Raw genomic sequence first — 115,343 nt, 5'->3', positions numbered from 1 at the left:
GCCCACCACCGGTTCGACGTCGACCTGCACGCCATCAGCGGCGGCCTTCATGCGGATCAACTGCTGGCTGAAGGCGCCGTCCTGATACTTGCGGGTGTTGCCGTCGTCTTCATACAGCGTGAATTCGGAAGCGCCTTGCGGATACAGGTCCAGCGTCAGCACGTCCTTCGGCTTTTCGCCGTCGTACAGCATCTCCGGGTACATCGGCAGGATGGCGCCGGCGCGCACGAACACCGGCAGCTTCTCCAGCGTGACGGCGAGGTCGATATCGCGTCCGCCCTTGCCGGCCGTGGCCTGGCGGCCATCCCAGTAATCGAACCACTGGCCCTGCGGCAGGTGGATTGCGCGGCGCCAGCCCTGGCTGACGGCCTGGCTGCGGTACACCGGCGCCACCAGCAGGTCGCGGCCCAGCAGGTACTGGTACTTATAGGCTTCGGTGTAGGCGGCCGGGTCTTCCGGGTTATCCCACATCAGGCCGCGCACCAGCGGCGCGCCGCTTTGCTCGGCCTCGCGCATCAGCGTGTACATATATGGCGTCAGGCGCATCTTCAGTTTCAGGTAGCGGCGGTTGATGCTGCGGTATGGGTCGGCGAACCACCACGGGTGCTTGCGCTCGGCCGCGGCCCAGCCGGACATCCCCATCAGCACCGGCGTAAAACTCTTCCACTGCAAATCGCGGGTGTAGGTCTCCGGGCTGCCGCCGAAGATGGCGTCGACGTCGCCGGTGGCGTAGGCCTGGCCCGACAGGCCGGAGCCGATCAGCGTCGGCACGTGCCAGCGGATGTAGTCCCAGCTGGCGCTTTGGTCGCCGGTCCAGGTGACGGCGTAGCGCTGCGTGCCGGCCCAGCCCATCACGGTCCAGATGAACGGCCGGCCGTCGGAGTTGTTCAGGATGCCGTCGTAGGCCGACTTGTTGGCGTCCAGCGAGAATTGATAGCCCTTGCCGGTCCACGCCACGTCCAGCTTTTGCACGCGGGTGCCGGCGGTGCCGACTTCCCACGCCATTTTCTCGACGCCGTTTTCGGTCCACAGGCCGGTGCGGAAGCCGTACTTGGCCAGGCCCTGCACCGTCTCCGGCAGCGCCGAATAGCCGCAGCCGTAGCCGTCGTTCGGCAGGATCCAGCCGCCGGGCATGTCGTGCTCACGGTACTGGCGCGCCACGCTCTCGATCACGTCCGGCGTCTTGCCGGTCGGGCCGTCGGTCCAGCCTTTCGGCACGGTGCCCGGCTTCTTGACGTTGTCGCCGTCGTTGTAGCAATCGGCGTCGCCGTATTCCAGCGCCCAGCGTGGCAGCATGCGCGCGCGGCCAGTCCACTCGGTGTAACGCGCCAGCACGTCGCGCATGTCCTTGCCGACGAAGTAGTAGGCGTCGAAGCGGGCCTCGTCATGCTCCAGCGAGATCTGGTCGCTCTGGCGCAGATCGTAGCTGCCGTCGGACCAGGTGTTGCGCAGCACGCCCCAGCCGCGCGAGCTCATTAAGAACGGCGCGGGGCTCGGACGGTCGCCCTCTTCCCAGCCGCCGGAATACGACACCTGCATCTGCCGGCCCTTGAATTCATAGCGGCCGTTCTGCTGGCCGCCGCCGAAGAAGCGTTCGGCCTTGTCGCTGCTCAGCGTCTGCACGGTTTGTTTGTCGCCCAGTTCCAGCGGCTGGATCTCGCGCCACAGCGGCTGGGCGTCGCCGGCGCGGAACAGGCTGAAACGCAGCGGCTTGCGGTCGATGCGCAGGCTCAGTGCCGGCGTGCGGATCAGGATATGGTCGGCCTGCTCGCTGACGCTATGCTCGACCGTGGCGGCCGGCGTGGCGACGACGATGGGCGCGGCCTTGTCGCCGGCGCCGGTCAGGCCGGATTTGGGACCGGCCCAAATATGCAGCACATCGGCGCGCGGAAGACTAAGCTGTATATGGGCGCCGGTGTCGGTGACCAAATCCCACTGCTGGCCGGGGCCGGCGGTGACGGTGCGCAGGTTGCCGATCGGTGCGGCCAGCAGCGGTGCGCTGGCGATGGAGAGCAAGGCGGCTGCAAGTGCCGGAATCTGTTTCATAGTTTGCTTATTTCGAAAGAAAATGCGTTGTGGTGCAATTACTCTAGGAATAAAAACAAACGCGGTCAACAAAAACAAAGGGAAATATTTCAAATAGCTTGCAAAATCTTTCGTATTGATAGTTGATCGAATAACAAACTTTCGTTTACGTGGCGAAAGTGGTACAGATGCGGTCTGCGTTGTGCCGAGTTAACTTTCTTTTTACTTTCGAATTTGACATTTCGAAAATTAAACCTTATTCTTTCCTGACCTAACCAGACAATTTCTTTCGATGACCAACCTACTCCAGCGTGCCCCCCAAGCCTGGCGCGATATCGGCGGCCTCGATACCGCCGAAGAAATCGCCCACCAGCCCGCCCTGTGGCGCGAACTGGCGACGCATCTCGCCGCCGAACAAAGCCGCATCGCCGCCTTCCTCGGCGACACCCTGAGCAATCCGCAGCAGCGCGTGATCCTTACCGGCGCCGGCAGTTCGGCCTATGTCGGCGAAATCATCGCCGACGAAATCAACGCCGCCTGGCCGTGCCAGGTGCGCGCGCTGTCGACCACCAGTCTGCTGACCCACCCTGCCCTGTACCTTGAGCGCAGCGCGCCGACGCTGGTGGTGTCCTTCGCCCGCAGCGGCAACAGCCCGGAAAGCACGGCGGCCGTACAGCTGGTGCGCGACCTGGTGCCGAGCGCGCGCTTCCTCAACATCACCTGCAACGCCGACGGCGAGCTGGCCGTGCAAGGCGCGGGCGACGAGCAGACCTTCAACCTGATGATGCCGGCCGCCAGCTGCGACCGCGGCTTCGCCATGACCAGCAGCTTCACCTGCATGCTGCTGGCCGCGTTGAGCGTGCTCGATCCCGACTTCCAGCCGGAACGCCTGAACACCCTGGCAGCACTGGGCGAACGCGCACTGGCCGACTGGCAGGCGCCGGTGGCGGAACTGGCCGCGCAGCGCGTGTCGCGCGTGGTCTACCTGGGCAGCGGCCCGCTGGAGGCGCTGGCAAAAGAAGCGGCGCTGAAGATCCTCGAACTGACCGCCGGCAGCGTGCTGGCGATGGCCAACAGCGCGCTCGGTTTCCGCCACGGCCCCAAGGCCGCGCTGAACGCCGAGACGCTGGTGGTGCTGTTCCGCAGCGCCGATCCGCTGTCGCGCCGCTATGAGCACGACCTGCTGCTGGAGCTGCAACGCGACCAGGTCGCGGGCCGCTGCCTGACCGTGGGCGCAGGCGCCGACATCACCATCGACGCCCCGGCCTGGCCGGACGCGTGGCTGGCGCCTTTGTGGCTGCTGATGGCGCAGCAGTACGCGCTGCACCAGTCGGCGCTGCTGCAACTGCGTCCCGACAATCCATTCGCCGGCGGCACCGTCAACCGGGTCGTCCAGGGCGTCACCATTTATCGCCATGACGAATTCTGAACCACGCGGCTATCACGGCATCGACATCGGCGGCAGCAAGATCGAGCTGGTGGCGTTTGCCGAGGATGGCCATGAACTGAAGGAAGCCCACCGCGAGCGCATCGCCACGCCGGGCACCGATTTCGCCGAGTTCCTGCTGGCGATCCAGGGCCTGGTGGGCCGCGCCGACAAGGCGTTGGGCCTGCAGGCGCCGGTGGGCATCGGCCTGCCGGGCGTGATCGACAGCGTCACCGGCCGCCAGCTCAGCTCCAACGTGCCGGCGCTGAACGGCCGCGCGGTGGTGGCCTCGCTGAAGGAGGCGCTGGAACGCCCTGTCGCCGTCGGCAACGACTGCCAGTGCTTCGCGCTGTCCGAAGCGCAGGGCGGTGCGGCGGACGGCCAGCCGTCGATGTTCGGCGCCATCATCGGCACCGGCGCCGGCGGCGGCTATTGCGTCGACGGCCGCCTGCTGCGCGGCGCCAACGGCGTGGCCGGCGAGTGGGGCCACTGGCCGCTGCCGGCAGCGCTGCTGGCGCAATACGATCTGCCGGTGATCGGCTGCCCCTGCGGGCGGCGCGGCTGCCTGGAACGCTATGTGTCCGGCCCCGGCATGAGCCAATTGCACAGCCACGCCGGCGGCGGCGACCTGACGCCGGCCGCCATCGTCGCGCAGGCGCGCGCCGGTTCGGCCGATGCCGCCAGGACCATGGCGCTGCACGTCGACCTGCTCGGCCACGCACTGGCCACGCTGGTGCTGACGCTGGACCCGCACGCCATCGTGCTGGGCGGAGGCCTGTCGCAGCTGGCCCACCTTTACGAGCAGCTGCCGGCGGCCACGCGCCGCCACCTGTTCCCCGGCGTGCGTGTGCCGCCCATCCTGCCGCCGAAATTCGGCGACGCCGGCGGCGCGCGCGGCGCCGCCCTGCTCGCCCGTCAACAACTGACCATCCGCTAAGCCCATGAAAACTACCGACCTGTCCCCACCACTGTCCCCCGTCCAGCAAATCATCGCCGCCCACCGTCGCGGCGAACCGGCAGGCCTGTACAGCGTATGCTGCAGCCATCCGAGCGTGCTGCGCGCGGCGATGCGCGTGGCGGCCGACTACGACACGGTGCTGCTGGTGGAGGCCACCTCCAACCAGGTCGACCAGTTCGGCGGCTACACCGGCATGACGCCGCCGGCCTTCCGCGACTATGTGCACAACCTGGCCAAGGGCGAGCAGTTCCCGCTGGAGCGGCTGGTGCTGGGCGGCGACCACCTCGGCCCCAACGCCTGGCAGGGCCTGGACGCGGCCACCGCCATGCAGCACGCGGAGACGCTGATCGCGGCCTACGCGGCGGCGGGCTTCCACAAGATCCACCTCGATTGCAGCATGCGCTGCGCCGACGATCCGCAGATCCTGAGCGACGAAACCATCGCGGCCCGTTCGGCGCGCCTGTGCGCGGTGGCGGAAAAGGCGGCCGAGCAGGCCGGCCTGCCGCCGCCGGTGTACGTGATCGGCACCGAAGTCCCCATCCCCGGCGGCGAAGCCAATCTGGCGCAGGCCGGCGCCGTCACCTCGCCCAAGGCCGCCGCGCGCACGCTGGACGTGCACCGCCTGGCCTTCTTCGCGATGGAGCTGCATAGCGCCTGGCGCCGCGTGATCGCGATGGTGGTGCAGCCGGGCGTCGATTTCGACCATAGCCAGATCCAGCACTACGACGCGGCCCAGGCCACGGCGCTGTCGGCCTTCGTGGCCGGCCAGCCCGGCCTGGTGTTCGAAGCCCACTCCACCGACTACCAGCGCGAATCGGCGCTGCACGATATGGTGCGCGACCACTTCGCCATCCTCAAGGTCGGCCCGGCCGCCACCTTCGCGCTGCGCGAAGCCTTGCAGGCGCTGTGCTGCATCGAAGAGGAACTGGTGCCGGCCGGCCGGGCCTCGCGCCTGATGCAGGTGCTGGACGAAACCATGCTGGCGCAGCCCAAGCACTGGGCCAAGCACTACCCTGGCAGCAGCGCCGAACAGCGCCTGCTGCGCCGCTATGGCCTGAGCGACCGTTGCCGCTACTACTGGGGCGAGCCGGCGGTGACGGCCGCCGTCGAGCGCCTGTGCGCCAACCTCGATGCGCTGGCGATCCCGCTGTCGCTGCTGAGCCAACACTTGCCGGAGCAGTATCTGGAAGTGCTGCAGGGCCGCCTGGCCACCAACGCCGACGCGCTGCTGGAGCACAAAATCGGCCGCGTGCTGGCGCAATACGCGCGTGCCTGCAACCGCAACGCAGCGCTCAATGCAACAGCTGATGTGGCGACAGCGGCTGGCAGCGCGGCCGCGATCTGTTAAGCTCGAAGTTTTTGTAGAATCGACAGCAAAATAATGCGAAATACCAGTCAACGCCGCGCCTCCATCTTGCAGGCGCTTACCCAGCACGGCTCGGTCCAGGTGGCCGCGCTGGTAGACCAGTTGGGCGTTTCGGCCGTCACCATCCGCAGCGACCTCAGTGCGCTGGAGTCGCAGGGACTGGCCACCCGCAGCCACGGCGGCGCCACGCTGACGCGCATGCCGCCGCCGGAACAGACCATACCGCAGAAGGATGCGCTGAACCACGAGCAGAAGGAGCGCATCGGCGCCTGGGCCGCGCGCATGGTGCAGCCGGGCGATAACATCATCATCGATTCCGGCACCACCACCATCTCGCTGGCCCGCCATCTGCGCGACGCGCAGAACGTGACGGTGATGACCAATGGCCTGAACATCGCCTGGGAGCTGGCCGACGCGCCCGGCGTCGACCTGATCCTGACGGGCGGCCTGCTGCGCAAGCAGTCGCTGTCCATCCAGGGCACGCAGGCCGAGGCCTGCCTGCAAGCCTACAGCTTCGACAAGCTGTTCCTCGGCGTCGACGGCTTCGACCTGCAGTTCGGCGTCACCACCCACCACGAGGCGGAAGCGAGCCTGAACCACAAGATGGTGGAGCGGGCCAAGAAAATCATCGTCCTTGCGGACGCCTCCAAATTCGGGCGCGTCAGCCTGCACCGCATCGTGCAGCTGGACCGCGTCCACACCGTCATTACCGACGCCAGCATCAGCGCGGAATACCGCGACGGCCTGCTGGAAGCCGGCATCGAACTCCTGATAGCGGAATAACAGTGTTAAGCGGCAGAATCCTTACCCCACAAGGCTGGATCACGGGCAGCATCGCCTTCGACCAGCGCATTCAATCCATCCAGGCAGACCAGCAAGCGGACAGCGACCTGACCATCCTGCCCGGCTTCATCGACCTGCACGTGCACGGCGCCGCCGGCGCCGACATCATGCAGGGCGGCGACGCCGGCGCCACCGTGGCGCGCAGCCACGCGCGCCACGGCACCACGGCCATGCTGGGCACCACCATGACGGCCACCGACAATTCGATCCGCCGCGCGCTCAAGGGCCTGGCCGGCGTGATCGCCGAACGGCCGGCCGGCGGCGCGCGCATGCTGGGCGTGCACTTGGAAGGCCCCTTCCTCAGCATCCACAGGCTCGGCGCGCAACCGCCGGACGCGGTGGCCGTGGCCAGCCTGGAGCTGGTGCGCAGCTATCACGATCTGGCGCCGATCCGCGCGCTGACGCTGGCCACCGAAGTGGACGGCCATCTGGCGCTGATCCCCAAGCTGAAAGAGCTGGGCATCCGCGTGCAGCTGGGCCACAGCAACGGCAGCTACGAGGACGGCGTGGCCGCGCTGAACGCCGGCGCGGCCGGCTTCACCCATCTGTTCAACGGCATGACGGCGCTCAACCACCGCCATCCCGGCATCGCCGGCGCCGCGCTGGCGCATGCCGAATACGCCGAGATCATCCCCGACCTGCAGCACGTGCATGAAGGCGCGATCCGCGCCGCGCTGCGCGCCATTCCGCGCCTGTACGGCGTGACCGACGCCACCTCGGCCACCGGCATGCCGGACGGCGAGTATGGCCTGGGCAGCCAGCGCGTCTACAAATGCCTGGGCTGCGTGCGGCTGGCCACCGGCTCGCTGGCCGGCTCGGTGCTGACCATGGACCAGGCATTGCGCAATTTCGTCGGCCTCGGGCTGGACCTGGCCGATGCTTCCAACCGCTTGTCGCTGTACCCCGCCGACTACATCGGCGAGTCCGAGCGCGGCCGCCTGGCGCCCGGCGCCTGGGCCGACATCGTAGTCCTGAACGCCGATCTGCAGCCGGTGGCCGTCTTCGTTGAAGGCGAAGCCATCGATCTTTCCACCCACTAGCCGGAGTTTCGATGCAAGCCACCCTGTCAACCGCCCCCAATCGCGCCATGGGCTTCCTGCTGTTCATTGCCGGCATGGGAGGCCTGCTGTACGGGATCGACGTCGGCATCATCGCCGGCGCCCTGCCCTATCTGGAGTCGACGGCGTCGGTGGCGTGGAAGCTGACGGCGCAGCAGCTGGGCTTCATCGTGGCGGCTGTATTGCTGGGATCCGTGCTGTCGTCGCTGTTCGCCGGCGCGCTGGCCGACCTGGTCGGCCGCCGCGCGGCGATGGTGCTGGCCGGTGCACTGTTCACGCTGAGCATACCGCTGATCGCGCTGGCCGACGGCTATTTGCCGCTGATGCTGGGCCGTCTGCTGCAAGGCATCAGCGGCGGCTTGATCGGCGTGGTGGTGCCGCTATACCTGGCCGAGTGCCTGCATGCGCGCCATCGCGGGCGCGGCGCGGCGCTGTTCCAGCTGCTGCTGACCATCGGCCTGGTGGCGGCGGCGCTGATTGGCCTGTTCCAGGCGCAGACGGTGGACGCCGCGACGGCGGCGGCGCAAGGCCTGGCCGAAGCGCAGCGCGCGGACGCCGTGTTCGCGGCCAAGGACCATGCATGGCGCAGCATTTTCTGGGTGTGCCTGGTGCCTGGTCTGGTGTTCACGCTGGGCGGCCTGCTGCTGTCGGAATCGCCGCGCTGGCTGGCGCGCAAGGGTCGCACGGCCCAGGCCCGCGCCGCGCTGCTGCGCACCCGCCCGGCCGCCGAGGCGGAGGCGGAACTGCGCGACATCGAACTGGCGCTGTCGCCGGAAACCGCGGCCAACGCCGGCGCGGGCGACCGTCTGCTGAGCCGCCGCTACGTGCTACCCTTCCTGCTGGCCTGTCTGGTGCTGGCGCTGACGCAGGCGACCGGCATCAATTCCATCCTGGCTTATGTGGTGACTATCCTCAATCAAGCCGGCCTGCCCGGCGCCACCGCCAACATGGCCGACGTGGCGCTCAAGGTGCTCAACGCGGTGATGACGGTGGTGGCGGTGGTGCTGGTGGACCGCAAGGGCCGCAAGTTCCTGATGATGCTCGGCACCGGCGGCATCGTGGTGGCGCTGCTGGCTGCCGGCCTGCTGTTCCGCAGCGTCGAGGGCGAACAGGCCGACATCAGCGCCATGCTGCAGGCGCGCGCGCAAGGCGACAGCCTGGTGCTGCGTCTCGATCCGGCCACGCTGCAGGCGCTGGGCGGCACCGCCGGCGACGGCGCGCCGATGCAGCTGTCTCTGGCCTATTCCTACGGTCCCTTCACCAATGTGCAGAGCCGCCGCAGCGACGATCCGGCGCTGCCGGAGCTGCGCCTGGCGCGCGAGGACACGGTGCAGGCGGACAGTGTGATCGGCGCCTTCTTCCGTCGCCTGCATTTGAATCCCTTCGCCGATCCGGCCGAGGGTGCGAGCGCGCCGCTGCGCATCGAACAGGCCCACCTGTCGGCGGTGCCGCCGTCCACGCACGGCTGGCAGGTGGCGCTGGCGATCTGTCTGTTCGTCGCCAGTTTCGCCGTCGGCCCGGGCGTGTGCGTGTGGCTGGCGTTGTCGGAGCTGATGCCCAACCGGATACGCTCCAACGGCATGAGCGTGGCGCTGCTGATTAACCAGTTCGTCTCGACGGTGATCGCCGCCGTGTTCCTGCCGACGGTGGGACAGTACGGCTACGCCACGCTGTTCTTCTACGGCGCCGGCTGCGCGCTGCTGTACTTCCTCACCGCCACCTTCCTGCTGCCCGAGACCAAGGGCAAGACGCTGGAAGAAATCGACGCGCACTTCTCGCGCTGACGGCAGCGCCGTCATTCCCGCGCAGGCGGGAATCCATACACCGGATGCTCGGAGACGCAGCATGGGTTCCCGCTTTCGCGGCGGTCCGCCGATGCGGAACGACGGATTAAGCCAGGCAGGCCTCTACCGAACTTTCGAGCAGCGGGAAGTGGCCGCTGTCGACGGTGCGGAAGACGGCCTGCGGGAACACCGCGCGCCACAACGCGCCGTCATGCTCCGCGTCGATCATCGGATCGTGGCGGCCAAAGACTATCGATACCGGACCGTTGAACGCGCTGCGCCCCGGCGCCTGGAAGCTGGCGGCAAAATCGTCCGAGATCGCCACCGAGCTTGGGCCATCGAAGGCGCCCGGCTGATGCAGCACGCCGAGGAAATGGCCAGGCGCATCGCCCGCGTTCGGGCCGAAATACAGCGACGGCACATCCGGCAGCAGTTGCAGCACGCCGAACACTTCCCAGAACTTCGCCCGCCCCGGCGCCGCATCATAGGCGGCCAGCGCGGCCTGCACTTTCGGCACATCGGCGTGGCCTGCATTGACGGCCAGCGCATGGCGCGCCAGCCGCAGCGCGGCCTGCTCCGGATTGTAGGTCGGCGCCAGCAGCACCACGCGCGCCACCGCTTCCGGCGCGTGGTTGGCGATATAGGTCGCCAGATGCGCGCCGAAGGAGCTGGCCATCAATGTCAACGGCGCGCCATGCGCCTGCGCGCTGCGACGGAACTCGGCCAGCGCCGCTTCCAGCAAATCCAGGTAGGGCCGCTGCGCGCACGACGCGGCCGACGGCTGCTGCCACCACTGCACCTGCTCCGCCAGCGGGAAGCGCGTGCTTTCAATGGCGACGCTCAGGCCCGGGCCGCCGTGCAGATAGAAAATCGATGCCATGTCCTCTCCTCGTGTGATGGTGGTCGTGGCGCCAGCGTAACGCAACAGTGCTTTTTTAACAAGCCTACAGCTAGTTGATTGACTTCGACGGGAACTCTGGGCCACCATGGCTGCATGAAAAAATATCTCCTTGCGATGTCTCTGCTGCTGGCCGCCGCGTCGGCCCCGGCCCAGGTGCTGCCGCTGCGCGAGCAGGCGGTGGTGGTCAACCAGCTGCTGGCCGAACGCTTCGATACCCTGCTGCCGGACATGATGGCGCAGACCGGCATCGATATGTGGATAGTGGTCTCGCGCGAGTACAACGAAGACCCGGTGCTCAAGACCATGCTGCCGGCCGAGTGGCTCAACGCCCGCCGCCGCACCGTGCTGCTGTTCTACCGCGACCCGGCCACCGGCCGCGTTGACCGGCTGGCGGTGGCGCGCTACAACGTCGGCCAGAGCATCGCGGCGGCCTGGGACATGCAGAAGTATCCCGACCAGTGGCAGGCGCTGGTGGCGCTGATCGCGCAGCGCAAGCCGAACAAGATCGCGCTCGACACCTCGCGCCATTTCGGCCACGCCGACGGCATCGACCACACCGACTACACCGAGCTGCTGGCGGCGCTGCCGGCCGAGTACCGCGCCCGCGTGGTGTCGGCCGAGCCGCTGGCGGTGCGCTGGCTGGAGACCCGCACCGCACACGAGATGCAGATCTATCCGCAGCTGATCGACGCCACCCACAAGATCATCGCCGAGGGCTTTTCGGAGCGCGTCATCACGCCGGGCATCACCACCACTGCGGACGTGGTGTGGTGGTTCCGCCAGAAGATCCGCGACCTGGGCTACGACACCTGGTTCCATCCATCGGTAGAGATCCAGCGCCCGAGCCAGAGCTCGGCGCTGGCGGACGCCGACGTGATCGTCCCCGGCGACCTGCTGCACGTGGACATCGGCATCACCTACCTGCGCCTGAACACCGACGTGCAGCAGCACGCCTACGTGCTCAAGCCCGGCGAGAGCGCGGCGCCGCCCGCGCTGGTGCAGGCCTTCGCGCGCGCCAACCGCGTGCAGGATATTTTGACGGCGCAGTTCCGCCAGGGCCGCAGCGGCAACCAGGTGCTGGCGGCGGCGCTGGCGCAGGCCCGCGCCGAGGGCCTCAATCCGACCATCTACACCCACCCCATCGGCTACCACGGCCACGCGGCCGGACCGGCCATCGGCATGTGGGACATGCAGGACGGCGTGCCGGGCAGCGGCGACGAGGCGCTGCGCTACCGCACCGCGTATTCGATCGAGCTCAATGCGGCGACCACGCTGCCGGCCTACGCGGCGCCGCTGCGCATCATGCTGGAGGAGGATGCCTACTTCGACCAGGCCGGCGTGCGCTACATCGGCGGACGCCAGAAGGAGCTGCATCTGGTGCCGCGCCGCGCGCCCAACATCGAGCCGTGAGCGAAGCGGGCGGCGTGAGCATCAGCCCTTGCGCGTGAAGCCGTCCTCGCTCCAGGCCTCGCTGCCGACGCCGTGGCGCACGAAGAACAGGCCGTGCGGATCGTACTGGCGCTTGGCGCGCGCCAGCCGTTCGTAGTTGGTCCCCCAGAACGCCCGCTGCCAATCCTTGATGAAGTAATCGCTCTCCGACACGTAGGAGCCGGCCTTCGGCGCGGCCTTGCGCAACTCCCCCATCGCCCGGCCGATCGATGCCGCACGTTCGCGGCCGCGCAGCGCCTGCGCCGCCGCGTCCTGCTTCGCCTCCGGCATGCCCGGATAGCGCGCCCCGTCGCCGCCGGCGATGATGGCCAGCGCGAAGGCGTCCAGCACATCGGGATTCATCGCCGTATCGCGCGCGGCGGCGATGTCGGCGGCCGGGGCGCCGGCCAATCCCTTGTTGAAGTGCAGGCCGACGCGCCAGTGCCGCGTGCTGCGGAACAGCGCATCCACCAGCTGCGCCTGCCCGTCGGCGGCCAGAAGCGACGCCGGCATCCACGCCGACTGGTAGCCGTGGATGAACCACCCCGCCTCCGCCGCATCGCCCTTCCACACGCCGTGGTGTGCGGGGGCGCCGGGGCGTTCGTCGGCCACCATGAAGCCGGGCGCGTGCTGCTTGAAGAAAGCCACGTTCCAGAACTGCCGCGCCGGCAGCGCCAGCGCGCGGAACGGTTTGTCGAAGGCGTACTCGGGCCGCTCGCGCAGCCACGCCAGGAACGGCGCCCACGCTGCCTCGGCCTGCTGCTGGTTCAGACCCTGGAACACCATCGAAACGTCCATGGTGTTGTCGGTGTTGAAGCCGATCTGCTCGCCCCACTGCGGCTTGAACAGCGTGCTCGCATAGAAGGCCATCATCTGCGCGATCAGCGCGCGGTAGGCCTGGTCCGATGCCGCCTTGATGCTGAAGAACACGGCGCCGAAATGTTCCGGCAGCTCGCGCGTGCGCAGCGTCAGCCGCGTGACCACGCCGACGCTGCCGCCGCCTCCGCCCTTGAGCGCCCAGAACAGCTCGGGGTTGCTGCCGGCGTTGGCGATGCGTACCTGGCCGTCGGCGGTGACGACTTCGGCTTCCAGCAGGCCGGCGGCGGCCGTGCCGTAAGCCTTGGAGAAGTTGCTAAAGCCGCCGCTCTGCACCAGTCCCGCGACGCCGACCGTGGTGCAGCCGCCGCCCTGCACGTAGCGGCCGCCGCGCGTGGTGACGGCGTCGTAGGCGTCGATCCACATCGCGCCCGCGCCCAGCGTCACGGCCGGCTGCGGCGCGGCGCTGCTGCCCTGCGCGACAAAGGCGTCGTGCAAGGTGGCGTCGTTCATCTGGCGCGTCCACACCAGCAGCGAATCGGCAGCGTCCGACGTGCCCTGATAACTGTGGCCGCCGCCTTTGACCACCAGCCGCAGATGGTGGTCGCGGGCGAAGTTGACCGCTGCCACCACGTCGGCCGTGGTGCGCGCCACCACCGCGTAGGCGCTCGGCTGCGAGGACCATGCGTCCAGCCAGCCGCTGGTCTGCGTCAGCGCCGGCTGGTCGCCGATGGCGAAGGTGTTTTTCAACGTGGCCAGCGCGGCGCCGCAGGCCGGGGCGTCCACGCTGGCGGCGCAGGCGGCGAACGGCGCGTCCAGCTTGAGCAGGCGCCCTTCCACGCGTTGCTGCAACTGCTGCCAGGCGGCCGCCGACGGCCAGCCGGCGTCGCCCGGACGCACACGCCGCGCCACGGCGCCGGCGGCAGCGCTCAAGGCCGACAAAGGGGTCAACGCCAGCGCCGGCAAGGCGGCGGCGGCCTGCAACAAACTTCTTCTTTTCATGGGCTCGCTCTCAGATGTGAAGTCACCTCGCCACCTTAGTGCAGCGGCCCGGCGCCGGTCCATCGCTATGTGGCGAGACGGACAAGCGCGTGGCGAAGCGGAGAATGTATTGACCAGATTAAACGAATCATGCCGCCCGGCTCCAGGGTGGCGAAAACCGCCCGTACCTGCCAAGATTAGGGCAGCGGCGTCCGGCCAGAACGCCAGCCACACCATGCTCACCTTGGCCCCTCACCAATCAGGAGAAGTCAATGAATTCGTTTGTGGAAACCATTTCGCCAGCAGCAAAAAATCACGTGGAAGCCCGGATCGACTACTTCAGCGACCTGACCATCGCTACCCTGCAATCGGTACGCAAACTGTCCGACGTGAACTTGCAATTCAGCCGTGACTGGCTTCAGGATTCCACCGAAGCCCTGCGCACCGCGCTGCTGACCCCGGCCACCGAACGCACGCCGGCCGACACGCCGTCGGTCGAGCAAGTGGCGCAGAAGCTGCAAGCGTGGCAACAGCAGCTGAACCAGGTCGCCACCGAGTTCCAGACCAGCATCAACCAGGTGGTGCAGCAGCATGCACCGCAGACGGCGCGCACCGCCTCCGAGCTGGCCGAGGCGGTCACGCAGAAAGCCGCCGCCCAGGCCGACCAGCAGCTACGCCTGCAGAAGGCTGCCGGCAAGGAAATCATCGACCAGGCCCACCAGTTCGCCGCCGTGGCGGCGCAGAACCGTTCGATGGAGCAGCCGGCCTCGATGCAGAGCGCCGACGGCGAAGGCAACAAAAACTAAGCAGTTGCCAGGAAGCGTTCCGGGATATCGTCAAAGAACGGGTACATCGAGAAATACGGTTGCGCCTCGTCCAGCACCCGCTTGACGGATGGACGGCTGACCAGCCGCTCGAAGTAACTGCCGAGGTGATGGTATTCCTCCGGGAACGGCAACAGCGTGGCGGCGTAGAACAACGCCGGCGCCGCCGCGCAATCGGCCAGGCTGAACGCCTCGCCGCACATCCAGCTGCGCGCCGCCATGCGCTTCTCGATCATCTTGTAGGCCGTCTTGAGCTTGGTGCGTTCCTTGGTCTGGTCGCACTGCAGGCCGCTCAGGTGCGCGCCGACAATGGTCTGCACCGGTTCCTGCACATAATGGTCGAAGAAGCGGTCCCACAGGCGCACGTCCAGCGCCGCATCCCAGTCGGCCGGGATCATCGGCTGCGGGCCGGGAAAATGGCGGTCCAGATATTCGATGATGATGGAAGTCTCCGGCACGTCGCGGCTGCGCTCGTGATCGCGCAGCACCGGGAATTTACACAGCGGCCAGATCGCCTGCAGCTCGGCGCGGTCGGCCTCTTCGCCCAGGTTAATCAGGCGCTTGTCGAAGGCCGTGCCGTTCTCGTACAGCGCGATCAGCACTTTGTGGCAGAACGAGGCCAGCGGGTGGTAATACAGGGTCAGGGACATGGTCGGCTCCGAAAGTCAGGCACCGCGACGCGGTACCAAAGAATTCAGCAGATGATACTTCAGACAAGCCGATAGCGGCGCGGCGCAAATGTTGAGACACTTCGCTCCGTCATACGCCGGGCTACCTCCCCAAGACGCGCCGGCGGACCACCGAACCATCATCTCACAGGATATTCAATGCGCCTCGCCATCACCTTTGCCATCGCCTCCCTTTGCGCCATCAGCGGCAACAGCTACGCCGACGCCCTCGATCTGCCGTCGACGAATCCAAAAACCGCGCCCGCCGCCGGCGACAGCATGACGCTGGGTGCAGGCCTGGCCTATGTGCCGGAATACACCGGTTCGAAGAAGAGCCGTGTGGTGCCGCTGCCCTACTTCGAGCGCACCTACGACAACGGCATCTTCCTGAGCACCATGCGCGGCATCGGCTACCAGAGCAACGTCAGCGGCGTCAACCTGAGCGCGGCGCTGAGCTACGGCGGCGCCCGCGCCGACCACAAGCGCAACGTCTTCGACGGTTCCGACGCGCTCAAGGGCATGGGCGACATCCAGGGCGCGGCGCAGGTCGTGCTGAACGCGAGCTACCAGTTGGGCACCGTCGGCCTGAGCCTGGGTACCACGCAGAACCTGGCGCACCGCGAACACGGCGCCACCTACACGCTGGGCGCGTCGACGCAGCTCTACACCACCGCCAGCGACCAGATCGGCCTGAGCCTGTCGACCGAATACGCCGACAAGAAGCACATGCAAACCTACTTCGGCGTGACCGCCGCGCAAAGCGCCGCTTCCGGCTACAAGGCTTACACGGCCAAAGGCGGCTTCTCCAACGTCACGGCCGGCGTCAACTGGAATCACGTGCTGGACAAGAACTGGTCGGTGCACACCGCGCTCGGCGTCTCGCACCTGAGCGGCGACGCCGCCGACAGCCCGCTGACCAAGCGCAAGACCTCGCCGGTGCTGATGACGGGCGTAGCCTACAAGTTCTAAGCGGCCGTTTTGATCGGCTGGCTGGAGTGATACTATTGAAGGAAATTCAACTTACTGATTTCCTTCAATAATGCCCACCCTCACACTGCTGACCTTCATTTCTCTCGCCCTGTCCGTGGGCGCTGTCTGGATTAAACCTTCGCCGCTGTTACCGGGCACCCCTTGGCAAATGTGGTTCGCCGTGGCGCTGCTGTGCGGCGGCCTGTCCGGCGTGCTGCACGCGCCGGCCTACGTGTCGCTGGCGGTGTTCGGCGGCGCGGCCTGGCTGACCAGCGCTTCATCTCAAAAATATCTGCGGATAGTGGCCGGCGTGCTCACGCTGGTGCTGGCGTTCGCGCTGGCTATTCATAAACTGCCGGGATTCAGCAATCCTGTGGTGATTGCGGGCGCGGTGTTCTCGGCCGACGCCAAACCGTTTACCCAGTATGCGAATTTCGACAAGGGCGCGGTCGGGCTGATTCTGTTGGCGTTGATATGCCGGCGTACTGCGTCGTTTGCCGAGCTGGGCGGCGTGCTGCGCAAGACCTGGCCGGTGCTGCTGGTGACAGTGGGGGTGGTGATGGCCTTGGCTACCGGCGCCGGTTTCGTGCACCCGGCTTTCAAGCTGCCGGATGTCACGCTGCAATTCCTCGCCGTGAATCTGTTTTTCACCGTGGTCGCCGAAGAGGCGTTCTTCCGCGGCTTCGTGCAGGCGCGGCTGGCGTCGGCGATGGGAGGATGGCGTTATGGATCGTGGCTGGCGGTGGCCTGCTCCGCGCTGCTGTTCGGCGCCGCGCATCTGGCCGGCGGCCCGCTGTATGCAGGGCTCGCCGCCATCGCGGGCCTGGGCTATGCGTACGCCTACCAGCGCACCCAACGCATCGAAGCGCCGATCGTGATCCACATCGCGCTCAACGCCGTGCACTTCATCTTCTTCACCTACCCATAGCGCTGAGCAGGGTACTAGTTCAGCAACAACTCCGGCTGCTGCTGAACGATGGCGCTCTTCGGCAGGCAGACGATGAAGCTGCTGCCCTTGCCCGCCTCCGACTTGATCTGCAGCGTAGAGCCATGGCGCAGCAGCACGTGCTTGACGATCGCCAAGCCCAGCCCCGTACCCTGCGTCTCGCGCGAACGGCTCTTGTCGACGCGATAGAAGCGCTCGGTCAGGCGCGAGATGTGCTCAGGGCTGATGCCGATGCCGGTATCCTCCACCAGGAACTTCACGCCGCCCTCATACTCCTTCCACACCAGATGGATCTTGCCACCGGCCGGCGTGTAGCGCACCGCGTTGGACGCCAGATTGCCGAACGCGCTGTGCAGCTCTTCATAACTGCCCATGATGTCCGGCCCATTGACCGCCATCGTGATCTCATGCTTGCCAGCCGACAGCGCCCGCGCATCGCGCAACACCTGTTCCATCAGCTTGGGCACATCGACCTGCTCCGGCCGCATCGGATAATCGACCGACTCCAGACGCGACAAGGTCAGCATATCCTCGATCAGATGCTGCATGCGATGGCCCTGCTCCGTCATCAGCTTCAGGTGAGCCGAGCGCGTCGCCGCATCCAGCCCCTCCGACGCCGCGATCTCCAGGAAGCCCACGATCACCGTCAACGGCGTGCGCAACTCGTGCGACGCGTTGGCGATAAAGTCGCGCCGCATCTCTTCGATGCGTTCGGTCTCGGTGGCATCGTGCGTCACCAGAATCTGCCGGCGGTTTTCAAACGGAATGATATGCACAATCAGCTTGCGCTCGCGGAAGCTGATCGTCAGCGGCTGCTCGTAGCGGCCGAGGATGATGTAGTCCATGAAATCCGGACTGCGCACCAGATTGGTCACGCGCATGCCCTTGTCGCGCTCATGCGTCAAACCCAGATGCTTCTCGGCAGCCGGATTGCACCACTCCAGGAACAGCACGTCATCCATGATGACCACGCCGTCCGGCAGCAGATGCATGGCCTGACGGAAGCGCGCCAGCCATTCGGTCAGCTCGGTCTGGTTCTTCTCATCGTCGCGCCGCATGCGGTACAGGCGCGAGAAGATATTGGTCCACGCCCCCCAGCCGTCGGGCAGCTTGGCGCTTTGCGGATCGTCCATCCAGTTGCTCAACTGGTAGAGATAGGACAGCTGCACAAACACCAGCACCATCATGGCGATCAGCGCCAGCACCAGGCCGTTCAACCAGCCGAACATCCAGCCCAGGGCCGTGCAGCCCGCCAGGATCACGGCGGTGCGCAGCGCGGCCGGCACCCAGAACACCAGTTTGGGATTCATTATTTCTCCGACAGCATGTAGCCCACGCTACGCACCGTCTTGATCAGATGCTCCGCTTCCTTCAGCGCCTTGCGCAGACGCAGCACATGGACATCGACGGTACGCTCTTCGATCACCACATGGTCGCCCCACACCTTGTCGAGCAGCTGGCTGCGCGAGAACACCCGCTCAGGATGGGCCAGCAGGAACTTCAGCAGCTTGTACTCGGCATGGCCGATGTCGATCTTCTGCTCGTCCATCAACACCGTGCAGCTGACCGGGTCCAGCATCACATTGGCTGCGCGCATGGTCGCTTGCGCATGCTCCGGGCTCTTGCGGCGCAACAGCGCCTTGGCGCGGGCCAGCAGCTCGCGCGGCGAGAACGGCTTGGTGACATAGTCGTCGGCGCCGCTGTTCAGGCCGGCCAGCTTGTCTTCTTCCATGCTCTTGGCGGTCAGCATGATGACCGGGATTTCATTGAACTGGCGGTCGGAACGGATACGCGCCAGCAGGCGCAGGCCGGTCTGGTCGGGCAGCATCCAGTCCAGCAATATCAGTTGCGGCGTCTTGGTCTGGATGAAGTCCCAGGCCTCGGCGCAGCTCTGCACGGCGCAGCAGTTCCAGCCCGCCTCGCGCAGCGAGAACGTCACCAGCTCAACGATGGCGGGCTCGTCTTCGACGATCAGTACGGTAGTTTTATCGGATGCCATTATTTCTCTTATTATTTCTTTTTACTCAGCTTGCGCGGGCACGTCGTCCGGTATCGGTGCGGTCTTGGTGTGGCGGATGTCCTTGCCTTCGACGACGTAGATGACGTATTCGGCGATGTTCTTGGCGTGGTCGCCGATGCGCTCGATCGCCTTGGCCACCCACAGGGTGTCCAGCGCGGCCGAAATTGTACGCGGATCTTCCATCATGAAGGTGATCAGATTGCGCATGATCGAACGGAATTCATGGTCGATCACCGCATCCTGGGCGATCAGCTGCAAGGCTTGCTTGCCGTCGTTGCGGGCGAACGCGTCCAGCGCGTCGTGCAGCATGTCGCTGGTGTTGTTGGCGATGCCGCGCACCATCTCGTAGTGGTTGACGGTCACCGCGCCGCGCGCATGCAGCGCCTTGGCGGTGCGGGCGATCTTGGTCGCTTCGTCGCCGATGCGCTCCAGGTCGGTGATGACCTTGATGGTCGCCATGATGGTGCGCAGATCGTTGGCGGCCGGCTGGCGGCGCACGATCAGGTGGCTGCAGGCGTCGTCCAGCGACACTTCCAGCTGGTTGACGGCGTCGTCCTCGCGCATCACGCGGTCGGCGCGCTCGGGATTGCCGATGCGGAAGCAGGTCATGGCGTCGAGGAATTGCGTCTCGACGATGCCGCCCATCAGCAGCACCTTGCTGCGTATGGCTTCCAGTTCGTTGTCGTACTGCTTGGATGAGTGTTCACCGATCATGCTAAGGCTCCGTAGTCGATTTGCTATTATAGGTGCGATCAGCCGAAGCGACCGGTGATGTAGTCCTGCGTCTCTTTGCGCGCCGGGTTCATGAAGATCTGGTCGGTCTCGCCGAACTCCACCAGCTCGCCCAGGTACATATAGGCGGTGTAGTCGGAGCAGCGCGCCGCCTGCTGCATATTGTGGGTGACGATGGCGATCGTGTAATCCTGCTTCAGCTCGCTGATCAGCTCTTCCACTTTCGAGGTCGAGATCGGATCCAGCGCCGACGTCGGTTCATCGAGCAACAGCACGTCCGGCTTCACCGCCACGCCGCGCGCGATGCACAGGCGCTGCTGCTGGCCGCCCGACAGCGACAGGCCGCTCTTGGTCAGCTTGTCCTTGACTTCGCCCCACAGCGCCGCCTTCTTCAACGCCCATTCGACGCGCTCGTCCATCTCGCCCTTCGACAGGTCTTCATACAGACGCACGCCGAAAGCGATATTGTCGTAGATCGACATCGGGAACGGGGTCGGCTTCTGGAACACCATGCCGACCTTGGCGCGCAGCATGTTGACGTCCTGGCCTTCTTCCAGGATGTTACGGCCGCGGTACATGATCGAACCTTCGGCGCGCTGGCCCGGGTACAGGTCGTACATGCGGTTCAGCGTGCGCAGCAGCGTCGACTTGCCGCAGCCGGACGGGCCGATGAAGGCCGTCACTTGCTTTTCGTGGATGTCCAGGTTGACGTTGGTCAGGCTCTGGGTCTTACCGTAGAAAAAATTCAGACCCGAAATCTCGATGGTCTTGCGTTTGCCGTTCATGGCTACCACGTTCTCTTGGCTCAGTTGCGTATTCATTATTGATCGCTTTATCAGGATGAGTTTAATTCGGTGCTTTTTGGCTGAACACGGTGCGCGACAGGATGTTGAGCGCCAACACGCTGAACGTCACCAGCAGCGCGCCGCCCCAGGCCAGCTCGCGCCAGTTGTCGTAAGGGCTCATGGCGAAGCCGTAGATCACCACCGGCAGATTGGCCATCGGCGCGTTCATGTCGGCGCTGAAGAATTGGTTGTTCAGTGCGGTGAACAGCAGCGGCGCGGTCTCGCCCGAGATGCGGGCCACGGCCAGCAGCACGCCGGTGATGACGCCGGCCTTGACGGCGCGCAGGCGCACCATCATCGCCACTTTCCAGCGCGGCGCGCCCAGCGCGAACGCCGCTTCCAGCAGGCTGTTCGGCACCAGACGCAGCATATTGTCGGTGGTGCGCACCACCACCGGCACCGCGATCAGCGCCAGCGCCACCGAACCGGCGTAACCGGAATAGTGCTTGGCGGTGGCCACGTACATGGCCCAGACGAACATGCCGATCACGATCGACGGCGCCGACAGCATGATGTCGGTGACGAAGCGGGTGACGGCGGCGATCTTGTTTTCTTCGCCGTACTCGGCCAGGTAGATGCCGGCCAGGATGCCGATCGGCGTGCTGATTACGGTGGCCAGGCCGACGATCATCAGCGAGCCGACGATGGCGTTGACCAGGCCGCCGCCTTCGCTACCCGGCGCCGGCGTGGTCTGGGTGAACAGGTTGACGCTAAGCGCGCCGAAGCCCTTGACGGCCAGCGTAATCAAAATCCACGCCAGCACCAGCAGGCCGACCGACATCGCCGCCACGGACAGCGCGATGCCGATGCGGTGCGTCAGCAAGCGCTTGCGATAAACCGGATTCATAACTTGATTCATTATTTGACGCCTTCCTTGCGGGACATGCCAGCCAGCATCAGCTTGGCGGCGGACAGAACGATAAAGGTAATCACGAACAGGATCAGTGCCAGCGCGAACAGCGAGGACACGTGCAGCGGCGTGTCGGCTTCGGCGAACTCGTTGGCCAGCGTCGAGGCGATCGAGTTACCCGCCGCGAACAGCGACCACGACAGCTTGTTGGCGTTGCCGATGACGAAGGTCACGGCCATGGTCTCGCCCAGCGCGCGGCCCAGGCCCAGCATGACGCCGCCGACCACGCCGGTCTTGGTGTAAGGCAGCACGATCTTGCGCACCACTTCCCAGCGGGTGCAGCCCAGGCCGTAGGCGGATTCCTTCAACACGGCCGGCACGATCTCGAACACGTCGCGCATCACCGAGGAAATGAACGGGATAATCATCACCGCCAGGATCAGCGCGGCGGTCAGGATGCCGATGCCCATGGTCGGGCCGCTGAAGAACTGGCCGATGATGGGCAGATGGCCGATGGTGTTTTTCAGCAGCGGCTGCACGTAGTCGCCGAACAGCGGCGCGAACACGAACAAGCCCCACATGCCGTAGATGATGGACGGCACGCCGGCCAGCAGCTCGACGGCCGTGCCCAGCGGACGGCGCAGGCCGGCCGGGCAGATCTCGGTCAGGAACAGGGCGATGCCGAAGCTGACCGGGAAGGCGATCAGCAGCGCGATGCCGGACGTGGCCAGGGTGCCGACGATGGCGATCAGCGCGCCGTACTTGTCGTTGACCGGATCCCATTCGACGGTGGTGATGAAGGCCGGACCGAACTCCTTGAAGGCCGGCCAGGCGCCCACCATCAGCGAGATGATGATACCCAGCAGCACCGCCAGCACGGACAGCGCAAACAACATCGTGGTCTTGTGGAAGAAGAAGTCCTGGATGCGCTGGTTGCGCATGGTGCGGTGCATGGCCTGGGTGGCTGCGTGCTCGGCGGCCGTCAAGGCGGCGGTGGCGGTGTTCATGGCCGGCTCCGGTTTGTTCAGTGGCGTGGAAGTGATATCAGCGCTCATATGGTTGTCTCGTGGATGGTAGCTAGCCTGCGGCTCCCGGTCGGGAGGCGCAGGCTAACCCCCTCGCCGTCCGCGCTGTGCTGCGGCGCGGCGAAGGGACGGTCCGGATTAGTAGATGGCTTTACCGGAAGCGTCTTTCAGGTTGGCTTTCCAGGCATCCTGAACCAGTTTGACAACCGATGCCGGCAGTGGAACGTAGTCCAGTTCGGTAGCCGAAGTGCCGCCGTTTTTGAAGGCCCAGTCGAAGAACTTGATGACTTCCTTGCCTTTGTTGGCGTCAGCCTGAGCTTTGTGCATCAGGATGAAGGACACGCCGGTGATCGGCCACGAGTTCTTGCCGGCCTGGTCGGTCAGCACCACGCCGAAGCCTGGGGTCTTGGTCCACTCGGCGTTGGCGGCGGCGGCTTTGAAGAAGTCGTCGTCAGGCTGCAGGAAGTTGCCGTCCTTGTTTTTCAGCTGGGTGTGCGACATTTTGTTTTTCTTGGCGAAAGCCCACTCGACGTAGCCGATCGAACCCTTGATGCGCTGCACGTTTGCGGCCACGCCTTCGTTACCCTTGCCGCCTACGCCCACGGCCCATTTCACGGCTGCGTCGGCGCCGATCTTGGTCTTGAACTCAGGGCTGGTTTTCGACAGGAAGTCGGTGAACAGGAAGGTAGTGCCCGAACCGTCGGCGCGGTGCACAACGGTGATTTCATCGGCTGGCAGCTTCACGCCTGGGTTCAGCGCGGCGATGGCGGCGTCGTTCCATTTGGTGATCTTGCCCAGGTAGATGTCGCCAACCACTGGACCGGTCAGCTTCAGCTGGCCAGGGGTGATGCCGTCCAGGTTGACCACGGTGACTACGCCACCCATGATGGCCGGGAACTGCATCAGGCCTTCGGCGTCCAGTTCAGCGGCGCTCAGCGGCTTGTCCGACGCGCCGAAATCGACGGTCTTGGCCTTGATCTGCTTGATACCGGCGCCCGAACCGACGGACTGGTAATTCAGGCCGTTGCCGGTGGCGGCTTTGTACGACTCAGCCCACTTGGCGTAAATCGGGTAAGGGAAGGTTGCGCCGGCGCCGGTCATATCGGCGGCGTGAGCAGCGGACGAGAAGGCCATTACAGCCGCTACGCCAACTACCAGGGAGGAAAACAGTTGTTTCAGTCGCATATCAAGTCCTTTTGTTATGACAGGTTAGGATGCTGCGCAGTCTACCGGGACTATATGACAGGTTTATGACATGACCGAAATATGTCAAAAATAGTTATCCCCCCCCGCTTTCACTGCGCTCCTCCCTCTGGGAACAGACCAACGCGCCCGGATATATTACGCCTTCCTGTCATAATTGGAACGTCACACAAGTCATTTATGACAGAACGTGTCACGCAGCTGTCATATTTCTTATTTACACTGTTGCATCATTCTTCCGCAATAAAGGATAGAATGAGCTTACCTGCAAAGTGAACAAAAAGACATGAAGCCTGACTTGCATGCTGAAGTAAACAAGAACTCCGCGTTTCTGGACCGGGAACTGTCGCAACTGATGTTCAACCGGCGCGTGCTCGCGCAGGCCGAAGACAAAAGCATCCCCTTATTAGAGCGGCTGCGCTATCTGTGCATCGCCAGCAGCAACCTGGATGAATTCTTCGAAGTGCGCGTGGCCAGCCTGCTGGCGGCCGGCAGCGTCGAGGGTTCGCTGTCCAACCACCCTGCGCTGGTGGCCACGCTGTCGCGCATCAGCAATGAATGCCACGCGCTGGTCGCCCACCAGTATGAAATCCTCAACCAGGAAGTACTGCCCCAGCTGGCCGCCAACGGCGTGCACCTGGTGCGCCACAACGAGCGCAACGAGGCGCAGCGCGCCTGGGTCAAGGAATACTTCGACACCGAAGTGCGCCCGCTGCTGACGCCGATCGGCCTCGACCCGGCCCACCCCTTCCCGCAAGTCGTCAACAAGAGCCTGAATTTCATCGTCTCGCTGTCCGGCAAGGATGCCTTCGGCCGCGGCACCGCCATCGCGATTGTGAAAGCGCCGCGCGTGCTGCCGCGCGTGATACGCCTGCCTGACCATCTGTCGAAGAGCGGCGGCGTCTCGTTCTGCCTGCTGTCCTCCATCATCCACGCCCACATCTCCGACCTGTTCGCCGGCCGCGAAGTGATCGCCTATTCGCAGTTCCGCGTCACCCGCGACTCCGACCTGTGGGTCGACGAGGACGAGGTCAAGAACCTGCGCCAGGCGCTCAAGGGTGAATTGCAAGGCCGCCAGTTCGGCACCTCGGTGCGGCTGGAAGTGGCCAAGAACTGCCCGCCGGAACTGTCGCAATTCCTGCTCGACCAGTTCGGCCTGCACCAGAGCCGGCTGTACGCCGTCAACGGCCCGGTCAACCTGGTGCGCCTGACCGAGATCATGGACCACGTCAACAATCCGGCGCTGCGCTTCCCGCCCTTCTTCCCCGGCATCGCGCAAAAGCCCGGCAGCCCGGACATCTTCGCCGCCCTGCGCGACGGCGACATCCTGCTGCACCACCCGTTCCAGTCCTTCCAGACCGTGATCGACTTCATCCGCAGCGCCGCGCTCGACCCGGCCGTGGTGGCGATCAAGCAAACCATCTATCGCACCGGCATGAACTCCGATCTGATGGAATCGCTGATCCTGGCCGCCCAATCCGGCAAGGAAGTGACCGTCATCGTCGAACTGAAGGCGCGCTTCGATGAAGAAGCCAATATCAACTGGGCCGACAAGCTGGAACAGGCCGGCGCCCAGGTGGTGTACGGCGTGGTCGGCCTGAAGACCCACGCCAAGGTGGCGCTGGTGATACGCCGCGAGGACAGCAAGCTGCGCTTCTACGCCCACCTCGGCACCGGCAACTACCACCCGACCACCACCAAGTTCTACACCGACTTCGGCCTGCTGACCAGCCACCCCGGCATAAGCCAGGAAGTGAACGAAGTGTTCATCCACCTGACCAGCCTGACCAAGCCGCACCGCCTGACCCATTTGTGGCTGGCGCCGTTCGCGCTGCAAAACGAAATCATCAAAGCCATCCGCAACGAAGCGCGCATCGCCCGCGCCGGACGGCCGGGTCGCATCATCGTCAAGATCAACGCGCTGGTGGACGAATCGGTGATACGAGCGCTGTACGCCGCCTCCAAGGATGGCGTCAAGATCGACCTGATCGTGCGCGGCGCCTGCACGCTCAAGCCCGGCGTGCCGGGCCTGTCGGAAAACATCCGGGTGCGCTCCATCATCGGCCGTTTCCTCGAACACAGCCGCATTTACTATTTCCGCAACGACCTGGCGCACGACATCATGCTGGCCAGCGCCGACTGGATGAGCCGCAACCTGTTCCGCCGCATCGAAGTCGCCTTCCCCATCCTGGACAAGGCGCTCAAGCGGCGCGTGCTGGCAGAAGGCTTGAATCCGTATTTAAAGGATAATATGAACGCATGGGAGCTGGAGGCGGACGGCCACTACCAGCGCCGCAAGGCGCGCGGCAAGCAGCCCCACTACAGCGCACAGCAGCACCTGATGGACACGCTGGGCATGGCGGGCGCCCAGCTCGGGGAGTAAGCAAGAGAGGCGCCGCCGGGAGGTGGCGCGGGGATCTTTTTTCACATGTCGCTCAGGAGAAAAACATGGATCTCATTTTATGGCGGCACGCCGAGGCCGAAGATGCCGGTCCCGGCATGTCCGATCTGGAACGCGCACTGACGGTCAAGGGCCAGAAGCAGGCCCGCCGCATGGGCCAATGGCTGGACTCCCAGCTGCCCGACAGCTGCCGCATCCTGGCCAGCCCCGCCGTACGCACGCTGCAGACGGTGGAAGCGCTGGGCCGCAAGTTCAAGATGCACACCGACCTGGCGCCCGGCGCCGATCCGTCCGACATTCTCAAGGCCGCCAACTGGCCGGGCAACAAGGATTCGGTGCTGGTGGTCGGCCATCAGCCGACGCTGGGCCAGGTGGCCGCACTGTTGCTAACCGGCGACGACCTCGAATGGGATATCCGCAAGGCCAGCGCCTGGTGGTTCGCCCAGCGCGACCCCGGCAATCCGGCCAGCGTCTACCTCAAGGCAGTGATGGCGGCCGACCTGGTCGTCAAATAAATAACTGCCGAGCTTGCAAAGCGGCAACCGTCTGCTAAAGTTTAATCGTAACAACTTGAGGGAGGGTTATCATGTTCACCTTGCTCGCGATGGGGATCTTCGGCGGGATGATCGCCTTGGTCGTGTACGAAATCATCGAGGAAACGCGCGGCAGCAAACATAAATTGATCGACCGCTATCACGAATAGCCATCGCTTCACTGAAGCAGCATCGGCGCCAGCGGCGTGTCCTGACCGGACCCGCCTCTCGCGCCGATCATCGTTTACAGGCCGGTCTTGAACTTGGTGTAGATGCGGGTGATGTTGCGGCGTATATCGGCCGGCACCGCTTCCGGCGCGGCCATGCGCTGCTTGTCCGCGTCGGACAAAAACACCGTATGGTTGCCGGCGATATCCTTACGCACAAACTTCAGGCTGGCCGTGTTCGGATTGGCGTAGAACACCTTGTTGGTCAGGCTGGCGTGCACCTCGGGGCGCATGATGTAGTTGATCCACAGATGCGCGTTGTTCGGATGCGGCGCATCGGCCGGGATCGCCATCGTATCGAACACCAGCGCGGCCGCGGTCTTCGGCACCAGCACCTCGATCACATTGCCGTTCTTGGCGTCGATCGCGCGCTGGCGGGCGATGCTGATATCGCCCGACCAGCCCAGCGCCACGCACACCGCGCCATTGGCCATGTCGTTGATATAGCCCGACGAGCTGAACAGCGTGACATTCGGGCGGATGGCTTGCAGCAGCTTGCCCGCCTCGGCGTAGTCGGCGGCGTTCTTCGAGTAGGCAGGCTTGCCCAGGTACAGCAGCGCGGCCGGCAGCACCTCGGACGGCGAATCGAGGAAGGACACGCCACACGATTTGAGCTTGGACGCGTATTTCGGATTGAAGATCAGATCCCAGGCATTGTCCGGCATCGGCATGCCGCCCAGCGCGGCCTTGACCTTGTTGACGTTGATGCCGACGGTGGTATAGCCCCACAGCCAGTCGACCAGGTATTCATTGTTCGGATCGATGCTGGCCAGCTTGGCCTGGATCGCCGGGTCCATGTTTTTCAGGTTGCTGAGCTTGGATTTATCGAGCTTGCGCAGCAGCTTGCCGTCGATTTGCAGGCGCGCCCATTGCGCGGTCGGCACCACGATGTCGTAGCCCGACTTGCCGGCGGCCAGTTTGGAATTGAGGATTTCGTTGTTGTCGAACAGATCGTAGCGGACCTTGATACCGGTTTCTTTTTCAAAGTTTTTAACCGTATCGTCGGCGATGTAATCCGACCAGTTGTAGATATTGAGGACTTTCTCCTCCTGCGCCTGCGCCGCAACCTGCCCTGCGCCGGCCATCAGGCCAGCCGCCACCAGCATCGTACCAACGAACTTCCCTGCCATAGCCCCTCCGAGTGGAATCAATCACAAGCCGTGATGATCGGGCATAGCCAGTTCCGACGCAAGGAATTCGTTAGAAATATCCGTCTGAAACGTCAACCCAGCATATCGAACAGCGTGCCCGACTTGCCGGCCGCACCGTTGATCGCGCTGCCGGCGCCGGTCTGGGCCTGGGCCGAGTACAGCGCCACCAGCGCCGTGGCCTGGGCCGTCAGCGCCTTGGTCATCACCGCGCGCCGGCCATTGATGCTGGTGATTTCGCGGCCCAGCAGGCTGGCTTCCTTGCTGATCGTGCTGCTGTCCGAGGTCAGCGCCGCCGCCTTCGACGATAGCAGATCGGCAATCCCCTTGCCGCCATTGGTGAACAGCTTGCCCACCGCGGCCGAATCGGCGGTCAGCGCCGCTTGCAGCTTCTTATCGTCCAGCACCAGCTGGCCGCTGCTGTCCTGGCTGATGCCGGCCGCGTTCAGCGCCGCGATCGACACGCTGCCGCCGCCCGTCTTCAGCAGCAAGTCCAGCTGGCTGGTGACCTGGCCCATCGCCGTGTCCGATTTCAGGTCACCCTTCTGCAAGGCTTGCAGCTTCTTGTTCAAATCGTTGTAGGCGCTGACGAAGGCCTTCAGGTTGGTGCCGACCTGGCTGGGATCCTGCGTCACGGTGACATCGGTCTTGCCGGTGCCGGTCAGCGTCAGCGTCATGCCGGCGATGCCCTTGTCCTTGTCCAGCGTGTTGCTGGCGCTGGTGACATCCTTGCCGTCGACGGTCAGGATGGCGTCCATGGCGGCGCTGGTCTGCTTCATTTTCTGGCTGCCGGCCGGGTCGTAGCCGAGCAGGCTTTTCAGCATCGCATCGCCGCTGGCGCTGATGCGCATGCTGTTGGCCGCGCCGCTGGGGCCGGCGATCGCCAGCGAGAACTTGCCATCGTCGCCCTTGACCACTTTGACGTCCACGCCGGCCGCCTTGAACGCGGCGGCGATGCCGTCCAGCGTATTGTTGCTGCTGTCGATGGTGACGGATTTGCTGGCCGCGCCCGGATTGGCCTTGAAGCCCTTGTCCTCGCCGACCGTGCCGAAGTCGATCTTGACGGTGGTGACGGCGCCGGATCCTATCCTGGCATCGGCGGCAGCGAAAGCGTCGCTGGTCAGGAACTGGCCCTGGGCCAGCTGCTTGACGTTGACCGCGTAGGTGCCGGCCTTGGCGGTGCCGGTGGAGGCGGCGGTCAGCACATTCTTGACCGAGGTGGCGGCGCTGGTGCTCAAGCCGCTGCCGGTCAGGCCGGAGGCGATCGACTGGAAGTTCGCCAGCGCGCTCTGCAGCTGGCCCAGCGCCGACAGCTTGGTCTGGTCGTTCTTCAGCGTCGTATTGAGCTTGGTCGCCGCCTTGTTCTGCGACGCCATGGTCTGCTGGACGCGGTTGTAGATATCGTTCGACACCGTCGAACTGCCGGTATTGCCGCTGGAAGTAATGCTGGAAGTCGCCATGATCCGATCCGCCTTTGATTGGTTAGCCATTATGCAACACCAGCGGGAGTTTCAAAGCCGCGAACAGAAGGCTGTTTGCCCTCCAATCCGCGACCAACGGCGCTACCAGCGCGGCGGCGCTGAGCCCAGGTCGCTGGCAGGTCTATCCCAGACCATGTCCGCGCCCTCGATGTGGAGCGGCGGCAGATAGCGTCGCGCCGGCCCCCAGGCGGTCTGCTCCAGCGCCTGTGCCAGATCCGCATCGGCGGGCGCGGCCAGCGGTGGCTCGGCCGTCGCGCCCAACGGCTGCACGCCCGCCTCCGCAAGCGCCGGCGACATCTGCTCCAGCAGCAGCGCCGTGCGCGCCAGCGACAGGCGTGCCTGCGTCGCCCGCCCCTCCTCCAGCCGGTACAGCAATCCGCGCACCGCCGCCGCCGCGACCAGATACCCGGTCGCATGGTCCAGCGCCTGCACCGGCAAAGGCACCGGCTTTGCCGCGCCCTGCCACTGCATGCCGCGCTGCGCTATCCCCGCGCTCATCTGCACCAGGCTGTCGAAGCCGCGCCGCCCGCTCAGCGGACCGGTCCAGCCGTAGGCGTCCAGCGCCACATCGACCAGCCCCGGATTCAAGCGCCGCCGCGCCGCCTCGCCAAACCCCAGCCGCTCCAGCGCGTCCGGGCGATATCCATGCACCAGCACATCCGCCCGCGCCAGCAATTCCTCGAACACGGCGCGATGCTGCGCCGCCCGCAAATCCAGCCGCGCGCAGCGCTTGCCCAAGGTCACTTCCGGTATCACGCCCGGCTCGCTCCAGTCCGGCGCATCGATGCGCAGCACGTCCGCGCCATAGCCCGCCAGAAACCGCGTCGCCACCGGCCCGGCCAGCACCCGCGTCAGGTCCAGCACCTTCAGCCCCGCCAGCGGCCGCGACGGCGTCGCCGCCCAGCCCGCGTTGAAACTGCCGCCCTGCCCGGCCAACGCCACCAGCGGCTCGGCCGCCACAGCCCGTCCCTGCTCATGCGCCGCCCATTCCTCGCTGGACCGCATCATCGCCGCGCAACCGCCTTGCGCCACCACGGCCGCCTCCAGATCGGCGCCGCGCCACGCCGCCACTGCCCGCGCGACCGCCGCGCGCTCCACCGGCGCACCCAGCACCGCCAGCGCCGCATCGCGATGGTGGATTGCATTGGTGTGCAAGCGTATCCAGCCGTCCGCCGTCGGATAGTCGCCGGCCACCGGGTCCCACAACGGCGGCCGCTCCCAGCCCACCGGACGCAGCGACCAGCCGAACCACAGCGACGCCAGCCGGCGGTCGACCGTCACCTCTGCCGCCGGCCCGCCCTGCGCCGCGATCAGGTGCCGCACAGCCAGCGCCGCCGCGCCGACCGAGGCCGCCGCCAAGTCCGTCACCGCGTAGCACGACGGCAGCGCGCCCTCGCCGGCCAGGGTCACGCACTCCGGCGCCGGCAGGGACAGCGCGGACGAAATAGCTTCCAACATTTTAGACATGAGCGCTCCGGGACTTGATATGCTGTCCCAGCTTAGGACCGCCCACAGGGGGCGTCAATCTTGACTTGAAGCGTCAACATAGGAATCAGAAATGGTCTGGATGACAGCGGCAGAAGCGCTGAATGTATTGAATGTCCGCCCGCAGACGCTGTACGCCAACGTCAGCCGGGGGAAGATCCGCGCCAAGTCCGACGCCGACGATCCGCGCCGCAGCCTCTACCACCGCGACGACATCCTGCGCATGGCCAAGCGCAGCAACGGCCGCCGCAAGATAGAGACGGTCTCCGCGCAAGCGATGCAATGGGGCGACCCGGTGCTGCCGTCCGCCCTCTCCACCGCCGCCGACGGCCGCCTGCTCTACCGCGGCCGCGACGCCGTCACACTGTCCGAGACCGCCACGCTGGAAGACATCGCCGACCTGCTGTGGCAAGCCGAGCCTGGCCAGGTGCTGGCCGCAACCGCAGCCGCAGCGAACGCGGCGGCGACAACGGCGGCCGCTGCCATCGCCGCAGCACCGGCGCCCGCCGCCAGTGCGCGCCCAGCCAGCGCCTTGGGCGCAGGCCTGCTGGCCCTTGCGCTGCGCTGCGCAACGGACTCACCCTCGCTGGGCCGCCCGGCCGCCGAGCTGCGCGCCGAAGCCGCCAGCGTCCTGTCCACGCTCACGGCGGCCATGATGGCCGCCCCGGCCAGCGACATCAACACCACCATCAGCCACCGCCTCGCACTAGCCTGGCAACGCCCCGCCGCCGAAGACCTGCTGCGCCGCGCCCTGGTGCTGATGGCCGACCATGAACTGAACGCTTCCACCTTCGCCACCCGCGTCGCCATCTCCACCGGCGCCTCGCTGGCGGCCGGGATCCTGGCCGGCTTCACCACGCTGACCGGCCCACTGCACGGCGGCGCCTCCGCCGAATTAACCCAACTGATCGCCTCAGCCCACCAGCACGGCGCCAGCCCGGCAGTCCAGGCATGGCTGGGCAGCGGCCGCCCGCTGCCCGGCTTCGGCCACAAACTGTATGCCGAAGGCGACCCGCGCGCCCGCGCGCTGCTGGAGTTACTACCGAAATTACAGCCGAAATTACAGACGTACTTCGACCTCGCCGCCGCAGCCGAAGCGCAGGCGGGGGAATTGCCGAACATTGATTTTGCGCTGACCCTGCTGGCCGCCGCCCACGAACTGCCGGACGACGCACCGTTCATCCTGTTCGCGCTGGGCCGCTGCGTAGGCTGGCTGGCGCACGCACTCGAACAAGTGCAGGCCAACCGCCTGATCCGCCCCAGGGCCCGCTACGTGGGGCCTAGCGCAGAAACTTGTTGATCGCGCCGGAAGTGATGGAATCCAGATTGAGGAACTGGTAGCCGATCTTGAAATGATCGCCACTGAAGATGCAATACGTCACCTTGGAACGGCAAGTCAGCAGCTGCGCCTTGCCATCGATGAACAGCTCGAACGACAGCTGCCCCATATGTCCAGTCCCCAGCTTGTGCTCGAAATTGAGCGACAAGCCCTGCGCACTGATATCGATCGTGCGTCCCTGCAGGGGCGGCATGCCGTCCATAATCACCACCGCCTTGGCGCGCACGATCTTGCGCGCTACCGACCTTTGATCAACTAACACTATCCTGTCCTTTGTACGTATTCTTTAGCAACTAAGCTTTAGCAACCAAGCTTTAACAATTAAGCAGCATTGACGATTACAACACGTAACAATACAACGTTATTGGATTTCGCGCAGCTTATTAAAGGCATCATCGATACGATCGACAGCGATGATCGTCATTCCCTCGATCGGCTGCTTGGGCGCATTGGCGCTCGGGATCATCGCCATCGAGAAGCCCAGCTTGGCCGCCTCGCGCAGACGCTCCTGCCCGCGCGGCGCCGGCCGGATCTCGCCCGCCAGCCCCACCTCGCCGAACACCACGAAACCGCGCGGCAGCGGCTTGCTGCGCATCGACGAATTAATCGCCAGCAGCACCGCCAGGTCGGCCGCCGGTTCGGTGATCTTCACCCCGCCCACCGCGTTGATGAACACGTCCTGGTCGAAGGCAGCGATGCCCGCATGCCGGTGCAACACCGCCAGCAGCATCGCCAGACGATTCTGCTCCAAACCGACCGACAAGCGGCGCGCGTTAGGCAGATGGCTGGCGTCAACCAGCGCCTGGATTTCGACCAGCAAGGGGCGCGTGCCCTCCTGCGTCACCATCACGCAGGACCCCGGCACCTGGTTGTCATGCTGCGACAGGAACAGCGCCGACGGATTCGACACGCCCTTCAAGCCCTTCTCCGTCATCGCAAACACGCCCAGCTCATTGACCGCGCCGAAACGATTCTTGATTGCCCGCACCAAACGGAAGCTGGAATGGTTGTCGCCCTCGAAGTACAGCACCGTATCGACGATGTGTTCCAGCACGCGCGGCCCCGCCAGCGCGCCCTCCTTCGTCACGTGGCCGACCAGGATGATGGTGATGCCGGTCTGCTTGGCCACCCGCGTCAGCTGCGCCGCGCACTCGCGCACCTGCGCCACCGAACCCGGCGCCGAACTGAGCGCGTCCGAATACACCGTCTGGATCGAATCGATGACCGCCACTTCCGGCTTCAGGTCCGCCAGCGTGCCGAGGATTTTCTCCAGCTGGATCTCCGCCTGCAGCTTCAAATCGCGGGCATCGATGTTCAGGCGCTTGGCGCGCAGCGCGATCTGCGCGCCGGACTCCTCGCCGCTGACATACAGCACCCGCTTCAGATGCGACACATTGGCCAGCGCCTGCAACAGCAGGGTCGACTTGCCGATGCCGGGATCGCCGCCGATCAGCACCACGCCGCCCGCCACCAGGCCGCCGCCCAGCACGCGGTCGAACTCCTCGATGCCGGTGCCGAAGCGCGGCACATCGATGGCGTCGATATCGGCCAGCGACAGCACCGGCGCCGTCTGCGCCAGCGACAAGTGCTGCGGTTGCGAATAACGGTTGTTGCCGCCCGCCTCGATGACGGTCTCCACCATCGTGTTCCACTGCTGGCAGGACGAACACTGGCCGGTCCACTTGGTGGCCGTGCCGCCGCATTCGCTGCAGGTGTAATTGGTTTTTGCCTTGGCCATCGGCTCAGCCTTCAACCACAGGCACGCGCTGGGCCAGCGCGCACATCAGCTCATAGCCGATGGTGCCGGCGGCCGTCGCCACCTCGTCGACAGGCATGCCCTGGCCCCACAGCGTCACCTTGCTGCCCACCCGCGCCGACGGCAGATCGGTCAGATCGACCGTCAACATATCCATCGACACCCGCCCGACCAGCCTGGTGCGGACACCGTCGACCAGCGCCGGCGTGCCCATCGGCGCGCTGCGTGGGTAGCCGTCCGCATAGCCGCAGGCCACCACGCCGATCCGCATCGGCCCCTCGGCCTGGAAGCGGCTGCCGTAACCGACCACGTCGCCGGCGACGATGTTCTGGATGCCGATGATCTCGCTGCTCAGCGTCATGCACGGTTGCAGGCCGAACGATTCCGCCGTGGCGCCGCCCGGCGAGCCGCCGTACAGCATGATGCCAGGACGTATCCAGTCGTTGCGCAAGGTCTTCTGGTGCATCAGCACGCCCGCCGAGTTCGACAGGCTGCGGCTGCCGGCCAGTCCGGCCGTGCCCAGTTCGAAGCGGCGCACCTGCTCGGCGATCGGCAGCAGTGGATGCTCGGCATCGTCGGCGTTGGCGAAGTGGGTAATCATGGTGATGCTGCCTACGCAGGACATCGCGCTCAGCCGCGCATGCGCGGCGGCATAGGCATCCGGCATGAAGCCGAGACGGTTCATGCCGCTGTTCATTTTAAGATGCAGATCAAATCGGACGCCGCGCGCGCTCAGGTCCGCCTGCGCCGCCTCCAGCCATGCCAGTTGCTCGTTGCAATGCACGGCAGCCTGCAAACCGTAGCTGGCCATGGTCTCCAGATCGGCCGGATCGAAGTATCCCTCTAATAACAGGACGGGCTTGTTCCAGCCCATTTCGCGCAGACGCACGGCGTTATCGACCTCCACCAGCGCCAGGCCGTCGGCGTCGGCGAAACCGCGCATCGCCCTTTCCAGGCCGTGGCCGTAGCCGTTCGCCTTGAGGACGCCCCAGGCCTTGGCGCCCGGCGCATTGGCCTTGGCGAGCGCCAAGTTATGCTTCATGGAATCAACGTGGATGGTTGCGACGATCGGCCGGGGCATAAGCATTCTTTGCTGAGAATTAGAAGGCCGTATTTTACCGTGTAGCGGAATATCCGCACGGCTCAATTCTTGGGGATACGAACAAAGCATGGTATAAAGCAAGCCAGATAAGTTTTCAGGCACCCCAGTATGAATCGTGGTTTCTATACCATTATGGCAGCGCAATTTTTCTCGTCCCTGGCGGATAATGCGCTGCTCTTTGTTGCGATCGACCTGCTGGTGACGATGAAGTCCCCAGCATGGATTACCCCGCTGCTGAAGCTCTCGTTTACGCTGTTTTACGTGCTGTTGGCGGCATTTGTCGGCGCCTTCGCCGATTCGATGCCTAAAGGCAAGGTCATGTTCATCTCCAACCTGATTAAGGTTGCAGGTTGTCTACTGATTTTCGCCCACGTCCACCCGCTGCTGGCCTACGCCCTGGTCGGTTTCGGCGCCGCCGTCTACTCCCCTGCCAAATACGGCATCCTCACCGAATTACTTCCCGCAGAGAAACTTGTTGCCGCCAATGGCTGGGTCGAAGGTTTGACCGTGATGTCGATCATTTTCGGCACCGTGCTGGGTGGCAAGCTGGTCGGCAGCCAAGTCTCCTCCTTCCTGCTGGGCTTTGACTTCCCGATGATCGACACCGGCATCGACACCGCGCCCGAAGCGGCGCTGTGCGTGGTGGTCTTCATCTATATGCTGGCGGCGCTGTTCAACACCCGCATCCCGGACACCGGCTGCGTCTACGGCCACCAGGAACGCAATCCGATCAAGCTGATTACCGACTTCGCCAACTGCTACGGCCTGCTGTGGAAAGACAAGCTGGGCCAGATCTCCCTGGCCGTCACCACGCTGTTCTGGGGCGCCGCGCAGACGCTGCAATTCATCGTGCTGGAATGGGCCAACCGCACCCTCAAGCTGACCTACGAACAATCGACCAGCCTGGTGGGCGTGGTCGCCGTCGGTGTCGCGCTGGGCGCGGTGCTGTCGGCGCGTTTCATCTCGCTGCGCAAATCGCTGAACGTGATCCCGATGGGCATCGCCATGGGCGTCATCGTCATGAGCATGATCCTGGTGAAATCGGTGACGCTGGCTTATCCGCTGCTGATCCTGGTCGGCCTGCTGGGCGGCTTCTTCCTGGTGCCGATGAACGCGCTGCTGCAACACCGCGGCCACGTGCTGATGAGCGCAGGCCACTCGATCGCGGTGCAGAACTTCAACGAAAACCTGTCCATCCTGACCATGCTGGCGATGTACTCGCTGATGCTGCGCGGCCACCTGAACCTGGACGTCATCATCGTGCTGTTCGGCCTGTTCCTGGCTGGCACCATGTTCTTCATCATGCGCAAGCATGCCGCCAACCAGCGCGAATTTGATTCGGTCGCGCTGATCGGCGAAGCCAAGCACTAAGACCCCGCGCCGCCGGTTCTAGGGCCGGGGCGGTGGCAGTTCGACAGGCGGCAGTGGCAGCGGTGGCGGTTCCACCGGCGTCGGCGGCACCACCGGGGCCGCCTGCACCACCACACTGATCGCGGCGCTGGAACAATTGGCCGGCGCAGCCGCCACGCACAGGCGATAACTGCCCGCATAATTTCCAGGCACGGCATCGCTGGCGATGCTGATCGTGCCATCGGCACCGAAACTGATCCCAGGCACGTTCATACTGACCCGTACCGTCACCCGCGCAAGCTGATCCATGTACACCGCCTGGCCGGAAATCGTATCGTTCGCCAGGATCGATGCACCGCCGTCGCCTTGCCGCAGTACGAAACTGTCCGCCTGCGCCTGCACCGTATCGAGCACCGCCACCGTCAACGACGCAGTGGCGCAGATCGTCCGCTGCGCGCTCAGGCAAGCGCTGTAACTTCCCGCATACGTACCGGCCGCCGTGCCCGTAGCAACGCCGATGGCGCCGTCGGTACCGACATTGATCCCGCTGGCCGCAAAGCTCGCACTGACCACCACCTGCCCGGCCTGCACCGCGCGGCCATTCGCAGCGATGCGCGACAGCAGCGTGGAAGCCGGCACGCCGGCGCCGGAATTGATCGTCACACTGGCCGCGCCGGCAGTCACCGTCGGCGCCACCGTCAGCGTGACCGCCGCGCTGGCGCAGGCCGTCGGCACGGCGACTGCGCACACCCGGTAGCGGCCGCTGTAGGTGCCGGCCGGCGCATCCGCCGCCACGCCGATCGTGCCGTTGGCATTGATGACCGCTGCCGCCGTCCCGAGGCTGCCGCTGACCGTCACCAGCCTCGGATCGGCAGCCCCGCCGTTCAGCGTATCGTTGGCCAGCAGCGCGCCGGCGGCCGAGGTCTGCCCCGGCGCCAGCGTCAGGTTGTCCGCCTGCGCGGCGATCGACACCGGCGGCGCCGTCACCGTCACCAGCAACTGCGCGCCGGCGCAATTCGACGGCGCACTGGCCAGGCAAAGCCGGTAGTTGCCGTTGTAATTGCCCGCCGCCGTCCCCGCCGCCACCGACACCGAAGCATCGGCATTCACGCTGAGACCAGCGGCGGCAAACTGTCCGCTGGCCGTCGCCATGCCCGCCGAGATGCCGCTGCCGTTGAGCCGCGCGCCAGCCAGCAACTGGCCGGCCGCCGTACTGCGCCCCGCCTCCAGTTGCACATTGACGACCGGCGCCGCCAGCACGAACTGCGGCGCCTGCACCGTCACTTCCACCGTCGTGCCGGCGCAAGTCGCCGGCGACGCCGTCAGGCAGATCTGATAGCTGCCCGCGTAACTGCCCGGCGCCACCGACACCGCCACCGTCACCGCGCCATTGGCCGTCACGGCCAATCCCGGCGCCGCGAAGCCGCCGCTGACCACCACCAGCCCCGCCGCCGCGGGACGGCCATTCGCCGCATCGTTGGCCAGCAGCGCGCCCGCCGGCGTCGCCTGCCCAGCCGCCAGCGACAGGCGGTCCGGCTGCGCGCTGATGGTGCCAGGCACCGCCACCGTCACCGTCGCCGGGGGCGAACAGCTGCTGCCGGTCGGCAGCTGGCAAAGCTTGTAGCTGGCGTTGAGCAGCGCGCCAGGCGGCGCACCGGCCAGCACCGTCACCAGCCCGTCCGCGTAGGCCAGGTAAGGCGTGGCGCTGGCAAACACCACCAGCACCTGCGCCGCCACCGGCCGCACGCCATTGACCGTATCGTTGGCCAGGATATTCACACTGCCGCCCGGCGCCAGCACGGCGCTGTCGTCGCCCGCCTTGAACTGCGCGGGCGGCTGCGCCATCGGCACCGGCTGGCCGCTGAAACGCTGATTGCACGCCGTCGCGCGCGCCCGCACGGATGGCTTGGGCAGCGACGCCGCCTGCGCCGCGCCCTCCGCATCGACCAGCCACGGCAAGCCTTGCGGGCCGACCGACAGCTCACGCGCCGCGCCGCCCGCCGGCTTGAACGCCAGCGCCTTGAAGTCGTAGCGCCGCACGCCGCCCATCAGGTCGACGATCATCACCGAGCCTTCCGGCCCGATGCCGATGTCGCGCGCGGACACGCCCTGCGCAATGCAGCTGTTGCCGGTGCAGCGCAGCACCTGCTGGTCCGGCGCGATAATCCAGACCATCGTGTTGCTGACCGGCGCCACCTTGAGCGCCTTCGGGAAGGCCGTGCCGTTGGCGTCGCGCGCCAGCGTGAACACGCCCTCCTGCGCCGCATAGCGGTAGATCTGCTGGGAGTTCGCCTCCACCGCGAACACGCCGCCATTCTGCGCGACGGCGATATCGCTGGCCTTGAAATCGGCGACCGCATGCCAGCCGCGGTCGAAATAGGAAACGTCCTGGCCGGCGTTCACCAGCCACGGCGTAGCGCCGGCCGCCGTCGCCACGCGCCGCGCCGCCCCGGTGCTGGCCAGCAGGAAGCGCTGGTCCTCGGGGTTGTAGCAATACAGGCCGCCCTCGCTGCCGACCGCGAACACGCTGCCGTCGCCGCCTACGCCGATATCGATGTAGCGGCCGTCGACGCGCGTGTACGCCAGCGGCTTGTTGGAACTGGCCAGCACCGACGCCGGCGGCGCCGGCACGAAGCTCAGCACCGGCGCCGCCGGTTGCTGCGCCGCCGTCTGGCGCGCCACGCGCCGTTCATCCTCCTGCAGGAAGAAGGCCGACGCCAGCACCTCGCTGTTGGCGCCGATCGCCCACGGCGCACCCTGCGGCCCGACCGCGATGCGCAGCGCCTTGCCGGTGGCCGGCTTCCATTGTCCTTCGCGCGGGTCCAGCCAGTAGATGCCCAGTTCCGCCGTGGTCGCATAGACCGTGCCTTCCGGTCCCACGCCCAGGCTGACGGCGCGGATGCCGGGATGGGAGCGCCACGCGTCCGCCGGACGCGAACGCACCTCGCCGTTGGCGTCGATGATCCACGGTTCGCCATTTTTGCCGACCGCGATCGCGACCGCGCCGCCGCTGTCGCGCAGCAGCTGCCATGGCCCGGCGCCGCGCACCAGCAAGGCCAGCTGGCCGTCGGTGCGCAAGGCCCAGACATCGCCGCGTGCACCGGCCGCGATATCGGCCGCCTCGAAGCCGGCCTCCTGCCAGAAGCCGCGCACCTGGTGCGCCACCCGGCCGCCGCGCAGCACGGCCCAGACGGAGCCGTCCGCCGCCACCGCCGCACGCGCGGCCTGGCCCGGCAACATGCTCCAGTTATTCTTGCCCTTCCATTGCCACAGGCTGCCTTCGCGGTCCAGCGTCAGCACCGTGCCGTCCGCGCCGATGCTCAAGCCCTCGGCCTGGCCGCGCACGCGTTGCCAGGCCAGCAGCCGTGTAAATAAAGCCGGCGGCCGCGCCGCCGGTGTCGCCGCATCGAACAGATCGCTCGCCAGCACGCGGCCGTCGGCGCCGACAAACCAGGGCTTGCCCGCCGGCCCCAGCGCCACCTGCACGATGCCGGCGGCGCCATCGGCCGTCAGCGCCTGCCACGCGCGGCGCGCCGGCTCCCAGCGCCACGGCGCGCCGCGATCGTCGATCAGCATCGCGCTGCCGTCCGCGCTCAGCGACAACGAACTCAAACCGCGCCCATCGGGCACGTCGCTGCGCTGCCAGGCGGTGCCGTCATAGCGGGCGATATGGCCGTCCGCGCGCCACAGCCACGGCAAGCCGTGTGCGTCGGCCAGCGCGCGCGGGTAGCTGGCCGCATCGGCCGGCCACGGGCGTCCGCTGGCCGGCTCGTCGCGCCAGCCGCGCCCGCTCTCCCGCAGCAGCAAGGCGCCGTCGGGTCCGGCGGCGACATCGTCGATGCCGGTCCCGGCCGGCGACCACCAGCTGCCCGAGCGCAGCACATACAACTCATGCGCCGCCGTGATGCCCCACACGCTGCCATCCAGGCCGGCGCGCAGCGCGGCGAACTGGCCCGGCAGGCCGGCCCAGCTGCCGTCGCCCTGGCGCCGGCGCCGCCACGGACGTCCGTCGCGGTCCAGCGCCAGCACCGAGCCATCCGGCGTGATGACGAGTTCGTGGGCATCGCCGCGCACCGGCATCAGGCCGTCGGGCGTGGCCGCCGACGCGGCCAACGCGCAGCCGAGCAGCGCCAGCGCCGTCAGCCGGCGCATGAGAGAGCAGATCGCCAAGGCAGCTCCGCTTAGTAGAACAGGAAGCTCAGGGCGTCGCGCAAGCGGCCGCCATGGGTGGTGCGCGAAGTCCAGCTCGGCGTCTCCAGATCGCCGGAACGGAACTCGCGGAACAAGGCGCTCTCGGACAGGGCGAAGGCCACGTGCGCCATGCTCGGCAAGGGGCGATACCACATCGTATACTTGTCCTGGAACTCCGCCTCCACGCGGTCGAAGTTGCTGTAACCCTTGCGCTCTTCCTCGATCTGCGCCTGGTCGCGATAGGTGTACTGCGGCCGGCGCGGCGTCAGCAAGATCATCACGTTCTTGTGATAGTCGCGCTGGGTGTTACGCGAGGTCAGGTACTGCACCAGCGGCACCTCGCGCAGGCCCGGCACGCCGCTGTTGTTGGCCGACTTGTCGCGCTCGGACAGGCCGCTGAGGATGATGGTCTCGCCGAAGCGCATCACCACGTTGGCGTTGACGATGGTCTTGGTGGTATCGAGACGGAAGTCGAACACCACGTTCGAATTCGGGTTGGTCAGGAAGGTACGCTCGGCCTGCACCTGCAGCTTGATCAAGCCCTCCGGCAGGAACTCCGGCGTCACCGTCAGCTTGACGCCGACCTCCTTCTGCACCTGCACCGAACTGCCCTGCCCGTTCGACACGGCCGCGCCCACCACGTCCACGCCGGAGAAGAACTGCGAGGTCTGGCCGCCCAGCGCCACCAGCGTCGGCCGCGCCAGCACTTCGCTGTTGATCTCGGTGGCGTTGGCGATGTTGAGCGAATACGTCACGCCCGGCACGCCGATCAGGCGCGTGATGGACTGGCTGTCGGTGGTGTTCACGCCGGTCAGCGCATCGAACACGCGGCTGGTGGTCTTGGCCCACGCCGGCGTGCCCGAGCTGTTGCCGAACTGGAGCTTCAAACCATCCAGCAGGTTGACGCCCATGGTGTTGCCATTGTCTTCCTCGGTCGAGATGATGACCACGTCGACCAGCGCCATCTGCTTCTCGATGAAAGCGCCGGGCAGGCGCGCGCCCGGCAGCGCACCGAACTGGCCCTGCATGCCCTGCAGCTGGCCGTAAGGATTGCCGCCCTGCTGGCCCATGTTCGCGCCGGCCGGCAGCGCGCCGTACGGCGAAGCCGTCAAGCCGGTATTCGCGCCCGCAGGCAGCGCACCGTAGGGCGACGCCTGCGGCGGTTGCTGGACGCCGGTGTTGGCGCCCGCAGGCAGCGAGCCGTAGGGCTGCGCCGGCGCCGGATACTGCGCCTGCACCATCGGCATCGCATACGAGGCCTTCCAGTCGTCGATGCGCTTGGCGACGAACGCGGTCTGCGCGCTGCTGCCATTATGCAGGCGCAGTTCCGCCAGCGCCTGCTCGGCGCCGGGCGCATCGGCCGCCGACGCGGCGACGATGGCCTTGGCCCGCAACACGCGCGGCGAATACGCTTCCTTCTCGTCGGCCACGGACTGCAATGCCTGCAAGGCCGCATACGCCGTCTTCGGATCCTTGATCTGATACGACGCCAGCGCCAGGTCGTACAGCAGATCCGGATCGCGCTTGTCGTACAGGGCCGCCTCCATCAGGTAGTGCTGGGCCTGCGCATATTCGCGCCGGTCCAGGTGCAGCAAGCCACGGTAATGCATGGCCGTGTAATTGCTGGAATCGAACTGCACCGCCATCTCGTAGCCCTGCTCGGCCAGGGCGAACAGCGCGCCCTCGCCTTCCAGCGCGCGGTAGTGATAAGTCAGCGCGTTGAAGAAGTGCAGATAGGAGTTGTTCAAGTCGGTCTTCAGCGCCAGGTTGAACAGATCGCTGGCCTTCTTGAACTCGTGCGCGTCGAGCGCGCGTATGCCTTCCGCCGCCACCTGGCGCGAGGCCGAGGACAGGTTGGCATGCTGCAGCGCCGCGCTCAGTCCACCGCCGCTGCGGTCGACCGCCAGCGGCGTGAAAGCGCCGGCCTGCTTCTGGCCCGGCGCCGCGCCGGGCGCGGCACAGCCGCCCAGCGCCAGGCCGATGGCTGCGGCCAAAACTACGTTGATCTTCATCTCAGTCCCGTCCTCAATTGCACTCAGGCAGTTTGTGCAGCTCGTCCACGATGTTCTGGTAGCTATTGGCTTGGCCGGCGATGCTGTAGACCACCATCAACTGCTCGGCCACCAGTGCGGCCGACTTGCCGCTCTTGGCAGCGAGCTTGACCTGGTCCGACAAATCATCGGTGACGACCTTCTCGGCAACCTGCAGCGCCAGCTGGCCGGCCGACGTGCAGGCGGTCTGCGACGGGAAGCCATTGGTTTTGCCGCCGGGGATGAACTTGGCCATGATGCCCTTGGCTTCAGCCGCCGCATAGCAGGCGTAAGCGCCCTTGGCGTCGTTGACCACCACCTTGGTGAAGGCGCACATCTCCATGCCCAGCGCACCCGCCATGACCGTGGATGCACCGGCGATCAGGCAATCCTTGGACTTGGCTTCATTGAAGATCTTGGTGCTCAGGTTGATGACGTTGCCCGGCATGCTGCCGGCCTGGCTGACGATCTTGCCCAGCTCCTTAGGCATCGCGCAATAGAAACCGTCCTGCGCCCAGTCGAAGCACTGCTCGGCCGACGCCAGCTGATGGCCGCCGCCGGTGTTGCCGTACTTGACGACGGCATTGGCGACCGTCGATGCGCCCTTGAAGTAGGCATCGATAGGGAACACCTTGCGGCCGATGGCGCCGCAGCTGCTGTTCAGGAAGTTCCACGCCTCCACGGCAGCATTGGCCACCGCATAGCCGACGATCTCGCCGTTGCGCACCACTTCGCGGCCGACGATCTGGCCGCCCTGCTCGACTTCACGGCCGACGGTCACGGCCACGCTGGTGGTGGTGTTGGCGACTTTGTTGCTGACGTCGACCGTGGTGTGCGCCACCTCGTTGGAGGCGGAGACGATGGCGGCGGCGCCGGCGCGCACCACGTTGTCCACGTTCTCGACGATGGACTTGAAATTGAAGCCTTTCGACGGCAGCGTGGTGATGCGGTCCCAGATCCAGCCGCGGTTGTCGTCCGGGCCCTGGCCCTTGTACACCACCAGGTTGCCGTCATCCTGCAGGGCGACGAAGTAGCGGCCGATCGGACCGCCCGCCTTGTCCGGCACGCAGCCGATGTAGCGGCCCTGGTCGGCCGACGACGATCCCTCGTAGGTGCAGAAATGACCGTCCGGCTGCAGCACCATGAAGTATTTCTTTTTGGTGTCGAAGCTTTGCGGATGCTGGTACCAGCGGCGGTTGGCGTCGCTGGCCTTGGACGGGTGGTCGGTCTCGTACACCACCAGGTTGGCGTCCGTCTGGAACGCCAGGATGTAGCGGCGGTTATTGGAGATCATGTAGTCGCCCGGCTTCATGTAGTCGCCCAGGCGCAGCACGCTCAGGCCGTTGGCGGAACGGGGCGCGGGCAGCATCAGGTTGTAGGTCGACAGATTCGGCGAGCGGCCTTCCACGCGGCCGTAGTTCATCCAGTGGTTATACAGCTTGACCGCATCGTAGCCGAAGGCCTGCTTCAGGTCCGGATAGCGGTCGGCATAGAAGGTCGTGTCCAGGTTGACCTGCTTGGCGGCGACGGCGGCGTTCGGCGCGCGGCCCTGCGGCATGCCGTAGGTCAGCCAGTGCTCGACCAGGCGCGGCACGTTCATGCCGATCGCGGCCGGCAGTTCGGAGTTGTTGGCCAGGTAGAAGTTCGGATCCAGCGGCGCCATGTTCGGGTCGGCCATGTAGGTGCCGACCGCGCGCGGGTCGCGCTTTTCCTTCATGCCGGCGTCGTACCAGTGGCGCAGCAGCGCCGAAAAATCGTAGCCGAAGGCGCGCTGCAGGTCCGAATAGCGGGCGCGGTAGCCGCCGATGCTGAAGGCGGGCGAAGCGTCGCGGCCTTCCTTGAGGCCGTTTTGTAGCCAGTGCTGCTGCGCCGCCTGGGCGTCGTTGCCGAAGGCGGCCTTCAGGTCGGGATATTTGTTGAGGTAGAAATTGGCGTCGAAGACGGCGAGTTTCTGGGCATCGGTCTGGGCGAAAGCGCTGGCGCCTTGCAGCAGGACGACGACAGTCACGGCGGCCCGCAAGGATTCACGGAAGAACATGGCATTGCTCCTTGAGCGTAACGTTAAAGTGGGGGGATATTTGCCACCGGATATTCCGGGCAAAAACTTTTCCACTTGCCTGCCTGTCTCATTTTTTGGAGATTAAAGTTGCACACCAGATCATTTGTTGCGAATCAGATACAATAATGATCCTACATTCATGCCTTACCGTCCATGAAGCACCCTTCCAGCCACCAATACACCGCCACGACCCGCAGGCACCTGTCCGGTCACCGGCAGCGTTACGCCCTGCCGCCGGCGACTGGTGAGGAGCCGGCGATGGCGATCAACCACTTCACGGTGGCCAACGAGGCGCCCGGTTTGCAGGCCCAGGCGTGGCGCGAATACGTGGGCCGCATCATGGACGTGCCGGTGTCGCGCAGCCAGCGCAAGCATGGTTTTCGCGGCGAAATCTCCACCTACGTGCTGAAAGATCTGATCTTCCTCGACAGCCGCACCGACGCCGTCTGCCAGGTCCGCAGCCCCGGCTACATCTCGCGCGACGGCATGCGCGACTATGTGTTCCATGTGGCGATCGAGGGCATCATCGAAACGGAAGTCGGCGGCGGCAGCCGCAAGGCGGCCCAGTTCGTACCGGGCATCCTGGCGCTGGACATGAACCAGACCATGCGCATGATGCGGCCGGCGTCGGCGCGGGTGCTGGCCTTCTTCCTGCCGCGCCATGTGGTGGAGGCGGCCATTCCGGACGCCGAGGCCATCCATGGCCAGGTGGTGAACTACAGCTCGCCGCTGACGCGGCTGCTGTTCGACCAGTTGATGGCGCTGTGCCGCACGCTGTCCACGCTGCCGCCGTCCGAACTGGACGCGGCGCTGCGCCGTTGCGGCGAGCTGATCCTGGCCGCCTTCGTCAAGCAGACGCGGTTGGAATCGGGACAGCGCGCCGCCGTGCGCGCCGCCTGGCAGGACAAGATCCGGCTCTACATCGACGCCAACCTGTACCGCCAGGACCTGACGCCGGAGCATATCCTGCAGACCTTTCCGCTGTCGCGGCCCAGCCTGTACCGCCTGTTCGAGGCCGAGGGCGGCCTGGCGGCCTATGTGCGCAATTGCCGCCTGCGCGAGGCGGCCAATGAACTGGTGCTGGCGCCGGAGACGGCCATCGCCGAGATCGCCCGCGACCTGGCGTTCCAGAGTCCGGCCCACTTCAGCCGGGTGTTCCGCAGCGCCTACGGCATGGCGCCGCTCGATTTCCGCGCCATGCAGCTGGACTGGCTGCGTCCCTGAGCGATGCGGCTAGGCCGGCAGCGCGCCGTCCTGGCGGCGCTGCGCGGCTTGCGCGCGCCAGTCGTCCGGCACCACGAAGCCGCGGCGCTGTTCCACCAGCCACTCCCCGTCCCGACGCAGCACCGCCACCATCACCGGCGCGGCCGCCTGCGCCATGTGATCGTGCAGCGCGGCCAGCAGTTCCGCGTGGTTCAGCGAGACCGCGTCCAGCGGCGTCTTCAGCGGCGCCAGCCAGTGCAGGCGCGGCATGATGGCGTAGTGCTCGCCCTGCAGCGTGGCGGCTTGCTGCAGCGGCATCCAGAAGCCGCTGCAATGCGGCTGCGAGATGCCCGGCATCGCCTCCTCCTCGCCGCCCGGATAGAACAGCCAGCCCTTGACCAGCGCCTGCGCGCGCGCCACCGGTTGCGGCAGCAGGGGCTGGGCCGCCGGATGGGCGGCCAGGGACAGCTGCTTGTCGAAGATCTTGCGCATCTTGGCGCCCAGCGTGTCGGCCAGATTGGGGCCGATCAGGCCGTTGAAGTCGGCGCCCGCCTCGGCTGCGTCGAGCAGGTAGAACTTGGTCGCGAATTCCAGGTGGACCAGGTCGTCGCCGTCGCGCAGCAGGAAGTCGAACTCGCCGACCGTGTCGTTGCGGTTGGCGCGTACTTGCAGGCCGTGGGCCACCAGCTTGCCGTGTTCGGCGAAATAGAAGGCCATCAGTTTTTCGGCGTACAGGCCCAGGCGTGAGTAGTGGCGCGCGCCCAGCGCGGCGTCGAGCGGGACGGGGTCTTGTTCCAGCGCGGCCAGCCAGTCGGCGGTTTCCTGCGACATCGCGCCGAGGGTGGCGATGCGGCCATGCCAGTGCGGCGAGGCCGGGTCCAGCAGGTCGGGCGCGTCCAGCAGCCAGGCCAGTGCGCGCACGTGCGGACGGGTCAGGTGCCCCCAGCGTTGTTCGAAGCGGATTTGATAGCTGTCCGTCGGCGCGGCGAGCGCCCCGGAGGCGCTGGCCGGGGGCGCGCTCGCCGGCGCGGCCGGCGGCTGGCTAGTCACGGGCCGCCTTGGCGAGACACAGGTCGCCCCAGGCCTTGGCCTTGTCTTCCGGCCGGCGCAGCAGGTCGTCCGGGTGATAGGTCGCGACCACCGGCAGTTCGGCGGCGCCGTAGCGCATCACCTTGCCGCGCGCGGCCGGGCCCATCATCAGGCCCTTGGCGGCGTACTGGCCGAAGGTCATGGCCATGGTCGCGCCGGTCAGCGCCAGCTCGCGGTCCAGGAACGGACGACAGGCCAGCAACTCCTCGCCGGTCGGCGCGCGGTCGGCGCCGTCGTCGGCGACGGGGCGGCATTTGACCAGGTTGGTCACGTAGACATCCGTCTCCGGCTTGAGGGCGATGGCCTTCAGCATATTGTCCAGCAGCTGGCCCGCCTCGCCGGTGATGGCCTGGTTTTCCTTTTCGTCCAGGCGCGACGGCGCGGCGGCGATGGCCAGCCACGTCGCATCGGCGGCGCCACGGCCGTTGACGGCGTTGCGGCGTACATCGCACAGGCTACAGCGAGTGCAGGTCGACACGGCGGTCTTCAACGCGGTCCAGTCCATGGCGGCGATGGCCTCGTCGCTGACCGGCGCGGCGCGTGCGGGTACGGGGGCCTCGTCGAACCAGGCGGTGGAGTCGTCGTCCATCGCGGCGGCGGGTTCGTCGGCGAGCGGCTGCTCCGGCGCGAACGATGGCGCGGGTGCGGCCACGGGCGGCTGCATCGCGACCGCAGGCGCAGGCGTCGGTGCGGCCACAGGTGCGGCCACCGGCGCGGCGGCAATCACCGGCGCGGGCGCGGGAGCCGGCACAAACGCAGGCGCCGCCTCGGCGACCACCTCAACAACCGACTCAACAGTTTCCTGCTGGCCGCCCGCCTCTTCGCCTGATGCCGGATTGCGCAACTTCCATTGCACGCCCACGCCCATCTCATCGAGGAACACCGTACTACGCTGACTCATATACCGAACCGCATAACGATAGCGTCCTCGCGTTGCTGATCGGCGGCGGGATAGTAGCCCTTGCGTCGACCGATATGTTTAAAACCGTAGCGCTCATAAATCTCCAGCGCCCGCGTATTCGAAGGCCGCACTTCCAGCAGCACCGACTCCATGCCCAGGCCGCGCGCGCAAGCCACGGCCTGGTTCAGCAAAAACCGTCCCAGTCCCTGTCCCTGCCGCTCGGCCGACACCGCCACGTTCAGCAAATGCGCCTCGTCGACAATCGCCATCAGCAGGAAATAGCCAAGCAAGCCGCCCTCCTGATCGCGCAACACCCACGCCTCGTAATTGCTGCTCAGCGAATCGACGAAATTGGCCATGCTCCATGGATGCGGATACACGCTCTGCTCCAACTGCACCACCTCGGCCAGATCGGTTTGCCGCATCGGCTCATAGTTCAGCCGCGCCAGATCCCACACTTGCTTCATGCGCCACCTTCAGCGGCTTTGGCGGCCGCCATGTCGCGACGCTCGGCCTGGGTGTAGGCGATCTTGTTACGCAAATACAGCGGCTGCGCCTCGGCAGCCGTCACCGTCTGCCCCGCGGCGAAAGCCTGCGCCGCCAGTTGCGCCACCTGCTCGGCATGCGGCATCACCTCGGCATGGCCGCCGCCGGCAAACGCCGCCGCATAGGCCGTCAAGCCATTGCCGCAAGCGACAGGCGCGCCCTGCGGCTGCACGGCCTCGGGCGCCGACAGCACCGGCGGCAACACCGCCAGCGGCGCCGCCCCCGCTTCGAAACGATACTGCGCCCAATAGACCTCGCCCATGCGCGCATCCAGCACCGCCAGCACCTCGCCGGCGCCATGCTGCTGATGGCAGGCCAGCGCCATGGCATCGAGCGTCACCACCGGCACCACCGGCAGATTGCCGCCGAACGCCAGGCCCTGCGCGATGCCGCAAGCGGTGCGGACGCCGGTGAACGAGCCCGGCCCCGAGCCGAAAGCGATCGCATCGCAATCCTTCAGCGCGATGCCGGCTTCGGCCAGCAGCTCCTGTATCATCGGCAGCACCGATTGCGAATGGGTGCGCACGCCCGAGGACACGCGGCTGATGACCGTTTCGCCCCGCAGCAAGGCGCAGGAGGCGAGTTCGGAGGAAGTTTCAATGGCAAGAATAGTAGGCATCCCGTATTTTAACCTGCCGGGCTGGCAGGCGCGACCCCGCGCGGGGATGTAGAATACAGCCGTCAGGCGCAGAGGCCGCCCCCAACCGATGAACACCATGCACAGTTTGACCCTGAATTCCGACAATCGCGCAGAAATCGCCGCCGCCCTGGCCGGCGACCGCTGGATCGTGGCCTGCCTGTGCGCCGCCTGGTGCGGCACCTGCGAGTCCTACCGCGCCACCTTCGACGAGTTGGCCGCGCGCCACCCAGACAAGGTCTTCGTCTGGATCGATATCGAAGACCACGCCGACATCGTGGGCGACCTCGACGTGGAAAATTTCCCCACCCTGCTGATCCAGCACCACGAGCTGGTGGCCTTCTTCGGCACCATGCTGCCGGACGCCGGCGTGGCGCACCGGCTGGTGCTGGCCCAGTCCGGGCAAAGCGACGCCGAGCTGGCCGAGCTGGCCCGCAGCAGCGAAGAACGCCGCCGCTGGCAGGCCGACTGCAACCTGCGCACGCTGATGCGCAACGCGCAGGCCTGAGCTAAACCTTAGCTCTTGGCCGCCAGGCGCTGGCAACCCTCCAGACTACGCTGCGGGTTCGGCCCCCACTTCGACGCGTCGACCCGCGGCCCCAATTCCTCCAGCTGGCTGCGCAAGGTCTGCGTATCCTTGGCCAGGCAAGCCATATAGGCATAGCGGTTGCGGCGTGCCGGGCTGTCGGGGAAACGCGCCTGCATATCCTCATAGCTGCGCTTCATGGTCGGCCAGTCGGCCCCGCTGTCCTCGAACAGGGCGTGACCATACTGGTTCTCGGCCGCGTACGAATACAGGCGCGCATACATGCCGGTGCCATACGTGGCCTTGGTCTGCGACGTCACCTGGCGGATGTATTTATCCAGCGACCTGGAGTCGCCGCCCCACTTGGGCAACATGGTGCTCAGTACGCTGAAGTACAGGCCGAAATCCTCGGGATTGCGTTTCAGGCCGTCCTCGGCGGTGGCCCGCTGCTGCGCCGCGCTCCAGCCCAGCCCCATGCCTATTCGCACCAGAATATTGTGTGCATAGCTGTCGGTCAGGGCGACGTCGGCGTGGGCCAGCAGATACTCGGCCGCGCGCTGCAGATAGGTTTGAAACTCCTCATACGCCTGCGGCGGCACGTCCTTGGCGTAACCGTTGCCGCGATACGACCACGCGTGGGATACCAGCACATCCGCGTACAGCACATGCGCCAGCGCCGACTGTGGGTGCTCGGTGGCCCATTGCAGGGTCAACGCCTCCAGCTCCCGCAAGTATGGCTCGCGGTCGGCGACGTGGTTGTCGATCACCCGGTTCAGGCCGACACGGAACATTTCGACATCCGAGCCGCCATCGGCGGCGATGTGGCCAGGCTGCCGGAGCAAAGCGTTCTGCCGCTCCAGCGCGGCGAAGTCGCCCCACCAGAAAGCCTGTTCGGCCTCGGTGGTGATCGGGGACACGGGGGCGGCCGCCGGAGCAGCGATAGCGGCGCCGCACGCCACGGCCCATGCCAGCAAGGTGTTCAGGGATTTCGACGCGTAGCTCATTGGCTTCCCTGCTTGGTCTGATTGACGGCAGGCTCGTCCGACAGGTTCCACTCCAGCTTGAACGCGAATGGCTCGGCGCCGCGCGGCCGGTCGTAGCGGAAGCCGCCCAGCGCGTACTTCACGGCCGCCGCGTCGAAGATATTTTCGAACGCCACCGGACGCACGCCGCGGATGCCGGGCACGGTGATCTTGCGGGCGGTGACAGTGGCCTGTACAGGCTTGCCGGCGGCATCGAGCCGCGCGCGCATGGTGGTGACGCCGGTGGCCATGAAGCGGGCGGCGGCGCTCGGATAGACGGGCAAGCCGGCAAGCGCCGGCTTGCCGTCCGCCGGCGGTTGGTCATAGAAGTCGGCAAAACGGTCGATGGCGTTGATCAGCGTGCCGTAGCGGAAGGCATTCAGCGCGGCGGCCGGCGTCGCGCCCTGCTGCAAGCTCACTTGCAACCACCATTGCTGTAGCGCGCATTTTAATTGCGGATACAAGTCTCCAAAGCTTTTCTTATCGGCCAGTATGGCGCTCGCCAACGCCGGCGACAGCGCTGGCACCGGCCGTTCGCCGGCCGTTGCCGCCCGCTTGCGCCACTGCGCGCCTGCGTCCTGCGGCAAGGGATCGGGCCAGGCCGCGACCTCCCGCGCCTGCCCCCAGCGGCTCAGCAGGCGCCGCTCGGTCGCCAGCGCCGCTGCGCGCTGGGCCGCCGGCATGGCCTGGATGCGGGCGATGCGCGTGGCGAAATCGCCGTACAGGTCCTCGCCGGCGACATCGCAGACGCGTGGCGACGACTGCAGCACCGCCAGCGTTGCGCGCTCGTAGTCGGCGTCGCCCGGCTCGATCTGCCACAGCGCCAATTCGTTCAACAGCCGCGCCCAGACGGCAAAAAACAACTCGTTGGCCCGCGGGGCCTTGCCCGCGCTGGCCTGGGTTTGCAGCTGGCGCTCCTCGGCCAGCCAGGCCGGAAACAGCTGGTCGATGCGGGCCACGTGGGCCGCGCTGATGTCGCCGGCCGCCGTCCGCAATTCCGGGTCGATCTTCAAGTCCTTGTCCAGCGCGAACGAACGCAGCAGGTTGCGATGCAAGGCCTTGGTCATTTCCGCATTCTGTTCGTCGTCGGGCGTGGCGGCGGCGACGGCGAATGCCGAGCACAAGGCACAAATCAGGACGGTAAGTCGGCGCACGCGGGTCATAGGCTCACTCGAATGACGAAAAAAGCAACTATACGTGCTTAAGCTGCCCGCCATCTACACAGATTGTCACAACCGCGCAGAAGGAGAACCCGCCGCCCCGCCGCTTTCCTGCGCTATGATCGCGCCATGTCCCGATCCGAACGCCTGCTCAAGCTGCTGCAAGTCCTGCGACGCCACCGCGGCCCCGTGAGCGGCCAGGTGCTGGCCGTCGAAACCGGCGTCAGCATCCGCACGCTGTACCGCGACATCGCCAGCCTGCAAGCCCAGGGCGCCGCCATCGAGGGCGAGCCCGGCGTCGGCTACGTCATGCGGCCCGGCTTCATGCTGCCGCCGCTGATGTTCGGGCAGGAAGAGATCGAGGCGCTGGTGCTGGGCATGCGCCTGGTCGCCGACAGCGGCGACCGGCAACTGGCGCAGGGCGCCCTCGGCACCCTGGCAAAGATTGCGGCCGTGCTGCCGCCCGACATGCGGCGCGAGCTGGACGCGTCGGCCCTGCTGGTCGGCGCCGGCCGCAAGGCCTTGCACACGCCGGTCCAGCCCGACCTGCTGCGCACGGCCATCCGCAGCGAGCACAAGCTCAGGATCAGTTACCGCGACCCGGCAGGCGCCGTCTCGCAGCGCGTGGTCTGGCCCTACGCGCTGGTGTACTTCGACCAGACGCGCGTGGTGATGTGCTGGTGCGAGCTGCGCGACGGCTTCCGCAACTTCCGCTCCGACCGCATCACCGAGGCGGCGCTGCTGGACCAGCGCTACCCCAGGCACCGCCAGGCCCTGCTGAAGGAATGGCGCCGCACCGAATTCGTCGCAGGCCGCAGCATACTGCCAGAAACTGACAGTAGCGATCCATAGAATGGCGACTCCTTCAACACACAGAAAGCGTCATCATGTCAGTCCAGGCCAGCACCCACCTCAACTTCCGCGGCGATGCCCGCCAGGCCCTCGGCTTCTACCAGGCCGTGTTCGGCGGCGCCGTGGATATCGTCACCTACCAGGATGCGGGCAACGTCCGCACGCCGTCGGACGCCAACCAGGTCATGTGGGGCCAGGTGACGGCCGACCTGCCGTGGCATCAGGGCGAGAACGCCTTTTTCGTCGTGGTGGGCGGCGAGACGGCGGAAGAAATCACCGCCTGCTGGGACAAGCTGAGCGAAGGCGCGACGATCACGCAGCCGCTCACGCCCTCGCAATGGGCGCCGCTGTTCGGCATGCTGAAAGACCGCTTCGGCGTCAACTGGGTGTTGAACGTGGCCGCCGGCCGCTAGATCGTCAAACGCTGTCGGACGCCACCGGCAGCGCCTCCAGCTTCCAGCGCAGCATGCCGCCGGCCAGGTTGGCGACCTGGGCGAAGCCGGCCTTGGCCAGCAGCACGCTGGCCTGCGCCGAGCGCACGCCCGAGCGGCATACCGCCACCACCGGCCGTTCGCGGTCCAGTTCACCCACGCGGTCCATCAACTGCGACAGCGGCACCAGCCGCGCGCCCTGCAGATGGCCCAACTGGTCGATGAACTCCGGCGCCTCGCGCACATCGACGATCTGCACCTGGTTCAGATGCTCCAGCAACGCCATCGGTTCGATTTCCCACACGCCGCTGAAACGCAGCGTCAGCGGCGCCCAGGACGGCGTGTCCGGCACCGGCGCATTGCCTTCGGGCTGGCCGCAGCGCATATTGGCCGGCACCGCCACGGCGATCAGCTTGGGATGCGGCAGGTGCAGATTGTTCATATGCCCGGTGAAGTCGCCCACATCGACATCGCCGCCCAGGCGCGGATTGAAACGGCGCTCCTCGGCCACGCTGGTGACGGTGATGCCGCGATAATCGTGTGCCGGATACAGCAGGCAGCCATCGGGCAGCGTCAGGATCTGCTCGCGCACCGACGCGAACAGCTGCTGCGCGCTGCCCTGCTGGAAATCGGTGCGGCCGCAGCCGCGTATCAGCAGGCTGTCGCCGGTGAAGGCCATGCTTTCGTCGTCCAGCACATAGGTCAGGCAGCCGTTGGTGTGGCCGGGCGTGGCGCGCACGGTCAGGTGTCGGCTGCCGAAGGCGATGCGGTCGCCGTGGCGCAGCGGGCGGTCCGCCAGCTCGGCGCCCGCCGCCGCCGCCAGCGCGATGCCGCTGCCGCAGCTTTGATGCAGGCGCCAGGCGCCGGTGACGTGGTCCGCATGCACATGCGTATCGAGCGTCGCCAGCAGACGCAAGCCCAACTCCCTCAGCAGCGCCTGGTCGCGCGGCACCAGTTCGTAGACCGGATCGATCAGCAGCGCCTCGCCGCTGTCGCCCAGCAGATAGGTGTAGGTGGAGGAAGTGGGGTCGAAAAGCTGGCGAAAAATCATATGGGCTAACGTCAAAAGGGATGGATCGAAAGACTGCGGCCCTACCGGCTGGGCCGCAGCCCTCAAGCTTAGACCGCTTGCCGGGGGCAGCGCAAGTGGAGCCTGCCTCTAAGCCCGGATAAAGATGCGTTCTATCGCCATAAACACCGCCCCCCGCGGACGTAACCATCGCACGTCGACACTAAACGTCGCATACTCCTCCGGGAACCAGACACGGCTCTGCAACGCGTCGCCCGGCTGCAAGCTCACGAAGCTCTGGAATGGATAGCGCACCGGCTGCGGCTGGCCCTGCCGGCTGACGAACTGCTCCTGAAATACCGTCAGGCTGAACGGCATATCGTAGGCCAGTCCTGCGCTCTCCTTCGCCAGGATGGTTGCGCTGTGATGCTCGCCCACCCATAGTTTCGCTTCAAACAACAAGCGGTCCAGCACCGTTCTGGCGCTCAGCACCTGCCCTATCCACTCCGGCGGCAAGGCAAAAACGTGGAAATCCCCCGGGGCCAGGCGCCAGTGGCCGGGGCCATTAGCGGCGGCGGTGGCGATATGCTGGGTAGTCGGCATGCTGGCCTGATCGGTCGCCTGCCAGAAGACCTCGGAAAATGGCGCAGGACGCCGGCCCTGATGCGCACCGCAGGTCGGCGACCAGGCATCCAGCGGCATGTTGCGGCTCTGGCTCAGCGACACATCCCACCCGGTCCAGGCATCCAGCGCCACCGAGACGACCAGGTAGGCGACCATGATCCTGGCGCCGTCCGCCGGTTGCGCGACCGGCGTGAACAGCGCGACATGGCGTATGCGTTGCAGGAATTCCTGGCCACCGGCCTTGGCGCCCAGGCAGAAATCGCCCGGCGTGGCGCCCTCCTTGAGCAGCCGCAACAGAACCGCATCATCCTGCAGCGACGGCGCTGTTTCGGTCCGCGCCAGAGTTGCAAGCTGCTGGTAAAACGGCAGGTTGTTCAACAGCGTCCTGTCGCACAGATCGGCCGCCGCACTCGTCCCCCTGGGCGCATCAAGAAAGTCGCGCAGCGAACGCTCTGCCGCTGACGCCAGCGCCGGCGTCGGGGCATGCTTTGCGTTGGCCACTTTCTCCGGGTCCAGGGCCTGCTTCAAGCCTTCGCGGTTGCGCAAGCCGCGCAGGAAAAAGCCATCGTTGTTGAAGGCGTCGCTGGCGATCCCCGCGCTACCTTCCTCATCGCCGCTGACGCGGTACACAAAATGCACCAGCTGTTGATCAACCGTCAGCGCGACATCCCACGCGCCCGGCCGCCGGAAGCCGGCCACAGCCAGATCGGCCGCCCCGGCCTTCGGGCCGGCACCGCTCGACAGGCCATCCAGGGTCCAGCCCTGGTTCTGGCCGGTGCCCAGCGTCGCCAGGGCGCTGGTCAACTCGTCGCGCGTGCCAGACCACAGCAGCTCCGGCGGCGCGACGATGTTGCGCGAAGCCAGGCGCAGTTCGCGTGGCAAGTCGGCCGCCAGCTGGTTCTCGTCGCGGGCGGGCACCAGCGGAGCACGCGCCGTCCACCCCTGCTGGACGGCCTCGGTATCCACCATCGCTTCAAACGTCTCGAACTTTTGTCCGGCACGGTTGACTTCAAAGGCATTGTCATAACGTGCGTCGTCCAGCACTTCCAGATACCCGATCTGCGATAGCGGTCCGGACGCCCCCGGGCTGCCGGCCGCCACCAGCTGCTTCCAGCCAACCACGACGTCGACCTGCGCCGTCGCATCATGGAGCTCGGGGCGGATCTGGCGCGTGAAGCCGGCGCGCGCCAGGGTGCCCGGCGGCGGCGACGACTGCGCGGACGAGGCGGCAAAGGCCATCCGGGTCAGCAGCAAGGCCTTGGCATCCGCGAACAAGGCCATATCCTCCAACAACATCCGCTCGACAGCCAGGCTTAGCTGGCCGAGCTGGGTGGCCGGGTCGCCACAGGAGACCGCCATCTCGCCCACTTCCGCCGCCACATCCGGCGAGCGGTGGTCGGGCTGCGGCGCCAGCAGTTCGCGCACGATGGTGGAAACCAGCTGCGGCAACGGGCCTGTCCACTGATCATGGTCGCGCTGGCCCAGGGCGGCAATCCGCGCAAACCGGGCCTGCCACGCTTGCGCGTCGGAGCCGCTCGCCCATTGTTCAAACGCCAGATCGACCGTATCCCGCAAGTTGACCATCACCCGCTGCAGCGCCTCTTGCGCAAGCGAACCGAGCTGAGGATGGCGCGCGCAGGGCGCAAAGCCCAGCGGCAGCAATTGCGCTTGCACCTCGAAGCCGCTGGCGGGCGGCGAGCCGTGCGGCACAAACCAGTCCGTTCCCTCCAGTTCGGCAATCACGCCCTGGCTGGCGCCGCGCTGCGTCGACGGCGGCAACTGCGGCGTGATGCTGTCGCTGCCGGCCTGCATGCTTGCTTGCCAGAGCCGGAAGGCCGCAACGATCTCGGCCCGGATCGGCTCCGGCAGGTCGTTGAGGTCCGCACCGGGGCCAAAGCCGAGCTGCGCCCAGGCGCCCCACAGCGTATCCGGCGCGACTTGCGCCAGGCCGGCCTGCGAGGTGATCGGCGCCAGTTGCATCTGCGCCGACGGCACGTTCCCGGCAGCCCGGGTGATCGTCAGGTCGATCCGCGCGACGTGGGCGGCGCTTCCCAGGCGCCAGTCCGCCCCGTCGACCGGAATGGTCAGCACCAGTGGCCGAAAGCCGGGTTGAGCCGTCAACAAGTCGGCGGTCCAGGACTTGAGGGCCTGGACCGCGGCGGCCGGCAGCGCCACCGGACGCGTGTCAAACCGCACCGCGTCGCGCCAGCGCCCCGAAAAGCCGTTGCGCGCCTGCAGCGCCGCCCCCGCCGCGCCGCCCCCCAACTGGCCGCCCAGGTCGAAGCAGCCATACTGAATCGCCAGCCCGAGCTGATCGGTGCCGGCCAGCTCGGCAACAGACCGCCAGGCGCTCATGGCCAGCGCTTCGCGGTCCCGCGGTCTGGGCAGCATGCGCAGCCGTTCTGGATCCAGCAGGTCCGCGTCAAAGCTGATGACGACCGTGCCCGCCGCATGATCGTAGCGGCACACCACGAAGCGCGGCGGCGCCGAGGCGAGCCCCGCCGTCGCCATGAAATCGGAGCACTCGGCCGCAGTCGGGTAGGCAATCGGCCAGTCAAACGCCGCGCCGCGTCGCAAGGCGAGCGCGCCGCCAGCGGCCGTCAGCGCCGGCATCGCGCTGGCATATGTATGTTCCAGCTCGATGGAGAAAGGTTCCGCGGCGGTCGTTTCCAACGCCGCAAACTTGACGTGGCGCTGCATCTGCTGCCACGTGATGGATGGAATATCACGGTCCGGAAGGCGAGTGTTGCCGGTCGCGTATTGCCTCAGGTCGTTCGGCTCACGCTGCCACTCGAAAAGCAGCGGTATCACCTGACGCCGATGCAATTCCCGCTCGGACTGACTGACCTGCTGGGCAAAGCGTACCCGCGTATCGAGCAACTCGCCGGTCGCCTGCCGTATGCGCACCGTGTTGTAGTTGACCAGATCGTCTTCATAGTCCTGCAGCGGGGTTTGGTTCGGCGAGCAGTTCGCCGCGCCGCCGGCCAGCGGCGCATAGACCCCGAGATACTGCTCGATCCGCAGGCGGCTGTTGGCCAGGGAAAACGTGTAATCGCCGAGGACCAAGGCGTCGACCGCCTCCGTCAGGGTGGCGGGCCCGTCGATCATCAGCGTCGTCACCGGCAGGTCGGCCCATTGCGGCGCGCTGGCGCGCCAGAACTGTTGCAGGGCCGCCGGCGTATGCACCCCAGCAGGCTTCCACAGCCACGCCGCATGCCGTCGCTCGACATCCTGGAAACCCAGCACCGCGCTCAGCGATACCGGCGCGCGCAAGTGCATCACGGCCGAACACGGCGGACAAGTGCGTGGCCCCGCCGGGTCCGGCTGTACCGCGTTCGCCGGCGGCACCGCCAGCACCCGGTACATGACCTGCGGCCCATCCCATGGCAGCGGCGCGCTGGCCAGCAATTCCAGCGTCCATCCATTGTCCAGTCTGGCGCTCTTGAACATCGCGGCCAGCCCCGCCTGGCCCTGTGCCGCCGCCAGCAAGCCGAGCAATTCGTCGCCGCCCTGGTCAGGATCGAACACCATCACCGTCGGCAGCAGGGGCTGGGCGCCGGTCATTCTCGGAAAGCGGCGATAAGGACTCAGCTTGCCCCGCACCGCGATCACCGGCGTCACGCTCATGGCGCCGGGTCCGGCCACGCCGGCCTGCTCTGGTGCGCGTATCTGAACCGCCGCCAGATTCTTGAGCAGCGGGAAATGCACCGTGCCCGCCGGCGACGACAGCTGGCGTTCCTGGCCCCCGCTCACGCCGTGCTCCCAGGCAGAGGGCAAGCTCGTCCCCACCTTCGTATAGGAACGCAAGGCTGGGCCAAAGTATGTGAGCGGGCTGGCTGACGTGGCGTCTACCGTCAACGCACTGCGCAACAGCACCGCCGGCGCTTCCAGCGCGCAGCGCAGCGTCGCCGCATAGCTGTCCTGAATCTGGCTGAAATACGGCACTTGAGCCAGGCTCGGGTCCGGCTTGGGAATCTGGAAGGCGTACAGCCGTGCGGCCGGGTCCGGCGCCTGCAGGTCGAGTGCCAGTCCATCCTTCACCAACCAGAGATCGATGCCGGTGATGCTGGCGATATTGCCGGCCACCGGCTTGCGGCCCAGCGGCAACATCTGGCCGCACAGCCAGAACAGATTGGTCTCGAGCTCGGCGCCGGGAGGCAGGCTGGCGCCCCATGCATCAGCCGGACGGAACAGCGGCAGTGCGGGTTTGGCCGGGTCGGCCTCGTTGCGGAACAGGCCGGTGATCTGCCGCTCATGCTGCCAATGGATTTTGGCGCCGGACTCCATACGCAACTCCAACCAGCCCGACAGTTGATCCTGTTCCGCGGCCGGGCTGGCGTCGTGCCTGGCGCGGACCGTTTCATTGAACCAGTAGGCGAAGGACTGCGCTGCCTGCGCCGGCGCGCCGGCGGCGGCCTTGGCCTGGTCCGGACCGCCGGGCAGCATCTGCTGCGAGGTGAGGCATCCGCGCGAGCGCGCGACGCGTACCCAGGTAGCCGGATCGGTCAAGCCGCGCGTGATGCGCAGCCAGACATCGACATTGGTCGGCAGGTTCACCGGAATGGCCCGGGTATCGCTATCGAGGCGGGCGACGCAGGCACCGGCCGGCACCGAGGGCGGCGTCATGGAGTAGCTGAAGCTGGTGTGTTCCCCATGCGGGTCGCTGGCCCATGCGCGGAAATCGTCGAGCCGGCCGTGCGGATGGTCGGCATCGACGCCAGGCGCCAGGATGTAGGAACGCAGGCAGAGCCACAGCTCGCCATCGCTGCGGTCCCAGCGGTGAAAAAAGATGTCGGGTACGAGGAGGATGTTAGGCATGGTTTAGAAAGTGAGTTGATGAGTGACCGGTATACTCAGCCCGACCCGGATGCTGCGGCACAGCTTGAACCAGCCGCCGCCGACGCAAGCCTCGGCCGAGGCGCTGACATACAGCTCCGCGCGCAAGGCCAGGGTCGTGGCGCCGCCCGCCTGCCAGCTCAGGGTCAGGCTGATTTCCGCCGAGGCGCAGACGTGGATCCGCACCGAAATCACCCACCAGTCGATCGCCCCCTCGCCTTCGACCAGCACGCCGCCGGCGCCGGACACGATCAGCGTTTGCAGATCGAGGCGATGGTCATGGATGCGCAACGCCGCCACGCCTTCGAGCACGGCATACAGGCCGATGCGCACCCAGGCCGTGAAGGTGCCGCCGCCGAAGGCCGCACCCAGCCCCCACTGGACGGCAAAGCCGGCGCTGATGGTCAGCAGCGTACCGCCGCCGGCGGCGTCATCCAGCCGGGTCTCGCGCTTGCGCAAATAAAACCCGGCCGACGCCTGGCCGGGGGTGACGATGGCGCCTATCGTGCGCAGCCATTCGCGCCCGCCGTTGGCGCCCGGCCACGGAAAGCCGAAGTCCACCATGAAGTCGCCGGAGGTATAGATTTCGAGGGCGACCACCCCGCCGGTGAAATGTATCGTGCCCAGCGTGACCGCCGGCAGCGTGGTGGAAATATAAAAATAATCCTCGCCGGGCGTCAGATTACGCCGGTAAATGCCGCAGAACGAGAAATCGTAGCCGAACCATTTCTTCAGTTCGTCGCCCCAGACCGATAGCCCGGCAAAGCCCGAATCCTGGATCAGCGCGCGGCCGCGCAGGCTGCCGCCCAACACCGTCAGGCCGGCGGCAAAGGTCCACCCTCTTCCGGCGACGTCAGTGGCCGGCCCGATCTTGCCCTGGTCCCACAGCAGCTCCAGTTGCTTGCCGGTGGCCAGGCCGGTGTCGGCATCGGCGCTGATCTGGTTGAGCGGCGGCGGCACCAGCAGGGTCTTGGCCACTTCGGGCGCGAAATCGACATTCTTGGCGACAAAGCCCCAGTCGAAAAACAGCAGGAATTTGTTGCCTTGGCTGGCAGGAAAATAGGCCCAGAACCCTTCGCCACCACCTTGCTCGCGACTGAAGAAGCCGCCCGAGGCATGGTCGAATATGGTGTAGCGCAACAGCTGGACGGTCGCGCCACCCAGCGTCAGGCTGGCGCCCTTAGGAGCGCCCGGCGCGCTCGGCAACGCCCCCAGCCTCAGGCGATCGATCTTGACCCTCAGGAACTGCAACAGGTCGAAGTCGAGGCCATCGAAGCCAAAGCCGCGCACGAACAACTCCCGCCCGCTCCCCAGGCTGGCAGTGGCCGGATCGAAGTTCAAGCCCAATCCCAGTTCAAGCGAGAAGCCCGACAGGCTGCGCGCGAACATCGCCGGCAAGCTGCCGAAATCGAGACGGCCGATGAAGACGAGATTCGGCAGCGCCGAGCGCCAGCCGGGCGTGCCGAGATTCAAGCTGCTCATGCCGGGGAAATCGAAGCCGCCGTTCCAGTTCAATGCCAGCTGGGACAGCTTCATCCTCAGCGCGTTGCCGAACAGTTCCACGTGCGGCAAGTCGAGATTGAACGACAGGCTGGGATAGGAAATCTTCAGCAGCCGCGGGTCCAGCCGGGGCGGCCCTGGTATGTCGATGCCCAGGTTGAGGAAGGCAATGCGGCGGCCCTCGATCTTGGAGAGGAACTGGCCGGCCAGCGAAAAATTGTCCGGCTTGCGCAGCTCGATCTCGCCGTTGATGCGTATCTGCGACTGCCGCCGGCCGTCGGCGGCGACCGTGTCCACCAGTTCCAGGCGCTTGAACCACACCCCTTCGAGGAAGCTTTCCTTGTCGGCATCCGCCGCTGCCTTGCCGATCGGATAAATCCGCGTCAGCGATTTACTGTCGGCGACGAACTGGAATTCCACCGGCGAATTCGGCGCGCTCGGATCGGTCTTGCGCGCGCTGCCCAGGACTTGGATGGCCAGATTGTTCAATGCCGCGCCGGCCGCCGCAGCCGCCGGGTGGCCCATGCCGAAAAAGGCCCGGAACTCCAGTTGCAAGGCCGCCTTGAAGGCCGTCATCTGCCCCTGCCGGAAGCGCATGTCGAGCAAGCTCGGCCACAGACTGACTTCCGACTCGGGCTTGTCGTAGACCGGCGGATGAGCTTGCTGGTCGTAGGGAGAACGCCAGCTCACCGCCGCCGACACCGCGCCGCTGTCGGCCGCCGTCCCCGTGTCGCCGCGTCGAGAACCGAGCGCCAGGAATTCCAGCCGCGGGCTGGTCGACTGTCCCAGCGGGATGGTCTGCTCCAGCGCGGTAAATTCGGAAAAGTCCAGCGGCACGGAAAACGCCACCAGTCCCACCCAGCTGGCCGCCAGCACCGCGGCGTCGGTCTCGGCGATGAGATCGATCACCTTGCCCAGCGCGGCCGGCGTCTGCGCGGCGGCCTGGGCGGGTGCATAAGCGGCCAGCTCCCGGAGTATGGCCTCCAGCCCGCGCTGCCGGCCCAGTTTGAGTATCGCAAACGGCAGCGCGTTGAGACGCGAGCCATCGTTCTTGAGCAGCCCCACCTTCACCGGCACCGCCATGTCGAGCTTGGTCATCAGCGTTTCCGGCCAATCCTTGAGCGCAAACGTGGCGGTGGCCGAGGGCAGCCTGGCGCCGTCCCAACACACTGAGTATTCGAAACCCGCCTCCAGCGGCGGCGTGGCCACCGACAGCGACAGGACGGCGGCGGCGCGCGCGCCGGCCGGCGGCGGCGCGGCCAGCTGCAGCGTCTTGACATGCTTTTCCAGCACCAGCGTCTGCATGGTCGCGGCCAGCGCGTCGCGCGGCATCAGCGCGACGATTTTTGGCAAGGCCCGGCCCTGGTTATCGCTGGCGTCGACCAGGCCGGTCTCGTGCACGCCGGCCATGGTCGCCAGCGCACACGCCTTGTACGAGGCATCGATCTCTTGGTTGGCGGCCGCCAGCGGCGCAGCGGCGCCATCGCGCCAGTTGGCCAGCGGAATGGCCGGCACGCCGCCCGACACGCCGCCGGGCGCTCCCCGAAACACCCATGGCTCGACATTGCCGTAGGCATCGCCGGGGCGCGGATAATGCAGCTCGGCCTCCGACAGCCGCAACCACGGCCGCGACTGTCCACACATGAGCTTGGCAGCGCGCCACTCGCGCGCCGGCAATGGCGCGTCCTTGTCGCTGGCGGCCACAGTGCGGACCAGCGCGGCGGCGGTGGCGCCGCTCAGGCGAAATTGCGCGCCCGGTATTACGCCGTGCATGGGCAACGGCGTCGTCTTGCCGGGCAGGCTGCCGTTCAGCCGTATCAGGCCGCCCAGCACCTCGGCGCCGGGACGCAGCACGGCGGCGCTCCACTGATCCTGGTCGGCGCCCGCGCTGCGACTGCGGCCGATGCGGAAGGCCAGCGGCAACGGCGTCGCGCACGACCATTCCTCCGCCTGGTTGCGCGAGTTCCATATCCCCATCAGGCGCAGCCGGATCGGCCGGCCGTCGAGCGGCGCCAGGTCCGCTTCGCTGAGCAAGGCCGTCGCGCCGCTGCCCGCCTTTTCAAACGTCAACCGCAGGCCGCACTGCAGCACCTCCAGGCCGGCCTCGGGCAGCGCCCCGGTGCGCGCGACGTTCAGGCACACCGGTGCAGCGTTGCCGGGCCGGGCGCGGAACTGCACCGCCAGCGGGGCTTGCGCGGCAAGCTCCTTGAACGAGCACGACAACGGCTGGCTAAACATTTCCAGCGCGCGGTTGGCATGACTTTCATTCGCCCTGGCGTTGCGCAGACGCGCGGTCAAGGCCTCTTGCGACAGGCTCAGGCTGCGCTGCTGCAGGTTGAGCGTCATGCTGCCCGGCCCCAGTTGCACTACCAACGGATTCTCGCTGCCCAGGCCGTCGGCAAGATCCAGGATAAAATAACGCTGCACCGACAACGGCACAATGACCGCGCCATCGGCGCCAAACTGCAGCGCCTGCCAGCTGCCGTCGGCAAACACGCCGGGGCCGATGCGGAAGCGGTACGCGCCGGGCTGGGTGGCGGGCTTGCCCATCCGGATGAACAGGCGGTTATCCGAGCGCATCAGCCTGAGCCTGCCCGCCGGTGCCGGCGCCACCTCCGTCCCGTCGCGGTCGAACTCCAACTCGATTTCAAGCTGATCGAGCTTGAACTTCAGTACTTCATCGTCCGTCCCCAGCCAATGGCGGCCGCCGCGCTGCTCGACGTACAGCACCCGCGCGCCCCACATGCCGGGCGCGGGCGGCGCGAAGTACTCGCGCGCGCCATCGACGGCGCCATCCAGCACCCACCCTAGAAATTCAAGCTTGGACATGACTTACCTCGCCAGCGTTATGCGATCACCAGGAGCCAGGATGACTTGCTCCTTCATCGAGTCGACGATGTACACGCCGCTGTGACGGCGCCATTCCTCGGACTGGTCCGGCATGAAATGCAGCGCCAGGCTCGGTCCGGATACCAGTTTGGAGGTGTCCACCGTGCCCGAAACGCGGGCATCCGCCAGATCGCGCAACGCGAGCGCCTGCGGCAGCCAGACCGCCGCGCGCTGCAGTTCAACCACCTTCTTGCCCGCGCCATGCTGGCGCTCGAACTGCGCCACGCTCATCGTCGACGGTACTTGCAACGCTTCGCGCACGCCCTCCAGGTGCAACTCGATCAGCATGTCGAAGTCAACAAAACCCTGGCTCAGCCTGTCGTCCTCGGGGCACGTGCCATCGCCCGGCGTTGCGGGAGGACACAACCGCCGCCCGGAGGAATCGAGCATGCTGCGGTACGCCGGCGGCCGGAACAGCAGCAGCGGGTCCGAACTGCTCAGCAACACCAGGTCGGCTCCCGGCGCCGGCGCCAGCGGCCACGACGCGCGCGGCATCAGCGACAGCCGTTTGAGCGTGAAATTGCACACCGCCAGCGACACCGTCTGGTAATGATGGCCGACATCCAGCGGATTGCCGGGCGCGGCTGCGCCGGCATAGATGGGAGCGGCATTGCGCCGGCTGCTCAAGCGCGCGCACAGCTGCCCGACATCCATCTTCAGGTTCAGTTCCGATGGCAGGGCGAACTGGAAAAAATCGTCCGGCCGTACCGAGGTCATATCGGTCAGCCATCCGCCCAGGTTGCCGCCGATCACAGGGACAGTTGTGACCGCATCGGGTGGAAACGGAAACGCCGAGGACGCGCTGCCCTCCGCCGGAACCTGCTCGTAATTTGGCCCGACATCCCGGTAGCTGACCTCCAGGCTGGTGACAAACGGTTCCAGCAAACGACTGCGGACCTTGGAAAAACTACACGCCTGGTTCGTGCCGTCTGCCTCGCCGCAGCCGGCCGCCCTGACCAGCTGCAGGTAATAGTCGGTATCCGGAGTGGCGGCTTCCTTCGGCAGCCTGGCGGCGCTCAGGAGATGACGGACCGCGACCAGGTCTGCGCGGCTCCAGTCGCGGTCGTCTCCGCAGGCGCCGGCCGACGGCAACTTCCACGGCCAGCGGCTGGCGATGGGCACGCCCTGCGCCGCATTGCGGTTGTAGTTGGTTTCTGTGACCAGCAAGGTCATGCCCGGCAAAACCTGGAGCGTGGTGCGCGATTTGCCTGTGGGCCGGCGCCATGGCGCGCCCTGCGGAGCGGTGCAATCGTCGTTACCCGCGGCGATATAGGGGTGCGGTGCAGGCAAGTCTGGAGGGGGCTTGAAATCCTTAGGCAATGGCAGATAGGACTGCGCCAGATAAAGCTGTTCTGGCCGGTCAAGCCGGTAACTGCTGCAGCCGGATAAAAGAAATGTCACAACCCATATCAATCCCAAGCTAACAAATTTCATTCCCGCTCCCCACTGTTGGTTTTTAAAAACGAACAATAAAACGGTTAAATCGAAATGCTTTCAGGCGACTGATATTAAGAGTATTCTTAATGTTTTGCAAAGGATAATTTCATGCTTACTCGTCGACAACTTATTGTTACGGGGATAGGGGCAAACTTTGCTCCGCTTATTGCCAAAGCCATTCCAATGCAACCATTGGAGAGAGAAAAATTACGCCGCATTAGCGAAGAATTGGGCGCGCATCCCAGTGTCATTACCAGCGTGCTGGATCGTTTTTCCACCCTGCTTCCCGAGGTCGAAGCGGTGTTGTCGGAGAGTCTCGTCGGCGACGATGGTTTTGTGTTCCGCACCGGCGACAACGGCGAGCAGCGCGGCAGATGGCGCCTTCAGGCGCTGGCGCCCGGCGCTGCGGCCAGTACCTCCCTGCAAGGGGTTGTAGGGCTGGGCTGCCCGAATCTGGCAGCCCGGCTCGCTGGCGGTGCCGCCTTGCAGTTCCGCACGGGATTGCGCATGGCAGGCTTGACCGCGATGTTGTACGAAGGTTTCGAGACCAGAATCTGTCTGCTTTCCGCGACATTCCAGGATGCGCACCCTGCTGCTGCGCTATTGATCAATTCCTGACGTCCCGAATAGAGGATGGAGCACGATTATTTAAATTCATATTCAACAGCGCTAATCCAACGTTTCAATCAAGGGAGAATGAAAATGTCAAATTGGTTCCGCTGCGTACTTTTCATTTTTGTTATTTTTTGTGAGAAATACGCATTGGCGCAATGCGTGAATTCTGCAACGCCGAGCTGCGGCGTATATACCCAGTGTTTTGCGAAATACTGCAATTGCTCCACATCATCGTCGGAATATTTTATCTCTTATGGTAAAAATTATTGCGAGCGTTTCTTGGGAAATACAAAATTTTCAAAGGAAGGCGAGAAATGGCGCAATGCGACATTAGTCTGCCTGCAGGAAGCCATCGTTCCCCATTTGGAAATTACCGAGCCGGTCAAGGCCTGCGATTGCCCGGCAATGCGCAAGGTGGCGATCGACTCGCATGTCGGCTGTTACACCCAGCCATCGAATTCGATATGCAACCTGCCCACCGAGGACTTGGTCGAGATCGGAAAGATCGTTGCGCTCAAGGATATTTTCTCAAAAGAGGGATGGGACACCATGAAACAGATCGCGGCCAAGTGCAAGACCACGGCCGGCTCTGCGGACAAGCGCGACCGTTGGGATACGATGAGCAAGGCGCTCAACGCCTATTAGTGCGCCAGGTGCCGGTTTCGTCCTTCTTCTGGAAAGAACATATTCGCCGTCACAGCGTCAGCGGCAGGCTGCGCAGGCGCTTGCCGGTCAGTTTGAAGACCGCATTGGCCACGGCCGGCGCGATCGGCGGCGTCGCCGGTTCGCCCATGCCTTCGGGATGTTCGGCGCTCGGCATGATGATGGTTTCCACCTCCGGCGCCTGGTTGATGCGCACCACCGGATAGTCGTGGAAGTTGCTCTGCTCGACCTTGCCGTCCTTGATCGTCACCGCGCCAAACAGGGCCGCCGACAGCCCGAACACCACCGCCGACTCCACCTGCTGCGCGATGATGTTGGGATTGACGGCGATGCCGCAATCGACCGCGCACACCACGCGGTGCACACGGATCTCCGTGCCCTCCACCGACACCTCGGCCACCTGCGCGACGATGGTGCCGAAGGACTGGTGCAGCGCCACGCCATGCGCGCGGCCGGCCGGCGCGGCGCCGGCCCTGGCCACCGCCGCATCGAGCACCGCCAGATGGCGCGGGTGCTGCTTCAACAGGCCGCGGCGGAACGCCACCTCGTCCTGGCCCGCCGCATGCGCCAGCTCGTCGATGAAACTCTCTTTGAAAAACGCATTGTGCGAATGCCCTACCGAGCGCCAGTAACCCAGCGGCACCGGACTGTCGACGATCACGTGGCGGATGCGCTGATTCGGGAACTCGTACTGCATATCGAACTCGCCTTCGGCCGTGGTCTTGTCCGGCCCACCGGGCGGCAAGCCCAGGTTACGCTTGAAGAACTGGTGCGACACCGAGCCGCTGGCCGACTTGTTATCGTAGCCCAGCACCCTGCCCGCCGCATCCAGGCTGGCGCTGAAGCGCGCCAGCGCCGCCGGGCGATACACGTCGTGCGTGGTGTCGTCTTCGCGCGACCAGATCATCTGCACCGGCAGGCCGCCGGCCCGCCTGGCCACCGCCACCACCTGCGCCACCATGTCCACATCGAGCCGGCGCCCGAAGCCGCCGCCCAGCATCGTCACGACCAGCACCACCTTGTCCGCCGCGACGCCGCCGACCTTGGCCGCCACCTCCGCCGCGAATCCCGGCGACTGCGTCGGCGCCCACAGGAACACCTTGCCGTCCTTGAACTGCGCGGTGCAGTTGACCGGCTCCATCGCCGCATGCGCCAGATAAGGCGCGCGGTATTCGGCCGTCACGGTCTTGACCACGCCGGCAGCCTTGCCCTCCACCGCATCCATGTCGCCGGCCTTGTGATAGGCATGGCCCGATTCCGCATCCAGCCTGGCCGCGAACTCCGCAAAGATGGCGGCGCTCGACAGCTTGGCCCGTTCGTCGCTGCTCCACTGCACCGGCAGGGCCAGCGCGGCCTGTTTGGCCTGCCAATACGTCTTCGCCACCACCGCCACGCCGGCGCCGGCGCCGGTCTGCTGCGGCAGCGCGCTGGAAAAATCGACCACCTGCATCACGCCCGGCATCTTCAGCACCGCCTCCGGCTTGACGCTGGAGACCACGCCGCCGATCACCGGCGACATGCGCACCGCCGCGTACACCATGCCCTCGGGACGCACGTCGATGCCGAATACCGCCTCGCCGTTCACCTTGGACGGCGTATCGCGGCGCGGCTGCGCGCGGCCTATCAGTTTGAAGTCCTTGGGATCCTTCAAGCGGATCTCGCCCGGCGCGGCCGTCGCTGCGGCCACCGCCAGCGCGCCGTATGACAGGCGCCGACCGTCGGCATGGATCACCTGCCCATCCTCGGTCCGGCAATCCTGCGGACGCGCATTCCACTGCCTGGCGGCTGCGGCCACCAGCATGGCGCGCGCGGCGGCGCCGGCTTCGCGCATCGGCTGCCACGCATCCTTCACGCTGGACGAGCCGCCGGTGATGATGAGCCCCAGCTCACGCGCCACCTTGCCGACGGTCCAGCCGACGGCCGCCTTCAAGCTGCCGTCATCGTCCGGATGGAAAGGCAGGCCGTCCTTGAGCATGGCGATATTGCCGTAGATTTTATCGGTGGTGGCCTGCACCAGCCGCACCGCCGACAGCGGCACGTCCATCTCCTCGGCCACCAGCATCGGCAGCGCGGTATGCACGCCCTGCCCCATTTCGCTGCGCGGCATGGCCACGCTGACCGTGCCGTCCGGCGCCACCGCCACCCAGCCGTTGAGCGCGACCGCGTCGCCGTCCAGCGGCAGCGTGTGCGTGGCGTTCAGGCGCTGGCGCGCCGGCATCAGGCCCCAGCCGACCACCAGCGCGCCGGCGGCGACGGCCACGCCGCCAAAAATAAACCGGCGGCGCGCGCCGAGCTTCAGTCCCTGCATTGCGGTCTCCCGGTTTTTATGAGGTGCGCCAGCGTGTCAGCATATCGTCCGCCGCCACCGGCTTGCTGTAGAAGTAGCCCTGCGCCAGATGGCAGCCGTGGCGCAGCAGGAAGGCCGCCTGCTCCTCGGTCTCCACGCCTTCCGCGATCACGGACAGATTCATGCTCTTGCCCAGCTGGATGATGGCGATGGCGATGGCTTCGTCGTTGACGTCGGTGGAGATATCCTTGATGAAGGAACGGTCGATCTTCAGCGTCTGCACCGGCAGCTGCTTCAGGTAGGCCAGCGACGAGTAGCCGGTGCCGAAATCGTCGATCGCCAGGCCGACGCCGATCGAGTGCAGGTCGTTGATGAAGACCATGGCGTCGCCGGTGTTCATGATGACCGACTCGGTCACTTCCAGTTGCAGGCGCTGCGGCTCCAGGCCGGTCTCGCGCAGGATGTCGGCCACCATGTTGACGATGCTGCCGCGCTCGAACTGCTTGGCCGACAGGTTGACCGCCATCTTCGGCACATTCAGGCCGGCGGCCTGCCAGCGTATCATCTGGCGGCAGGCTTCTTCCAGCACCCACTTGCCCAGCTGGTTGATGAAGCCCGTATCCTCGGCCAGCGGAATGAAGCGGATCGGCGGGATCAGGCCCAGCTCCGGATGGTTCCAGCGCACCAGCGCCTCGACCCCGATCAAGCGGCCGGTATCGATTTCCACCTGCGGCTGGTAGTTGAGGAAGATCTCGTCCTTCTCGATCGAGCGGCGCAGGAAGGTCTCCAGGCGCAGGCGTTCGACGCCCTCGCCCGTCATCGACGGCGTGTAGAAGCTGTAGCCGTTGCGGCCGCGCGCCTTGGCCTGGTACATGGCCACGTCGGCGTTACGGATCAGCATATTCAGGTCGACCGCATCGTCCGGGAACAGGCTGATACCGACGCTGCAGGTGACGAACAATTCATGGCCGGCTACCATGAAGGGCTGCTCGAACATCTGCACCAGCTTCTCGGCGACCTGGCTGGCGCCGAACTGGTTCTCGATATTCTCCAGCAGGACGATGAACTCGTCGCCGCCCAGGCGCGCCAGCGTATCGCCTTCGCGCAGGCGCTCGTGCAAGGCCTTGGCGACCTGCTTGAGCAGCTCGTCGCCGATGTGGTGGCCCAGCGTGTCGTTGACGTTCTTGAAGCGGTCCAAGTCAATGAACAGCAGCGCCAGTTGTTCGCCGTCGCGCGCGGCGCGTTGCAGCGCGTGCTGCAGGCGATCGTGGAACAGCAGGCGGTTCGGCAACGCGGTCAGCGGATCGTGGTGGGCCAGGTGGTCCAGCTTTTCCTGCGATTCCTTGACCTTGGTGATGTCGCTGAACACGCCGACGTAATGGGTGGTCTCGCCGCGGCTGTCGCGCACCGCGCTCACCGTCAGCCATTCCAGATACAGCTCGCCGTTCTTGCGCTGGTTCCAGATCTCGCCGCGCCAGAAGCCCTTGTCCATCTGCTCCTGCCACATCTCCGCATAGAACTCGGCGTCGTGCCGGCCGGAGCGCGTCAGCGTGCGGTCCTTGCCCAGCGCTTCGGCCTCGGTGTAGCCGGTGATCTGCGTGAACGCCGGATTGACGGCGACGATGATGCCGTTCGCGTCCAGCACCACCACGCCGTCGGCGATGTGCTCGATCACGGTGGCCGACAGGCGCAGCTTCTCTTCCGCTTCCTTGCGCGCGGTGATGTCGGCATACACCCAGATGCTGCCCTCGTTGGCGCGCTTGTCGTCCAGCGCGTAGCCGCTGACCATGCACCAGAACAGGCTGCCGTCCTTGCGGCGGTAGTGGCGTTCTTCGTTGAAGTAATCGCCTTTCGACAGCGACGGATACTGGCGCGCGCCGGCCGATTCAAAATCGAAGGAGCTCGGGAACACGATCGAGGTCGAGGCGCCCGTCATCGCGCCCGGCTCGTAGCCGAACAGCTCCTCGCAGCGGCGGTTGACCGACACGATCTGGCGGTTGCGCACGAACATCACGCCGAACATCACGTTGTCCAGGATCGCGCTCTGCTCGGCCAGCAGGGCTTCGATGCGCATCTCGTTGTGCTTGCGCTGGCTGATGTCGGAGATGATGCCGTCGACCCAGGGCGCATTGCCCTCGCCATCGTGCGGCTGCGGCTGGCCGTTCTCGGCCACCCAGCGCTCGGTGCCGGCGGCGTCCAGGATGCGGTACTCGACCTCGTAGGACTGGCCGGTGCGGATCGCCTCGGACACGCTGCGGCGCTGCTTCTTGCGGTCTTCCGGCGCGATCAGGTTGGTCCAGGAATGGGTGGTGCTGCGCATGAACTGCGCGGCGGAATAGCCGGAAATCTCTTCGATGGCGTCCGACACGAAGTCGATCGGGCCGTCGGGGCGGAAGCGGAACACCGCGCCCGGCACCTGCGTGACGATGGTGCGGAAGCGTTCCTCGCGCTGGCCGATGTCTTCGAACAGGCGCTTGATCGCCACCCGCATCTGCTCCAGCTGCGTGGCCAGGCGGCCCAGCTCATCGCTGCCGACCAGGTCCAGCCGGGTCTCGAAATCGCCGTGCGACAGGCGGTCGGAAAAGCGCATCAGCTTGCGCAGCGGTTTAATCAGGCGGGAATTGAGGAACAGCACGATCAGCAGCAGCGACACCATCAGCTGCGCCGCCAGCACGAACACATAGGACAGCTGCTTCTCGCGCAGCTCCTGCTGGCTGCGGGCGTCGTCCATCTCGACCGTGATGCGGCCGATGCGCTCGCCGCGCACGAGGATCTCGCGCTCGGCGCGGTACACATTGCCGGCCGCCTGGCGCGGCGAATGCACGCTCATGAACTGGGTGTCGGCCTGGCCGACCACTTCCACTTGCAGCACCGAGCGGTCGCGCATCACCGATTCGACCAGCGAATGAGCCGATTCGGCATTCATATTCCACAGGGATTCCTGCATGCCCAGCGCCAGGATGTCGGCATTGCGCTGCAGCGATTCGTCCAGCGCCACGCGCGCCGATTTCTGCTCGTGCACGCCGATCAGCAGGTAGCTGCCGATGATGGCCGGGATCACCAGGCCGCCAAACACCACCAGTAACAGCGCGCCATAGATGGATAGACCGTACAAGGCGCTGAGCCTGGCACGCATCTTTTGGTAAACGGCGCTAATCATGCACCGGTCGCGAGTGATAAGTTTGCATCATCTGTCTGTAATTGGGTAATAGCGCAAACTTTAAGGTTTCTAACTGGAATTATGCACGGAAAATGCGGTAAAAGTCAGCGCGCCAGCAAAAAACCCACAGGCACGCTATCATCGCGACTCATTTCAACTGAGGACCTTGCCATGACCACTTTTTCCATGTATTCCGCTTCCATTCCAGTGTTCAAGCAGATCCTGAACAGCCTGCTGGTCATCCTCGACAAAGCCGAGACGCACGCGGCCGAGAAGAAAATCGAACCTAACGCGCTGCTTCAGTTCCGCCTGTTCCCGGACATGCTGCCGTTCACCCGCCAGATCCAGATCGCCTGCGACTTCTCGAAAGGCGCCGCAGCCCGCCTGGGCGGCCTGGAAGTGCCGTCGTACGAAGACACCGAAACCAGCTTCGCCGACCTGAAGGCCCGCATCGTCAAGACCCTGGCCTACATCGACAGCGTGCCGGCCAGCGCCATCGAAGGCAGCGAAACGCGCGAGATCACCACCGGCAGCGGCGAAAAGACCAAGCACTTCACCGGCCAGACCTATCTGTTCCACTACGCGCTGCCGCACTTCTTCTTCCACGCCACCACGGCTTACGACATCCTGCGCCACAACGGCCTGGACATCGGCAAGAAGAACTTCATCGGCACCTATTGATCCACCCACGTCATTCCCGCGCAGGCGGGAATCCATACTGAGCGCGCGTTAGCAATGCTCTTGACTCAGCATGGATTCCCGCTTTCGCGGGAACGACTACGTATTCCGGCGCGGGTAGCCCTGCGCCAGGATGCGCTGCCACACCAGCTCTTTCTGGTCGGCGCTCATGGACACCCAGTGCGCCACCTCCACCACCGTGCGGCCGCAACCGCGGCAGATTTCATCGAAGGTGGTGGAGCAGACCGCCACGCAGGGCGTGTCCGGCCGTACCGGCAAATCTCCCATCATTTCACCTGCAACAGCTTGTCCCAGGCGTCGTGGCCCAGCGCGCGCAGCGTCTCGATGTTCTTTTCGAAGATGTCGCCCGCTTCCGGGAAAGCCTCCACCGCGCGCTCCACGCTGTCCTCGCGCAGCAGGTGCAGCGTCGGATACGGCGAGCGGTTGGTGTAGTTTTCGATATCGTTCTTGTGGGTGTCGGCGAACTGGTAGTCCGGGTGGAAGCTGGCCACCTGCAGGATGCCGTCCAGTTCCATCTCTTCCAGCGCGGCGTCGGCCACGTCGAGGAACTCGTTGTAGTCCTCGAAATCCGCCAGCACGTTCGGATGCATAATCATCGTCGTGTCGACTTTTTCCGGATCGGCTTCGGCCAGATACTCCAGCTCTTCCATCAGCTTTTCCAGCAATGCTTCCGGCGTGTCGGCTTCGCAGACCACGTAGCGGATCTGCTTCTTCACATGCACGGCCTTGGCAAACGGACACAGGTTCAGGCCGATGACGGCCTTCTCCACCCAGTTGACGGTCTCGGCGATGACGGCGTCGTGATCGATGGCGGGGCTACTCATAATTCAATTCCTTGGTGACTGCTCAAAAACAGAATTGTACGCACTCTTTGCGGGAACTCATACTTCAGCCATTTTGCAGCGATCTCCGGCTTATTTACGCAGAACTATTGCGTAAAAGAATTAGTCATCCGCCTGACATATTTCTTGACTCGACCGGACGACCTTCGTACACTCCACGTTTATTCATAGTCCGTCCGATGTTACTCGTCGGCAACAATGGAAAACTATGCAAGCACGAATTTCCAAATCCGCGGCCTTGGCCACCTTGCTGGCGCTGATGGCGCCGGCGATCAGCCAGGCCCACGATGAAGCGCCGGGCCTGCCGCCGGCGTCACTGCCGCTGTCCGCCCTGCCCAAATCCCCCGCCCTCGATGTCTCCTCCCTGAAAGTCAACAAACCGGCCAAGCTGGCTGACGATGACGCTTTCCGCGAAAAAGACGTCTGGGGCCGCATCCGCAGCGGCTACGCCATTCCGGATATTAATAACGAACTGGTCGGCAAGCACGTCAACTGGTACGCCACCCGTCCCGACTACATCGCCCGCACCACGGCGCGCGCCTCGCGCTACCTGTTCCACGTCGTCACCGAACTGGAAAAGCGCAACATGCCGACCGAGCTGGCGCTGCTGCCCTTCATCGAATCCGCGTTCAACCCGCAAGCCCTGTCCAGCGCCAACGCCGCCGGCATGTGGCAGTTCGTGCCGGGCACCGGCCGCGACTACAACCTCAAGCAGGACGCCTTCAAGGACGAGCGCCGCGGCGTGCTGGCCTCGACCGACGCCGCGCTGAGCTACCTGCAGCGCCTGTACGACATGTTCGGCGACTGGCAGCTGGCGCTGGCCGCCTACAACTGGGGCGAAGGCTCGGTGCAGAAGGCCATCAAGCGCAACCAGGCGGCCGGCAAGCCGACCGATTTCGAAAGCCTGGCCGAACTGATGCCGGCCGAAACCCGCAACTACGTGCCCAAGCTGCAGGCGGTGAAGAACATCATCGCCAATCCGGCCCAGTACGGCCTGAACCTGCCGGCCATCGATAACACGCCCTACTTCACCGCCGTCGACAAGACCAGCGACATCGACCTGACCATCGCCGCCCACCTGGCCGAGCTGTCGGTCGACGAGTTCAAGGCGCTGAACCCGCAGTTCAAGCGCCCGGTCATCACCGGCGACGAACAGACCAAGATCCTGCTGCCCAAGGAAAACGCCGACAAGTTCCACCTGAATCTGGCGCAATGGGGCAAGGATCTGTCGACCTGGACCACGCACAAGATCACCACCGCCCGCGAAAGCATCGGCACGCTGGCCTCGCGCTTCCACACCACGCCGGAAGTGATACGCCAGGCTAACAACATCCCGCAGAAATCGCTGCTCAAGGCCGGCTCCACCATCCTGGTGCCGAAGATCTCGACCTCGGCCAGCGTGGACATCTCGCCGGAAGTGGAGCGCAACGCCACCGTCGCCTTCGAGGCCGAGCGCGAGCGCACCACCAGCAAGGCCGGCTACAAACTGGCCAAGGGCGGCAAGGCTGCCAAGTCCAGCCCGGTCGCACTGGTCAAGGCGCGCGTGTCGCACGACGCCGCCAAAGGCAAATCCCGCCGCAAGAACTAGCATCAAAGCCCGTCCGGCCCCGGTTCCAGCGCATGGCGCGTGGGCCGGGGCCGCGATCAAAGGTTGCAGTCGCGGCCCACTCGCCCTACAATCTTGGTCTTGCAGCGGCCGGCAACGGGCCTCTCACATCAATAACAACCCCACTGACGTCGCCAGCCAGCCTGCAAAAAAGGCGAGCCCGGGCGCGCAGTTGCAATCGGAGTCACTATGGCGTTCTTGCAAGGCAAAAAAATCCTCATCACTGGTTTGCTGTCGAACCGTTCCATCGCTTACGGTATCGCCAAGGCTTGCCATCGCGAAGGCGCCGAACTGGCGTTCACCTACGTCGGCGAACGCTTCAAAGACCGCATCACCGAATTCGCCGCCGAATTCGGCAGCAACCTGGTGTACGACTGCGACGTCGGCAGCGACGAACAGATCGCCGCCCTGTTCACCGACCTGGGCAAGAGCTGGTCGCAGCTGGACGGCCTTGTGCACGCGATCGGCTTCGCGCCGCGCGAAGCGATCGCCGGCGAGTTCCTGGACGGCCTGACCCGCGAGAACTTCCGCATCGCCCACGACATCTCGGCCTACAGCTTCCCGGCGATGGCCAAGGCCGCGCTGCCGCTGCTCAAAGAAGGCTCGTCGCTGCTGACGCTGTCCTACCTGGGCGCGGTCCGCGCCATCCCTTACTACAACACCATGGGCCTGGCCAAGGCCTCGCTGGAAGCGTCGGTGCGCTACCTGGCGGAAAACCTGGGCAAGCTGGGCATTCGCGCCAACGGCATTTCGGCCGGCCCGATCAAGACTTTGGCCGCGTCCGGCATCAAGGACTTCGGCAAGCTGCTGGGCTTTGCCTCGTCGCACGCCCCGCTGCGCCGCAACGTGACGATTGAAGAAGTGGGCAACACCGCCGCCTTCATGCTGTCCGACCTGGCTTCCGGCATCACCGGCGAGATCACCTACGTCGACGGCGGCTTCTCGCACGTCATGGGCCTGAACGCGGAAGACTACACCTGAGTCCTGCCGCATCACCCAAGCAAAACGCCCTGCATGCAGGGCGTTTTTTATTAGAGCGTGATCTTCCAGAGCTGCACCGGCGCGGCCCAGCCGGTGCCGGCGTACAGCTTGCCGTCGGCACCGATCGCCAGCGCCATCGTGTAGGGCGTTCCGCCCATCAGCGTCAACACCGTGACGGTGCCATCGGGCTTCACCCGACGCAGATCGGTGTCGCCGGCGACATAGGCGTTGCCCGCCGCATCCACCGCGATCGGGCCATCGGGGGCGATGAGGCGCTTGGGAATATGGGCGACGGTTTTCACTGTGCCGTCCGGCAGCACCCGGCGCACCGCGTCGCTGTCGTTGACCAGCAAGGCGCCCGAGGCGTCGAACGCCAGCGCCGACGGGCCGTGGAAGGCAGCCTGCGCGCCGACGCCATCATTGCCGTCGCCGCTGCCGCCGCCAGCCAGCACGCTGCGCACGCCGGCCGGGCTGAACTTCAGGATGCGCTTGCCGGCGTAATCGGCCAGATACACATTGCCAGCGCCATCGACCGCCAGCCGCACGCTGGTCTGCGGCGTCACGCCGCCATTCCAGCCGGTGAACCATGGTTTGACCACGCCGTCGGGCGTGCGCCGGTAGATCGTGTCGTCGTAGGCGCCGGCGCCGTAGAAATTACCTGCGGCGTCCAGCGCCATCCCGTCGAACGTGGCGGCCGGCGTGCTTGGCAGCGTCGTCACCGCGCCGCTCGGCGTGATCTGCCGGATGCCGTTGCGGTCCGAGGCGAAGAAATTGCCGGCTTTGTCGACCGCCAGTTGATGGATGCCGCCGAACCTGGCCTGGCCGCCCGCGCCGTCCACCGAGGCCTCGCCGCCGATCATGCCGCCGCCGGCGATCGGCTCGGACACCAGCAAGGCCGCCTGCGGCGCGGCCTTGGCCACCACCTGATTGGTCGCCGGGCCGGTCGCCGTCGCCGGCACCGTCACTATCGTGCCGGCCAGCACGTTGATCGTATTGGATTGCCCGTTGAGGTTGACGGTCGAGCCATCCGGACCGCTGATGACGGCGCCCGCAGGCACCAGCACCGTTTCGTAAGCCGCCATCGTGTGCGTCGTGCCGGCCGCGATGACCGCGAACGTGCTCGGCGCCGGAGTCGCCGGCTGCGCCGCTTGCGTTATGTTGCCATTGGCCGGCGTATCGCCGCCACCACCGCCACAGGCCGACAAGCTGGCCGCCGTCATTACTGCGAAAAAAAGATAAGCTGTACGCATATAAACTTTATTAAATATATAACGCACAGCAATATACCGCAGAGCTTACTTTTTCGACATCAGCAAAGTCGTGGCCTTCCTCTAAAACAACAGATCGTCAGCTGCGGCGGCGACGCAGCCAGGCGCCCATGCCCAGCAGGCCCGCGCCCAGCATCAGCGCCGACGACGGCTCGGGCACCGCAGCCGTCACGCTGACGTTGTCCAGGCCGATGTACCACACGGCCTGGCCGCCGCCGAAGGACACGTCGGTAGTCGCGCCGCTGGCCACGAAGGACATCGTCACATGCTCCCACGAGCTGGGCTGGTTGTTGATGGTGGTCCACACCTGCTGCCCCACCACATTGCCGGCCGTGACGAACAGGCTGTCGTTGCTGCCGAAGTTGTAGTTGTTGGAATTGCCGATATCGAAGCTGAGCGTGTAGGTCGCGCCCGCCGTGGTCGCGATCGTCTGCTTGATGCCGCCGCCGGTGGCGCTCTGGTCGTGCCAGCCGGTCAGGTCGAGGAAGTTATTGCCGGCCGACGCGTTGATCGCATACGGATTGCCCAGGCCGATCCAGGCGATGTCATTGCCGCCGATGACAGTCCAGCCGGCCAGCGTGGAGCTGTCGCCGCTGAGCAGCTGCTGCGCGCCCGCATCGCTGTGATTCGGAACGATGGTGCCGGCTTCGAAGCTGCCGTTGGTGATCAATTCGGCCGCGCCCGCATGCGCAGCCATCGCCAGCGCGGCGGCCAGCAGGGTCGATTTCAGTTTCATTGTGTATCCCATGAGTTATATGTTGCGATGTGCTTGTACCAACCCCAACAGTATAAATTGTAGTTTTTATATCATCAAGCGCAACGTACGAACCGTGCAGACGCACGCGCACTACCGTTTTGCAAGCCAAACGCAGCTCAAGGCAGATCCTTCATCGCGGCGGCGATCTTGTCGCAATCGGCCATGGCCGGGGCTTTTTGCATGGACAGGCCCAGCTTGCCCGTATGCCAGGCCTGCATGGCTTTCTGCTCCGCGTCCACCAGCTTGCTCATGACCGCCGCATCGGCGCGGCTGGTGCGCGCCAACATCAGCGTGGCGGCCTGGTTCAAGCCAGCCTGATGGGCGCCGCTCCAGGCCTGCAGAGCGTCCTGATAGGCCCTGGCATGATCGGGGAAGCGGTTGGCGCACATGCCCGTCACCAGCTTGAGGGCGTCGCGCCGTATCATCTGCCGCAACGCGCCCTGCTCCGCCTCGCTCAGCGGCACGGACGGCGCCTCCGGCGCTGCGGCCTGCGGCTCGGCGGCCACCCGGTCGGCGGGCGGATCGGCGATCACCTCGTCGACCTTCGCCAGGAAGGCCGGCGCCGCCGGCGGACGGCCGCTGATGTCGCCCAGCAGCTTGCCCTTGTTGAAGACATACTGCGTCGGCACGCCATACACCTTCATCAGCTTGCTGAAATCGGGAATCTTGCGCCACGGCGTCCACTGCACCCGCGCGAAGGCCAGCGCCGGCTGGTGCGGCAAGGCTGCGGCCTGGTCGAAGGTCTGGTCGGCGCCCTTGCAATAGCCGCAACCCGGATCGGGCGAGGTCAGCTGCACCACCACATACTCGTGCCTGGCGATAAACGCGGCCAATTGCTGCGGCTGCAACTCCGTCACCGGCCCGGCCACGGCCTGCACCGCCGCCAACATCATCGCCCCACCCCAAAGAATTCGCATCGTCCATCCCAATCAAAACCATAAAATTATCATATAAATAACTGCGGCGCTGCACAATAGAAATGCTTTGACCTATACAGCGAAGGCCAACTACTGTATAGTGTTGCCTGTGCGCTGCAATGAGCGCGCTGCAACAAAAGCAGCGCCGATTGATCAGCCAGGTATTACTAGCAGCTTCGCAAGCCTTAGCGCATCGCCCTGATGTCGCTATTAAAGCCCTCCCGCCTTTGGTGTCGCACCTGACACCGTCCCGGCGCAAAGCTTTTGTGCCGAAATTTCTTTCGATTTTGATTGAGTCATTTCGTTTTGGTAGGCGTAGCTATTTCGCGTTCAGCTTTTGCATGAACGCCGGTTTTTTACGAAAGAACAGCATGACATTTGAAGCACTTGGTCTCAACACGTCCATCATTAAAGCCCTGACCGACGCCGGCTACACCGCGCCGACGCCAGTACAGCAGCAGGCTATCCCTGCCGCTATCGCAGGCAAGGACTTGTTGGTTTCCTCGCAAACCGGTTCCGGCAAGACTGCAGCGTTCATGCTGCCGTCGCTGCACCGTTTGTCCGAGATCGACCCGGCAGCCGCCGGCAAGACTCCGAATCAAGAAATGCAAGCCGCCCGCGCCCGTGGCGAGCGCCCACGTTTCAAAGCTGCACAGCCAAAAATGCTGGTGTTGACCCCAACCCGCGAACTGGCCCTGCAAGTAACCACCAATACCGACAAGTACAGCGTCAACCTGCGCCGCATCAAGGCCGTGTCGATCTTGGGCGGTATGCCTTATCCAAAACAGATGCAACTGCTGGCCAAGAATCCTGAGATTCTGGTGGCAACCCCAGGCCGTCTGATCGACCACATGGAATCGGGCAAGATCGACTTCTCGCAACTGGAAATCCTGGTGCTGGACGAAGCCGACCGCATGCTGGACATGGGTTTCATCGACGACATCGAGAAGATCGTCGAAGCGACGCCATCGACCCGTCAGACCATGCTGTTCTCGGCCACGCTGGACGGCGTGGTTGGCAACATGGCCCGCCGCATCACCAAAGAGCCGCAGATCATCCAGATCGTCAGCGCCGCCAACAAGCATGAGAACATCACCCAGCGCGTGCACTTCGTCGACGACCTGTCGCACAAGAACCGCCTGCTGGACCACCTGCTGCGCGACGACTCGCTGGACCAGGCCGTGGTCTTCACCGCCACCAAGCGTGACGCCGACACCATCGCCGACCGTCTGAACATCGCCGGTTTCTCGGCTGCCGCACTGCATGGCGACATGCACCAGGGCGCCCGTAACCGCACGCTGGACAGCCTGCGTCGCGGCCAGGTCAAGATCCTGATCGCCACCGACGTAGCCGCTCGCGGTATCGACGTGCCGACCATCACCCACGTGTTCAACTACGACCTGCCGAAGTTCCCAGAAGACTACGTGCACCGCATCGGCCGTACCGGCCGTGCCGGCCGCAACGGTCTGGCGATCTCGCTGGTGAACCACGCTGAAGGCATGAACGTCAAGCGCATCGAGCGCTTCACCAAGCAGCTGATTCCGGTCAACGTCATCGAAGGCTACGAGCCTAAGAAGACCGCGTCGGCATCGCGTTCGTCGCCGCGTCCAGGCGGCTGGAAGCCGGGCGACAACCGTGGTGGCGCCAAGCCATCGGGTCAGCGCACGTTCAGCAAGCCAGGCGCACCGCGCAAGGAAGGCAGCACCGGCGGCGGCTACAAAGGCAGCAACCCACGCAGCACCGACGGCGCACGCCGCAGCTACGGCGACCGTTAATCGGTAGTCCGCTGAATTAAAAGCCCCCGTCGGCCTGGACGCGATCAAGATCGCGGCCAGTGCCGGCGGGGGCTTTTTGCGTTGGGTGCGAGGCGTTTCCAGTCGCCACATTCACCATTGAGGATGACATCGGCTGGACGTGACAATCGGTGATTTTTTTTCGCAAGCAAAATGTTATCGTGCGTGCGCTGCTCTATTAAAAAACCATCGAACCAGAAGAGAAGGCCTGCCCGTAAATGAAAATAGCGCTTCCCCTATCCATCATGTGGTTTCTCGTTACACCTTTTGCACTTGCTGAGGATACGGTCAAGGCCAACGAGGGTGTTTTGATTATCGATATCCGCGCCGGCTTTAGCACGGAAGTCGGCCCCAATCATGGAAGCGGGGGATGGCTGAGAAATCTAGCCACTGGAAAGACGTATGGGAGCGGACGTGAAAATCTCCAACTCTTGATATTGCCAGAGGGGGACTATTGCGTTGATGAGATCCAGCTCTTCCCGCGAGGAATGGGCGTGGCGTCATACTGCAAAGAGCCATACATCAAGGTGGCTAGCGGAAGACTCAATAACGCCGGCCAATGGACATTTATTGTCGATCTACACGACCAGACTGTTAAACTGAAAAGTAGCATTTCGAATTCCGAGCAAACACTACAGGATGTAAAAAATAAGTTTCCGGAGTTCTTCTAAAAGTGACCAAGGCGAAGTCCATGGAGAAAGCAAAAGCCCGCCTACTTCCTGGCCGTGATCCGCAGGATGCGGCGGAAGGTCGGGCACTCCAGGTGATTGGCCGCCTTGCATACCGCCGCGTGGCGCAGACCGTCGCGCATGGCGCTTAGCTTTTTGATGGTGCGCTCCAGCTCATCCGCCTTCGCCGTCAACAACTGACGATCGATCCGCAAGTCGCCATCCGGACCGAACATGCCGCCAATCTCGTCCAGCGAGAAGCCCGATGCGCGCCCCAAGGCAATCAACGCCAGCTTCTCCAGCACGCCATCATCGAACAGCCGCCGCAGACCTCGCCTGCCGACCGACACTATCAGTCCTTTTTCTTCATAATATCGCAGCGCAGACGCCGGCATGCCGGAGATCCGGGCCACTTCCGCTATATCCATGCTCGCCATCGCTTGACCTCAAGTTGACTTGAAGTGGCACAGTAGCACCTTCCCTACTCCCCAACAAGCGAAAGGCCCCATCATGAGCTCACAACAAACCTCCATGTGGCAAGGCGCGGCCGGCCACACCTGGGTCGCGACACAAAACCTGCTCGACCGCATGTACCAGCCCATCGAAGACCTGCTGATGCAATCCCTGCCCGCCAACGCGCGCAGCCTGCTCGACGTGGGCTGCGGCACCGGCGCCACCACGCTGGCAGCCGCCCGCCAACTGGGCCCAAACGGCCACTGCACCGGCGTCGACATTTCCGGCCCCATGCTGGCCTCGGCCCGCGAACGCGCAGCGCACAGCCGCTCCTCCGCCGTCTTCATCCAGGACGATGCGCAGCGCCACGCCTTCAAACCGGCCAGCTACGACGCCATCATTTCGCGCTTCGGCGTGATGTTCTTCGACGATCCCGTCGCCGCCTTCCGCAATCTGCGGCTGGCCGCGCGCGACGGCGCCACGCTGCGCATGATCGCCTGGCGCAGCCCGGAAGAGAATCCCTTCATGACCGCCGCCGAGCGCAGCGCGGCATCCCTGCTGCCCCAGTTGCCGCCCCGCGTGCCGAACGAGCCTGGCCAGTTCGGCTTCGCAGACCGCCACCACGTGCAGGCGATACTGGAACAGTCCGGCTGGAGCGACATCGATATCCAGCCGCTGGACGTGGCGTGCAGCTTCCCCGAGGCGGAGCTGGAGCGCTACGCCACCCAGATGGGCCCGGTCGGCAGGCTGCTGCAGACGGCGGACGACCACACGCGCCGGCAAGTCGGCACCGCCGCCCGCGCCGGCTTCGCGCCCTACATCGACAGCGGCCAGGTGCGCTACACTGCCGCCTGCTGGAACATCGGCGCTCGCGTTTAAATTAAACCGAACAATTCAGCATCCACTGCACGCCGAATTGGTCGGTCAGCTTGCCGTAGTAATCGCCCCAGGGCTGCATGGCGAGCGGCGTCGTCACCTTGCCGTCCTGGGCCAAGCGCGCGAACAGCTGCTCCGTCTGCTGCTTGTCGTTCATCTGCAGAATGTGCGACGAGCCGCGCATAGGCTCGGCATCATCGTTGTCCGACGCGAAGAACAACACACCCGGCCCTTCGAACCTGGCATGCATGATGCGCCCGCGCATGGCCTCGTTATGGACCGGCATGCCGTCCACGCCATAGCGCAACACGTCGGTGATCCGGCCCAGCCCGCAGCGCGTGTAAAACTCCAGCGCCGGTTCGCACATCGTCGTAAAGAAAAGATAGTTGGAAAGCTGCATGGTCTTGTCCCCGTTGGAGTATGGTGACGTTTTACACCAGCTTATCAATTATATAAATAATTATTTCTGCAAGTTGCCACAATATAAGCAGCCGTGAGTCGTCTACCAAGTAATGACACCACCCAACTCAACCACCGAACAGGACATCGCAGCAACCGTACTGCGGGAACGCTCGCGCCTCGGGAATTTCATCCGGAGCCGCGTCCGCGATCCGACCGATGCGGACGACATCCTGCAGGATGTCTTCTACGAGTTCGTCCAGGCCTACCGCCTGCCGGAGCCGATCGAGCAGGCCAGCGCCTGGCTGTTCCGCGTTGCGCGCAACCGCATCATCGACCGCTTCCGCAAGAAAAAGGAGGTGCGGCTCGACGACATGACGGACGACGATGGCGAGGGCTGCAGCCTCGATCTGCTGCTGCCCTCGGCTGACGGCAGCCCGGAAGACGCCTACGCCCGCTCCGTGCTGCTGGAAGAACTGCAGACGGCGCTGGAAGAATTGCCGGCCAGCCAGCGCGAGGTGTTTGTCGCGCATGAACTGGACGGCGTCAGCTTCAAAGAAATGGCCGCGCAAAGCGGCACCTCGGTCAACACCTTATTGGCGCGCAAACGCTACGCGGTCCTGTACCTGCGCACGCGGCTGCAAACCCTGTACGACAACGAATGATGTAAGAAAGGAGAATCTGAAATGAAAAAGAAACTGCTGTTCCTGCCCCTGATCCTCGCCGGAGTCGCCCTGCTCGGCTGGGTGGTGATGCTGTTATGGAACTGGGTCATGCCCGGCCTGTTCACCGGCAGCCTGCAAATCGACTACTGGCGCGCGCTGGGCTTGCTGGTACTATGCCGTATCCTGTTCGGCGGCTTCCGCGGACGCCATGGCGGCGGCCACGGCGGCCGCGAACGCTGGCAACGCTGGCAGGCGATGACGCCGGAAGAGCGGGCCCAGTTTCACAAAGATAGACACGGCTTCTGCCGTCCCAATAAAGAACAAAAAGACCTATGACCAAACCCGTACCGACGCCGTTTAGCGGCTACCAAAAAGTTGTTGTGGCGATGCTGGCCTTCCTGCAATTCGCCGTCATCCTGGACTTCATGCTGATGTCGCCGCTCGGCGCGGTCATCATGCCGGCGCTGAACATCGGCCCCAAACAATTCGGCCTGGTGGTGTCGGCCTACGCCTTCAGCGCCGGCGCGTCCGGCCTGCTGACCGCCGGTTTCGCCGACCGCTTCGACCGCAAGAAGCTGCTGCTGTTCTTCTACACCGGCTTCATCCTGGGCACGCTGTGGTGCGGCCTGGCGACGAGCTTTGAATCGCTGCTGGCCGCGCGCATCGTCACCGGCCTGTTCGGCGGCGTCATCGGTTCCGTCGTGCTGGCCATCGCCACCGACCTGTTCGCACCGCAGCAGCGCGGCCGCGTCATGGGCCTGATCCAGACCGCGTTCGCCGCCAGCCAGGTGCTGGGCATCCCGGCCGGCATCTACCTGTCGAGCAAGTGGAACTGGCACATCCCCTTCGTCGCCATGGCCGCGTTCGGCCTGACCGGCGGCCTGCTGGTGGCGTGGAAGCTGCAACCGGTCAACGGCCACTTGGGCAAGCCGCAGGAGCACAGCGCCTGGATGCACCTGTTCCATACCGTGACCGAGCGCCGCTACCTGCTGGCCTTCGCCACCACCGCCCTGCTGACCACCGGCGGCTTCATGCTGATGCCGTTCAGCAGCGCCTACGTAGTCAACAACCTGGGCATCGACCTGCAGCACCTGCCGACGGTCTACCTGGTCACCGGCCTGTGCACCATCTTCGTCGGCCCCATGGTCGGCAAGGCGGCCGATGCGGTGGGCAAGTTCCGCGTGTTCCTGTTCGGCACCGCGCTGACCATCACCATGGTGCTGGTCTACACCCACCTGGGCGCGACTTCGCTGGTGGTGCTCATCATCGTCAACACGGTGCTGTTTATCGGAATCTTCTCGCGCATGATCCCGTTCCAGGCCATGATGGCCTCGGTGCCGGCGCAGACCCAGCGCGGCTCGTTCAACGCCATCAGCGCCTCGATCCAGCAGTTGTCGGGCGGCCTGGCGTCGGTCGTGGCCGGCCACATCGTCACACAGAGCGCGACCGGCCGCTTGCAGAACTTCGATGTCGTGGGTTTTGTCGTGGTCGGCACCTCGCTGATCGGCCTGGCGCTGCTGTGGCGCCTGAACCGCAACACCCTGGCCGCACCGGCGCCGCAAGCGGCCGCCTGACGCGCCCTCCCCCGCCACCGCCGCCGCTCGGTCGCGGGGGAACTTTCCCACTCCCCCCGCACTACTTCCTGATTGCAAGCCTCCGGCCACCGATGCCGGAGGCGCCATCGTAGCAAAATGTTTTCATAAATTAAGAAAATCCAATATAGTTGCCACACAGAACTATTTTGAGCATATAATTGCTTCAGAACATCATATCCACCTCATTTATTCGAAAGGGAAACAGCGCATGAACGCCAGGAATATGGACGCAGCCTGCTTACGCGCACTGCGCCGCCGCGGACACTCGGACGCCAGCATTACCGCCATGAGTCCGGAGGAAGCATTTTGTGAATACTGCGCCTATCACGGCATCATGAACCTGCTGCCGGCTACCCTGCAGATGCTGGATAGATTGCGCGGCGAACCGCAGGCGCAGTAACAGGCACCACTCCGGTCACAAACGGCCCGGTCGAGATCCGACCGGGCCGTTTCGTTTTCAGGCACTATGCCGATTTCGATATCAAAGGCCTCTAATGCATCATTGATTGGCTATTGCTCCGCCCCTTATAATTTTTTTATAACAACAAGGGAGACGCCATGATGGAATCATCACTGGGCATGAACGCGCCGAATCCGAACTGGTTCCTGCGCGCGCGGCTGAAAACCCGCCAACTACTGTTGCTGATCGCGCTCGACGACGAACGCACACTCAGTTGCGCGGCCGACGCCCTGTGCATGACCCAGCCGGCCGCATCCAAGCAGCTCCGGGAGCTGGAGGACATGCTCGGCATCGCGCTGTTCGAGCGCCTGCCGCGCGGCATGGAGCCCACCATCTACGGCGAAAGCATGATACGCCACGCCCGCATGGCCCTGACCAGCCTGGCGCGTGCGCACGAAGACATCGTCGCCCTCAAGTCCGGCCTGGCCGGCCAGGTCGATGTCGGCAGCATCATGACGCCGGCCATGCGGCTGCTGCCCTGCGCCATCACCCGCGTCAAACAGCAGGTGCCGCAACTGCGCATCGGCGTGCAGATCGAATCGAGCATGGTGCTGCTCGAACGCCTGCAACGCGGCACCCTCGATTTCCTGCTGGCCCGCATGACCACCTTCCACGACAGCGCCGACCTGCAGTACGAAGAGCTGGCGGCAGAACCGGTGGTTGTGGTGGCGCGCGCCGGCCACCCGCTGGCCGTGCACGACCAGCTCACGCTGCAAGACCTGGCGCGCGCGCCGTGGATCATGCCGCCGCCCGGCACCATCCTGCGCCAGCGCTTCGACCAGCTGTTCCACAACGCCGGCCTGGAGCCGCCGAGCGACGTGGTCGACACCAGCGAGATCGTGCTGATTACCAGCATGCTGCAAATGAGCGACGCGCTCAACGTGATGTCGGCCGACGTCGCGCTGCACTACCAGGAGCTGGGCCAGCTGACGGTGCTGCCGATCGAGCTGGCCTGCCAGATGGACCCGTTCGGCATCATCCGCCGACGCGACAGCCTGCTGTCGCCAGGCGCAGAGCTGCTGCTGCAAGCCATACGACGGCAGGCCGCGCTGGCTATACCGTGTTCGGTATAGCAGTCGCGTAAAAGGTGAATGGACCGCTATGCGCAGCGCGCTTAGCATGCCCCAAAACACCTGGATGGAGACCTCCCTTGAAACAACTACCCGTATCCCTGAAGCGCCGCCTGGCCGGCGCACTATTCCTGATCGCGCCGCTGGCCGGCCACGCCGCATCCACGCTGGAACTGAGCTCGCCCGACCGCCAGCTGCGCGTCACCATCGACACCGGCGAGCAGCTGACGCTGGCGGTCCAGCACCGCGACACCCAACTGGTGCTGCCCACGCCGATAGGCCTCAAGCTGAGCGGCATCGGCACGCTGGGCGACCATCCGCGCCTGACCAAACAGCAGCGCGTGAGCATCGACGCCACGGTGCGCCCACTGGTGGCGCAGAAATCACGCCAGGTGCGCGACCACTACAACGCGCTGCGGCTGGACTTCGCCGGCGGCTACACGCTGGAAGTGCGCGCCTACGACGAAGGAATCGCCTATCGCTTCCGCACCGAGCTGCCCGGCCAGGTGACAGTCGAGGACGAGCTGGCCGGCGTCCACGTACGGCCGCAGGATACGCTGTACTGGCCGCAGGAAAAGTCCATGCAGTCGCACAACGAGCACTACTACCAGCAACTGGCTGTCAGCGAAGCAGCAGGCAAATTGGTCGGCGTGCCGGCGCTGGTGCGCGGCGGCGGCGCACATCTGGTGCTGACCGAATCGGGCCTGCGCGACTATCCCGGCATGTACCTGCACGGCGAAGCGGACGGCCTGCGCGCCGTGTTCCCGAAAGTGGCGCTGGCCGACACCGCACGCGACGACCGCAACGTGCCCGTGACGCAGGAAGCGCCGTACATCGCGCGCACCGCCGGCACGCGCTCGTACCCGTGGCGCATCCTCGGCATCGCCGCCGACGCTGGCGGCCTGCTGCTGAACCAGATGCCCTACCTGCTGGCCGAGCCGCAGGAACTGCAACAGACCGACTGGATCAAGCCAGGCAAGGTCGCCTGGGACTGGTACAACGGCAACAAGCTGTACAACGTGCCGTTCAAGTCCGGCCTGGATACGCGCACCTATCGCCACTACATCGACTTCGCGGCGGAGAACGGCCTCGAATACATCATCATGGACGAAGGCTGGTACGAGCTGGGCAACCTGCTGGCGGTCAAGCCGGAGATCGACATGCCTGCGCTGATGGCGCATGCCAAGGAACGCGGCGTGGGCATCATCCTGTGGGTGTCCTGGAAAACGCTGGACACGCAAATGAAGCCGGCGCTGGACCAGTTCGCGCGCTGGGGCGCGGCCGGCATCAAAGTCGACTTCATGCAGCGTGCCGACCAGTGGATGGTCAACTACTACGAACGCGTGGCGCGTGAAGCGGCCGCCCGCAAACTGCTGGTGGACTTCCACGGCAGCTTCAAGCCCAGCGGCTTGCAGCGCACCTGGCCCAACGTGCTCACCTTCGAAGGTGTGAAAGGGCTGGAGAACAACAAGTGGAGCGACAAGCAAACGCCGGAGCACGATGTCACGCTGCCCTTCATCCGCATGTTCGCCGGGCCGGTTGACTACACGCCAGGCGCGATGAGCAACGCCCACCGCAAGGACTTCGTCGCCAGCTTCGACCGCCCGATGAGCCAGGGTACGCGCGCGCACCAGCTGGCGATGTACGTGATCTACGAAAGCCCGCTGCAGATGCTGGCCGACAGCCCGTCGCAATACCGCGCCAATCCATCGTCGCTGGCCTTCATCCGACAGGTGCCGGTGGAGTGGGACGAAAGCCGCGTGCTGCACGCCGACTTGGGCCACTACGTAGCCATGGCGCGCCGCCGTGGCGACACGTGGTACGTGGGCGCGATGACCGGCAGCGACGGCCGAGAGCTGGCGCTCGACCTGTCCTTCCTCGGCGAAGGCAGCTACCAGATGAGCAGCATGGAAGACGGTCCGAACGCAGCGGTGTTCGCCACCGACGTGCAGCCAGGCAGCGCCAGCGTCACCCGCGACAGCCGCCTCACCATGCGCCTGGCCCCAGGCGGCGGCTGGACCGCCATCATCCGCCCGACCAAGCAGACGCAATAAGGAGCACCACCGCATGCACAAACAAACTCGCCCGCGCGCGGCCGTACTGGCCGCCGCATTGGCCGCCGCCTTCGCCGCCACCATAGCCACCGCGCACGCAGCCAGCGCGATCCACGCAGCGCCACCCGCCTTCACGCCGCGCTGGCAGATCGACGGCAACGCCATCCGCTGGCAAGTCGGCGACACCCATCGCGACCAGCTGGAGATGAGCGGCCGCCAGGTCTCCGCGGTGATCGACTACGGCAGCCAAGCCGACGGCACGCTGCTGCTGACGCGTACCGTGGTATGGCCGATGCTGCGCATCATCCCCGACGACACGCACGCCAGCCTGATACGCAAGTTCGGTCCCGAGGCCACGCCCGCCATCGCCATCGACGGCGCACCAGTCGCCGCCGAGCGCCTGCGGCAAGTACGCTTCGACGGCCAACTCAGTCTGCAATCCGAACTGGCGCCCGGCCTGCTGCTGAACCGCACGCTGACGCCGTCGCCGGACGAACCGGCGCTGGTGGAGCGGCTGGAACTGGTCAACAACGGCAAGACCGCCCGTCGTTACAGCTTCGCCGCGCTGGAGAACAGCGAGACCACGCCGGCCGAACGCGGCACGCACGGCGCCTACGTCATCGCCGTGCAGTCGGCGGCGCACGAAGGCACGCTGGCGCCGGGCGCGCGCGTGCACGTCGACGTCATCATCAGCGGCCGCCTGCAAAACGAGATGGTGTACGTGGATGCGGACGAAGCACTGCAAGCGCGCGCCCGCAAAGTCGCACAATGGCGCAACGAGTTAGTACTCGAAACGCCGGACCCTGTACTCGACGCCATGTTCGCCTTCTCCAAAGTGCGCGCCGCCGAAAGCGTATTCGCCACACGCGGCGGCCTGCTGCACGGACCGGGCGGCACGCGCTACTACGCCGCCGTCTGGGCCAACGACCAGGCCGAATACGTCAATCCCTTCTTCCCCTACCTGGGCGACCGCGCCGCCGTGCAGAGCGCGCTGACCAGCTTCGGCCTGTTCGCCCGCTACATGAATCCCGAGTACCGGCCGCTGCCCTCCTCCATCGTCGCAGAAGGACGCAGCTACTGGAACGGCGCCGGCGACCGCGGCGACTGCGCCATGATCTCCTACGGCGCCAGCCAGTTCGCACTGGCCCAGGGCGACGCCGGCACCGCGCGCCAGCTGCTGCCCTTGATCGACTGGTGTCTGGAATTCACGCGCCGTCAGCGCGACGGCGAAGGCATCGTCCATTCCGACAGCGACGAACTGGAAGGCCGCTTCCCATCCGGCAAAGCCAACCTGTCGACCAACGTACTGGCCTACGGCGGCCTGACCGGCGCCGCGCGCCTGAACGCGGCCCTGGGCGACGCGCAGCGCGCCGCAGCGCTGCGGCAGGAGGCGCAGGAACAACGCACCGCCATCGAACGCCACTTCGGCACATCCATCGGCGGCTACGACACCTATCGCTACTACGCCGGCAACGACAAGCTGCGCGCCTGGATCGCGCTGCCGCTGGCGCTGGGGATCAACGAACGCCAACGCGGCACCATCGACGCGCTGCTGTCGCCGCAACTGTGGTCGGAGAACGGCGTGCTGACCGAGGCAGGCGACAAAACCTTCTGGGACCGCGCCACCTTGTACGCGTTGCGCGGCCTGTTGAAAGCGGGCGAACTGGAACGCACCATGCCCTATCTGCGCTACTACTCCGGCCGCCGCCTGCTGGGCGAGCACGTACCGTATGCAGTGGAAGCCTGGCCGGAAGGCCAGCAACGCCACCTGTCGGCAGAAAGCGGGTTGTATGCGCGGGTGATGACGGAAGGCTTGTTCGGCATCGAGGCGACAGGCCTGCGCAGCTTCAGCTTCGCGCCACGTCTGCCCAAGGGCTGGCCGCGCATGGCCTTGCGGCGCATACGCGCGTTCGGCGCGGGTGGTACAGGCGAAGGCCTCGATCTGGTGACGACGCGCCTGCGTCCAGGCCAGCCGGCGCAACGCGTGCTGGTGCGCCTGGACGGCAAGACCTTGTTCGATAAAGCCTGGGACGGCAAGGCGCCGTTGCAGATCACGCTGCCCGAATAAACTCCGCATATCGTTTTCAGCAATGGTAGCGACCAAAGATTCATTAGATCGCTAACGCCTCCTTCCCTAGTATGTCTTGGTCGGCTGCCCGTGGTGGCCGACCATCATAAAAACGACTAGGAGACATCATGAAGAACCCCATCCGGATGACGCTTGTAGCCCACGCCCTCGCGCTGGCTTTCGGCGGAGCCCTGCTGTCCGGCGGCATTACCGCACCAGCCTATGCCCAATCGAACGCCACCGGCATCATCTTCGGCCAGATCGCCAATCACAACGGCACCAGCGTGGTATTGGAGAACATCGCCACCGGCGCGCGCCGCACGGTCCATCCGGACGCCAGCGGTCGCTATCAGGCCACCTCCATGCAACCGGGCAGCTACAAGGTCATGCTGATGCGGAATGGCGAAATCGAACGCACGCTGGAAGTGGAAGCCTTGATCGGCCAGGGCGTCGAAGCTTCGTTCGAAGCCCTGCAAGCGGTCACCGTAACGACCCGCCGCCGCACCATCGACGTCAGCAACACCAACAACGGCGCCGTCTTCACCGCGCGCGAACTGGAAGCGCTGCCGGTGGCGCAGAGCATCTCGGGCATCATCCAGCTGGCGCCCAGCACCGCGCGCGGCAATCCGCGCATCGGCGGCGACAGCTTCGGCGGCGCGGGCGTGTCGGAGAACTCGTACTACATCAACGGCTTCCCCGTCACCAATGTGTACAAGCAGATCGGCTCGACCACCCTGCCCTTCTTCGCCATCGCTCAGGCGCAGATACTGCAAGGCGGCTACAGCGCAGAATTCGGCCGCTCCACCGGCGGCGTGGTCAACATCACCACCAAGAGCGGCACCAACCGCTGGGAAGCCGGCGCGGTATTGCAGTACACGCCCAACAAGCTGCGCGCCAAACCGGAGGACACCTACTATCCGCAAACCGGCGCCAACCCGGCCACCGATGGCAAGCTGCTGACCTATCGCGGCGCCAACACCGCCAACGATGTCTTCGGCAGCGCCTATGTCGGCGGACCGCTCATCAAGGACAAGCTGTTCGTGTTCGCCAACGTGGAGCAGGACCGCTTCAACACCGCCTACATCAGCAAGGATTCCGATTCGACCAACAAGACCAACGGCTGGACCGAACGCGAGAGCCGCACGCCGCGCTACCTGGTCAAACTCGATTACAACATCAACGACGATCACCGTCTGGAATTCACCCAGATCCACGACGAGACCAAGAAGACCCAGCAAAACTACGGCTTCAGCTACACCGACCTGCAACGCACCAACGTGCGCGCAGACGGCGTGACCGGCGACGGCGCCATCACCAACGACTCCATCCTCAAGTACACCGGCTTCCTGACCGACCGCCTGACCGTGACGGCACTGGCCGGCCGCTTCAAGTCGACCTACCCGCAAAGCACCGAAGGCTATGTGCCGGGCATCTACCAGGTGTCGGCGCCGGCGCGCGCGCAAGTGCCCGGCCTGGTCTACAGCAACCCGCAGACCATAGGCGGCACCATGCAGGTCGCCAATGCCGAAGACAAGCAATCGACGCTGCGTCTGGATGTCGAGTACAAGCTGGGCGACCACGGCCTGCGCGCCGGTATCGACCACAACAACGTCTCCTCCATCAACGGCTCGTCGCTGGCGGGCGGCGGCAGCTGGATTTACTCGCGCTCGACCAATCCGAACGCAACGGTGCCAGGCGGCCGCTCGCCCGCATCCGGCGGCGGCTACGGCACCCAGGGCTACTACGTGGACGAGTACCACCAGAGCGATGCGGCCTCGCCGCAGACCGACCAGAGCGCGCAGTACGTGCAGGACCGCTGGCAGATCACTGACAGGATCCTGCTGGACCTGGGCCTGCGCAACGAACAGTTCACCAACAAGAACAGCGCCGGCGTCGCCTATGCCGAGCAGCGCCACATGCTGGCGCCACGCCTGGGCGCGGCCTGGGACGCGCGCGGCGACAGCAGCCTGAAGCTCTTCGCCAACGCCGGCCGCTACCATCTGCAAATCCCCACCAGCGTAGCGCTGCGCCTGGCGGGCAACCCGGTGCACATCGACCACTACTTCACCTACACCGGCGTCGATCCGAAAACCGGTGCGCCGACCGGCCTGACCGAAATCAGCCCGCCTTTCTCCGCAGGTAATGAGTACGGCCACCCCAAGGATCCGCACCAGGTCGCCGCCAGCAACCTCGGCGCCACCTACCAGGATGAACTGGCGCTGGGCTTCGAAGCGGCCCTGACGCCGTCTTACACCGTGGGCGCCAAGTTCACCTACCGCACGCTGCGCAACACCATCGAAGACTGGTGCGACCAGCGTCCGGTGAATGCCTGGGCAAGCCGCAACAAGGTCGACGCCAGCCGCTACAACATGCCCTGCCTGCTGATCAATCCAGGCAAGGCCAACACGCTGGAACTGGACCTGGGCGGCGACGGCAAGCTGGTGACGGTGCCGCTGTCGGCCGAAGATATCGGACTGCCGAAAGTGCAGCGCATCTACACCGCGCTGGATCTGTTCGCCGAGCATCCGCTGCGCAACGGCTGGTATGGCAAGGTGAACTACACGCTGTCGCGCAGCCGCGGCAATATGGAAGGCCAGGTCGCATCCGACATCGGCCAGGCCGACATCGCCGCCACCACCGCCTTCGATTATCCCGAGCTGATGGACGGCGCCAATGGCCTGCTGCCGAACAACCACACGCATGTGCTGAAGGCTTACGGCTACTACCAGCTGACGCCGGAGTGGCGCGTGGGCACCAACATCAACATCGTTTCCGGCGGACCGAAGTCCTGCATCGGCAACCTGCCCAAGGCGCTCAACGTCAACAACAACCCGGCCGGCTGGTACGGCGCGGCCACCTTCTACTGCGACGAGAAACTGTCGCCGCGCGGTTCGGCCGGCACGCTGCCGACCGATATGCGGCTGGCCTTGAACGCGACCTACATGCCGGCCTGGTTCAAGGGCCTGACACTGAAGGCCGACGTGTTCAACCTGCTGAACCGCCAGACCGTCATGGCCACCCAGCCGGTCTACAACTCGGGCGCCGACACCATCAACCCGTACTACAACCAGGTGCTGGGCCGCGCGCCTGAACGCCAGGTGCGCTTCTCGGCGGAGTACAACCACAAGTTCTGACCGACGAAAAAAAACCACCAGCCTGAACGCGTTCAGTGCTGGTGGTGTTTTTGCATTACAGTGTTTGTATCAACGTTGTATTAACGGTAAAACGCTTCGACCTTGCCTTTCAGCTTGATGAGCATAGGATTGCCGTAGCGGTCCAGGCTTTTGCCGGCCGGTACTTTGATCCAGCCTTCGCTGATGCAGTACTCATCGACGTCCAGGCGTTCTTTGTCGTTAAAACGGATGCCCACATCGTGTTCGAACACGGCGGCAACGTGGAATTTGCTGCGCGGGTCGATCGACAGGCGATCGGGCAGCGGAGGGAGTTGAGTAGTATCGTTCATCCCGGCATTATATCAGCTGGTTTTGAAGATGAGCTGCGCCACCCGTTGCAATTTCGGGTACACCATCGGCACCGTCAGCATCGTGCTGCCGATCGCCATCAGCAGCAGCGCGGTGAAGGTCTCGCTGGTGATGATCTGCTTGTCGAGCAGGATATTGACGAAAATGATCATGATCAGCGCCTTGGTCTGCAACAGCCAGCCGATGATGGACGCTTCGCCCGGCCCCCACTTGAGGATCTTGCCGGCGATATGGATGCCGGCCAGCTTGCCGCTGACCGAAGCGATTAACAGCACCGCCGCCACGATGAATACGGCCGAACCGCCCACCGCCCAGTTGGTGCGCAGGCCGGTGCTGAGGAAGAACACCGGCATGATGGCCATCAGCACATTGGCGCGCAGGAAGTCCATTTTCTCCTGGTTGAACCAGTCCGCATCCATCACCGCGCCGGCCAGGAAGGCGCCGACCATGTAGTGCAGGCCGGCCCAGTCTGCGGCGAACGCGCACACCGCCAGCCAGATGAAGGACACATACCAGCGGTCGCGCTCCTCCAGCCGCACCATCATCATGCGGAACAGTTTGGTCGCGACGGCAAACACCACCAGGAAGCCCAGCTGGCGGCCGACGCGGTCCCAGTCCAGCAGGATCACGGCCAGCACGCCCCAGATGGCGATATCGTCCAGGCTGGCGTAGCGCAGAATGCGCTGGCCGATGGGCTGGCGCAGGATTTCCAGTTTTTCCATCAATAGGATCAGGATGGGCAGCGCCGTCACCGCGCAAGCCATGCCCACGCCCAGCACGAACTGCCAGCTTTGCGCCTTCGGCCCCATCCAGCCGGCGTAGCCGACCAGGCCCAGCGCGGCGATGCAGCCGAACACCAGCGGCGTGCCCAGCGCCAGGCCGGCGGTGATGGTGCTTTCGCGGCGGTGCTCCCAGGCCTTCTTCAAGTCCAGCTCGATACCGGCGATCATCACGAAGATCATCACCGCCCACCAGGCCACGCCGTTGAGCGACTGCACCACCTGCGGGTTGAACACGAAACTGTAGTACTCCGGATAGGCACGGCCCATGATGCCCGGCCCCAGCAGGATGCCGGTGATGATCTGCACCACCACCAGCGGCGCGTAGTAGTCGGTGTTGCCGAAGCGCCAGATCAGGTACGGCACGCTAAAAATTATCATCATCGCGATCAGGAAGATCTCGGTGGTGCCCATGTGCATAAAAGTCTCCGTTATTTTTCTGTAGTTTAGGTAAAGCTTTTCTTAAGCCGTAGCAATTCTAGCGCCGAACTGCCACGGCAAAAAACTGTAGTTTGAATTCTGTGGCGTAAAGTGCAAAAAAATACTTGCGTACGCAAGCAATTACGATATACTTGCTTAATCAGGTATTTATCAAGAACAAATCAACAAAAGGAACGAGCATGAGCGAGATCAATCAAGAGATGAATCAAGACATCCCGGCCGACGTCAGTCCGAGCCTGGAATTTGCCCTGCGCCTGGCGCGCGCCCAGGCCGCGCTGGTGCGCCGGCTCGACCAAGTGCTGGGCGGCTACCACGGCATCAGCTTCGGCGACTTCATGCTGCTGCACTACCTGAACCGCGCCCCCGGCGGCCGCCTGCGCCGCGTCGACCTGGCCGAGCGCCAGGGCCTGACCGCGTCCGGCGTCACCCGCACCCTGCTGCCGCTGGAAAAGATCGGCCTGGTCGAACGCCAGCAAGACCCGCGTGACGCCCGCGTCGCCTACGCCGCCATCACCGCCACCGGCCGCGAGCTGCTGGCCAACGCCATCACCGTGGCCGAGCAGATCAGCAAGGAATTGCTGCGCAACTGCCCCACCGCGCATTTCGACGAACTGAGCGGCGCACTCGCCCTCATCGCCGGCATGAACGCCTCCAACTCCTGAACGAGACCGCCACCATGGACGATCCGAAAAAACTGCAACGCGCGGCCTTGATGCGCAACCACAACTTCAAATGGCTGTTGCGCGGCGGAGTGATCTCCATGCTGGGCGATCAACTGACGATGGTGGCCCTGCCCTGGCTGGTGCTCAAGCTGACCGGCGACACGCTGGCGCTGGGCCTGGTCATCGCGCTGATGAGCGTGCCGCGCGCCATCTTCATCCTGATCGGCGGCGCCGTGGTGGACCGCTACTCGCCCAAGCGCGTGCTGATGCTGAGCAAATACGCCAACGCCCTGCTGCTCGGCCTGCTGACCCTGCTGGTGCTGAACAACCAGCCGACCATGACCGTATCGCTGAGCGCATCACTGTCCGTGACGCTGGACCTGAACGCCCACCTGACGCTGATGATCATCTACGTGCTGGCCTTGGGCATCGGCCTGGCGCAAGCCTTCGGCATCCCGTCCGGCACCAGCATCATGCCGCAGGCGATCGCCGCCGAGCACCTGCAGGCGGCCAATGGCTTCCTGATGGGGCTGCGCCAGCTGTCGATGCTGATCGGCCCGCTGATGGCGGCCGGCCTGCTGGCGCTGTCCGGCAACAGCGGCGGCGTGATCGCCGACGCCCGTGGCCTGGCCTTCGCCTTCGGCCTCGATTGCCTCAGCTTCCTGGCCTCGGCCTGGACCTTGTCCAAGGTCGGCAAGCTGGCCACGCCGGCGCAGCAGGAAGCGCCGCAATCGGTGCTGCGCTCCGTGGGCGCCGGCCTGATGATGGTATGGAACGACGTGCCGATGCGGATGTGCTTCATCTACTGGGGCATCGTCTCGCTGTTCATCGGCGGCTCGATGCAGGTGGCGATCCCGGTGCTGGCCAGCGAACAGCTGCACGGCGCCTCCACCCTCGGCCTGCTGATGGGCGCCAACGGCGCCGGCATGCTGCTCGGGATGGCCGGCGCCGCCGCGGCCGGAGCGCGCCTGCGCTTCGCCAGCTTCGGCACCTTGCTGCTGCTGGTGGACGGCGTCGCCGGCCTGCTGGTGATGCCGCTGGGCGCCGTGCACGCCGCCTGGCAGGCGGCCGCGCTGATGCTGGCGCTAGGCCTGCTGTCGGGCTACATGCAGATCAACGTCTTCACCTGGATACAGCGGCGCGTGCCGCCGCACATGATGGGCCGCGCCATGAGCATCTTCATGTTCATCTTCATGGGACTGGCGCCGTTGTCGGCCGCCGTCACCGGCTGGGTGCTGACGATGATCTCGCTGTCGCAATTGTTCTTCGGCGGTGGCATCATACTGGTGGTGTTCGCGGCGCTGGCGTATCTGCTCACGCCGATCCGCGACATCACGAGCAGCACCAACACCCCGCAACCGCAGTAAAAGGAAACGTGCATGGAAACCAAATGGCTGGAAGACTTCATCTCGCTGGTCGAGACCAATAATTTCAGCCGCTCGGCGGCGCTGCGGCATGTGACGCAGCCCGCCTTTTCCCGCCGCATCCAGTCGCTGGAGAACTGGCTGGGCACGGACCTGGTCGACCGCACCTCCTACCCCACCACGCTGACGCCCGCCGGCATCGTGTTCTACGAGCAGGCGCTGGAGATGCTGGCGCAGATCAACGGCGCGCGCGACATGCTGCGCTCCAAGCGCGCCGCCGCGCAGACCAGCATCGACCTGGCCGTGCCGCACACGCTGTCGCTGACCTTCGTGCCGAAATGGCTGACCGCATTGGAGCACGACTTCGCGCCCATCAGCAGCCGCCTGATGGCGCTCAACGTGCACGACGCCGTGATGCAGCTGGTCGAAGGCGGCTGCGACCTGCTGCTGTGCTACCACCATCCGCGCCAGCCGGTGCAGCTCGATCCGGGCCGCTACGACATGCTGGTGCTGGGCCGCGAATCGCTGTGCGCCTACGCCCGCTGCGACAAGAACAAGGCGCCGGAATTTACGCTGCCCGGCACCAAGAAGGAGCCGCTGCCGTTTTTGTCGTACACGAATAACGCCTACCTGGGCCGCATGGTGGAGCTGATCCTGACCGACGCCAAAACCCCGCTGCACCTGGACCCGCACTACGAAACCGACATGGCCGAAGGCCTGAAGATGATGGCGCTGGAAGGCCGAGGCGTGGCCTTCCTGCCCGAATCTGCGGTGACGCGGGAACTCAAGCAAAAGCAGCTGGCGCGCGCCGACGGCGGCGCCTCGGAATGGGAAATCGAAATGGAAATCCGCCTCTACCGCGAGCGCCCGTCGGCGCACCGGCGCGGCAAGGCCATCGTCGAACGGCTGTGGGAATTCCTCGAACAGCAGCAGAAAAACAGCGGCCGCAAACGCCGCGTCGCGGTGTCGGAACGCTAGCCGATTCAGTAGCACTACGGAGTACCGCTGCAGTACCACTTCGTTAACTATGCATTTTTTGCATAGCCGAATGCGCATACAGCATTGGCCCCTCTCAAGCCTCCAGGCCTATGATTCGCTCCACTTGAAGACCGCCACGAGCGGATTTCAGCCACGAATTCCATCGGAGACTTGAGCATGACCACTGTACAAGCACACGCACTTCCTTCCTACCTCAATCCAGAAGACCTGGGCCCTTGGGGCGTCTACCTGCAGCAGATCGACCGCGTTACCCCGCACTTGGGCAGCCTGTCGCGCTGGGTCGAGACCCTGAAGCGTCCGAAGCGCATCCTGACCGTCGACGTGCCGATCGAGCGCGATGACGGCACCATCGCCCACTACGAAGGCTACCGCGTCCAGCACAATATGTCGCGCGGCCCAGGTAAAGGCGGCGTGCGCTTCCACCAGGACGTGACCCTGTCCGAAGTGATGGCACTGTCGGCATGGATGACCGTGAAAAACGCGGCAGTCAACGTGCCATACGGCGGCGCCAAAGGCGGCATCCGTGTCGATCCTAAGACCCTGTCCCGTGGTGAGCTGCAGCGCCTGACCCGCCGCTACACCAGCGAAATCTCGCTGATTATCGGACCAAACAAGGACATCCCGGCACCGGACGTCAACACCAACGAACAGGTGATGGCTTGGATGATGGACTCCTACGCCATGATCGAAGGTAATCTGTCGACCGGCGTCGTCACCGGCAAACCTATCTCGCTGGGCGGCTCGCTGGGCCGCCGCGAAGCGACCGGCCGTGGCGTGTTCGTCGTAGGCCGCGAAGCCGCCGCCAAGCGCGGTGTCGCTATCGAAGGCGCTCGTGTTGCGATCCAGGGCTTCGGCAACGTCGGCGGCGTGGCAGCGACCATGTTCGCGGAAGCCGGCTCCAAAGTCATCGCCGTACAGGATCACACCGGCACCGTCGTACATCAAGGTGGCCTGGACGTGGAACGTCTGCACAAGCACGTCGCCGAATGCGGCAGCGTGAGCGGCTTCCCAGGCGCTGAAGCCTTCCTGGACCGCGACGCGTTCTGGGGCATCGAATCGGACATCCTGATTCCGGCCGCACTGGAACAGCAGATCACCGCCGCCAACGCGCCGAAGATCCGCACCAAGATCATCCTGGAAGGCGCCAACGGCCCGACCACCCCGGAAGCGGACGACATCCTGACCGACAAGGACGTGCTGATCGTGCCGGACGTGCTGGCCAACGCCGGCGGCGTGACCGTATCGTACTTCGAGTGGGTACAGGACTTCTCCAGCTTCTTCTGGAGCGAGGACGAGATCAACGCCCGTCTGACCCGCATCATGCAGGACGCCTTCAACGCCGTATGGTCGGTGTCGCAGGAGAAGAAGGTCACGCTGCGTACCGCCACCTTCATCCTGGCGTGCACCCGCGTGCTGCAGGCCCGCGAAGTACGCGGCCTGTATCCATGATCGACTAATCCCCAGCAGTTTGCGCCTGCACCGGCTTCGGCCCGTGCAGGCGTTTTTCGCATTCAGAGCCAATAAAATAACGAGGACACCCATGAGCACCATCGAACAGAAAGCGCTGGCCTACCACCGCGCCGGCAGCGCCGGCAAGATCGCCATCGAAGTGACCAAGAGCGTCAGCACCCAGGAAGACCTGGCGCTGGCGTACTCGCCGGGCGTGGCCGCGCCATGCGTGGAAATCCAGCGCGAGCCGGCCAAGGCCTACGAGTACACCGCCAAGGGCAACCTGGTCGGCGTCATCACCAACGGCACGGCGGTGCTTGGCCTGGGCAATATCGGCGCGCTGGCCGGCAAGCCTGTGATGGAAGGCAAAGTGGTGCTGTTCAAAAAATTCGGCGGCATCGACGCCTTCGACATCGAGATCGACGAAACCGATCCCGATAAGCTGATCGACATCATCGCCGCGCTGCATCCGACCTTCGGCGGCATCAACCTGGAAGACATCAAGGCGCCGGAATGCTTCTACATCGAGCGCAAGCTGCGCGAGCGCCTGTCGATTCCGGTGTTCCATGACGACCAGCACGGCACCGCCATCGTGGTCGGCGCCGGCATGCTGAACGCGATCGAGATGACCGGCCGCGACATCGCCACCGTGAAGATCGTCTGCTCCGGCGCAGGCGCGGCGGCCATCGCCTGCCTGGAACTGCTGGTGGACCTGGGCGCGGAACGCAAGAACATCTACGTCTGCGACAGCAAAGGCGTGCTGACCACCGCCCGCAACCTGGACGGTGAAAAAGCCGCATGGGCGCAGGACACCAATGCCAGCAAGCTGTCCGACGTGATGGAAGGCGCCGACGTGTTCCTCGGCGTGTCCGGTCCCGGCGTGCTGTCGCCGCTGGATATCGAGCGCATGAAGCCGCAGCCTATCGTCTTCACGCTGGCCAATCCGGAGCCGGAGCTGCGTCCGGAACTGGTGCGCGAAGTGGCGCCGGACGCCATCATCGCCACCGGCCGTTCGGACTATCCGAACCAGATCAACAACGCGCTGTGCTTCCCTTACCTGTTCCGCGCGGCGCTGGACTGCGGCGCCTCGACCATCAACCAGGAAATGAAGCGCGCCTGCGTCGTGGCGCTGGCCGACATGGCGCGCAGCGACGCCCGCTTCGGCAAGGACTACGTGGTGCCAGGCCTGCTGGATCCGCGCTTGCTGAGCGGCGTCACGCCGAAGATCGCCACCGCAGCATGGCGCAGCGGCGTCGCCCGCAAGGAGCTGAACGAGCTCGAATACGCGGACGACCTGCGTGATCTGGCGGAATCGCTGATCTAAGCGCAGCCAGGCAGCGCTGCTATTTGATCGCCAGCTTGGTCAAGACCAGCTGCGCGATCGGGTGCGGCCACGACTCGAAGTTGACCAGTCCTGCCTGGACCGGAATGATGCTGGTGACAACCGGACCTTTGCCGGCCGGCGTCACCATCACGCCATTCATCATCAGCGTGTACTTGGTGCGATTGACGATTTCCAGCAGCATCATGGAACTGCCATCTTCCTTGACCGACTGCGTGAAGCGCAAGGAAACGTCGGCGGACTCCGGGCTCGGAAGATACTTGACCGCAGCCACCGCGCCATCCTGAACATCGAGGTTGATGCCGAAGTAATCGTCCTTGAACAGGAACACCGAGCCATTGAGCACGAACGGCACCTTGCCAACCGGGTACTCCACGTAGTGCGTTTTATCCTGATGCAGCCGCAAGGTGTAAGGCTCGCGAAAAACGACGCCCTCGTCGGCCATCGCGAAATTGGTGACGGCCGCCAGGGTCAATACAATGCTTCGGAAGGTAAGATACATAGCGCAGAGAGGTGACTAAATATGCAACTATACGCGATCATCCCTCCAGCAAAATACACGGATTCCCACATGGCCATCATTGGATAGCGCGTTCTATCTATGGAACCGACACAACACTCACCGCGCCGTCATAGGAATGCGTGGCCAGAATCACCTTCCTGACATAGCCGGCAGCCAGACGGGGATTGAAGCTGATGCTCAGTACACTGGATCCATCCCATTTTAACGCGGGCGCATCCTGCAATATCCGCTTTCCCTCAATCTCGACAAAGCCCAGCGAGTGACATCCTCCCTGGTACACCAGATATTTTTCCGCATAGGCTATGGACGGCTCAACGGACGCCGCCGCCACCGACACGCGGGTGATGCAATAGGGGGATATGCCGCCCCCACCGCTCTCCGTAAACAGCACGGCGATATGCTTATGGTCCGGCGAGTAAATCGGCTTGCCGACATAAACGTCTTCGCCCGACGCATCGTTATTGCGCGAACATGCCGCCATGAAGAAAGCGCTGGCGACAGCGATCGCCAGGCTAACGGTGAAGTATCTCACTAGCCGCCTTGCTTGCGGCGCGCGATCCAGTCGTCGATCACCCGCTCCAGAACGGCGAGCGGCAGCGAACCGTGGGACAGCACTTCGTTGTGGAACTGCTTCAGATCGAACTTCGCGCCCAACTCCTGCTTCGCGTGTTCGCGCATCGCCAGTATCCTCACCATGCCGGCCTTGTAGGCCAGCGCCTGTCCTGGATCGACCATGTAGCGCTCCACCTCCGCCGTCGCATCGCCTTCCTGCATGCCGGTATTCTCCATCATGTAGCTGATGCCCTGCTCGCGCGTCCAGTGCTTGTAGTGGATGCCGGTATCGATCACCAGGCGCGTCGAACGCAGCATCTCTTCGCGCAGGCGGCCCAGGTTGTCCAGCTCATCCTTCTCGTATCCCTGCTCGTATGCCAGCCGCTCCGCATACAGCGCCCAGCCCTCCGCATAGGCGGTAAAGCCGATCACGCGGCGGAAGAACGGCACGTCGCTCAGTTCCTGCGCAATCGCCACCTGGAAGTGATGGCCTGGTATGCCCTCGTGATAAGCCAGCGTACGCATGACGAACTTCGGCGTCTCGCCGGGATTGCGCATATTGGCATAGAAGATGCCGGGCCGGCTGCCATCGAAGGAACCCTCGCTGTAGTAGGCTCCCGGCGCAGTCGCCTCGGAAGCCGCCGGAATCTGCTCGACCTTCACGCCCAGGCTAGGTCGGATATCGAAAGCGCGCCCGATGCCGCTGTTGATCTCGTCGAGTATCACCTGGTAGCGGCCCAGCATGTCCTTCTTGCCGGCCGGCGTATTCGGATACTGCTGCTCCGGGCGGCTGGCCAACTGCTGCACGCGCGCGCCGACCGAGCCGTCGGACAGGCCTTGCAGCTTGAGGATGGCGTCCATCTCCCCGCTCACCCGCGCCACTTCGGCCAGGCCCAGGTCGTGCACCTGCTGCGGCGTCATGGCGGACGTGGTGTGCTGGCGCACGCACCACGCGTAGTAGGCGTCGCCATTCGGCAGGCTCCAGGCGCCGTCGTTGCGCTGCGCCTTCGGCTGCAGAGCGGTGAAGTAGGCGATCAGGCCACGGTAGGCCGGATATACCTGCTCTTGCACCGCCGCCTCAACCTGGGATAGCAGGCGCTTGCGGGTATCGGCGTCCATCTCGCCGGCCGGGATCTTGTCCAGCTTCTGCTTGAAGCTCACATACAGCACATGCTGCTGCGGCGCCTGAGCGATCATGCCCTGCATCTGCACCAGCACCTTCTCCACGGTGAAGCGCGGCGGGATGATGCCGCGCGCCTCGCGCAGCTTCAGGCCTTCGGTCAGTTGGGAGAACTTCTGCGGGAACAGCTTCAGGCGCGTGATGTAGTTCTCCGCATCGGCCTTGCTTTCCACCTCGTGCGTCTGCACCAGGAAGTCCGGCAATGCGCTCTGCACGCCGTGCAGCTGGTTCACCGGGAAATCGTGCAGCTTGAAGGGTTCGCCGTCGACCTGTGTTTGCAGGTAGTAGTTCAGCGTATCGTAGGACAGCTGGCCTTCGCGGTCCAGCTCATTGCGGTCGTAGCGTTTAAGCGTAACCAGCGCATCCTTGGCCAGGTCGGCCATCTTCTGCTCGTGCGCTGGCGTGGCGTCGTCCAGCTTCGCGCTGGAGAAGTCCAGCCAGCCCGGAAGGATACGCATGGCGGACAACTGCTCCGGACTTTGCAGCGCGAACACCGCAAACAGCCGCGTATAAAACCAGTCCAGCTTGAGCGGTTTGAAATAAATAGTATGAGCGACCAGCGCCGCCAGAACCAACAACGCGGCCGACAGCACCGCTGCCGACCATTTGAAAACACGTTTCACCAAGCCCCCATTAATCATAATGATTTATCAATTATGTAACGGGTGGCTCCACGTATGCAAGCGATATCTAACCGTTGGCGATGCGGCGCACTTCCTCATTGCGTCGTGCACCTGTTGCCGGCTGGCGGCGCGCGCGGCCGCGCATGCCGTGCACGCTGGCCGAGCGCTGGCCTGCATCCAGCTTGAACACATCCACCACATGCGCCAGGCTCGATGCCTGATCCTGCAGCTCCTGCGCCGCCGCCGTGGCCTGTTCGACCAGCGCGGTGTTCTGCTGCGTCATGCTGTCCATCTCGCCGATGGCGTCGTTGACCTGCTCGATGCCGGCCGTCTGCTCCATGCTGGCGCCGCTGATCTCGCCCATGATCTCGGTCACGCGCTTCACGCTGGCCACCACTTCATGCATGGTCTCACCCGCCTTGTGCACCAGCTCCGACCCGGTGCCGACCTTCTCCACCGAATCGTCGATCAGCGACTTGATCTCCTTGGCCGCCGCGGCCGAGCGCTGCGCCAGGTTGCGCACTTCGGTCGCCACCACCGCGAAGCCACGGCCCTGCTCACCCGCGCGCGCCGCTTCCACGGCCGCATTCAGCGCCAGGATATTGGTCTGGAACGCGATGCCGTCGATGACCGAGATGATGTCCACGATCTTCTTCGACGACTCGTTAATCGACGCCATCGTCACCGTCACCTGCTCCATCACATGACCGCCCTGCTCCGACACTTCCGAAGCCGACACCGCCAGCACATTGGCCTGCTGCGCATTGCCCGCGTTCTGCTTCACCGTCGACGTCAGTTCTTCCATCGCCGTCGCCACCTTCTCCAGCGACTCCGCCTGGTGCTCGGTGCGCGACGACAGGTCGCGATTGCCAGAAGCGATTTCCGACGACGCCGTCGCGATCATGTCCGTCCCCTGGCGCACCTGGCCGACGATGGACGACAGACTGTCGCGCATCGCCTTGATCGCGTGCAGCAGACTGGTTTTGTCATCGGACTTCACTTCGACATCGATGGCCAGGTCGCCCTCGGCGATCTTGTTGGCGATCTCGGTGGCGTAAGCCGGTTCGCCGCCCAACTGCTTGAGCAGCAGGCGCGTATTCGCCCACGCAATCAGCACGCTGACCGCGAACGACAGCACCGCCTGCAGCACGATCCACAACCGCGCATCGCTGGCATGGGCGTTGACGCCAGCGCTGGCGGCCGCCGTTTCCGCCTGCGCGGCGGCCATCACCGTCGCGATGTCGGCGACGATCTGGCGGCGCAGCGGGCTGCATTCCTCGGTCAGGAAGCGGCCGAAGGCCTCGTTGTCGCCCGCCTCGCGCAGCTGGCGCGGACGCTTCAGCGCATCGGCCATCTTCAGCAGGCCACTACGTACGTTCTCGAAATTGGCGTCGCCCTTGTAGGCCGGCGTCATCTTTTCCAGCGCGGCCAGATAGATGGCCTTCTGCTCGTCGAGCTGCGCCAGTTCCTTGGCCGCCTGCGCGTTGTCGGTGAAAATGTAGGCGTTGCGCGCGGCCAGGCCGGTCTGCGCCAGCGCTTCGCGGGCCACATACAAAGGCTCCAGCTTCTGCGCCGCCACCTGCTGCTGCAACTGGAAAGCGCCGGTGATCGACGACATGCGCACCACCGCAAACGTCGCCAGGATCAGCATCAACGCCGTCAGCGTGCCAAAACTCAGCGCAAGCTGGGTACCTATTTTTAACTTCTTGAACGATTCCATTCAATCTTCCTGTCGAAAAGGGCGAACGCCAACGGCGACGCTTGCGGCGTCGCTCTGGCTCAATGCGGAGTGTGGGAAAAACAAGAGAACGCGCGACGCTGTTTGGGGCGCGCGTTGATCAGTAGTTTTCGTTATGCGGATTATGCATTAACTAATGATGAAAATAAACAACATCATCCCTGCCCAGGACAAATCTCTCACTTCCGGGTCAACTGCTGGATGTTCAGATGGTTCTCGTCGCCGATCAACAACACGGTATGGTCGCCGAACACCATCTGCCGCAGCACCGGCGTGTTGCCGATTTCGGAGCCCGGGCCAAACATCTTGATGCGCAGGGTGGCCGACTTCTGCGCCGACAGCGCCGCCGTGCCGATGCCATAATCGGCCACCACCAGCACATCGCCGACCGGATCGCCGGGGTTGTAGGAGCCGACCACCACATCGGCCAGCAGCAGATTGCCCTTGTAGAGGCGCGCGTCGATCTCCGGCGCGCGGCTGGTGCCGGCCCATTTTCCGGACAGGGTTTCCTGCCCCAGATCGGTGCGGCCGACCGGCAGCACCGCCACGCCGTTCTTGTCGATCGCCACGCCCATCACGCCGCCGGGGCTCGACAGCGTGGCCTTGCCGTTCCAGATCACGCCCAGTTTGCCGTTGTCGTCCAGCGCCACCGCGTAAGGCCGGGCGCCGCCCGTGCCCACCGAACGCAGGACCGGCGCGCCCAGGCCCTTCGGCCACATGCCGACCATGGCGCCGCCGCCTTCGAGCCAGGTGGTCAGCACCGCGCCCCCCGTCGCCGCCACATGCGGGTGCAGAGCCGATGTCGATATCTCGAACGGAGGCGTCAGCTGCCGGCCGTTGAAATCGAACTTGCACAGTTTGAGCTGATATTGCGTCTTGTCGGTGACAGGCAGCAGCGAGAAGGTCGCCACATGCCAGAAGCCGTTGCCGTCGACCGCAGCGCTGCCTTCGGCCGGCGCCAGTTCGGTGGTCGATGTCGCGGCGACCGGCGGATACAGGTCGATGGCGTCGCCGATGCGCTTGGCCTGCGCGTCGAAGCGCAGCAGTTTGGTGCCGGTGCCCGACTGCACCATCATGAAGCCGTCGGGCGACGGCAGCATCACCCAGTCGCCGGTGTAGCCGGCGGCCAGCGAGAAGCCGTAGTCGGTAGTGGAGACCATCGTGCCGGTCTTGTCCATCACGCTCAAACGCGTGCGCGCATACACCTGCTTGCCGTTGACGGTGATGGAGGAATCGGACAACGAGCGCATCACGATATTGTCGCCGACGATCATCGCATCGCTCATGCCCTTCAATGGCGCGCCACCCGGCAGCGGAACCACCCGGGGTATTCCATCGAGCGCGATGCTGGAGGTGGTGTCGGGCGCGGTGCCGATGAAGGTGCCGGCGGTGGTGTCGGCAGGCGTGCCGCCGGAGGAAGAACCGGAACCGCCGCCGCAGGCAGCAAGTGCGGCGGCCATCGCCAGCAGGGCCAGATGACGGGGGAAGGCTTGAAAACTCATACTGGCTCGCAGTGCACTGTCTGAAAGCGAAAAGTATATAGAAAATCAATCTTCTCCCTATACCATCCGCACCACAACAGCATGGCCCCGCGAGCCAGCGGGATGACCCGGCGAGCCTTTATTTTCTGATTACTTCGCCGCCCTTCATCACGAACGTCACTTTGGTCAGCTCGGTGGCGTTTTCGGCCGGATCGCCCTTGACCGCGATGATGTCGGCGTACTTGCCGGCGGTGAGGGAACCGACGCGGTCCTTCCAGCCCAGCAGATCGGCCGCGTTGATGGTGGCCGCCTGGATCGCCTGCATCGACGTCATGCCGTACCTGATCATGTAGGCGAACTGTTTGGCATTGTCGCCGTGCGGGTAGACGCCGGAGTCGGTGCCGAAGGCCATCTTGGCGCCGCCGGTGAAGGCCTTGCGGAAGTTATCGCGCTGGAGCTGGCCGATCACCTTTTCCTTGGCGATCGATTCCGGCAGCATGCCGGCCTTCTCGCCTTCCTGCAAAATGAAATCGTCGTTGTAGATGTCCATCACCAGGTAGGTGCCCTTCTCGCGCGCCAGCTTGATGCCCTCGTCGTCGATCAGGCTTGCGTGCTCGATCGAATCGACGCCGGCCAGGATCGCATCGCGGATGCTGCTGGTGCCGTGCGCGTGTGCCGCCACCTTGCGGCCCAACTTGTGCGCCTCGCCGACGATGGCCTGCATCTCTTCCAGCGTGTACTGCTGCGCGCCCGGCTCGTCGCCCTTGGACAGCACGCCGCCCGACGCGCAGATCTTGATTACGTCGGCGCCGTACTTGGCCATCTCGCGCACCTTGGCGCGGGCTTCCCACGGGCCGTCGGCCACGCCGCGGCTGGTGAACTTCATATCGGCAGGCAGCAGGTTCTCGTCGCAGTGGCCGCCCTGGATGCCGATAGCGTAACCGGCGGTGCGCATGCGCGGGCCGATGAAATCGCCGTCGTTGATGGCGTCGCGCAGCGCGACATCGCCGAAGCCGCCGGCGCCGACGTTGCGCACCGTGGTGAATCCCGCCTCCAGCGTCTTGCGCGCGGCGCGCACGCCGTACAATGCGGCACGCGTGTCGGACACGCCCAGCGCGTTGTAGCCGCCCAGGTAAGGGTCGCCGGTCAAGTGCGTGTGCATGTCGATCAGGCCTGGCAGCACCGTCTGCGACGACAGATCGATCAGCTGCGCGCCGGACGGCACCTTGGCCGATGCGCTCGGGCCGACCGAAGTAATGCGCTCGCCGGTGATGATGATGGTCTGGTCCTTCAGCACAGTGCCGGCGACCACGTCGACCAGCTTACCGGCGCGTATCGCCACCACTTTGCCGGCATCGGCAAACGACGGCGCGGCCACGCCCATGACAGCAGCGGAGATCAGGAGATGCTTAAGTTTCATCGGGTGCGCCCTTTTCTTGGAAAAGAAAAGAATAGCAGAGCTCCCGCGAAAAATCGTTCTTATTGTTTAAATTAACCCGGCCAGGCGCAGGCCTCATTAACGGCCGTGCATTCGCTGCTTGAATATGCTGGCATCGAAGGAGCTAGGTTCACCGCTGGATTCACCTTCCGTCAATGCAGCGCGGATAGCATCAAGCTCGGCGCCACGTTCCTGTTCACGTCGGATCAGGTCACGAATGCATTCGCTGTCGTTGATGTAGTTCCCAGCTTCAATTTGCGCCATAATCCAATCGTCTTGCTTGTCGGTCAAAGTGATGATCCTACGCACAGTTCCCATGGTGCTCCCCTCAAGTAGATCAATACCTGGAGGGGTATCATACAGATGCGGCTCATTGTGATGTCCAGACTTTTCGGAGGACGCGAGGAAACATGCGGTGTTAGACTAGAAAAAGACGCCAACGGCTTCGGAATGAGCTTGTTGCCCACTAAAATGCTATTCGTTCTGCCTGAGGTGTATGACGATGAGGAGGAGCTGGATTAAGTAACACAGTCACTCACACTTTTTTAACACGGAAAACGACATGATCGAATTTGCTGAATTAAGCCAGGACGAGAAGGATTTGGTAACTAGATTCCGCAACGGGAACCGGATTGATAGAGCCAGAATCGTGCTGGCCACACATAAGCCAGATGTGGAACTGAGCGAGGAAGAGCTGCGCAAGTTGAGGACCTTCGCGGCCTATCTGGAATGCAACGAATACGGGCGTGCTCGCTGTCTGGAAGCAATGGAAATCTTCGCCGCAGCCCCTTCCGTAGAAGAAGCGCACGCGAAACTGGCGGAGATCGATGCTGCGCGCGCGAGATCCAACGTGATCGATATTTCGGCGGGTCGTCCGTAGCTATCTCGCCAAGGAAAATCCAAGATGGCCACATACGAGCAGATCCGCAGCGATGTGCGCAGTTCCACCGGCAAGACCATGCAGAACTGCTGGATTGCGCACGTCAAAGAATTGAATGGCTTAGCCCCCAAAGCAGCGGCGAATCGCAAATCTCTGAACGAGCGCGTGAAACCGTGCCCTGACAATATGAGGCCACTGATCGAGGCATCGATGCGGCGCCTCGGCTTGATCAAGTAAATTGGAAATTTTCCCGCAGCAGCACCCACGGCCCGCATGACGGGCCTGGTGCAATGAGAAGGTCGGCGTGGTGCTGGCCAGTGAGGAAAAAAATGCCATTCAAAGAATTGAACGCACAAATGCAATTGGTGGATGAACTGATCCCGATCCGGGACAAGCTTCAATCGCTCCTGATGACCAACCCTGTGCTGAACGATCAGCGCTACAGGGCATCCAAAGTAAATCTCGAAAAAGCGATGCACAGCATAATTTCGGCGGCTGACGCCATCGGCTATACCCCGCGCCAGGACGAATAGGAAAATTATGCTGGATGCTTTCGCCGCATTGAATGCGGTGGTACACGCGGAAAGTTTGCAAGCAGACTTTGTAGCGATGACTATTATTGTGCTGTGGGTTGGCCTGGGATCCTTGATTCATGAGATTGGGCACATGACCGCAGCACGCCTGTGCGGCATTAAAGGAGGCACCTTTGTTTTCCGACCATTGAATGGCAAGCGTGGGCTTCCGTTCCCGGCGTTTGACATCAACAATTCTCAGCTATTTTCTGTGTCGCGAACTGCCCGACGATTTATCTTCGCTGGGGGGGCTATCGCTGACGCTCTAATCACGCTATTTGTATGGAGTGTTTTCCCACATCTGACGTCGCCGAGCGGTATAGTAGTCGGGATTTTTTGTGGCGTAACGTTACGAGGAATGGTTCTTTGGGGTAACCTTATTCCTCTTTCGAGTATACGCACCGATGGCTGGCGAATCCTTAATCCTGACTCACCTATTTAGGGAATCCGTGTCGAAGCCGTTGCCATTGCATGGCACCTCAGCTCAGGAATACGAAAAGCAAGAGGCGTTCGAGCATGCGCTTTATGAATATGCTGGCATCAATCCATCAAGATTGACGGCTTTAACTAGACACAGGAGCATCATGAGTCCAGCGCGCATGCGAACCATGCAAGCGTGCGGGATATGGGAGCATCGTTGTCGGTCCACTGCTGGACGCGCAGCGCGAGGCTCAGTATGCACTCGACACGGCATCAGGCCGAAACTAGGGAAAGCAGCATGCCTATTTTTACTATTGTGTTCAGGTTCACAGAAAGTCAGCTAGGCGATACACAAACTTATTCAAATATCGAGGCACCTTCGAAGCAACGTGCGATCGAGATCGCAACTGAACATCTAAAGCGTGATTGGCCTAAGGATGCTAGCAGTCCCTACCAAGTACACTGTACGCAGGATCAATAGGGAAAATCAACTACGGAAAATGTCGAAGCATGGACAGGCTCAGCTGAGCAGCAGGCCAAAGCACTAGCCCGACAAGTGAATGAGTGGACCAGAGAGTTAGCTCGCTTGGCCAATATGATTACCGCCACGAAGGGCTCCAGCTACGCAGTGGTGATGATCTCGAACACTCAAGACGGGTATGAGGATGTGCCCCCTCAGCTAGTCTTGGAGGACGCGCTGCGCGTCGTGCCATACGGCTGGCCGCAAGGCTTTGATTTTGAAATCCTCAACCCGGCCTAGGCCTTATCGCCCCCCCTTCGTTCAGATTCCCGCAGCGCAGCACATAATTTCCTCATCAGCTGCGAAATACGGATATCCGAATTTTTCAACCGCTCATGTTCAACTAACCCGGCCACGCACAGGTTCGGAATCCGGCGAAGATGTCGTCGCGTTCGGGCAGGAAGAAATTGCGGAACCTGGCCGAGTTGAAACGCGGCGGCGTGGCGAACGAGGCGCCGCGCAGTACCTGGTGGCTGGTGAACCAGGGCTCGGAATACTCGCGGTAACGGTCCACCTCAAAGCCGGGATAAGGCTCGAACGGCGACGCCGTCCATTCCCACAACTGCCCCCAGCGGAAGGCCGGATGGCCGGACAGCGCGGCATACTCCCACTCCATCTCGGTCGGCAGACGGCGCCCGGCCCAAGCGCAGTAGGCCTGCGCCTCATACAGGTTCACGTGGCGCACCGGCTCCGCGCCGGACAATGTTGAAAGCTGCCCGAAGCGCATGGTGCGCCATTGGCCGCCGTCACGCTGCCAATAGCGCGGCGCCGAGCGCTCCTGGCGCATCAGCCAGTCGGCGCCGGCGGTGCTCCAGAACTGGCGATTGTCGTAACCGCCATCGCCGACGAAATCGGCATACTGCGCGTTGCTGACCAAAGCGCTGTCGATGGTGAACGGCGTCACGCGGCAGGCATGCGCCTGGCGCTCGTTGTCGAACACGAAGCCACGGCCAGCCGCGCTTCCCAGCTCTATCGTCCCGCCGGGAAGGCCGATCTCCGACGGCGCAAACAGCGAAGCCTCGCCGCGCGCCGCCTGCGCCGGTGCGGACAGGCCCAGTGTCTGCAAAGTGTAGAGCAGCGCCTCGCCATGCATGTCCTCATGCGCCAGCGCCAAGCGGTATGGATACAGCGCCTCATCGTCGTTCGGTTCGCGCGAGAGTTTGTCGAGCACGCGGTCCAGCACTTCGTGGCAGTAGGTCTTCAGCGCGCCGGTGCTGGGCAAATCCAGCGTCCAGCGGCTGCGGTGCGGCACCATCGCGGAGTCGAACCAGTCATCGCCCTTGCTCAACAGGCAGTTGCCGTGGGCGTCGGCCGGATGGCTGGAGCTGGCCTCGCGCAGGATGAACCACTCGGCAAACCAGGCGATGTGGCCCAGTTCCCACAATGGCGGATTGACGATGCGCAGCTGCGGCACGCGCATCGACACGTCCATGCCGGCGGCGGCGAAGCAATCGAACAGCGACAGCGTATAATCCCGCGCATGCCGCAGCGCCTGCGCCATCTGTTGCGGCGTGAAGTTCCTGAATGAAGAAGGGCTCGAAGTCATGAGCCGATTGTAGCGACTTCCAGCCAAAACACCAGTGAGCACACAACACATCTGGATCGTCAGTCCCGCCTCGGCCCGCGCCAACAACGGCAACTGGCAGAGCGCAAGCCGCTGGGCGCGGTTTCTGCGCACGCGCTACCGGGTATCGATTTCGCAACAGTGGCCCGACAATGCCGTCGGCGCACCGCCACCCGACCTGCTGATCGCACTGCACGCGCGCCGCTCCGCTCCGTCGCTGGACGCCTACACGCCAGCCTTCCCGCAACGCCCTTCGATCCTGCTGCTGACCGGGACCGACCTGTATCGCGACATCCATACCGACGACAGCGCCCGACAGTCGCTGCGCCAGGCCAGCGCGCTGGTGCTGCTGCAACCGGCCGGCCTGGACGCCCTGCCCGCGCCGCTGCGCGCCAAGGCCGGCGTGATCTTCCAGTCCGCCGCCACGCTGCGGCCCGCCGCGCAAGGCGCCCGGCGCCACCTGGACATCTGCATGATCGGCCACCTGCGCACGGAAAAAGATCCGCTGACCTTCATGCACGCCGCCGCGCTGATCGCCACGCCCGCAGCGCGCCTGGTCCACATCGGCGGCGCGCTGGAACCGGCGCTGGAGCAGGCGGCGCTCGCCACGCAGGCCGCGCACCCGCGCTACCGCTGGCTGGGCGCGCTGCCGCATGCGGCCACGCGCCAGCGCCTCAAGCGCAGCCGCCTGATGGCGATCACCTCGCAGATGGAGGGCGGCGCCAACGTCATCATCGAAGCCGTATGCAGCGGCGTGCCGGTGCTGGCCAGCGATATCAGCGGCAACCGGGGCATGCTGGGCGACGGCTACGCAGGCTACTTCCCGCCCGGCGACGCCGCCGCGCTGGCGCGGCTGATCGACCGCGCGCTGTCTGAGCCGGACTTTTACGAACTGCTGCGCGCCCAGTGCGACGCACGCGCTCCACTCTTCGCACCAGCCGCCGAGCAGGCGGCATTGCTGGAGTTAGTGGATAATCTGCTGCATAAAGCTAACCTAGGAAAGACATCATGAGCACTGAAGCTATCAAACTGACCTCCTTTTCCCACGGCGGCGGCTGCGGCTGCAAGATCGCGCCGGGCGTGCTGTCCGAGATCCTGAAGAATTCGTCCGGCTTCCCGGTGCCGAAGGAACTGATGGTCGGCATCGAGACCGCCGACGACGCCGCCGTCTACAAGCTCAATGACGAGCAGGCGCTGATCGCCACCACCGATTTCTTCATGCCCATCGTCGACGACCCGTTCGACTTCGGCCGCATCGCCGCCACCAACGCCATCTCCGATGTCTACGCCATGGGCGGCACGCCTATCATGGCGCTGGCGCTGGTCGGCATGCCGATTAACAAACTGCCGATCGAAACCATCGGCCAGATCATCAAGGGCGGCGAATCGATCTGCGCCGAAGCCGGCATTCCCATCGCCGGCGGCCACACCATCGACTCCGTCGAACCGATCTACGGCCTGGTGGTGCTGGGCCTCGTGCATCCCTCCAAAGTGAAGCGCAACGCCGACGCCAAGGCCGGCGACGTGCTGGTGCTGGGCAAACCGCTGGGCGTGGGCGTGCTGTCCGCCGCGCTGAAGAAGGACAAGCTGGACGCCGCCGGCTACCAGGCCATGATCGCCAACACCACCAAGCTCAATAAGCCGGGCAAGGCGTTGTCGGAAATGGCGGGCGTGCACGCGCTGACCGACGTCACCGGCTTCGGCCTGCTGGGTCACCTGCTGGAACTGGCGCGCGGCGCCAAGCTGGCCGCGCATCTGGAGATGGCCAAGATCCCGCTGCTGCCGGGCGTTGAACAGCTGGCGCACGACGGCTACTTCACCGGCGCCTCGGGCCGCAACTGGGAAGCCTACGGCAAGGATGTCGACCTGTCGCCGTCGGTATCGCAAGCGCAGCACATGCTGCTGACCGATCCGCAGACTTCGGGCGGCCTGCTGGTGTCCTGCGACGCCGGCAGCGTGGATGAAGTGCTGGCGCTGTTCCGCCGCGAAGGCTTCGGCGAGGCTGC

The 115,343-nt window shown here is 64.9% G+C and carries 94 protein-coding genes (2 of these 94 only partly in view); 45 read left to right on the top strand and 49 right to left on the bottom strand.

The genetic code is table 11. The annotated features are described in order from the left end of the window. Positions 1–2,046: the 5' portion of a TIM-barrel domain-containing protein gene (locus GEV02_RS12515; RefSeq protein WP_152838289.1), read on the bottom strand. It extends 1,248 nt beyond the left edge of the window; 2,046 of the gene's 3,294 nt are visible here — the first part of the coding sequence; the start codon lies at positions 2,044–2,046; the stop codon falls past the left edge of the window. Positions 2,047–2,317: 271 nt separating this feature from the next. Here GEV02_RS12515 and GEV02_RS12510 point away from each other — a divergent pair, with 271 nt between their 5' ends. From GEV02_RS12510 to GEV02_RS12485, 6 genes are read left to right on the top strand one after another with little or no spacing between them, the layout of a single operon-like run. Continuing rightward, on the top strand, positions 2,318–3,454 hold the full coding sequence (locus GEV02_RS12510) for an SIS domain-containing protein (protein WP_152838288.1): 1,137 nt from the start codon (positions 2,318–2,320) through the stop codon (positions 3,452–3,454). Beyond that, positions 3,441–4,388 (top strand): ROK family protein, encoded by a 948-nt coding sequence (locus tag GEV02_RS12505; RefSeq protein WP_152838287.1) that lies wholly within the window; start codon positions 3,441–3,443, stop codon positions 4,386–4,388. Before GEV02_RS12510 ends, GEV02_RS12505 begins: the two co-directional genes overlap by 14 nt. A gap of 4 nt (positions 4,389–4,392) precedes the next feature. Next, the gene (locus tag GEV02_RS12500; protein WP_217433127.1) at positions 4,393–5,757 is read left to right on the top strand and encodes a D-tagatose-bisphosphate aldolase, class II, non-catalytic subunit; all 1,365 of its coding nucleotides are present in this window, start codon (positions 4,393–4,395) and stop codon (positions 5,755–5,757) included. Between the two features lie 33 nt (positions 5,758–5,790). Beyond that, complete coding sequence (locus GEV02_RS12495) at positions 5,791–6,558, top strand: DeoR family transcriptional regulator (RefSeq protein ID WP_152807314.1); 768 nt, start codon at positions 5,791–5,793, stop codon at positions 6,556–6,558. A 2-nt stretch (positions 6,559–6,560) separates the two neighbouring features. Further along, complete coding sequence (gene nagA, locus GEV02_RS12490) at positions 6,561–7,658, top strand: N-acetylglucosamine-6-phosphate deacetylase (RefSeq protein WP_328595798.1); 1,098 nt, start codon at positions 6,561–6,563, stop codon at positions 7,656–7,658. Positions 7,659–7,669: 11 nt separating this feature from the next. Then, positions 7,670–9,460, top strand: coding sequence for an MFS transporter (locus GEV02_RS12485; RefSeq protein ID WP_152838286.1), 1,791 nt, complete (start codon positions 7,670–7,672; stop codon positions 9,458–9,460). 106 nt (positions 9,461–9,566) lie between these two features. Here GEV02_RS12485 and GEV02_RS12480 read toward each other — a convergent pair whose 3' ends face one another. Further along, complete coding sequence (locus tag GEV02_RS12480) at positions 9,567–10,340, bottom strand: alpha/beta fold hydrolase (RefSeq protein ID WP_152838285.1); 774 nt, start codon at positions 10,338–10,340, stop codon at positions 9,567–9,569. A 114-nt stretch (positions 10,341–10,454) separates the two neighbouring features. Between GEV02_RS12480 and GEV02_RS12475 the strand changes: the two genes are divergently transcribed. Continuing rightward, complete coding sequence (locus GEV02_RS12475) at positions 10,455–11,771, top strand: M24 family metallopeptidase (protein WP_235922751.1); 1,317 nt, start codon at positions 10,455–10,457, stop codon at positions 11,769–11,771. A 21-nt stretch (positions 11,772–11,792) separates the two neighbouring features. Here the strand turns inward: GEV02_RS12475 and GEV02_RS12470 are convergent, their stop codons facing one another. Next, entirely contained in the window at positions 11,793–13,607 is a 1,815-nt protein-coding gene (locus GEV02_RS12470; RefSeq protein WP_152838284.1) for an FAD-dependent oxidoreductase, read from the bottom strand. Positions 13,608–13,858: 251 nt separating this feature from the next. Here GEV02_RS12470 and GEV02_RS12465 point away from each other — a divergent pair, with 251 nt between their 5' ends. After that, the gene (locus GEV02_RS12465; protein WP_152838283.1) at positions 13,859–14,392 is read left to right on the top strand and encodes a phasin family protein; all 534 of its coding nucleotides are present in this window, start codon (positions 13,859–13,861) and stop codon (positions 14,390–14,392) included. Here the strand turns inward: GEV02_RS12465 and GEV02_RS12460 are convergent. Beyond that, on the bottom strand, positions 14,389–15,060 hold the full coding sequence (locus tag GEV02_RS12460) for a glutathione S-transferase family protein (RefSeq protein WP_152838282.1): 672 nt from the start codon (positions 15,058–15,060) through the stop codon (positions 14,389–14,391). The two genes, GEV02_RS12465 and GEV02_RS12460, sit on opposite strands and share 4 nt — an antisense overlap. Before the next feature lie 177 nt (positions 15,061–15,237). On the opposite strand from GEV02_RS12460, the gene GEV02_RS12455 reads away from it, so the two are divergent. Further along, positions 15,238–16,047 (top strand): MipA/OmpV family protein, encoded by an 810-nt coding sequence (locus GEV02_RS12455; protein WP_152838281.1) that lies wholly within the window; start codon positions 15,238–15,240, stop codon positions 16,045–16,047. A 70-nt stretch (positions 16,048–16,117) separates the two neighbouring features. Beyond that, positions 16,118–16,975 carry a CPBP family intramembrane glutamic endopeptidase gene (locus tag GEV02_RS12450; RefSeq protein ID WP_152838280.1) on the top strand — a complete coding sequence of 286 codons (858 nt, stop codon included), beginning with the start codon at positions 16,118–16,120 and terminating at the stop codon, positions 16,973–16,975. Positions 16,976–16,989: 14 nt separating this feature from the next. On the opposite strand, the gene phoR is transcribed toward GEV02_RS12450, so the two are convergent. From phoR to pstS, 7 genes are all read right to left on the bottom strand, one after another. After that, entirely contained in the window at positions 16,990–18,303 is a 1,314-nt protein-coding gene (phoR, locus tag GEV02_RS12445; protein WP_152838279.1) for a phosphate regulon sensor histidine kinase PhoR, read from the bottom strand. After that, positions 18,303–18,992 (bottom strand): response regulator, encoded by a 690-nt coding sequence (locus GEV02_RS12440; RefSeq protein ID WP_008447310.1) that lies wholly within the window; start codon positions 18,990–18,992, stop codon positions 18,303–18,305. Before GEV02_RS12440 ends, phoR begins: the two co-directional genes overlap by 1 nt. A gap of 21 nt (positions 18,993–19,013) precedes the next feature. Further along, positions 19,014–19,727 carry a phosphate signaling complex protein PhoU gene (gene phoU, locus GEV02_RS12435; protein ID WP_008447308.1) on the bottom strand — a complete coding sequence of 238 codons (714 nt, stop codon included), beginning with the start codon at positions 19,725–19,727 and terminating at the stop codon, positions 19,014–19,016. 38 nt (positions 19,728–19,765) lie between these two features. Beyond that, a complete protein-coding gene (pstB, locus tag GEV02_RS12430) occupies positions 19,766–20,566 on the bottom strand; it encodes a phosphate ABC transporter ATP-binding protein PstB (RefSeq protein WP_008447305.1) in 801 nt (266 codons plus the stop codon). Positions 20,567–20,591: 25 nt separating this feature from the next. Next, a complete protein-coding gene (gene pstA, locus GEV02_RS12425) occupies positions 20,592–21,449 on the bottom strand; it encodes a phosphate ABC transporter permease PstA (RefSeq protein WP_152838278.1) in 858 nt (285 codons plus the stop codon). Continuing rightward, complete coding sequence (pstC, locus tag GEV02_RS12420; RefSeq protein ID WP_174999099.1) at positions 21,449–22,447, bottom strand: phosphate ABC transporter permease subunit PstC; 999 nt, start codon at positions 22,445–22,447, stop codon at positions 21,449–21,451. Before pstC ends, pstA begins: the two co-directional genes overlap by 1 nt. Positions 22,448–22,603: 156 nt before the next feature. Next, positions 22,604–23,650: a phosphate ABC transporter substrate-binding protein PstS gene (gene pstS / locus GEV02_RS12415; RefSeq protein WP_152838276.1), complete on the bottom strand. Its 1,047-nt coding sequence runs from the start codon at positions 23,648–23,650 to the stop codon at positions 22,604–22,606. 304 nt (positions 23,651–23,954) lie between these two features. Between pstS and ppk1 the strand changes: the two genes are divergently transcribed. Both ppk1 and sixA read left to right on the top strand, forming a co-directional pair. Then, positions 23,955–26,051, top strand: a complete 2,097-nt coding sequence (gene ppk1, locus GEV02_RS12410) for a polyphosphate kinase 1 (RefSeq protein WP_152807325.1) — start codon at positions 23,955–23,957, stop codon at positions 26,049–26,051. Positions 26,052–26,116: 65 nt separating this feature from the next. Continuing rightward, positions 26,117–26,584, top strand: coding sequence for a phosphohistidine phosphatase SixA (gene sixA, locus GEV02_RS12405; protein WP_152838275.1), 468 nt, complete (start codon positions 26,117–26,119; stop codon positions 26,582–26,584). Between the two features lie 262 nt (positions 26,585–26,846). Here the strand turns inward: sixA and GEV02_RS12400 are convergent, their stop codons facing one another. The 3 genes from GEV02_RS12400 to GEV02_RS12390 all read right to left on the bottom strand — a co-directional run bounded on the left by GEV02_RS12400 (position 26,847) and on the right by GEV02_RS12390 (position 30,925). Then, the gene (locus tag GEV02_RS12400; protein ID WP_152838274.1) at positions 26,847–27,959 is read right to left on the bottom strand and encodes a polyamine ABC transporter substrate-binding protein; all 1,113 of its coding nucleotides are present in this window, start codon (positions 27,957–27,959) and stop codon (positions 26,847–26,849) included. Positions 27,960–28,051: 92 nt separating this feature from the next. Next, positions 28,052–29,437 carry a flagellar filament capping protein FliD gene (gene fliD / locus GEV02_RS12395; protein WP_152838273.1) on the bottom strand — a complete coding sequence of 462 codons (1,386 nt, stop codon included), beginning with the start codon at positions 29,435–29,437 and terminating at the stop codon, positions 28,052–28,054. Positions 29,438–29,539: 102 nt separating this feature from the next. Next, positions 29,540–30,925, bottom strand: a complete 1,386-nt coding sequence (locus GEV02_RS12390) for a CoA transferase (RefSeq protein WP_152838272.1) — start codon at positions 30,923–30,925, stop codon at positions 29,540–29,542. A gap of 91 nt (positions 30,926–31,016) precedes the next feature. On the opposite strand from GEV02_RS12390, the gene GEV02_RS12385 reads away from it, so the two are divergent. After that, the gene (locus tag GEV02_RS12385) at positions 31,017–32,243 is read left to right on the top strand and encodes a citrate synthase family protein (protein ID WP_152838271.1); all 1,227 of its coding nucleotides are present in this window, start codon (positions 31,017–31,019) and stop codon (positions 32,241–32,243) included. Here the strand turns inward: GEV02_RS12385 and GEV02_RS12380 are convergent. From GEV02_RS12380 to alr, 3 genes are all read right to left on the bottom strand, one after another. Beyond that, a complete protein-coding gene (locus tag GEV02_RS12380) occupies positions 32,224–32,544 on the bottom strand; it encodes a PilZ domain-containing protein (RefSeq protein ID WP_328595797.1) in 321 nt (106 codons plus the stop codon). The two genes, GEV02_RS12385 and GEV02_RS12380, sit on opposite strands and share 20 nt — an antisense overlap. Positions 32,545–32,643: 99 nt before the next feature. Beyond that, positions 32,644–34,020, bottom strand: a complete 1,377-nt coding sequence (gene radA, locus GEV02_RS12375; RefSeq protein ID WP_008447280.1) for a DNA repair protein RadA — start codon at positions 34,018–34,020, stop codon at positions 32,644–32,646. Between the two features lie 4 nt (positions 34,021–34,024). Next, on the bottom strand, positions 34,025–35,119 hold the full coding sequence (gene alr / locus GEV02_RS12370) for an alanine racemase (protein ID WP_152838270.1): 1,095 nt from the start codon (positions 35,117–35,119) through the stop codon (positions 34,025–34,027). Between the two features lie 129 nt (positions 35,120–35,248). On the opposite strand from alr, the gene lplT reads away from it, so the two are divergent. Continuing rightward, a complete protein-coding gene (gene lplT / locus GEV02_RS12365; RefSeq protein WP_152838269.1) occupies positions 35,249–36,511 on the top strand; it encodes a lysophospholipid transporter LplT in 1,263 nt (420 codons plus the stop codon). 18 nt (positions 36,512–36,529) lie between these two features. On the opposite strand, the gene GEV02_RS12360 is transcribed toward lplT, so the two are convergent. From GEV02_RS12360 to GEV02_RS12350, 3 genes are read right to left on the bottom strand one after another with little or no spacing between them, the layout of a single operon-like run. Then, a complete protein-coding gene (locus GEV02_RS12360; RefSeq protein ID WP_152838268.1) occupies positions 36,530–40,660 on the bottom strand; it encodes a hypothetical protein in 4,131 nt (1,376 codons plus the stop codon). Between the two features lie 11 nt (positions 40,661–40,671). Then, positions 40,672–42,693, bottom strand: a complete 2,022-nt coding sequence (locus GEV02_RS12355) for a type II and III secretion system protein (protein WP_152838267.1) — start codon at positions 42,691–42,693, stop codon at positions 40,672–40,674. 13 nt (positions 42,694–42,706) lie between these two features. Then, positions 42,707–44,749: a hypothetical protein gene (locus GEV02_RS12350; RefSeq protein WP_152838266.1), complete on the bottom strand. Its 2,043-nt coding sequence runs from the start codon at positions 44,747–44,749 to the stop codon at positions 42,707–42,709. A gap of 174 nt (positions 44,750–44,923) precedes the next feature. Here GEV02_RS12350 and GEV02_RS12345 point away from each other — a divergent pair, with 174 nt between their 5' ends. Next, a complete protein-coding gene (locus GEV02_RS12345; protein ID WP_235922750.1) occupies positions 44,924–45,994 on the top strand; it encodes a helix-turn-helix domain-containing protein in 1,071 nt (356 codons plus the stop codon). A 9-nt stretch (positions 45,995–46,003) separates the two neighbouring features. On the opposite strand, the gene GEV02_RS12340 is transcribed toward GEV02_RS12345, so the two are convergent. From GEV02_RS12340 to tsaB, 4 genes are read right to left on the bottom strand one after another with little or no spacing between them, the layout of a single operon-like run. Further along, complete coding sequence (locus GEV02_RS12340; protein ID WP_408014849.1) at positions 46,004–47,023, bottom strand: DUF1853 family protein; 1,020 nt, start codon at positions 47,021–47,023, stop codon at positions 46,004–46,006. Further along, complete coding sequence (locus GEV02_RS12335) at positions 47,016–47,963, bottom strand: uracil-DNA glycosylase (RefSeq protein WP_152838265.1); 948 nt, start codon at positions 47,961–47,963, stop codon at positions 47,016–47,018. The genes GEV02_RS12340 and GEV02_RS12335 overlap by 8 nt, the downstream gene beginning before the upstream one ends. Then, entirely contained in the window at positions 47,960–48,430 is a 471-nt protein-coding gene (gene rimI, locus GEV02_RS12330) for a ribosomal protein S18-alanine N-acetyltransferase (protein WP_152838264.1), read from the bottom strand. Before rimI ends, GEV02_RS12335 begins: the two co-directional genes overlap by 4 nt. Continuing rightward, complete coding sequence (gene tsaB, locus GEV02_RS12325; protein WP_152838263.1) at positions 48,427–49,128, bottom strand: tRNA (adenosine(37)-N6)-threonylcarbamoyltransferase complex dimerization subunit type 1 TsaB; 702 nt, start codon at positions 49,126–49,128, stop codon at positions 48,427–48,429. Before tsaB ends, rimI begins: the two co-directional genes overlap by 4 nt. A 97-nt stretch (positions 49,129–49,225) precedes the next feature. Here tsaB and GEV02_RS12320 point away from each other — a divergent pair, with 97 nt between their 5' ends. Continuing rightward, positions 49,226–49,654, top strand: coding sequence for a thioredoxin family protein (locus GEV02_RS12320; protein ID WP_152838262.1), 429 nt, complete (start codon positions 49,226–49,228; stop codon positions 49,652–49,654). A gap of 8 nt (positions 49,655–49,662) precedes the next feature. Here the strand turns inward: GEV02_RS12320 and GEV02_RS12315 are convergent, their stop codons facing one another. Beyond that, entirely contained in the window at positions 49,663–50,676 is a 1,014-nt protein-coding gene (locus tag GEV02_RS12315) for a DUF4034 domain-containing protein (RefSeq protein ID WP_152838261.1), read from the bottom strand. Further along, complete coding sequence (locus GEV02_RS12310) at positions 50,673–51,857, bottom strand: hypothetical protein (RefSeq protein WP_152838260.1); 1,185 nt, start codon at positions 51,855–51,857, stop codon at positions 50,673–50,675. The genes GEV02_RS12315 and GEV02_RS12310 overlap by 4 nt, the downstream gene beginning before the upstream one ends. Positions 51,858–51,983: 126 nt before the next feature. Between GEV02_RS12310 and GEV02_RS12305 the strand changes: the two genes are divergently transcribed. Together GEV02_RS12305 and GEV02_RS12300 are read left to right on the top strand one after the other, a co-directional pair. Then, positions 51,984–52,706 carry a helix-turn-helix transcriptional regulator gene (locus GEV02_RS12305; protein ID WP_152838259.1) on the top strand — a complete coding sequence of 241 codons (723 nt, stop codon included), beginning with the start codon at positions 51,984–51,986 and terminating at the stop codon, positions 52,704–52,706. Positions 52,707–52,741: 35 nt separating this feature from the next. Next, positions 52,742–53,119, top strand: a complete 378-nt coding sequence (locus GEV02_RS12300; RefSeq protein ID WP_152838258.1) for a VOC family protein — start codon at positions 52,742–52,744, stop codon at positions 53,117–53,119. 4 nt (positions 53,120–53,123) lie between these two features. Here the strand turns inward: GEV02_RS12300 and GEV02_RS12295 are convergent, their stop codons facing one another. The 4 genes from GEV02_RS12295 to GEV02_RS12280 form a co-directional block, all read right to left on the bottom strand. Beyond that, a complete protein-coding gene (locus tag GEV02_RS12295) occupies positions 53,124–54,188 on the bottom strand; it encodes an MBL fold metallo-hydrolase (RefSeq protein WP_152838257.1) in 1,065 nt (354 codons plus the stop codon). A 108-nt stretch (positions 54,189–54,296) separates the two neighbouring features. Beyond that, complete coding sequence (locus GEV02_RS12290; RefSeq protein WP_152838256.1) at positions 54,297–59,588, bottom strand: hypothetical protein; 5,292 nt, start codon at positions 59,586–59,588, stop codon at positions 54,297–54,299. Positions 59,589–59,591: 3 nt separating this feature from the next. Continuing rightward, positions 59,592–63,935 (bottom strand): hypothetical protein, encoded by a 4,344-nt coding sequence (locus GEV02_RS12285; RefSeq protein WP_152838255.1) that lies wholly within the window; start codon positions 63,933–63,935, stop codon positions 59,592–59,594. Between the two features lie 3 nt (positions 63,936–63,938). Further along, positions 63,939–65,429, bottom strand: a complete 1,491-nt coding sequence (locus tag GEV02_RS12280) for a hypothetical protein (protein ID WP_152838254.1) — start codon at positions 65,427–65,429, stop codon at positions 63,939–63,941. Positions 65,430–65,540: 111 nt separating this feature from the next. Here GEV02_RS12280 and GEV02_RS12275 point away from each other — a divergent pair, with 111 nt between their 5' ends. Both GEV02_RS12275 and GEV02_RS12270 read left to right on the top strand, forming a co-directional pair. Next, positions 65,541–66,050 carry a hypothetical protein gene (locus tag GEV02_RS12275; RefSeq protein WP_152838253.1) on the top strand — a complete coding sequence of 170 codons (510 nt, stop codon included), beginning with the start codon at positions 65,541–65,543 and terminating at the stop codon, positions 66,048–66,050. Positions 66,051–66,134: 84 nt separating this feature from the next. Further along, positions 66,135–66,692, top strand: coding sequence for a hypothetical protein (locus GEV02_RS12270; protein WP_174999076.1), 558 nt, complete (start codon positions 66,135–66,137; stop codon positions 66,690–66,692). A 49-nt stretch (positions 66,693–66,741) separates the two neighbouring features. Here GEV02_RS12270 and GEV02_RS12265 read toward each other — a convergent pair whose 3' ends face one another. Then, complete coding sequence (locus GEV02_RS12265; protein ID WP_152838251.1) at positions 66,742–69,018, bottom strand: xanthine dehydrogenase family protein molybdopterin-binding subunit; 2,277 nt, start codon at positions 69,016–69,018, stop codon at positions 66,742–66,744. A gap of 16 nt (positions 69,019–69,034) precedes the next feature. Continuing rightward, positions 69,035–72,157, bottom strand: coding sequence for an EAL domain-containing protein (locus GEV02_RS12260; RefSeq protein ID WP_152838250.1), 3,123 nt, complete (start codon positions 72,155–72,157; stop codon positions 69,035–69,037). A gap of 171 nt (positions 72,158–72,328) precedes the next feature. Here GEV02_RS12260 and GEV02_RS12255 point away from each other — a divergent pair, with 171 nt between their 5' ends. Next, positions 72,329–72,838: a DUF1993 domain-containing protein gene (locus GEV02_RS12255; protein ID WP_070359083.1), complete on the top strand. Its 510-nt coding sequence runs from the start codon at positions 72,329–72,331 to the stop codon at positions 72,836–72,838. A 96-nt stretch (positions 72,839–72,934) separates the two neighbouring features. Here the strand turns inward: GEV02_RS12255 and GEV02_RS12250 are convergent, their stop codons facing one another. Both GEV02_RS12250 and GEV02_RS12245 read right to left on the bottom strand, forming a co-directional pair. Then, entirely contained in the window at positions 72,935–73,126 is a 192-nt protein-coding gene (locus tag GEV02_RS12250; protein WP_152838249.1) for a DUF1289 domain-containing protein, read from the bottom strand. Next, the gene (locus tag GEV02_RS12245) at positions 73,123–73,680 is read right to left on the bottom strand and encodes a DUF1415 domain-containing protein (protein ID WP_070269499.1); all 558 of its coding nucleotides are present in this window, start codon (positions 73,678–73,680) and stop codon (positions 73,123–73,125) included. Before GEV02_RS12245 ends, GEV02_RS12250 begins: the two co-directional genes overlap by 4 nt. 226 nt (positions 73,681–73,906) lie before the next feature. Here GEV02_RS12245 and GEV02_RS12240 point away from each other — a divergent pair, with 226 nt between their 5' ends. After that, positions 73,907–75,286, top strand: coding sequence for a transglycosylase SLT domain-containing protein (locus tag GEV02_RS12240; RefSeq protein WP_152838248.1), 1,380 nt, complete (start codon positions 73,907–73,909; stop codon positions 75,284–75,286). A 207-nt stretch (positions 75,287–75,493) separates the two neighbouring features. Next, on the top strand, positions 75,494–76,285 hold the full coding sequence (gene fabI, locus GEV02_RS12235; RefSeq protein ID WP_152838247.1) for an enoyl-ACP reductase FabI: 792 nt from the start codon (positions 75,494–75,496) through the stop codon (positions 76,283–76,285). A gap of 50 nt (positions 76,286–76,335) precedes the next feature. On the opposite strand, the gene GEV02_RS12230 is transcribed toward fabI, so the two are convergent. From GEV02_RS12230 to GEV02_RS12220, 3 genes are all read right to left on the bottom strand, one after another. Continuing rightward, positions 76,336–77,505, bottom strand: a complete 1,170-nt coding sequence (locus GEV02_RS12230) for an NHL repeat-containing protein (RefSeq protein WP_152838246.1) — start codon at positions 77,503–77,505, stop codon at positions 76,336–76,338. A 127-nt stretch (positions 77,506–77,632) separates the two neighbouring features. Beyond that, positions 77,633–78,289 carry a DUF642 domain-containing protein gene (locus tag GEV02_RS12225; RefSeq protein WP_174999075.1) on the bottom strand — a complete coding sequence of 219 codons (657 nt, stop codon included), beginning with the start codon at positions 78,287–78,289 and terminating at the stop codon, positions 77,633–77,635. A 137-nt stretch (positions 78,290–78,426) separates the two neighbouring features. Beyond that, positions 78,427–79,227 (bottom strand): thioredoxin family protein, encoded by an 801-nt coding sequence (locus tag GEV02_RS12220; RefSeq protein WP_152838244.1) that lies wholly within the window; start codon positions 79,225–79,227, stop codon positions 78,427–78,429. A gap of 371 nt (positions 79,228–79,598) precedes the next feature. On the opposite strand from GEV02_RS12220, the gene GEV02_RS12215 reads away from it, so the two are divergent. Together GEV02_RS12215 and GEV02_RS12210 are read left to right on the top strand one after the other, a co-directional pair. Continuing rightward, positions 79,599–81,002 carry a DEAD/DEAH box helicase gene (locus GEV02_RS12215; protein WP_043480042.1) on the top strand — a complete coding sequence of 468 codons (1,404 nt, stop codon included), beginning with the start codon at positions 79,599–79,601 and terminating at the stop codon, positions 81,000–81,002. 236 nt (positions 81,003–81,238) lie between these two features. Continuing rightward, on the top strand, positions 81,239–81,691 hold the full coding sequence (locus GEV02_RS12210) for a hypothetical protein (RefSeq protein WP_152838243.1): 453 nt from the start codon (positions 81,239–81,241) through the stop codon (positions 81,689–81,691). A gap of 41 nt (positions 81,692–81,732) precedes the next feature. On the opposite strand, the gene GEV02_RS12205 is transcribed toward GEV02_RS12210, so the two are convergent. Continuing rightward, positions 81,733–82,125: a helix-turn-helix domain-containing protein gene (locus GEV02_RS12205; protein ID WP_152838242.1), complete on the bottom strand. Its 393-nt coding sequence runs from the start codon at positions 82,123–82,125 to the stop codon at positions 81,733–81,735. Between the two features lie 73 nt (positions 82,126–82,198). Between GEV02_RS12205 and GEV02_RS12200 the strand changes: the two genes are divergently transcribed. After that, the gene (locus tag GEV02_RS12200) at positions 82,199–83,020 is read left to right on the top strand and encodes a class I SAM-dependent methyltransferase (RefSeq protein WP_152838241.1); all 822 of its coding nucleotides are present in this window, start codon (positions 82,199–82,201) and stop codon (positions 83,018–83,020) included. A gap of 1 nt (position 83,021) precedes the next feature. Here GEV02_RS12200 and GEV02_RS12195 read toward each other — a convergent pair whose 3' ends face one another. Then, positions 83,022–83,417, bottom strand: a complete 396-nt coding sequence (locus tag GEV02_RS12195) for a VOC family protein (RefSeq protein WP_152838240.1) — start codon at positions 83,415–83,417, stop codon at positions 83,022–83,024. Between the two features lie 112 nt (positions 83,418–83,529). Between GEV02_RS12195 and GEV02_RS12190 the strand changes: the two genes are divergently transcribed. The 8 genes from GEV02_RS12190 (at position 83,530) to GEV02_RS12155 (ending at position 94,462) form a co-directional block, all read left to right on the top strand. Continuing rightward, entirely contained in the window at positions 83,530–84,081 is a 552-nt protein-coding gene (locus tag GEV02_RS12190; protein WP_152838239.1) for an RNA polymerase sigma factor, read from the top strand. Positions 84,082–84,102: 21 nt separating this feature from the next. Further along, on the top strand, positions 84,103–84,417 hold the full coding sequence (locus GEV02_RS12185) for a hypothetical protein (RefSeq protein WP_152807352.1): 315 nt from the start codon (positions 84,103–84,105) through the stop codon (positions 84,415–84,417). Next, positions 84,414–85,655 carry an MFS transporter gene (locus GEV02_RS12180; RefSeq protein ID WP_152838238.1) on the top strand — a complete coding sequence of 414 codons (1,242 nt, stop codon included), beginning with the start codon at positions 84,414–84,416 and terminating at the stop codon, positions 85,653–85,655. The genes GEV02_RS12185 and GEV02_RS12180 overlap by 4 nt, the downstream gene beginning before the upstream one ends. 229 nt (positions 85,656–85,884) lie before the next feature. Further along, on the top strand, positions 85,885–86,076 hold the full coding sequence (locus tag GEV02_RS12175) for a hypothetical protein (RefSeq protein WP_152838237.1): 192 nt from the start codon (positions 85,885–85,887) through the stop codon (positions 86,074–86,076). 179 nt (positions 86,077–86,255) lie between these two features. Further along, on the top strand, positions 86,256–87,209 hold the full coding sequence (locus GEV02_RS12170) for a LysR family transcriptional regulator (protein WP_152838540.1): 954 nt from the start codon (positions 86,256–86,258) through the stop codon (positions 87,207–87,209). A 77-nt stretch (positions 87,210–87,286) separates the two neighbouring features. Continuing rightward, positions 87,287–89,260 carry a glycoside hydrolase family 97 protein gene (locus GEV02_RS12165; RefSeq protein ID WP_152838236.1) on the top strand — a complete coding sequence of 658 codons (1,974 nt, stop codon included), beginning with the start codon at positions 87,287–87,289 and terminating at the stop codon, positions 89,258–89,260. A gap of 13 nt (positions 89,261–89,273) precedes the next feature. Further along, positions 89,274–91,328 (top strand): glucosidase family protein, encoded by a 2,055-nt coding sequence (locus GEV02_RS12160; RefSeq protein WP_152838235.1) that lies wholly within the window; start codon positions 89,274–89,276, stop codon positions 91,326–91,328. A gap of 128 nt (positions 91,329–91,456) precedes the next feature. Continuing rightward, positions 91,457–94,462, top strand: coding sequence for a TonB-dependent receptor (locus tag GEV02_RS12155; RefSeq protein ID WP_152838234.1), 3,006 nt, complete (start codon positions 91,457–91,459; stop codon positions 94,460–94,462). Between the two features lie 80 nt (positions 94,463–94,542). Here GEV02_RS12155 and GEV02_RS12150 read toward each other — a convergent pair whose 3' ends face one another. Both GEV02_RS12150 and GEV02_RS12145 read right to left on the bottom strand, forming a co-directional pair. Next, positions 94,543–94,791: a DUF3297 family protein gene (locus tag GEV02_RS12150; RefSeq protein ID WP_008447201.1), complete on the bottom strand. Its 249-nt coding sequence runs from the start codon at positions 94,789–94,791 to the stop codon at positions 94,543–94,545. Positions 94,792–94,803: 12 nt separating this feature from the next. Further along, on the bottom strand, positions 94,804–96,009 hold the full coding sequence (locus GEV02_RS12145) for a cation:proton antiporter (RefSeq protein WP_152838233.1): 1,206 nt from the start codon (positions 96,007–96,009) through the stop codon (positions 94,804–94,806). A gap of 200 nt (positions 96,010–96,209) precedes the next feature. Between GEV02_RS12145 and GEV02_RS12140 the strand changes: the two genes are divergently transcribed. The 5 genes from GEV02_RS12140 to GEV02_RS12120 all read left to right on the top strand — a co-directional run bounded on the left by GEV02_RS12140 (position 96,210) and on the right by GEV02_RS12120 (position 101,828). Beyond that, complete coding sequence (locus tag GEV02_RS12140) at positions 96,210–96,692, top strand: MarR family winged helix-turn-helix transcriptional regulator (RefSeq protein WP_152838232.1); 483 nt, start codon at positions 96,210–96,212, stop codon at positions 96,690–96,692. A gap of 14 nt (positions 96,693–96,706) precedes the next feature. Then, positions 96,707–98,059, top strand: a complete 1,353-nt coding sequence (locus GEV02_RS12135; RefSeq protein ID WP_152838231.1) for an MFS transporter — start codon at positions 96,707–96,709, stop codon at positions 98,057–98,059. A gap of 12 nt (positions 98,060–98,071) precedes the next feature. Continuing rightward, a complete protein-coding gene (locus tag GEV02_RS12130; RefSeq protein WP_152838230.1) occupies positions 98,072–99,034 on the top strand; it encodes a LysR substrate-binding domain-containing protein in 963 nt (320 codons plus the stop codon). A 177-nt stretch (positions 99,035–99,211) separates the two neighbouring features. Beyond that, the gene (locus tag GEV02_RS12125; RefSeq protein WP_152838229.1) at positions 99,212–100,504 is read left to right on the top strand and encodes a Glu/Leu/Phe/Val family dehydrogenase; all 1,293 of its coding nucleotides are present in this window, start codon (positions 99,212–99,214) and stop codon (positions 100,502–100,504) included. A 91-nt stretch (positions 100,505–100,595) separates the two neighbouring features. Continuing rightward, on the top strand, positions 100,596–101,828 hold the full coding sequence (locus GEV02_RS12120; RefSeq protein WP_152807361.1) for a malic enzyme-like NAD(P)-binding protein: 1,233 nt from the start codon (positions 100,596–100,598) through the stop codon (positions 101,826–101,828). Positions 101,829–101,847: 19 nt separating this feature from the next. On the opposite strand, the gene GEV02_RS12115 is transcribed toward GEV02_RS12120, so the two are convergent. The 7 genes from GEV02_RS12115 to GEV02_RS12085 form a co-directional block, all read right to left on the bottom strand. Beyond that, positions 101,848–102,321: a hypothetical protein gene (locus GEV02_RS12115; RefSeq protein WP_152838228.1), complete on the bottom strand. Its 474-nt coding sequence runs from the start codon at positions 102,319–102,321 to the stop codon at positions 101,848–101,850. A 124-nt stretch (positions 102,322–102,445) separates the two neighbouring features. Then, entirely contained in the window at positions 102,446–102,901 is a 456-nt protein-coding gene (locus GEV02_RS12110) for a hypothetical protein (RefSeq protein WP_152838227.1), read from the bottom strand. Then, a complete protein-coding gene (locus tag GEV02_RS12105) occupies positions 102,901–104,724 on the bottom strand; it encodes a DUF885 domain-containing protein (RefSeq protein ID WP_328595796.1) in 1,824 nt (607 codons plus the stop codon). Before GEV02_RS12105 ends, GEV02_RS12110 begins: the two co-directional genes overlap by 1 nt. A 67-nt stretch (positions 104,725–104,791) precedes the next feature. Next, complete coding sequence (locus GEV02_RS12100) at positions 104,792–106,444, bottom strand: methyl-accepting chemotaxis protein (protein WP_152838225.1); 1,653 nt, start codon at positions 106,442–106,444, stop codon at positions 104,792–104,794. A gap of 197 nt (positions 106,445–106,641) precedes the next feature. Then, positions 106,642–107,964, bottom strand: a complete 1,323-nt coding sequence (locus tag GEV02_RS12095; protein ID WP_152838224.1) for a hypothetical protein — start codon at positions 107,962–107,964, stop codon at positions 106,642–106,644. Positions 107,965–108,082: 118 nt separating this feature from the next. Then, positions 108,083–109,363: a Xaa-Pro dipeptidase gene (locus GEV02_RS12090; protein WP_152838223.1), complete on the bottom strand. Its 1,281-nt coding sequence runs from the start codon at positions 109,361–109,363 to the stop codon at positions 108,083–108,085. A gap of 96 nt (positions 109,364–109,459) precedes the next feature. After that, positions 109,460–109,672 carry a type II toxin-antitoxin system ParD family antitoxin gene (locus tag GEV02_RS12085; protein WP_217433126.1) on the bottom strand — a complete coding sequence of 71 codons (213 nt, stop codon included), beginning with the start codon at positions 109,670–109,672 and terminating at the stop codon, positions 109,460–109,462. Positions 109,673–109,943: 271 nt separating this feature from the next. Between GEV02_RS12085 and GEV02_RS12080 the strand changes: the two genes are divergently transcribed. The 4 genes from GEV02_RS12080 to GEV02_RS12065 all read left to right on the top strand — a co-directional run bounded on the left by GEV02_RS12080 (position 109,944) and on the right by GEV02_RS12065 (position 111,275). After that, positions 109,944–110,261: a hypothetical protein gene (locus tag GEV02_RS12080; RefSeq protein WP_152838221.1), complete on the top strand. Its 318-nt coding sequence runs from the start codon at positions 109,944–109,946 to the stop codon at positions 110,259–110,261. A 24-nt stretch (positions 110,262–110,285) separates the two neighbouring features. Next, positions 110,286–110,498, top strand: coding sequence for a hypothetical protein (locus GEV02_RS12075; RefSeq protein ID WP_152838220.1), 213 nt, complete (start codon positions 110,286–110,288; stop codon positions 110,496–110,498). A gap of 92 nt (positions 110,499–110,590) precedes the next feature. Further along, on the top strand, positions 110,591–110,794 hold the full coding sequence (locus tag GEV02_RS12070; RefSeq protein ID WP_152838219.1) for a hypothetical protein: 204 nt from the start codon (positions 110,591–110,593) through the stop codon (positions 110,792–110,794). Positions 110,795–110,801: 7 nt separating this feature from the next. Then, on the top strand, positions 110,802–111,275 hold the full coding sequence (locus GEV02_RS12065) for an RIP metalloprotease (RefSeq protein ID WP_152838218.1): 474 nt from the start codon (positions 110,802–110,804) through the stop codon (positions 111,273–111,275). A gap of 841 nt (positions 111,276–112,116) precedes the next feature. On the opposite strand, the gene senA is transcribed toward GEV02_RS12065, so the two are convergent. Beyond that, on the bottom strand, positions 112,117–113,274 hold the full coding sequence (gene senA / locus GEV02_RS12055; protein ID WP_152838539.1) for a selenoneine synthase SenA: 1,158 nt from the start codon (positions 113,272–113,274) through the stop codon (positions 112,117–112,119). 79 nt (positions 113,275–113,353) lie between these two features. Between senA and senB the strand changes: the two genes are divergently transcribed. Together senB and selD are read left to right on the top strand one after the other, a co-directional pair. After that, positions 113,354–114,349 carry a selenoneine biosynthesis selenosugar synthase SenB gene (gene senB, locus GEV02_RS12050; RefSeq protein WP_328595795.1) on the top strand — a complete coding sequence of 332 codons (996 nt, stop codon included), beginning with the start codon at positions 113,354–113,356 and terminating at the stop codon, positions 114,347–114,349. Continuing rightward, positions 114,346–115,343, top strand: the 5' portion of a protein-coding gene (selD, locus tag GEV02_RS12045) for a selenide, water dikinase SelD (RefSeq protein ID WP_152838217.1). Its footprint extends 52 nt past the window's final position; 998 of the gene's 1,050 nt are visible here — the first part of the coding sequence; the start codon lies at positions 114,346–114,348; the stop codon falls past the right edge of the window. Before senB ends, selD begins: the two co-directional genes overlap by 4 nt.

Source organism: Rugamonas aquatica, from assembly GCF_009380215.1.
Classification (GTDB): Bacteria; Pseudomonadota; Gammaproteobacteria; order Burkholderiales; family Burkholderiaceae_D; genus Rugamonas; species Rugamonas aquatica_B.
Note: the sequence above shows the minus strand (reverse complement) of the source record. Positions and strands in the feature narration are given on the sequence as shown.

Bases quoted from the DNA above. Each gene is read 5' to 3' on its own strand.
- GEV02_RS12305 (WP_152838259.1), top strand. From the start codon at position 51,984: ATGTCCCGATCCGAACGCCTGCTCAAGCTGCTGCAAGTCCTGCGACGC.
- GEV02_RS12130 (WP_152838230.1), top strand. From the start codon at position 98,072: ATGGAAACCAAATGGCTGGAAGACTTCATCTCGCTGGTCGAGACCAAT.
- GEV02_RS12280 (WP_152838254.1), bottom strand. From the start codon at position 65,429: ATGAAATTTGTTAGCTTGGGATTGATATGGGTTGTGACATTTCTTTTA.
- lplT (WP_152838269.1), top strand. From the start codon at position 35,249: ATGAATCGTGGTTTCTATACCATTATGGCAGCGCAATTTTTCTCGTCC.
- GEV02_RS12155 (WP_152838234.1), top strand. From the start codon at position 91,457: ATGAAGAACCCCATCCGGATGACGCTTGTAGCCCACGCCCTCGCGCTG.
- tsaB (WP_152838263.1), bottom strand. From the start codon at position 49,128: ATGCCTACTATTCTTGCCATTGAAACTTCCTCCGAACTCGCCTCCTGC.
- pstS (WP_152838276.1), bottom strand. From the start codon at position 23,650: ATGCGACTGAAACAACTGTTTTCCTCCCTGGTAGTTGGCGTAGCGGCT.
- GEV02_RS12200 (WP_152838241.1), top strand. From the start codon at position 82,199: ATGAGCTCACAACAAACCTCCATGTGGCAAGGCGCGGCCGGCCACACC.
- GEV02_RS12470 (WP_152838284.1), bottom strand. From the start codon at position 13,607: ATGAAAAGAAGAAGTTTGTTGCAGGCCGCCGCCGCCTTGCCGGCGCTG.
- GEV02_RS12270 (WP_174999076.1), top strand. From the start codon at position 66,135: ATGTCAAATTGGTTCCGCTGCGTACTTTTCATTTTTGTTATTTTTTGT.
- ppk1 (WP_152807325.1), top strand. From the start codon at position 23,955: ATGAAGCCTGACTTGCATGCTGAAGTAAACAAGAACTCCGCGTTTCTG.
- GEV02_RS12100 (WP_152838225.1), bottom strand. From the start codon at position 106,444: ATGGAATCGTTCAAGAAGTTAAAAATAGGTACCCAGCTTGCGCTGAGT.
- sixA (WP_152838275.1), top strand. From the start codon at position 26,117: ATGGATCTCATTTTATGGCGGCACGCCGAGGCCGAAGATGCCGGTCCC.
- GEV02_RS12090 (WP_152838223.1), bottom strand. From the start codon at position 109,363: ATGAAACTTAAGCATCTCCTGATCTCCGCTGCTGTCATGGGCGTGGCC.
- GEV02_RS12080 (WP_152838221.1), top strand. From the start codon at position 109,944: ATGATCGAATTTGCTGAATTAAGCCAGGACGAGAAGGATTTGGTAACT.
- phoU (WP_008447308.1), bottom strand. From the start codon at position 19,727: ATGATCGGTGAACACTCATCCAAGCAGTACGACAACGAACTGGAAGCC.
- alr (WP_152838270.1), bottom strand. From the start codon at position 35,119: ATGCCCCGGCCGATCGTCGCAACCATCCACGTTGATTCCATGAAGCAT.
- GEV02_RS12450 (WP_152838280.1), top strand. From the start codon at position 16,118: ATGCCCACCCTCACACTGCTGACCTTCATTTCTCTCGCCCTGTCCGTG.
- GEV02_RS12170 (WP_152838540.1), top strand. From the start codon at position 86,256: ATGAACGCGCCGAATCCGAACTGGTTCCTGCGCGCGCGGCTGAAAACC.
- senA (WP_152838539.1), bottom strand. From the start codon at position 113,274: ATGGCGCAGGCGCTGCGGCATGCGCGGGATTATACGCTGTCGCTGTTC.
- GEV02_RS12255 (WP_070359083.1), top strand. From the start codon at position 72,329: ATGACCACTTTTTCCATGTATTCCGCTTCCATTCCAGTGTTCAAGCAG.
- rimI (WP_152838264.1), bottom strand. From the start codon at position 48,430: ATGAAGCAAGTGTGGGATCTGGCGCGGCTGAACTATGAGCCGATGCGG.
- pstC (WP_174999099.1), bottom strand. From the start codon at position 22,447: ATGAACACCGCCACCGCCGCCTTGACGGCCGCCGAGCACGCAGCCACC.
- GEV02_RS12070 (WP_152838219.1), top strand. From the start codon at position 110,591: ATGCCATTCAAAGAATTGAACGCACAAATGCAATTGGTGGATGAACTG.
- GEV02_RS12500 (WP_217433127.1), top strand. From the start codon at position 4,393: ATGAAAACTACCGACCTGTCCCCACCACTGTCCCCCGTCCAGCAAATC.
- GEV02_RS12245 (WP_070269499.1), bottom strand. From the start codon at position 73,680: ATGAGTAGCCCCGCCATCGATCACGACGCCGTCATCGCCGAGACCGTC.
- GEV02_RS12220 (WP_152838244.1), bottom strand. From the start codon at position 79,227: ATGCGAATTCTTTGGGGTGGGGCGATGATGTTGGCGGCGGTGCAGGCC.
- GEV02_RS12135 (WP_152838231.1), top strand. From the start codon at position 96,707: ATGGACGATCCGAAAAAACTGCAACGCGCGGCCTTGATGCGCAACCAC.
- GEV02_RS12335 (WP_152838265.1), bottom strand. From the start codon at position 47,963: ATGAGTCAGCGTAGTACGGTGTTCCTCGATGAGATGGGCGTGGGCGTG.
- fabI (WP_152838247.1), top strand. From the start codon at position 75,494: ATGGCGTTCTTGCAAGGCAAAAAAATCCTCATCACTGGTTTGCTGTCG.
- GEV02_RS12125 (WP_152838229.1), top strand. From the start codon at position 99,212: ATGACCACTGTACAAGCACACGCACTTCCTTCCTACCTCAATCCAGAA.
- GEV02_RS12300 (WP_152838258.1), top strand. From the start codon at position 52,742: ATGTCAGTCCAGGCCAGCACCCACCTCAACTTCCGCGGCGATGCCCGC.
- GEV02_RS12145 (WP_152838233.1), bottom strand. From the start codon at position 96,009: ATGCACATGGGCACCACCGAGATCTTCCTGATCGCGATGATGATAATT.
- GEV02_RS12485 (WP_152838286.1), top strand. From the start codon at position 7,670: ATGCAAGCCACCCTGTCAACCGCCCCCAATCGCGCCATGGGCTTCCTG.
- GEV02_RS12180 (WP_152838238.1), top strand. From the start codon at position 84,414: ATGACCAAACCCGTACCGACGCCGTTTAGCGGCTACCAAAAAGTTGTT.
- GEV02_RS12495 (WP_152807314.1), top strand. From the start codon at position 5,791: ATGCGAAATACCAGTCAACGCCGCGCCTCCATCTTGCAGGCGCTTACC.
- GEV02_RS12140 (WP_152838232.1), top strand. From the start codon at position 96,210: ATGAGCGAGATCAATCAAGAGATGAATCAAGACATCCCGGCCGACGTC.
- GEV02_RS12465 (WP_152838283.1), top strand. From the start codon at position 13,859: ATGAATTCGTTTGTGGAAACCATTTCGCCAGCAGCAAAAAATCACGTG.
- GEV02_RS12120 (WP_152807361.1), top strand. From the start codon at position 100,596: ATGAGCACCATCGAACAGAAAGCGCTGGCCTACCACCGCGCCGGCAGC.
- GEV02_RS12505 (WP_152838287.1), top strand. From the start codon at position 3,441: ATGACGAATTCTGAACCACGCGGCTATCACGGCATCGACATCGGCGGC.
- GEV02_RS12095 (WP_152838224.1), bottom strand. From the start codon at position 107,964: ATGAGTTTTCAAGCCTTCCCCCGTCATCTGGCCCTGCTGGCGATGGCC.
- GEV02_RS12480 (WP_152838285.1), bottom strand. From the start codon at position 10,340: ATGGCATCGATTTTCTATCTGCACGGCGGCCCGGGCCTGAGCGTCGCC.
- GEV02_RS12215 (WP_043480042.1), top strand. From the start codon at position 79,599: ATGACATTTGAAGCACTTGGTCTCAACACGTCCATCATTAAAGCCCTG.
- GEV02_RS12355 (WP_152838267.1), bottom strand. From the start codon at position 42,693: ATGAAGATCAACGTAGTTTTGGCCGCAGCCATCGGCCTGGCGCTGGGC.
- GEV02_RS12205 (WP_152838242.1), bottom strand. From the start codon at position 82,125: ATGGCGAGCATGGATATAGCGGAAGTGGCCCGGATCTCCGGCATGCCG.
- GEV02_RS12275 (WP_152838253.1), top strand. From the start codon at position 65,541: ATGCTTACTCGTCGACAACTTATTGTTACGGGGATAGGGGCAAACTTT.
- GEV02_RS12510 (WP_152838288.1), top strand. From the start codon at position 2,318: ATGACCAACCTACTCCAGCGTGCCCCCCAAGCCTGGCGCGATATCGGC.
- pstA (WP_152838278.1), bottom strand. From the start codon at position 21,449: ATGAATCAAGTTATGAATCCGGTTTATCGCAAGCGCTTGCTGACGCAC.
- GEV02_RS12175 (WP_152838237.1), top strand. From the start codon at position 85,885: ATGAACGCCAGGAATATGGACGCAGCCTGCTTACGCGCACTGCGCCGC.
- GEV02_RS12455 (WP_152838281.1), top strand. From the start codon at position 15,238: ATGCGCCTCGCCATCACCTTTGCCATCGCCTCCCTTTGCGCCATCAGC.
- GEV02_RS12320 (WP_152838262.1), top strand. From the start codon at position 49,226: ATGCACAGTTTGACCCTGAATTCCGACAATCGCGCAGAAATCGCCGCC.
- GEV02_RS12475 (WP_235922751.1), top strand. From the start codon at position 10,455: ATGAAAAAATATCTCCTTGCGATGTCTCTGCTGCTGGCCGCCGCGTCG.
- GEV02_RS12385 (WP_152838271.1), top strand. From the start codon at position 31,017: ATGGTCTGGATGACAGCGGCAGAAGCGCTGAATGTATTGAATGTCCGC.
- phoR (WP_152838279.1), bottom strand. From the start codon at position 18,303: ATGAATCCCAAACTGGTGTTCTGGGTGCCGGCCGCGCTGCGCACCGCC.
- GEV02_RS12290 (WP_152838256.1), bottom strand. From the start codon at position 59,588: ATGCCTAACATCCTCCTCGTACCCGACATCTTTTTTCACCGCTGGGAC.
- GEV02_RS12240 (WP_152838248.1), top strand. From the start codon at position 73,907: ATGCAAGCACGAATTTCCAAATCCGCGGCCTTGGCCACCTTGCTGGCG.
- GEV02_RS12390 (WP_152838272.1), bottom strand. From the start codon at position 30,925: ATGTCTAAAATGTTGGAAGCTATTTCGTCCGCGCTGTCCCTGCCGGCG.
- GEV02_RS12295 (WP_152838257.1), bottom strand. From the start codon at position 54,188: ATGATTTTTCGCCAGCTTTTCGACCCCACTTCCTCCACCTACACCTAT.
- GEV02_RS12075 (WP_152838220.1), top strand. From the start codon at position 110,286: ATGGCCACATACGAGCAGATCCGCAGCGATGTGCGCAGTTCCACCGGC.
- radA (WP_008447280.1), bottom strand. From the start codon at position 34,020: ATGGCCAAGGCAAAAACCAATTACACCTGCAGCGAATGCGGCGGCACG.
- GEV02_RS12250 (WP_152838249.1), bottom strand. From the start codon at position 73,126: ATGATGGGAGATTTGCCGGTACGGCCGGACACGCCCTGCGTGGCGGTC.
- GEV02_RS12210 (WP_152838243.1), top strand. From the start codon at position 81,239: ATGAAAATAGCGCTTCCCCTATCCATCATGTGGTTTCTCGTTACACCT.
- GEV02_RS12195 (WP_152838240.1), bottom strand. From the start codon at position 83,417: ATGCAGCTTTCCAACTATCTTTTCTTTACGACGATGTGCGAACCGGCG.
- fliD (WP_152838273.1), bottom strand. From the start codon at position 29,437: ATGGCGACTTCCAGCATTACTTCCAGCGGCAATACCGGCAGTTCGACG.
- GEV02_RS12150 (WP_008447201.1), bottom strand. From the start codon at position 94,791: ATGAACGATACTACTCAACTCCCTCCGCTGCCCGATCGCCTGTCGATC.
- GEV02_RS12400 (WP_152838274.1), bottom strand. From the start codon at position 27,959: ATGGCAGGGAAGTTCGTTGGTACGATGCTGGTGGCGGCTGGCCTGATG.
- GEV02_RS12185 (WP_152807352.1), top strand. From the start codon at position 84,103: ATGAAAAAGAAACTGCTGTTCCTGCCCCTGATCCTCGCCGGAGTCGCC.
- GEV02_RS12345 (WP_235922750.1), top strand. From the start codon at position 44,924: ATGAAGCACCCTTCCAGCCACCAATACACCGCCACGACCCGCAGGCAC.
- GEV02_RS12350 (WP_152838266.1), bottom strand. From the start codon at position 44,749: ATGTTCTTCCGTGAATCCTTGCGGGCCGCCGTGACTGTCGTCGTCCTG.
- GEV02_RS12225 (WP_174999075.1), bottom strand. From the start codon at position 78,289: ATGAAACTGAAATCGACCCTGCTGGCCGCCGCGCTGGCGATGGCTGCG.
- GEV02_RS12265 (WP_152838251.1), bottom strand. From the start codon at position 69,018: ATGCAGGGACTGAAGCTCGGCGCGCGCCGCCGGTTTATTTTTGGCGGC.
- GEV02_RS12310 (WP_152838260.1), bottom strand. From the start codon at position 51,857: ATGACCCGCGTGCGCCGACTTACCGTCCTGATTTGTGCCTTGTGCTCG.
- GEV02_RS12460 (WP_152838282.1), bottom strand. From the start codon at position 15,060: ATGTCCCTGACCCTGTATTACCACCCGCTGGCCTCGTTCTGCCACAAA.
- GEV02_RS12285 (WP_152838255.1), bottom strand. From the start codon at position 63,935: ATGTCCAAGCTTGAATTTCTAGGGTGGGTGCTGGATGGCGCCGTCGAT.
- GEV02_RS12315 (WP_152838261.1), bottom strand. From the start codon at position 50,676: ATGAGCTACGCGTCGAAATCCCTGAACACCTTGCTGGCATGGGCCGTG.
- GEV02_RS12230 (WP_152838246.1), bottom strand. From the start codon at position 77,505: ATGACGGCGGCCAGCTTGTCGGCCTGTGGCGGTGGTGGCGGCGATACG.
- pstB (WP_008447305.1), bottom strand. From the start codon at position 20,566: ATGAATACGCAACTGAGCCAAGAGAACGTGGTAGCCATGAACGGCAAA.
- GEV02_RS12260 (WP_152838250.1), bottom strand. From the start codon at position 72,157: ATGATTAGCGCCGTTTACCAAAAGATGCGTGCCAGGCTCAGCGCCTTG.
- GEV02_RS12160 (WP_152838235.1), top strand. From the start codon at position 89,274: ATGCACAAACAAACTCGCCCGCGCGCGGCCGTACTGGCCGCCGCATTG.
- GEV02_RS12190 (WP_152838239.1), top strand. From the start codon at position 83,530: ATGACACCACCCAACTCAACCACCGAACAGGACATCGCAGCAACCGTA.
- GEV02_RS12065 (WP_152838218.1), top strand. From the start codon at position 110,802: ATGCTGGATGCTTTCGCCGCATTGAATGCGGTGGTACACGCGGAAAGT.
- GEV02_RS12440 (WP_008447310.1), bottom strand. From the start codon at position 18,992: ATGGCATCCGATAAAACTACCGTACTGATCGTCGAAGACGAGCCCGCC.